The sequence below is a fragment of the Pseudomonas tensinigenes genome, assembly GCF_014268445.2.
GTDB classification, from domain to species: domain Bacteria; phylum Pseudomonadota; class Gammaproteobacteria; order Pseudomonadales; family Pseudomonadaceae; genus Aquipseudomonas; species Aquipseudomonas tensinigenes.
On the sequence record NZ_CP077089.1, the window covers coordinates 2,421,199 to 2,534,359 of the forward strand.

Annotated in this window: 107 protein-coding genes, 10 tRNA genes and 1 pseudogene (2 of these 118 running past the window's edge); 86 read left to right on the forward strand and 32 right to left on the reverse strand. The window is 58.9% G+C overall.

Features of this window, described 5'->3' with window-relative positions:
• The 3 genes in view from HU718_RS10555 to HU718_RS10565 are tightly spaced (at most 7 nt apart) and all read right to left on the reverse strand, a layout consistent with a single transcriptional unit that may run on beyond the window.
• Window positions 1-810 carry the 5' portion of an efflux transporter outer membrane subunit gene (locus HU718_RS10555; protein WP_186613637.1) on the reverse strand. The gene continues 585 nt to the left of window position 1, outside the view, so only the first 810 of its 1,395 coding nucleotides appear in the window; its start codon is at window positions 808-810; the stop codon falls past the left edge of the window.
• Window positions 811-817: 7 nt separating this feature from the next.
• Window positions 818-2,791, reverse strand: coding sequence for a MacB family efflux pump subunit (locus HU718_RS10560; RefSeq protein ID WP_150705745.1), 1,974 nt, complete (start codon window positions 2,789-2,791; stop codon window positions 818-820).
• Window positions 2,792-3,964, reverse strand: a complete 1,173-nt coding sequence (locus HU718_RS10565) for an efflux RND transporter periplasmic adaptor subunit (protein WP_186613635.1) — start codon at window positions 3,962-3,964, stop codon at window positions 2,792-2,794.
• 319 nt (window positions 3,965-4,283) lie between these two features.
• Between HU718_RS10565 and HU718_RS10570 the strand changes: the two genes are divergently transcribed.
• From HU718_RS10570 to HU718_RS10600, 7 genes are all read left to right on the forward strand, one after another.
• Entirely contained in the window at window positions 4,284-4,766 is a 483-nt protein-coding gene (locus HU718_RS10570; protein WP_150705744.1) for a sigma-70 family RNA polymerase sigma factor, read from the forward strand.
• Between the two features lie 132 nt (window positions 4,767-4,898).
• A complete protein-coding gene (locus HU718_RS10575) occupies window positions 4,899-6,233 on the forward strand; it encodes a lysine N(6)-hydroxylase/L-ornithine N(5)-oxygenase family protein (RefSeq protein WP_186613633.1) in 1,335 nt (444 codons plus the stop codon).
• A gap of 573 nt (window positions 6,234-6,806) precedes the next feature.
• The gene (gene mgtA, locus HU718_RS10580; RefSeq protein ID WP_186613631.1) at window positions 6,807-9,506 is read left to right on the forward strand and encodes a magnesium-translocating P-type ATPase; all 2,700 of its coding nucleotides are present in this window, start codon (window positions 6,807-6,809) and stop codon (window positions 9,504-9,506) included.
• Window positions 9,507-9,648: 142 nt separating this feature from the next.
• A complete protein-coding gene (locus HU718_RS10585) occupies window positions 9,649-10,365 on the forward strand; it encodes an MgtC/SapB family protein (protein WP_007913384.1) in 717 nt (238 codons plus the stop codon).
• A gap of 120 nt (window positions 10,366-10,485) precedes the next feature.
• The gene (locus HU718_RS10590) at window positions 10,486-10,908 is read left to right on the forward strand and encodes a chemotaxis protein CheY (protein ID WP_102900924.1); all 423 of its coding nucleotides are present in this window, start codon (window positions 10,486-10,488) and stop codon (window positions 10,906-10,908) included.
• Between the two features lie 134 nt (window positions 10,909-11,042).
• Entirely contained in the window at window positions 11,043-11,669 is a 627-nt protein-coding gene (locus HU718_RS10595; protein WP_102900925.1) for a response regulator transcription factor, read from the forward strand.
• A 9-nt stretch (window positions 11,670-11,678) separates the two neighbouring features.
• Window positions 11,679-14,897, forward strand: coding sequence for a transporter substrate-binding domain-containing protein (locus tag HU718_RS10600; protein ID WP_186613629.1), 3,219 nt, complete (start codon window positions 11,679-11,681; stop codon window positions 14,895-14,897).
• Window positions 14,898-14,901: 4 nt separating this feature from the next.
• Here the strand turns inward: HU718_RS10600 and dkgB are convergent, their stop codons facing one another.
• Together dkgB and HU718_RS10610 are read right to left on the reverse strand one after the other, a co-directional pair.
• On the reverse strand, window positions 14,902-15,705 hold the full coding sequence (gene dkgB / locus HU718_RS10605) for a 2,5-didehydrogluconate reductase DkgB (protein WP_186613627.1): 804 nt from the start codon (window positions 15,703-15,705) through the stop codon (window positions 14,902-14,904).
• 218 nt (window positions 15,706-15,923) lie between these two features.
• Window positions 15,924-16,832, reverse strand: coding sequence for a LysR substrate-binding domain-containing protein (locus HU718_RS10610; protein ID WP_186613625.1), 909 nt, complete (start codon window positions 16,830-16,832; stop codon window positions 15,924-15,926).
• A gap of 105 nt (window positions 16,833-16,937) precedes the next feature.
• Between HU718_RS10610 and HU718_RS10615 the strand changes: the two genes are divergently transcribed.
• The 4 genes from HU718_RS10615 to HU718_RS10630 all read left to right on the forward strand — a co-directional run bounded on the left by HU718_RS10615 (window position 16,938) and on the right by HU718_RS10630 (window position 20,919).
• Window positions 16,938-17,804: a pirin family protein gene (locus tag HU718_RS10615; RefSeq protein ID WP_186613623.1), complete on the forward strand. Its 867-nt coding sequence runs from the start codon at window positions 16,938-16,940 to the stop codon at window positions 17,802-17,804.
• A gap of 86 nt (window positions 17,805-17,890) precedes the next feature.
• Window positions 17,891-18,574, forward strand: coding sequence for an isochorismatase family protein (locus tag HU718_RS10620; protein WP_186613620.1), 684 nt, complete (start codon window positions 17,891-17,893; stop codon window positions 18,572-18,574).
• Between the two features lie 57 nt (window positions 18,575-18,631).
• A complete protein-coding gene (ycaC, locus tag HU718_RS10625; protein WP_102900931.1) occupies window positions 18,632-19,258 on the forward strand; it encodes an isochorismate family cysteine hydrolase YcaC in 627 nt (208 codons plus the stop codon).
• Between the two features lie 218 nt (window positions 19,259-19,476).
• A complete protein-coding gene (locus tag HU718_RS10630) occupies window positions 19,477-20,919 on the forward strand; it encodes a mechanosensitive ion channel family protein (protein WP_186613618.1) in 1,443 nt (480 codons plus the stop codon).
• A 3-nt stretch (window positions 20,920-20,922) separates the two neighbouring features.
• Here the strand turns inward: HU718_RS10630 and HU718_RS10635 are convergent, their stop codons facing one another.
• Entirely contained in the window at window positions 20,923-21,504 is a 582-nt protein-coding gene (locus HU718_RS10635) for a GNAT family N-acetyltransferase (RefSeq protein ID WP_150705736.1), read from the reverse strand.
• Window positions 21,505-21,633: 129 nt separating this feature from the next.
• Here HU718_RS10635 and xth point away from each other — a divergent pair, with 129 nt between their 5' ends.
• On the forward strand, window positions 21,634-22,428 hold the full coding sequence (xth, locus tag HU718_RS10640; RefSeq protein ID WP_186613616.1) for an exodeoxyribonuclease III: 795 nt from the start codon (window positions 21,634-21,636) through the stop codon (window positions 22,426-22,428).
• A 101-nt stretch (window positions 22,429-22,529) separates the two neighbouring features.
• The gene (locus HU718_RS10645) at window positions 22,530-23,372 is read left to right on the forward strand and encodes an arylamine N-acetyltransferase family protein (RefSeq protein WP_186613614.1); all 843 of its coding nucleotides are present in this window, start codon (window positions 22,530-22,532) and stop codon (window positions 23,370-23,372) included.
• On the opposite strand, the gene HU718_RS10650 is transcribed toward HU718_RS10645, so the two are convergent.
• Genes HU718_RS10650 through HU718_RS10660 form a run of 3 tightly spaced genes read right to left on the reverse strand, consistent with a single transcriptional unit; the run spans window position 23,354 to window position 25,079 of the window.
• Window positions 23,354-23,785: a DUF4952 domain-containing protein gene (locus HU718_RS10650; protein WP_186613612.1), complete on the reverse strand. Its 432-nt coding sequence runs from the start codon at window positions 23,783-23,785 to the stop codon at window positions 23,354-23,356. The genes HU718_RS10645 and HU718_RS10650 overlap by 19 nt on opposite strands.
• Entirely contained in the window at window positions 23,786-24,535 is a 750-nt protein-coding gene (locus HU718_RS10655; protein ID WP_102900937.1) for a hypothetical protein, read from the reverse strand.
• A 49-nt stretch (window positions 24,536-24,584) separates the two neighbouring features.
• The gene (locus HU718_RS10660; RefSeq protein WP_102900938.1) at window positions 24,585-25,079 is read right to left on the reverse strand and encodes a PAAR domain-containing protein; all 495 of its coding nucleotides are present in this window, start codon (window positions 25,077-25,079) and stop codon (window positions 24,585-24,587) included.
• 210 nt (window positions 25,080-25,289) lie between these two features.
• Between HU718_RS10660 and HU718_RS10665 the strand changes: the two genes are divergently transcribed.
• On the forward strand, window positions 25,290-26,813 hold the full coding sequence (locus HU718_RS10665) for a nucleobase:cation symporter-2 family protein (RefSeq protein ID WP_095123368.1): 1,524 nt from the start codon (window positions 25,290-25,292) through the stop codon (window positions 26,811-26,813).
• Window positions 26,814-27,042: 229 nt separating this feature from the next.
• Here HU718_RS10665 and HU718_RS10670 read toward each other — a convergent pair.
• Window positions 27,043-27,118, reverse strand: a tRNA-Asn gene (locus HU718_RS10670).
• Window positions 27,119-27,337: 219 nt separating this feature from the next.
• Here HU718_RS10670 and HU718_RS10675 point away from each other — a divergent pair.
• The gene (locus HU718_RS10675) at window positions 27,338-27,568 is read left to right on the forward strand and encodes a hypothetical protein (RefSeq protein ID WP_110719707.1); all 231 of its coding nucleotides are present in this window, start codon (window positions 27,338-27,340) and stop codon (window positions 27,566-27,568) included.
• On the opposite strand, the gene HU718_RS10680 is transcribed toward HU718_RS10675, so the two are convergent.
• Both HU718_RS10680 and HU718_RS10685 read right to left on the reverse strand, forming a co-directional pair.
• Entirely contained in the window at window positions 27,565-27,765 is a 201-nt protein-coding gene (locus HU718_RS10680) for a hypothetical protein (protein WP_016983541.1), read from the reverse strand. The two genes, HU718_RS10675 and HU718_RS10680, sit on opposite strands and share 4 nt — an antisense overlap.
• Before the next feature lie 226 nt (window positions 27,766-27,991).
• Window positions 27,992-29,188: an amino acid aminotransferase gene (locus HU718_RS10685; RefSeq protein WP_186613610.1), complete on the reverse strand. Its 1,197-nt coding sequence runs from the start codon at window positions 29,186-29,188 to the stop codon at window positions 27,992-27,994.
• Between the two features lie 337 nt (window positions 29,189-29,525).
• On the opposite strand from HU718_RS10685, the gene uvrB reads away from it, so the two are divergent.
• Window positions 29,526-31,541, forward strand: a complete 2,016-nt coding sequence (gene uvrB, locus HU718_RS10690) for an excinuclease ABC subunit UvrB (protein ID WP_007913411.1) — start codon at window positions 29,526-29,528, stop codon at window positions 31,539-31,541.
• Between the two features lie 114 nt (window positions 31,542-31,655).
• Here the strand turns inward: uvrB and HU718_RS10695 are convergent, their stop codons facing one another.
• Together HU718_RS10695 and HU718_RS10700 are read right to left on the reverse strand one after the other, a co-directional pair.
• Complete coding sequence (locus HU718_RS10695) at window positions 31,656-33,206, reverse strand: MDR family MFS transporter (protein ID WP_189683902.1); 1,551 nt, start codon at window positions 33,204-33,206, stop codon at window positions 31,656-31,658.
• On the reverse strand, window positions 33,196-34,245 hold the full coding sequence (locus HU718_RS10700) for an HlyD family secretion protein (RefSeq protein WP_186613608.1): 1,050 nt from the start codon (window positions 34,243-34,245) through the stop codon (window positions 33,196-33,198). Before HU718_RS10700 ends, HU718_RS10695 begins: the two co-directional genes overlap by 11 nt.
• A gap of 228 nt (window positions 34,246-34,473) precedes the next feature.
• On the opposite strand from HU718_RS10700, the gene gltX reads away from it, so the two are divergent.
• From gltX to HU718_RS10760, 12 genes are all read left to right on the forward strand, one after another.
• Window positions 34,474-35,955, forward strand: a complete 1,482-nt coding sequence (gene gltX, locus HU718_RS10705; RefSeq protein WP_007913414.1) for a glutamate--tRNA ligase — start codon at window positions 34,474-34,476, stop codon at window positions 35,953-35,955.
• A 203-nt stretch (window positions 35,956-36,158) separates the two neighbouring features.
• Window positions 36,159-36,234: transfer RNA gene (locus HU718_RS10710), tRNA-Ala, on the forward strand.
• A gap of 79 nt (window positions 36,235-36,313) precedes the next feature.
• Window positions 36,314-36,389 (forward strand) — tRNA-Glu (locus HU718_RS10715).
• Between the two features lie 53 nt (window positions 36,390-36,442).
• A tRNA-Ala gene (locus HU718_RS10720) sits at window positions 36,443-36,518 on the forward strand.
• An 80-nt stretch (window positions 36,519-36,598) separates the two neighbouring features.
• Window positions 36,599-36,674, forward strand: a tRNA-Glu gene (locus HU718_RS10725).
• A 182-nt stretch (window positions 36,675-36,856) separates the two neighbouring features.
• Window positions 36,857-37,396, forward strand: a complete 540-nt coding sequence (locus HU718_RS10730) for a TetR/AcrR family transcriptional regulator (RefSeq protein WP_007913421.1) — start codon at window positions 36,857-36,859, stop codon at window positions 37,394-37,396.
• 30 nt (window positions 37,397-37,426) lie between these two features.
• Window positions 37,427-38,260, forward strand: coding sequence for an alpha/beta fold hydrolase (locus HU718_RS10735; RefSeq protein WP_186613606.1), 834 nt, complete (start codon window positions 37,427-37,429; stop codon window positions 38,258-38,260).
• 46 nt (window positions 38,261-38,306) lie between these two features.
• Window positions 38,307-38,756, forward strand: coding sequence for an acyl-CoA thioesterase (locus HU718_RS10740; RefSeq protein ID WP_150705729.1), 450 nt, complete (start codon window positions 38,307-38,309; stop codon window positions 38,754-38,756).
• A gap of 157 nt (window positions 38,757-38,913) precedes the next feature.
• Window positions 38,914-39,873 carry a tRNA dihydrouridine synthase gene (locus tag HU718_RS10745; RefSeq protein WP_186613604.1) on the forward strand — a complete coding sequence of 320 codons (960 nt, stop codon included), beginning with the start codon at window positions 38,914-38,916 and terminating at the stop codon, window positions 39,871-39,873.
• A 121-nt stretch (window positions 39,874-39,994) separates the two neighbouring features.
• Entirely contained in the window at window positions 39,995-40,441 is a 447-nt protein-coding gene (locus HU718_RS10750; RefSeq protein ID WP_007913433.1) for an Hsp20 family protein, read from the forward strand.
• Window positions 40,442-40,629: 188 nt separating this feature from the next.
• Window positions 40,630-41,325 carry a DUF1266 domain-containing protein gene (locus HU718_RS10755; RefSeq protein ID WP_186613602.1) on the forward strand — a complete coding sequence of 232 codons (696 nt, stop codon included), beginning with the start codon at window positions 40,630-40,632 and terminating at the stop codon, window positions 41,323-41,325.
• Window positions 41,322-44,024 carry a DUF805 domain-containing protein gene (locus HU718_RS10760; RefSeq protein ID WP_186613600.1) on the forward strand — a complete coding sequence of 901 codons (2,703 nt, stop codon included), beginning with the start codon at window positions 41,322-41,324 and terminating at the stop codon, window positions 44,022-44,024. Before HU718_RS10755 ends, HU718_RS10760 begins: the two co-directional genes overlap by 4 nt.
• On the opposite strand, the gene HU718_RS10765 is transcribed toward HU718_RS10760, so the two are convergent.
• From HU718_RS10765 to HU718_RS10775, 3 genes are all read right to left on the reverse strand, one after another.
• Window positions 44,021-45,712 (reverse strand): molecular chaperone HscC, encoded by a 1,692-nt coding sequence (locus HU718_RS10765; protein ID WP_186613598.1) that lies wholly within the window; start codon window positions 45,710-45,712, stop codon window positions 44,021-44,023. The two genes, HU718_RS10760 and HU718_RS10765, sit on opposite strands and share 4 nt — an antisense overlap.
• Before the next feature lie 86 nt (window positions 45,713-45,798).
• The gene (locus tag HU718_RS10770) at window positions 45,799-49,077 is read right to left on the reverse strand and encodes a sensor domain-containing protein (protein ID WP_186613596.1); all 3,279 of its coding nucleotides are present in this window, start codon (window positions 49,075-49,077) and stop codon (window positions 45,799-45,801) included.
• Between the two features lie 74 nt (window positions 49,078-49,151).
• Window positions 49,152-50,036, reverse strand: a complete 885-nt coding sequence (locus tag HU718_RS10775) for a LysR family transcriptional regulator (protein ID WP_095123117.1) — start codon at window positions 50,034-50,036, stop codon at window positions 49,152-49,154.
• Between the two features lie 140 nt (window positions 50,037-50,176).
• Between HU718_RS10775 and leuC the strand changes: the two genes are divergently transcribed.
• The 23 genes from leuC (at window position 50,177) to HU718_RS10890 (ending at window position 75,359) form a co-directional block, all read left to right on the forward strand.
• The gene (gene leuC, locus HU718_RS10780) at window positions 50,177-51,595 is read left to right on the forward strand and encodes a 3-isopropylmalate dehydratase large subunit (protein WP_016984527.1); all 1,419 of its coding nucleotides are present in this window, start codon (window positions 50,177-50,179) and stop codon (window positions 51,593-51,595) included.
• Between the two features lie 11 nt (window positions 51,596-51,606).
• On the forward strand, window positions 51,607-52,251 hold the full coding sequence (leuD, locus tag HU718_RS10785; protein ID WP_007913445.1) for a 3-isopropylmalate dehydratase small subunit: 645 nt from the start codon (window positions 51,607-51,609) through the stop codon (window positions 52,249-52,251).
• A gap of 136 nt (window positions 52,252-52,387) precedes the next feature.
• The gene (locus HU718_RS10790; RefSeq protein WP_186613594.1) at window positions 52,388-53,155 is read left to right on the forward strand and encodes a class I SAM-dependent methyltransferase; all 768 of its coding nucleotides are present in this window, start codon (window positions 52,388-52,390) and stop codon (window positions 53,153-53,155) included.
• 54 nt (window positions 53,156-53,209) lie between these two features.
• Window positions 53,210-54,292 (forward strand): 3-isopropylmalate dehydrogenase, encoded by a 1,083-nt coding sequence (gene leuB, locus HU718_RS10795; protein ID WP_038363640.1) that lies wholly within the window; start codon window positions 53,210-53,212, stop codon window positions 54,290-54,292.
• Between the two features lie 66 nt (window positions 54,293-54,358).
• Complete coding sequence (gene asd, locus HU718_RS10800; protein ID WP_008083209.1) at window positions 54,359-55,471, forward strand: aspartate-semialdehyde dehydrogenase; 1,113 nt, start codon at window positions 54,359-54,361, stop codon at window positions 55,469-55,471.
• A 251-nt stretch (window positions 55,472-55,722) separates the two neighbouring features.
• Complete coding sequence (locus tag HU718_RS10805; protein WP_186613592.1) at window positions 55,723-56,733, forward strand: aspartate-semialdehyde dehydrogenase; 1,011 nt, start codon at window positions 55,723-55,725, stop codon at window positions 56,731-56,733.
• A 208-nt stretch (window positions 56,734-56,941) separates the two neighbouring features.
• Window positions 56,942-59,593: a motility hub landmark protein FimV gene (locus HU718_RS10810; RefSeq protein WP_186613590.1), complete on the forward strand. Its 2,652-nt coding sequence runs from the start codon at window positions 56,942-56,944 to the stop codon at window positions 59,591-59,593.
• Between the two features lie 269 nt (window positions 59,594-59,862).
• On the forward strand, window positions 59,863-60,687 hold the full coding sequence (gene truA / locus HU718_RS10815) for a tRNA pseudouridine(38-40) synthase TruA (RefSeq protein WP_034152768.1): 825 nt from the start codon (window positions 59,863-59,865) through the stop codon (window positions 60,685-60,687).
• A gap of 65 nt (window positions 60,688-60,752) precedes the next feature.
• On the forward strand, window positions 60,753-61,379 hold the full coding sequence (locus HU718_RS10820) for a phosphoribosylanthranilate isomerase (protein WP_186613588.1): 627 nt from the start codon (window positions 60,753-60,755) through the stop codon (window positions 61,377-61,379).
• Between the two features lie 204 nt (window positions 61,380-61,583).
• Window positions 61,584-62,504 (forward strand): acetyl-CoA carboxylase, carboxyltransferase subunit beta, encoded by a 921-nt coding sequence (accD, locus tag HU718_RS10825; protein WP_016984535.1) that lies wholly within the window; start codon window positions 61,584-61,586, stop codon window positions 62,502-62,504.
• Window positions 62,501-63,808 (forward strand): bifunctional tetrahydrofolate synthase/dihydrofolate synthase, encoded by a 1,308-nt coding sequence (gene folC / locus HU718_RS10830; protein WP_186613586.1) that lies wholly within the window; start codon window positions 62,501-62,503, stop codon window positions 63,806-63,808. Before accD ends, folC begins: the two co-directional genes overlap by 4 nt.
• A complete protein-coding gene (locus HU718_RS10835; RefSeq protein ID WP_186613584.1) occupies window positions 63,792-64,460 on the forward strand; it encodes an SPOR domain-containing protein in 669 nt (222 codons plus the stop codon). The genes folC and HU718_RS10835 overlap by 17 nt, the downstream gene beginning before the upstream one ends.
• Window positions 64,461-64,558: 98 nt before the next feature.
• Window positions 64,559-65,119, forward strand: a complete 561-nt coding sequence (locus HU718_RS10840; RefSeq protein ID WP_007913461.1) for a CvpA family protein — start codon at window positions 64,559-64,561, stop codon at window positions 65,117-65,119.
• A gap of 41 nt (window positions 65,120-65,160) precedes the next feature.
• The gene (gene purF, locus HU718_RS10845) at window positions 65,161-66,666 is read left to right on the forward strand and encodes an amidophosphoribosyltransferase (RefSeq protein ID WP_016984539.1); all 1,506 of its coding nucleotides are present in this window, start codon (window positions 65,161-65,163) and stop codon (window positions 66,664-66,666) included.
• 73 nt (window positions 66,667-66,739) lie between these two features.
• A complete protein-coding gene (locus HU718_RS10850) occupies window positions 66,740-67,951 on the forward strand; it encodes an O-succinylhomoserine sulfhydrylase (RefSeq protein WP_095123129.1) in 1,212 nt (403 codons plus the stop codon).
• Window positions 67,948-68,724 (forward strand): SDR family oxidoreductase, encoded by a 777-nt coding sequence (locus HU718_RS10855; protein ID WP_034152763.1) that lies wholly within the window; start codon window positions 67,948-67,950, stop codon window positions 68,722-68,724. The genes HU718_RS10850 and HU718_RS10855 overlap by 4 nt, the downstream gene beginning before the upstream one ends.
• A 183-nt stretch (window positions 68,725-68,907) precedes the next feature.
• Window positions 68,908-68,983: transfer RNA gene (locus tag HU718_RS10860), tRNA-Val, on the forward strand.
• A 56-nt stretch (window positions 68,984-69,039) separates the two neighbouring features.
• Window positions 69,040-69,116, forward strand: a tRNA-Asp gene (locus tag HU718_RS10865).
• A gap of 93 nt (window positions 69,117-69,209) precedes the next feature.
• Window positions 69,210-69,286: transfer RNA gene (locus HU718_RS10870), tRNA-Asp, on the forward strand.
• A 498-nt stretch (window positions 69,287-69,784) separates the two neighbouring features.
• Window positions 69,785-72,616, forward strand: a complete 2,832-nt coding sequence (locus HU718_RS10875; RefSeq protein ID WP_186613582.1) for a xanthine dehydrogenase family protein molybdopterin-binding subunit — start codon at window positions 69,785-69,787, stop codon at window positions 72,614-72,616.
• The gene (locus tag HU718_RS10880) at window positions 72,609-73,148 is read left to right on the forward strand and encodes a (2Fe-2S)-binding protein (protein ID WP_077571933.1); all 540 of its coding nucleotides are present in this window, start codon (window positions 72,609-72,611) and stop codon (window positions 73,146-73,148) included. The genes HU718_RS10875 and HU718_RS10880 overlap by 8 nt, the downstream gene beginning before the upstream one ends.
• A gap of 2 nt (window positions 73,149-73,150) precedes the next feature.
• Window positions 73,151-74,386 (forward strand): c-type cytochrome, encoded by a 1,236-nt coding sequence (locus tag HU718_RS10885; RefSeq protein ID WP_186613580.1) that lies wholly within the window; start codon window positions 73,151-73,153, stop codon window positions 74,384-74,386.
• A gap of 1 nt (window position 74,387) precedes the next feature.
• Complete coding sequence (locus HU718_RS10890) at window positions 74,388-75,359, forward strand: XdhC family protein (RefSeq protein ID WP_186613578.1); 972 nt, start codon at window positions 74,388-74,390, stop codon at window positions 75,357-75,359.
• Between the two features lie 48 nt (window positions 75,360-75,407).
• Here HU718_RS10890 and HU718_RS10895 read toward each other — a convergent pair whose 3' ends face one another.
• Window positions 75,408-76,691 carry an NAD(P)/FAD-dependent oxidoreductase gene (locus HU718_RS10895; protein WP_150705712.1) on the reverse strand — a complete coding sequence of 428 codons (1,284 nt, stop codon included), beginning with the start codon at window positions 76,689-76,691 and terminating at the stop codon, window positions 75,408-75,410.
• A 183-nt stretch (window positions 76,692-76,874) separates the two neighbouring features.
• Here HU718_RS10895 and HU718_RS10900 point away from each other — a divergent pair.
• Together HU718_RS10900 and HU718_RS10905 are read left to right on the forward strand one after the other, a co-directional pair.
• A tRNA-Val gene (locus HU718_RS10900) sits at window positions 76,875-76,951 on the forward strand.
• Between the two features lie 612 nt (window positions 76,952-77,563).
• A complete protein-coding gene (locus tag HU718_RS10905) occupies window positions 77,564-78,019 on the forward strand; it encodes a DUF2214 family protein (RefSeq protein WP_095123137.1) in 456 nt (151 codons plus the stop codon).
• Window positions 78,020-78,230: 211 nt separating this feature from the next.
• On the opposite strand, the gene csrA is transcribed toward HU718_RS10905, so the two are convergent.
• Window positions 78,231-78,425: a carbon storage regulator CsrA gene (gene csrA, locus HU718_RS10910; protein ID WP_003179932.1), complete on the reverse strand. Its 195-nt coding sequence runs from the start codon at window positions 78,423-78,425 to the stop codon at window positions 78,231-78,233.
• Window positions 78,426-78,675: 250 nt separating this feature from the next.
• Here csrA and HU718_RS10915 point away from each other — a divergent pair, with 250 nt between their 5' ends.
• Together HU718_RS10915 and HU718_RS10920 are read left to right on the forward strand one after the other, a co-directional pair.
• Window positions 78,676-79,044 carry an SPOR domain-containing protein gene (locus HU718_RS10915; RefSeq protein WP_186613576.1) on the forward strand — a complete coding sequence of 123 codons (369 nt, stop codon included), beginning with the start codon at window positions 78,676-78,678 and terminating at the stop codon, window positions 79,042-79,044.
• Between the two features lie 87 nt (window positions 79,045-79,131).
• The gene (locus HU718_RS10920) at window positions 79,132-80,034 is read left to right on the forward strand and encodes a siderophore-interacting protein (RefSeq protein ID WP_095123141.1); all 903 of its coding nucleotides are present in this window, start codon (window positions 79,132-79,134) and stop codon (window positions 80,032-80,034) included.
• A gap of 52 nt (window positions 80,035-80,086) precedes the next feature.
• Here the strand turns inward: HU718_RS10920 and HU718_RS10925 are convergent, their stop codons facing one another.
• The 3 genes from HU718_RS10925 to HU718_RS10935 form a co-directional block, all read right to left on the reverse strand.
• Window positions 80,087-80,776, reverse strand: coding sequence for an endonuclease (locus tag HU718_RS10925; protein ID WP_077571941.1), 690 nt, complete (start codon window positions 80,774-80,776; stop codon window positions 80,087-80,089).
• Window positions 80,777-80,780: 4 nt separating this feature from the next.
• A complete protein-coding gene (locus tag HU718_RS10930; RefSeq protein WP_166219800.1) occupies window positions 80,781-81,050 on the reverse strand; it encodes a DUF1654 domain-containing protein in 270 nt (89 codons plus the stop codon).
• Between the two features lie 196 nt (window positions 81,051-81,246).
• Window positions 81,247-82,335, reverse strand: coding sequence for an asparaginase (locus HU718_RS10935; RefSeq protein ID WP_034152752.1), 1,089 nt, complete (start codon window positions 82,333-82,335; stop codon window positions 81,247-81,249).
• Window positions 82,336-82,684: 349 nt separating this feature from the next.
• Here HU718_RS10935 and HU718_RS10940 point away from each other — a divergent pair, with 349 nt between their 5' ends.
• From HU718_RS10940 to HU718_RS10975, 8 genes are all read left to right on the forward strand, one after another.
• A complete protein-coding gene (locus HU718_RS10940; protein ID WP_150705699.1) occupies window positions 82,685-83,131 on the forward strand; it encodes a hypothetical protein in 447 nt (148 codons plus the stop codon).
• A 201-nt stretch (window positions 83,132-83,332) separates the two neighbouring features.
• A complete protein-coding gene (locus tag HU718_RS10945; RefSeq protein ID WP_016984936.1) occupies window positions 83,333-84,289 on the forward strand; it encodes a sugar ABC transporter substrate-binding protein in 957 nt (318 codons plus the stop codon).
• Window positions 84,290-84,346: 57 nt separating this feature from the next.
• Entirely contained in the window at window positions 84,347-85,900 is a 1,554-nt protein-coding gene (locus HU718_RS10950) for a sugar ABC transporter ATP-binding protein (RefSeq protein ID WP_102901222.1), read from the forward strand.
• Window positions 85,897-86,874, forward strand: coding sequence for an ABC transporter permease (locus HU718_RS10955; protein WP_007913478.1), 978 nt, complete (start codon window positions 85,897-85,899; stop codon window positions 86,872-86,874). The genes HU718_RS10950 and HU718_RS10955 overlap by 4 nt, the downstream gene beginning before the upstream one ends.
• A 3-nt stretch (window positions 86,875-86,877) precedes the next feature.
• Window positions 86,878-87,897 carry a LacI family DNA-binding transcriptional regulator gene (locus HU718_RS10960; RefSeq protein WP_095123151.1) on the forward strand — a complete coding sequence of 340 codons (1,020 nt, stop codon included), beginning with the start codon at window positions 86,878-86,880 and terminating at the stop codon, window positions 87,895-87,897.
• Between the two features lie 24 nt (window positions 87,898-87,921).
• Complete coding sequence (gene rbsK, locus HU718_RS10965) at window positions 87,922-88,839, forward strand: ribokinase (protein WP_186613574.1); 918 nt, start codon at window positions 87,922-87,924, stop codon at window positions 88,837-88,839.
• Window positions 88,836-89,240 carry a D-ribose pyranase gene (gene rbsD, locus HU718_RS10970; protein ID WP_038364638.1) on the forward strand — a complete coding sequence of 135 codons (405 nt, stop codon included), beginning with the start codon at window positions 88,836-88,838 and terminating at the stop codon, window positions 89,238-89,240. The genes rbsK and rbsD overlap by 4 nt, the downstream gene beginning before the upstream one ends.
• A gap of 30 nt (window positions 89,241-89,270) precedes the next feature.
• Window positions 89,271-90,299 (forward strand): nucleoside hydrolase, encoded by a 1,029-nt coding sequence (locus HU718_RS10975; RefSeq protein WP_038364641.1) that lies wholly within the window; start codon window positions 89,271-89,273, stop codon window positions 90,297-90,299.
• Window positions 90,300-90,331: 32 nt separating this feature from the next.
• Here the strand turns inward: HU718_RS10975 and HU718_RS10980 are convergent, their stop codons facing one another.
• Window positions 90,332-90,544, reverse strand: a complete 213-nt coding sequence (locus HU718_RS10980) for a hypothetical protein (RefSeq protein WP_150705696.1) — start codon at window positions 90,542-90,544, stop codon at window positions 90,332-90,334.
• A gap of 131 nt (window positions 90,545-90,675) precedes the next feature.
• Between HU718_RS10980 and HU718_RS10985 the strand changes: the two genes are divergently transcribed.
• The gene (locus tag HU718_RS10985) at window positions 90,676-90,981 is read left to right on the forward strand and encodes a hypothetical protein (RefSeq protein ID WP_007913485.1); all 306 of its coding nucleotides are present in this window, start codon (window positions 90,676-90,678) and stop codon (window positions 90,979-90,981) included.
• A 169-nt stretch (window positions 90,982-91,150) separates the two neighbouring features.
• Window positions 91,151-91,465 carry an I78 family peptidase inhibitor gene (locus HU718_RS10990; protein WP_016984945.1) on the forward strand — a complete coding sequence of 105 codons (315 nt, stop codon included), beginning with the start codon at window positions 91,151-91,153 and terminating at the stop codon, window positions 91,463-91,465.
• A gap of 72 nt (window positions 91,466-91,537) precedes the next feature.
• On the opposite strand, the gene HU718_RS10995 is transcribed toward HU718_RS10990, so the two are convergent.
• Genes HU718_RS10995 through HU718_RS11005 form a run of 3 tightly spaced genes read right to left on the reverse strand, consistent with a single transcriptional unit; the run spans window position 91,538 to window position 92,341 of the window.
• Window positions 91,538-91,750 carry a cold-shock protein gene (locus HU718_RS10995; protein WP_003179963.1) on the reverse strand — a complete coding sequence of 71 codons (213 nt, stop codon included), beginning with the start codon at window positions 91,748-91,750 and terminating at the stop codon, window positions 91,538-91,540.
• Entirely contained in the window at window positions 91,743-92,042 is a 300-nt protein-coding gene (locus HU718_RS11000) for a hypothetical protein (protein WP_141234599.1), read from the reverse strand. The genes HU718_RS10995 and HU718_RS11000 overlap by 8 nt, the downstream gene beginning before the upstream one ends.
• Window positions 92,039-92,341 (reverse strand): hypothetical protein, encoded by a 303-nt coding sequence (locus tag HU718_RS11005; RefSeq protein WP_186613570.1) that lies wholly within the window; start codon window positions 92,339-92,341, stop codon window positions 92,039-92,041. The genes HU718_RS11000 and HU718_RS11005 overlap by 4 nt, the downstream gene beginning before the upstream one ends.
• A 371-nt stretch (window positions 92,342-92,712) precedes the next feature.
• Here HU718_RS11005 and thrS point away from each other — a divergent pair, with 371 nt between their 5' ends.
• The 9 genes from thrS to HU718_RS11050 all read left to right on the forward strand — a co-directional run bounded on the left by thrS (window position 92,713) and on the right by HU718_RS11050 (window position 100,154).
• Window positions 92,713-94,635, forward strand: coding sequence for a threonine--tRNA ligase (gene thrS, locus HU718_RS11010; protein ID WP_007913488.1), 1,923 nt, complete (start codon window positions 92,713-92,715; stop codon window positions 94,633-94,635).
• Window positions 94,635-95,186 (forward strand): translation initiation factor IF-3, encoded by a 552-nt coding sequence (gene infC / locus HU718_RS11015; protein ID WP_171057393.1) that lies wholly within the window; start codon window positions 94,635-94,637, stop codon window positions 95,184-95,186. Before thrS ends, infC begins: the two co-directional genes overlap by 1 nt.
• Before the next feature lie 60 nt (window positions 95,187-95,246).
• Window positions 95,247-95,441, forward strand: coding sequence for a 50S ribosomal protein L35 (gene rpmI, locus HU718_RS11020; RefSeq protein WP_002553160.1), 195 nt, complete (start codon window positions 95,247-95,249; stop codon window positions 95,439-95,441).
• Window positions 95,442-95,469: 28 nt separating this feature from the next.
• The gene (rplT, locus tag HU718_RS11025; protein ID WP_007913489.1) at window positions 95,470-95,826 is read left to right on the forward strand and encodes a 50S ribosomal protein L20; all 357 of its coding nucleotides are present in this window, start codon (window positions 95,470-95,472) and stop codon (window positions 95,824-95,826) included.
• Between the two features lie 109 nt (window positions 95,827-95,935).
• Window positions 95,936-96,952: a phenylalanine--tRNA ligase subunit alpha gene (gene pheS / locus HU718_RS11030; protein ID WP_003226365.1), complete on the forward strand. Its 1,017-nt coding sequence runs from the start codon at window positions 95,936-95,938 to the stop codon at window positions 96,950-96,952.
• Window positions 96,953-96,978: 26 nt separating this feature from the next.
• On the forward strand, window positions 96,979-99,357 hold the full coding sequence (gene pheT / locus HU718_RS11035) for a phenylalanine--tRNA ligase subunit beta (protein ID WP_186613568.1): 2,379 nt from the start codon (window positions 96,979-96,981) through the stop codon (window positions 99,355-99,357).
• 3 nt (window positions 99,358-99,360) lie between these two features.
• Window positions 99,361-99,663 (forward strand): integration host factor subunit alpha, encoded by a 303-nt coding sequence (ihfA, locus tag HU718_RS11040; protein ID WP_002553164.1) that lies wholly within the window; start codon window positions 99,361-99,363, stop codon window positions 99,661-99,663.
• A complete protein-coding gene (locus HU718_RS11045; protein WP_003179985.1) occupies window positions 99,644-100,000 on the forward strand; it encodes a MerR family transcriptional regulator in 357 nt (118 codons plus the stop codon). The genes ihfA and HU718_RS11045 overlap by 20 nt, the downstream gene beginning before the upstream one ends.
• Before the next feature lie 77 nt (window positions 100,001-100,077).
• Window positions 100,078-100,154: transfer RNA gene (locus tag HU718_RS11050), tRNA-Pro, on the forward strand.
• Between the two features lie 211 nt (window positions 100,155-100,365).
• Here the strand turns inward: HU718_RS11050 and HU718_RS11055 are convergent.
• A complete protein-coding gene (locus HU718_RS11055; protein WP_186613566.1) occupies window positions 100,366-101,577 on the reverse strand; it encodes a hypothetical protein in 1,212 nt (403 codons plus the stop codon).
• 186 nt (window positions 101,578-101,763) lie between these two features.
• On the opposite strand from HU718_RS11055, the gene HU718_RS11060 reads away from it, so the two are divergent.
• The 5 genes from HU718_RS11060 to HU718_RS11080 all read left to right on the forward strand — a co-directional run bounded on the left by HU718_RS11060 (window position 101,764) and on the right by HU718_RS11080 (window position 104,636).
• Window positions 101,764-102,030 carry a hypothetical protein gene (locus tag HU718_RS11060; protein WP_157786275.1) on the forward strand — a complete coding sequence of 89 codons (267 nt, stop codon included), beginning with the start codon at window positions 101,764-101,766 and terminating at the stop codon, window positions 102,028-102,030.
• 327 nt (window positions 102,031-102,357) lie between these two features.
• Window positions 102,358-103,251, forward strand: coding sequence for a hypothetical protein (locus HU718_RS11065; RefSeq protein WP_225936851.1), 894 nt, complete (start codon window positions 102,358-102,360; stop codon window positions 103,249-103,251).
• A 29-nt stretch (window positions 103,252-103,280) separates the two neighbouring features.
• Window positions 103,281-103,670 carry a hypothetical protein gene (locus tag HU718_RS11070; protein WP_186613562.1) on the forward strand — a complete coding sequence of 130 codons (390 nt, stop codon included), beginning with the start codon at window positions 103,281-103,283 and terminating at the stop codon, window positions 103,668-103,670.
• A 166-nt stretch (window positions 103,671-103,836) separates the two neighbouring features.
• A complete protein-coding gene (locus tag HU718_RS11075; RefSeq protein WP_186613560.1) occupies window positions 103,837-104,124 on the forward strand; it encodes a hypothetical protein in 288 nt (95 codons plus the stop codon).
• Between the two features lie 284 nt (window positions 104,125-104,408).
• Window positions 104,409-104,636 (forward strand): hypothetical protein, encoded by a 228-nt coding sequence (locus HU718_RS11080; RefSeq protein ID WP_186613558.1) that lies wholly within the window; start codon window positions 104,409-104,411, stop codon window positions 104,634-104,636.
• A 169-nt stretch (window positions 104,637-104,805) separates the two neighbouring features.
• On the opposite strand, the pseudogene HU718_RS11085 reads toward HU718_RS11080, so the two are convergent.
• A pseudogene (locus tag HU718_RS11085) lies at window positions 104,806-105,075 on the reverse strand (integrase arm-type DNA-binding domain-containing protein); the annotation flags it as partial.
• A gap of 712 nt (window positions 105,076-105,787) precedes the next feature.
• On the opposite strand from HU718_RS11085, the gene HU718_RS11090 reads away from it, so the two are divergent.
• Window positions 105,788-106,027 carry a YceK/YidQ family lipoprotein gene (locus HU718_RS11090; RefSeq protein WP_186613556.1) on the forward strand — a complete coding sequence of 80 codons (240 nt, stop codon included), beginning with the start codon at window positions 105,788-105,790 and terminating at the stop codon, window positions 106,025-106,027.
• Window positions 106,028-106,125: 98 nt separating this feature from the next.
• Here HU718_RS11090 and ybiA read toward each other — a convergent pair whose 3' ends face one another.
• From ybiA to HU718_RS11105, 3 genes are all read right to left on the reverse strand, one after another.
• Complete coding sequence (gene ybiA, locus HU718_RS11095) at window positions 106,126-106,683, reverse strand: riboflavin biosynthesis intermediates N-glycosidase (RefSeq protein ID WP_150705635.1); 558 nt, start codon at window positions 106,681-106,683, stop codon at window positions 106,126-106,128.
• A gap of 77 nt (window positions 106,684-106,760) precedes the next feature.
• Window positions 106,761-107,372: a PulJ/GspJ family protein gene (locus tag HU718_RS11100; RefSeq protein WP_186613554.1), complete on the reverse strand. Its 612-nt coding sequence runs from the start codon at window positions 107,370-107,372 to the stop codon at window positions 106,761-106,763.
• A complete protein-coding gene (locus HU718_RS11105; protein WP_186613552.1) occupies window positions 107,369-107,830 on the reverse strand; it encodes a GspH/FimT family pseudopilin in 462 nt (153 codons plus the stop codon). The genes HU718_RS11100 and HU718_RS11105 overlap by 4 nt, the downstream gene beginning before the upstream one ends.
• Before the next feature lie 114 nt (window positions 107,831-107,944).
• On the opposite strand from HU718_RS11105, the gene HU718_RS11110 reads away from it, so the two are divergent.
• A complete protein-coding gene (locus HU718_RS11110; RefSeq protein WP_186613550.1) occupies window positions 107,945-108,376 on the forward strand; it encodes a general secretion pathway protein GspC in 432 nt (143 codons plus the stop codon).
• 6 nt (window positions 108,377-108,382) lie between these two features.
• On the opposite strand, the gene gspI is transcribed toward HU718_RS11110, so the two are convergent.
• Window positions 108,383-108,769, reverse strand: coding sequence for a type II secretion system minor pseudopilin GspI (gspI, locus tag HU718_RS11115; RefSeq protein ID WP_186613548.1), 387 nt, complete (start codon window positions 108,767-108,769; stop codon window positions 108,383-108,385).
• Window positions 108,770-108,915: 146 nt separating this feature from the next.
• On the opposite strand from gspI, the gene gspG reads away from it, so the two are divergent.
• The 5 genes in view from gspG to gspD are tightly spaced (at most 8 nt apart) and all read left to right on the forward strand, a layout consistent with a single transcriptional unit that may run on beyond the window.
• Window positions 108,916-109,365: a type II secretion system major pseudopilin GspG gene (gspG, locus tag HU718_RS11120; RefSeq protein ID WP_016984958.1), complete on the forward strand. Its 450-nt coding sequence runs from the start codon at window positions 108,916-108,918 to the stop codon at window positions 109,363-109,365.
• Between the two features lie 8 nt (window positions 109,366-109,373).
• Window positions 109,374-110,360, forward strand: a complete 987-nt coding sequence (gspK, locus tag HU718_RS11125; RefSeq protein WP_186613546.1) for a type II secretion system minor pseudopilin GspK — start codon at window positions 109,374-109,376, stop codon at window positions 110,358-110,360.
• Window positions 110,357-111,535, forward strand: coding sequence for a type II secretion system protein GspL (gspL, locus tag HU718_RS11130; RefSeq protein ID WP_186613544.1), 1,179 nt, complete (start codon window positions 110,357-110,359; stop codon window positions 111,533-111,535). Before gspK ends, gspL begins: the two co-directional genes overlap by 4 nt.
• Complete coding sequence (locus tag HU718_RS11135) at window positions 111,528-112,070, forward strand: type II secretion system protein M (protein WP_186613542.1); 543 nt, start codon at window positions 111,528-111,530, stop codon at window positions 112,068-112,070. Before gspL ends, HU718_RS11135 begins: the two co-directional genes overlap by 8 nt.
• Window positions 112,067-113,161, forward strand: partial view of a type II secretion system secretin GspD gene (gene gspD, locus HU718_RS11140; protein ID WP_217868279.1) — the beginning only. Its footprint extends 1,272 nt past the window's final position; the window shows 1,095 of its 2,367 coding nt (coding positions 1-1,095); the start codon lies at window positions 112,067-112,069; its stop codon lies beyond the right edge, outside the window. Before HU718_RS11135 ends, gspD begins: the two co-directional genes overlap by 4 nt.

Genomic DNA, 113,161 nt, shown 5'->3' on the forward strand with positions numbered 1-113,161 from the left:
CCATTGCAACTGGTCGAAGGACTCGTGGCTGGCCGGCAGGTCTTGCACCGGGCGGCCGAGCAGGGCCGCCAGGGCGATCTGCGCGTCTCGAGCCTGTTGCTGGACGGTCGGCAATTGGCGTTGCTGCGCGGCGACCAGGCTTTTTTGTTGCGCCAGTTCAAGCGCCGTGGCGGAGCCTGCGTTGTAGCGCGTCTGCACCAGTTGCAGGACGTTTTGCGCGTTGGCCAGATTAAGCTCGGCAATGCGGCTCTGTTCCTGTAGCGACAGGACCTGCGTGTAGCTGTTGGCGACGCCGCTGAGCAGGGTCAACTCGACGGTGGCGCGATCAAACTCGCTGGCTTGCAGGCTGAACTGTGCGCTGTCGCGCGATGCGCGCTTGCCGCCCCAGAAGTCGATTTCGTAACTGGCGCTGAGGCCGACGTCGAAGTAGTCCACCGCCCTGTTACTGCTGTCGGCATCCAGTTGACGATAGCCATCGCCACGCAACAGCTTTTGCCGATTGGCGTTGCCGGTACCTTGTATTTCCGGCAGCAACGAGCCGCCGGCAATCACGGTGTCGGCACGCGCCTGGCGCACGCGAGCGATGGCTGCGGCCAGGTCATAACTGCCGACCTGGGCCTGCTCGATCAATTGATCGAGTTGCGGGCTGGCGAAGCGCGTCCACCAGCGCAGGGCGTCGCGTTCGGCGCTGGTGTTGTGCGGTGATTGCCAGGCGGCAGGCGGCACGATGCCGCTGTCCGGGGGTTGTGGGGTACTGCCGCAAGCGCTGAGTATCAGGCAGACGGTCAACAGACTGAGGCGCGGTTTCATAGAGCGATCATTCACTGGTAAGGGCCGTGACCGGGTCGAGTCGGGCAGCTTTGCGGGCCGGCATGAAGCCGAAGACAACACCGGTGACCAAGGCGCAACCAAAAGCGCCGAGTACCGCCATCAATGAGAACGCCACCGCGACTTCACTGAGAATCAGCACGCCGCCAATGATCAGCGCCAGAGCGATGCCGGCGATGCCGCCGACCACCGATAGCATCACCGCTTCAGTGAGAAACTGGCGCAGGATGTCGCGCTGGCGGGCGCCGGTGGCCATGCGGATGCCGATCTCGCGAGTGCGTTCGCGAACGGTCATGAGCATGATGTTCATCACGCCGATGCCGCCGACCAGCAGCGAGATCGCCGCAATCGAGCCGAGCATCAGCGACAGGGTGTTTTGCGTGCGCGCTTCGGCCTGGATCATCGCCGCGTTGTTGGTCAGTTCGAAATCCTTCTTGCCGTTGTGCAGGTTCAGCATCAGTTGTTCGATGGCGTGTTCGGTGTCCTTGACCTTGCGCGCGTCGGCGGCAGCGATGGCCACGTACTCCGGATTACGCGTGCCGAACAACCTCACGCTGGCGGCGGAGTAGGGCACGGCGATGCGGTTGTCACTGTCGGAATCGCCGGAGCTGGCACCTTTTTCCGCCAGTACCCCGACCACCTGAAACGGCACGTTCTCGATCAGAATGTACTGGCCGATCGGGTTGGCAACGTCTTTGAGGAGTTTGCTCCGCACCTTGTGGCCGATCACCGCAACGGCTGCTGCGTTCTGTTCGTCGGCCTCTGTGAAGTAACTGCCCTGAACCACCGGCCAGTTGAAGATTGCCGGGAAGTTGGTGTCATTGCCGCCAACGTAACTGAGGTGGTCGGCATTGCCGAAGCGCACACCGGCCTCGGCGCCGTTGACCGGCATGATCCGCTGTACTTGTGGCAGGCTCGCCAGGGCATGCACATCGTCGAGGGTGATGATGCCCGGTGGCGTTCGCGGGTTGGGCGCCGAGCCGCTGAGATAAATGATGTTCGAGCCGAACGCGCCCATTTGTGCCATGACCTGGCGCTTGCTGCCTTCGCCGACGGCGAGCATCACCACCACCGAGGCTACGCCGATGATGATGCCGAGCAGGGTCAGCGCGGTGCGGAAGCGGTTGATCCACATCACTCGCCAGGCGGCGTGCAGGGCGTCCACCAGTTCGCCTTTCCAGGCCCCGGTGGCTTCGGCACCTTCGCTCAAGCGCTTGCGCAGATCCACCGCTTGCAGGGCGCCGGGATTGGCACTGTGCTGGGCGTCAGGGTTGTTTCTGGCGCTATCGCTGATGATCAAGCCATCGCTGATTTCGATAATGCGTTTGGCCCGCGCCGCCACTTCGCGGTCGTGGGTGATGAGAATGACCACATGGCCCTGGCTCGCCAGTTCATCGAGCAGCGCCATGACTTCCTTGCCGCTGTGGCTGTCGAGGGCGCCGGTCGGTTCGTCGGCCAGGATGATATGGCCTCCATTCATCAGTGCGCGAGCAATCGACACGCGTTGTTGCTGGCCTCCGGAAAGCTGATGGGGGCGGTTGCCGGTGCGCGAGGCGAGGCCGAGACGGTCGAGCAGGGCGGCGGCGCGCGCGTGACGCTCGGCGGCAGGGGTGCCGGCGTAGATCGCCGGCATCTCGACGTTTTCCTGGGCCGAGCCGGACGGAATCAGGTGATAGCCCTGAAACACGAAACCGAAGGCTTCTCGGCGCAGCCAGGCGAGTTCATCGCTGTCGAGGCCGGCGACGTTTTCCCCGGCGAAGCGGTATTCGCCGGACGTCGGCCGGTCGAGGCAGCCGAGAATGTTCATCAGCGTCGATTTGCCGGAACCGGACGCGCCGACAATCGCCACGAACTCGCCGGCGTGAATCGACAGGTCGATGCCGCGCAACACGTGAACTTCGGGAGCGTCACCGCCGCCGTAGGATTTGCGGATGTCCTGCAGGTCGATCAGAGGCGTTTGCATTCAACCTCCGCTGCCGTCGGCCGGGCCGATCAGCAAATGATCGCCTTCGTTCAAGCCCTCGATAATCTGCACTTTGAGACGGTCGCTGATGCCGGTGCGTACTTCGCGGGACTGAATCTCGCCATTGGTGGCGATGACCTGCGCGGTCTGCCGATTGGCCGCCGCGCTGCCTTGCAGGGCGGCGACCGGTGCGGTGAGCACGTTTTTCGCCTGGTCAGCGACGAAGAACACTTGCGTGGTCATCTCTGCCATCAAGGCGTTGTCGGCGTTATCGACGTCCAGCAGCACGGTGTACAGCACCACGCGCGCGCTGCCGCTTTTACTCGAACTGGCCGGGCTGCCACCGCCCTGGCTGGTCTGGTCCAGCGGTTTGGGTGGCACCGGCAGAATTTGCCGAACGGTGCTGCTCCAGCGCCGATTGCCACCGCTGAGTGTGGTGAAGTAAGCAGTCATGCCCGGTTTGACATGGCCGATATCGGCCTCGGAGACCTCGGCCCAGACCGTCATCGGCGACAGTTTGGCGATGCGCAGAATCAGTGGCGTCTGTTGCTGGGCATTGAGTGTCTGGCCTTCGCGGGCATCGAGTGCGACCACGGTGCCTTCCATCGGCGCATAAATGCGCGTGTAACCGAGTTCGGCCTGATCACTGCGCAGACTGGCCTCGGCCTGACGGATCTGGGCGCGGAACATGTCGATACGTGCCTGGGTGGCCTTGAGTTCGGCGCGGGCGGTCTGCACGTCTTCTTCACGGGTGGCGCCGCCGGCCGCGAGGTTCTGCTGGCGCTGGTACTTCTGCCGCGCCAGTTCGTGCTGCGCCTGTTGCTCTTGCAACTGCGCCTTGAGGTTTTCGATGGAGAACTGGCTGGCGTCGAGCTTGGCCTTTTGCGTCGACGGGTCGATTTCCACGAGCAATTGGCCTTGCTTGACCACGTCGCCGACTTCCACATGGATTTTGCGGATTTGCCCGGAAGCCTGGGCGCCGACATCCACGTAGCGCCGTGGCTGCAATGTGCCAAGGGCAGTGACGCTGCTTTCGATGTCGCCGCGACTGACTTGCACGGTGGCGAACTTGTCCCGGCCGGGCGGCAATATCTGCCAGGCGGCTACGGCGACAACGGGAATCAGACAAAGGGCTACGAGCAGGGCGCGTCGGGCGGGGCGGGGACGTTTCATGCAGGGTTCCGGCCAGTGGAAATCGACCCGTCATCCAGCCGGCACCGCACAGGGGCCAAGACCGAACGCTGGCGCAGGAGGCGACAGATACGGGGAACTGTTTTTTAAACGAGGGACGCGTTGGGTAATTTAAGCGCTGAAAAACGCGGTAACAGGTATAGAAGCTAACAATTTGTCGGGCAAATCGAAACAGCGCTTTAAATCTATATGAGAATTACTATAAATTACGCATCTGAAATTGCCAGCATCGTGCCACTGTCGTTTTGACGGTGGCGGGTGTGGCTCAAGGATCGAAACCGCACTGCTGCGGCCGGGAGTCATGTTGGAAAACTACTATCGCGAGCTGGTGTGTTTCCTGAACGCCAAGCTGGGCAACCGCCAGGTTGCCGAGGATGTGGTGCATGACGCCTATTTACGCGTACTCGAGCGCTCCAGCGACACGCCGATCGAGCAGCCCCGGGCGTTTCTTTATCGAACGGCATTGAATCTGGTCATCGACGACCATCGTCGCAATGCCTCGCGCCAGGTCGAATCGCTGGAAGTGCTCGACAACGAAGAGCGCTATTTCACCCCGTCGCCCCATGGCACCCTCGATCACGGTCAACGCCTGGAGATGCTCCAGCGCGCGCTGGCCGAATTATCGCCGCTGTGCCGCGAAAGCTTTCTGCTGCGCAAGATCGAAGGCCTGTCCCACAACGAAATCGCCGCAAGCCTGGGCATTTCCAAAGCGCTGGTGGAAAAACACATCGTCAATGCCATGAAGCATTGCCGGTTACGCATCAAACAATGGGACGCCCATTGATCCTTCCTCAGTAAATTTTTTTTCACCGTCCTCGTTCCTACTCAACAGACGATCTGCTGTCCTGCTTCGGGCCGGTCAGGTCACCCAGGCTTTATCCCCACGGTTGAGGGGTTCATCCAGAGGACACTGGAAATGACACAGGCAATTGCATCGCCCATCGTTCACGACCTGATCGGCGTCGGTTTCGGCCCTTCGAACCTGGCGCTGGCCATCGCTCTGCAAGAGCGCGGCCCGATCCAGGGTGAGCTGGATGTGCTGTTCCTCGACAAGCAGGCCAACTACAGCTGGCACGGCAATACCCTGTCGACGCAAAGCGAGTTGCAGATTTCCTTCCTCAAGGATCTGGTGACCCTGCGTAATCCGACCAGTCCGTATTCCTTCGTCAATTACCTGAAGTACCACGGTCGCCTGGTCGACTTCATCAACCTCGGCACCTTCTATCCGTGCCGCATGGAATACAACGACTACCTGCGTTGGGTCGCCGGGCAGTTCACCGAGCAGAGCCGTTATGGCGAAGAAGTGCTGACCATTGAACCGGTGCTGCACAACCATCAGGTTGAAGCATTGCGGGTTATTTCCCGTGGCAGCGATGGCCTGCAACATGTGCGCACGACCCGCTCGGTGGTGGTCAGCGCCGGCGGCACGCCGCGTATTCCCGAGGCGTTCAAGGCGCTGAAGGGCGACACTCGCGTGTTCCACCACTCGCAGTATCTGTCGCAGATGGCCAAGCAGCCGTGCGTGAACAATCAGCCGATGAGCATTGCGATCATCGGCGGCGGGCAGAGCGCGGCGGAAGCCTTTATCGATCTGAACGATTCGTTCCCGTCGGTGCAGGTCGACATGATCCTGCGCGGTTCGGCCTTGAAGCCTGCGGACGACAGCCCGTTCGTCAACGAAGTGTTCTCGCCGGAGTTCACCGATCTGGTGTTCCAGCAGAACAGTGCCGAGCGCGAACGTCTGGTCAACGAGTACCACAACACCAACTACTCGGTGGTCGACATCGACCTGATCGAGCGCATCTACGGCATCTTCTATCGTCAGAAGGTCTCGGGGATTGCCCGTCACGCGTTCCGCACCCTGACCACCGTCGAGAAAGCCACCGCCACCGAAAACGGTATCGAACTGGCCGTGCGCAACAACGCCACCGGCGAAGTCACCGTGCGCAACTACAACGCCGTGGTACTGGCCACCGGTTACGAGCGGCAGATGCACCGCAAACTGCTGGCGCCGCTGGAAGAATACCTCGGCGATTTCGAGGTTGATCGCAACTACAAACTGATTACCGACGAACGCTGCAAGGCCGGCATCTACATGCAGGGCTTCTGCCAGGCCAGTCATGGTCTGAGCGATACGCTGCTGTCGGTGCTGCCGATTCGTGCGGACGAGATTGCCGGCTCTTTGTATGAGCATGGCAAGAACCGTGGGCATCGTTCGATGGCGGATCTGTTGTTGGCGACTGCCAGCTAAACCTGTTTTGCCTGATACACCGCTTTCGCGAGCAGGCTCGCTCCCACAATGGTTCTGTGTACGCAGGACAAAATGTGGGAGCGAGCCTGCTCGCGAAGGGGCCATCAAAATCACCGCAAAATCCCAATCCTGAACCCTTCCTGAACATCCCCCACATTCCCCGACTCACCTCCTTTTGCGGGTTTACTCTCCCATCATCGGGGCGTAAGCTTCGCGCGTTTTCATCAATAGCGGAGACCCACAGTGGGTACTTGTTCGAGTGACAGTTGTCGGCCGGTCTCGGTAACCGGCAGATTCTCGGCAAGATAACGCGCAGATTTTCTCTGTCGTTGTCTCGCCGTAAAAGCGAGCAGCGGCATCCCGTGCATGATCCGTCCGTGGTCATGTCTAGACGTCCTTCTCATCGACGCTGAACAGAGCGTGGTTTCGACTTCACTGTCGTAATCGCAGCCCTATCGACACGCCTGTCTTTTCTGACCGGCGCGCCAGGCCTTGCCGTGCCGGTTTTTCCGGCGGACGAGGCGCGGCCGTACCTGCTTGACGGTTTCCCGGCTGACCATAGGGGCAACAGCCATGAAACTTACGCTCAAGGAATTTTTCGCAGGCTTCCTGCGCACCCGCCACATCGCCCGGCACTTCCGTCGCCTGGCGCTACTGGAATCGATCAACGACACCACGGTCAGCCGTGAAGTCCCGCCCACGCTGGCCAACACGTTGGTCGATGCCGCGCAGTGCGACACCGCTGGTTTACTGTCGTCACTCGGCACGCATTCCGATGGCCTGACCGATTTCGAAGTCGATGCGCTGCGTGCGCAATACGGCCTCAACGAAGTCGAACACGAGCAGCCGCTGCCATGGTGGATTCACCTGTGGCACTGCTACAAAAACCCGTTCAACCTGCTGCTGACCCTGTTGGCGGTGATCTCGTGGCTGACCGAAGACCTCAAGGCTGCCGTGGTGATTTTCTCCATGGTGGTGCTGTCGACGCTGCTGCGTTTCTGGCAGGAAAGCAAATCCAACCAGGCCGCCGATGCGCTGAAAGCCATGGTCAGCAACACCGCCACGGTGATGCGCCGTGACGCGCCGCGCAGCGAATTGCCGATCAAACAATTGGTGCCGGGCGATCTGATCGTGCTATCGGCTGGCGACATGATTCCTGCCGATTGCCGCGTGCTCAGCGCCAAGGATCTGTTCGTCAGCCAGGCAGCGATGACTGGTGAATCGATGCCGGTGGAGAAGTTTCCACACCAGCAGGATCGCGATACGCGCAATCCACTGGAGCTGGACAACATCCTGTTCATGGGCACTAACGTGGTGTCGGGAACTGCGGTGGCAGTGATCCTCACCACCGGCAACAGCACATATTTCGGTGCGTTGGCCCAGCGTGTCGGCGCAACCGACCGTGCGGTCACTTCGTTCCAGCAAGGCGTCAACAAAGTCAGCTGGTTGTTGATCCGTTTCATGTTCGTCATGGCGCCGCTGGTGCTGTTCATCAACGGTTTCACCAAGGGTGACTGGACTGAGGCGCTGCTGTTCGCGCTGTCGATTGCCGTCGGCCTGACCCCGGAAATGCTGCCGATGATCGTCACCTCGACGCTGGCCAAAGGCGCGGTGTTTCTGTCACGCAAAAAAGTCATCGTCAAACGCCTCGACGCGATCCAGAACTTCGGCGCCATGGACGTACTGTGCACCGACAAGACCGGGACGCTGACTCAGGACAAGATTTTCCTCGCGCGCAATGTCGACGTCTGGGGTGAAGACTCCGATGACGTGCTGGAAATGGCTTACCTCAACAGCTACTACCAGACCGGCCTGAAAAACCTGCTGGATGTCGCGGTGCTGGAACACGTGGAAGTCCACCGTGAACTGAAAGTCGGCACGGCGTTTCGCAAGGTCGATGAGATCCCGTTCGACTTCAATCGTCGGCGCATGTCGGTGGTGGTCGAAGGGCGTGGTCAGCCACATCAACTGATCTGCAAAGGCGCCGTGGAAGAAGTGTTGGCGGTGTGCAGCCGCGTGCGTCACGGCGACGTCGATGAAGCCTTGAGCGATGAATTGCTGACCCGGATTCGTCAGGTCACCGCAGCATTCAACGCTGAAGGCTTGCGCGTGGTGGCCGTGGCCGCACGCTCGATGCCGGAAGGTCGGGAGATTTACAGCCTGGCCGATGAACAGGAACTGACGCTGATCGGTTACGTGGCGTTCCTCGATCCACCGAAGGAAAGCACCGCGCCGGCGCTCAAAGCCTTGGCTGAACACGGCGTGGCGGTAAAAGTGCTGACCGGCGATAACGAACTGGTAACCGCGAAAATCTGCCGCGAAGTCGGGTTGGCGCAACAGGGCCTGTTGCTGGGCAATGACGTTGAGCGCATGAGCGATGCCGAACTGGCGGTGGCCGTGGAAACCACCAACGTCTTCGCCAAACTGACGCCGTCGCACAAGGAGCGCATCGTGCGCATCCTAAAGGGCAACGGTCATGTGGTCGGCTTCATGGGCGACGGCATCAACGACGCGCCCGCGCTGCGTACCGCCGACATCGGCATTTCCGTGGACAGCGCGGTGGACATCGCCAAGGAAGCGGCTGACATCATCCTGCTGGAAAAGAGCCTGATGGTGCTGGAGGAGGGCGTGCTCGAAGGGCGGCGCACCTTCGCCAACATGCTCAAGTACATCAAGATGACCGCCAGTTCCAACTTCGGCAACGTCTTCTCGGTGCTGGTCGCCAGTGCGTTCATTCCGTTCCTGCCAATGCTGCCGATGCATCTGCTGGTGCAGAACCTGCTCTACGACATTTCGCAGATTGCCATTCCATTCGATAACGTCGATGAGGAAATGCTGAAGAAACCACAACGCTGGCAGCCGGGTGATGTCGGGCGCTTCATGCTGTTCTTCGGCCCGATCAGTTCGATCTTTGACATCACCACGTTCGCCTTGATGTGGTACGTGTTTGACGCCAACACCCCGGATCACCAGACGCTGTTCCAGTCCGGCTGGTTCGTGGTCGGCTTGCTGACCCAGACGCTGATCGTGCACATGATTCGCACGCCGAAGATTCCGTTCCTGCAAAGCCGTGCAGCCATGCCGCTGCTGGTCATGACCGGGATCATCATGGCGGTCGGCATCTTCCTGCCGATGGGGCCGCTGGCGCACTACTTCAAATTGCAGGCGCTGCCGTCGCTGTACTTCGTGTTCCTGCCGGTGATTCTGCTGGCGTACATGGCGCTGACCCAGGCAGTGAAAGGCTTCTACATCCGCCGGTTCGGCTGGCAATAACAGTAAGGCCAACACTGTTCCCCTGTGGGAGCGAGCCTGCTCGCGAAGGTTTTTTTTCAGCCACAGCTGTAGTGGCTGACACTCCGCTTTCGCGAGCAGGCTCGCTCCCACAGGGGGAAGTTGTGTTCTCAAGGATTTCATCATGCAAGCCATCAACAACCTCAACCTCGATTCGCTGCTCGACACCCTCGTCAGCCTCAGCGCTGCATTCATCCTCGGTGGCCTGATCGGCTTCGAGCGCCAGTACCGGCAACGCACTGCCGGCCTGCGCACCAACGTACTGGTCGCCGTCGGCGCGGCGATATTTGTCGACATGGCCAACCGTCTCGCCGGTGCCGAAGGCGCGGTGCGTGTGGTCGCTTACGTGGTGTCCGGCATCGGTTTTCTCGGCGCCGGGGTGATCATGCGCGAAGAGGGCAACGTGCGCGGCCTCAACACCGCCGCGACCCTGTGGACGTCTGCAGCGGTCGGCGCCTGTGCCGGCGCCGATCTGCTTGCCGAAGCGGTACTCGGCACGCTGTTCATTCTGGCCGCCAACACCTTGCTGCGGCCGATCGTCAACAACATCAACCGTCAGCCTTTGGACGTGGTCTCGGCGGAAGTTACCAACATCGTCTACGTCATCGCCCGCCGCTCCCAGCAAACCGCCGTGTTCGCCTTGCTCGAAGCCGAGCTTGAGCGCAGCAATTACCCGGCCAGTGATGTCGACGTCCATGCCTTCGGTGCCGATGAAATCGAGATCGAAGCCACCCTGGCGACCACTTCGGTGGATGGTGATGAACTGGATGCTCTGGTGGCACGGATCTCGACATCGGCCCTGGTGGTGCAGGCGTTCTGGAGTCCGAGTACCACCGAGTGAGTGGCAACCGTGCTGGCTCTCAGGCGAACGGCCAGTTTTTTCGGAAAAGTCCTACAGAAGCTGCCGATCAGGTTGCGTAGTCTTGCCGCACCCGAAAACCTGACTGCCAGGAGATTGAGCATGATCAATAAAGCCCTGCGTATCCTCATCGCCGACACGCAACATTTTTACCGGATGAAAATCGAGCGGTTGTTCAACGAACTCGATTACTACCGTGTTGCACCGGTGCAGAGCCTCGCCGAGCTGTTGACACTGGTGGACTACGGTTGCGAACCGTTCGATGTGGTAGTCATCAACGCCGAACTGGCGGGCGGTGCGCTGGATCTGCCGGGATTCTTGCTTGATAACCCGCAGGTGCGTCATGCGTTGGTCTACAAAGTGCCGTCGACAACGATGCAGATGGCCGAGGGCTTTGCCCTGGGCAACCTGCAGATCAGTCATGCGGCATTGCCCAATGCACAGGCGATCACGCAGTTGATGACGTGGGTCGACAGACCTCGGTTGGAGCAGGATGAGGCGTTGCGGCGTTTGGCTTATGCATAGAAAGACACTGGGCGCAACTGTCAGGTCTGACAGGTGATTCACTTGCCGTTACGTGTAACAGTCCCAGCGCAGCCACTGAGTCCGCGTGAGCCTGTGCCAGCGGTCCGTCGTCAGATTTTGCACCGGGAGTGGACATGAGGTCAGCGCTGATCGTCGACGATCATCCGGTGGTGCGCGCCGCCGTTAAAATCGTATTGCAGGCCGAAAGCTTTAAACAGATTCATGAGGTTGCCAATGGCGAGCAAGTGATGGAGATGATTCGTGAGCATTCGCCACAGTTGGTGGTGCTGGATCTCAATTTACCGGGGCTCAGTGGCCTGGACGTGATCGTGCGCATCAAGGCCAACTACCCGGCCTGCCGAATATTGGTGTTCTCCCTGCATGCGCCGGAGATCTATCAGGAACGCTGCCTGCGCGCCGGAGCCATGGCTTATGTGACCAAAAGCAATCAATTGCAGCAGTTGCACAAGGCGATCCAGGCGCTGATGGCGGGCTACAGCTATTTCAGCGCGCTGACTGACAGCACCAGTACCTTGAACGCTATCCAACTATCGGAAAAGCAGATGATCGATCAGCTTTCCGATCGAGAGCTGGCCATTTTGCTGCAACTGGCACAAGGCAAAGCCAACAAGACCATTGCCCAGGACATGCATCTGAGCCACAAAACCGTCAGCACCTACAAGACCCGCCTGATGATCAAGCTGGGAATATTGTCACTGGTGATGCTACGCGAATTTGCCCAACGTAACGGTTTGATTTGAGGATCGGCCATGGAGCTGCGTCGGGTCGTTTTCGCGTTGTTGATGACCCTCGGCGCATCGGCAGGAGCAAACGACGCGCCAGTGATGCTGGAAGTGCTGAGCCGGACCCGCCCGGAAAATATCCAGATACGACTGGATGGACAGGATCGTCAATGGCTGCAGGAGCATCCACTCTTGCGCGTCGGTATTTCAGGGCCCGACTATCCGCCGTTCGAGGTGACGCGCAATCGGCATGAGCTGGAAGGGCTGACGGCTGACTACGCGGATCTGATCGCGCAATTGCTCAACGTGCGGATACAGATACAGCGCTACGCCAACCGGGATGCGGCCATGGCCGCGCTTAAACACGGTGAAGTGGAGCTGCTGGGCACTTCGAACAGTTTCGAGCTTGCTGATCCTGCGTTCATTTTGTCTCGGGCCTACGCCGAAGATCAGCCGATGCTGGTGACCCGGCTCGAAGAAACCTTGCCGGTGGATCTTGCGGGCAAGCGCGTGGCCATGGTCGAGGATTATCTGCCGTTGGCGAGTGTGCAGGCGTTCTATCCCGAAGCGAGCGTGCAGCGCTACCCGTCGGCGATGGATGCACTCGGCGCCGTGGCGTTTGGCACCGATGACGTTTACCTGGGCGACTTCATCAGTGCCAACTACTTGATCAACACCAATTACCGTAACGATCTGCAGTTGACCGGGCCCGCCGGGCTCGACGCCAATCCGTTCGGCTTTGCGCTGCTGCGTAGCCAGGTGCGCCTCAAGCGTATCGTCGACCAGGCGTTGGCAGCCATCCCCATGGAACATCGGCAGCGCATCGAGCAGCGCTGGAGTGCCGGCCTTGCCGAGATGGCGGAACAATCACAGGTGCAACTCAGTGCCGTCGAGCGGCAATGGCGAGATCTGCACCCAGTGGTACGGGTCGGCGGCATTGAAGACTTCGCACCCCTGACGTTCTTTGACGCGGATGGCCGTTTCAGCGGGCTTTCAGCGCAACTGCTGGCCTTGATCAGCCAGCGCAGCGGATTGAATTTCGAGATTGTCCGAGGGAGTTCGCTGGATCGTCAGATCGAGCAATTGAAAACCGGGGAACTGGATCTGTTGCCCGTGGTAACGCCCAGCAGTGAGCGCGAAAACGAACTGCAATTTACCCGTGCCTATCTGAATAATCCGTTTGTGCTGGTCAGTGCGGCAATGACGCAGGGTGTGCGCAGTCTCGACGATCTGCAGGGCAAGCGCTTGGCGATTTATCGCGGCCATCCATTGCGTGGTTATCTGCAGGAGCGCGTCGCGCGCTTACGCATTGTCGACGTCAGAAGCCCCGCCGAGGGCATGGAAATGATTGCCAAGGGGCAGGTCGACGCCACGGTCAGCTCATTGCTGGTCGCGCGCTTTCTGATCTCGCGTCATTACCGCGATCGTCTGCGCATCGCCAGTACCATCGGCGACCAACCGGCCCGTATCGCGCTGGCCACTGCGCCGCAAGCGTCGGCGTTGCATTCGATCCTGAACAAGGCGCTGCTGAGCATCGCCCCGCAACAGATGGACGAACTGGTTGAACGCTGGAGTCATGACGTGGTGGTGGATGACAGCTATTGGTTGCGGCATCGCCGTGAGATTGTCTTTGGTTTTGCCGGTGCGGCAGGCTTGCTGATACTGGCGCTGGCGTGGATCGGTTTTCAGCGCTGGCAAATCCGCCAGCGTCAGCAGTGGTTACGGCAATTGCAGCAAGCCAAGGACGCAGCGGACGATGCCAACCGGGCCAAGACCACGTTTCTGGCAACCATGAGCCATGAAATTCGTACACCGATGAACGCCCTGATCGGCATGCTCGAGCTGGCTTTGAAACGGGCGGAGGAAGGCGTGACCGATCGATTGGCGATTCAGGTGGCCTCCAACGCCGGTCAACAGTTGTTGGCACTGATCGGTGACATTCTCGACATCGCGCGTATCGAGACTGGGCATTTGTCCCTGGCTCCCGAACGGGCCAATCTGCGTGAACTGGTGGTGTCGGTGTGTCGGGTCTTCGAGGGGCTGGCACGGCAGAAACGCTTGCTGTGGCACATCGAACTGGATGCCCATAGCGACGTCGATGTATTGATTGATCCGACGCGCTTCAAGCAGGTGCTGTCAAACCTGCTGAGCAACGCGATCAAGTTCACCGAAGATGGCGAAGTGAGTCTGTGGCTGGTTGTGACGCCAACGTCAGCCGAGCGACTGGCGGTGAAGGTGCTCATCGAAGACAGCGGGATCGGGATCAGCAATGAGGACCGGCAACGGCTGTTCAGTCCGTTCGTGCAGGCGAGCAATAACGTTCAATCGGCGCGCAGCGGTTCCGGTCTGGGCCTGGTGATCAGTCGCAGCCTGTGCGAAATGATGGGCGGCGAATTGCGGCTCGACAGTGAACCGGGTCTCGGGACTCGGGTTGAAATCAGACTCCAGATGCCACTGCTGCAGGCGTTGTCACACGTTCCGGCCCACGCGCAAGTATTGGAGGCGGTTGGGCATTCACTCAGCGTTCTGGTGGTGGACGATCATCCGGTCAATCGTTTGTTGTTGTGCTGGCAGTTGAGTGAACTGGGGCATCGCACGGTTGACACCGAGGACGGTCATGCCGGGCTGGAGCGTTGGCGGGCACAGGCGTTCGATGTGGTGATCACCGACTGCAACATGCCGCGGCGTAACGGCTACGCGCTCGCGCGGGCCATTCGTGATGAGGAAACGCAGAGCGCTCGGACACCTTGCCTGATCCTCGGGTTTACCGCCAACGCGCAGGTGGAGGAGAAGCTTCGCTGCCTCGATGCCGGTATGGATGAGTGCCTGTTCAAACCGATTCGCTTGCACGATCTGCAGCAGGCCTTGAAGGGGGCCAGCCATTGTGAAAGTGAAGTTCAGTCGGTCGAGGAGGTCGCTCTGAAGGAACTCGATCTGAGTACGCTGGAGCAGATGGCCGGCAATGACCATTCGATGATCCGACGCCTGCGTGAAGAAGTATTGAGCAGCCTGCACAACGATCTGCAACAGCTCGACCAGATGAACCATGAACATGACCGCGGCGGACTGCGCGAGTTGGCCCATCACATCAAGGGGGGCGCGCAAATGGTCGGCGCGGCGCGGCTGGTGTCAGCGTGCACTGATCTGGAAGAGGCCTGCCGTGCGGCCGAAGCCGAGGCGGTCGTCATGGCGATCAAGACGCTGCGTGATGCCTTGCACGGCCTCGCGCAGCGTCTTGAGGCTTAACGGTTCAATCCCACTGTGGCGCAATGCCTGTTGGACTGGTCAGGCGATAACCACGATCAAGCGTGGCGATGTGCATCATGTCGGCATCGCTCAACGTGAGTGCGGTGGCGCCGAGGTTACTGAGCAGATTTGCGCGCTTGGTCGATGACGGAATCACCGCATAACCCGATTGCATCGCCCAGGCAAGAGTGACTTGCGCCGGGGTGGCCTGCAGGCGCTCGGAGATCTGCTGGATCAGCGGATCCTTGAGTACTTCGCCGTAAGCGAGGGTCATGTACGAGGTGATGTGAATGCCCTGGCTGCGGGCGAACTCGACCACTTGGCGGTTTTGCAGGTACGGATGCAACTCGATCTGGTGGGTCGCGATGTTTTCGGCACCGACGGCCGCAATGGCCTGTTTCATCAGGTCGATGGTGAAGTTCGAAATGCCGATCTGCCGGGTCAGGCCCAGACGCTTGGCTTCCAGCAATGCGCCCATGAATTCTTCGACCGGCACTTGGTTGTCCGGCGATGGCCAGTGGATGAGCGTCAGGTCGAGGTAGTCGGTCTGCAGCTTCTCCAGGCTCTCTTTGAGACTGGCGATCAGACGCTCCCTGGCGAAGTTGGCAATCCAGATCTTGCTGGTGATGAACAGCTCTTCGCGGGGGATACCGCTGGCCGCGATGGCCACACCGACATCGGCTTCGTTTTCGTAGATCTGCGCGGTGTCGATGACCCGGTAGCCGAGTTCCAGGGCGGTACTGACCGAATCGATGACCACCTGGCCTTGCAGGCGAAATGTACCAAGGCCGAAAGCGGGAACAGACATGAAGAACTCCAGGGTTTGCAGTGGGAATGGCCAGGAGTATCCGCATCCGGATGGTTGAGAAAAACCGCTGACGGGGCAAAGCACTGTTGATCAGAAGTCATGAATCATTTCCAGGATTTGTGTTGTCCGGGCTGGCCTCTTCGCGAGCAAGCTCGCTCCCACATTGGAATGCGTGCTCTTGTGGGAGCGAGCTTGCTCGCGAAGGGCGCACCACCAATTCAGGCAATATCGCTGTGCGCAAACTCCTCCCCGAGAAAATCAATCAACGTACGCACCGACGGCAACAACCCGCGCCGCGATGGGAAAATCGCATGCACCACCCCGCACTTGGGCGCCCAACCCGGAATCAGCTCGACGACGCGTCCGGCGGCAATATCCTCACGCACCACCACACTCGGCAAGTGCGCCACGCCAACGCCGGCAATCACCGCTTGGCGCAAGGCAATCAAATCATCGGTAACCATTCGCGGCGTATGCCGAATCAGCGCCGTGTTGTCATTCGGCCCGAGCAGCTCCCACTGATACTCGCGCTGCGCGGCGCCCCAATGCAGGCTCGGCAAACCATTGAGGTCGGCGGGCGAGGGCGGTGACGACAGACGTTCGACAAATACTGGGCTGCCGACCACTGATTGCGTACTGTTGCCGAGCACTTTCATGACCATGTCGGTGTTTTCCAGCGGCGGAAAACGCACTCGCAGCGCGATGTCGAACCCTTCGTGCAGCAGATCAACACGGCGGTTGGTGCTCTCGATAAACAACTCCACTAACGGATATTTGAGCATGTAGCGCGTAAGCATCGGCCCGACCCACGAATTGAGCAGCGCCGTCGGGCAACTCAGACGCACCAGACCTTGAGGTTCGGAGCGGTTGCGTTCGATCAGCTCGGCGGCGCTTTCGGCCTCGACGCGCATCGCAAGGCAGCGCTGGTAATAGGCCTGGCCGATTTCGGTCAATGAACAATGACGGCTGGTGCGATGCAGCAAGCGCACGCCGAGGCGTTCTTCCAGTTCGGAAATCCGCCGGCTGAGTTTCGATTTGGGCATGTCCAGTGCGCGCCCGGCGGCAGCGAAACCATGATGTTCGACCACTTGGGTGAAGTAGTAGAGGGTGTTGAGGTCTTCCATCATCGTTCTCCATATAGAACGCTAAGGCTGATTTTTGCAGTCTAGTGCATTAATGGTCATGGATTTAAGCTTGATCCATCGCATCACTTACCCAAATTGGAGACAACCATGAAAAACATCATCGGTATTTACACCAGCCCGCGCGGCCATTGGGTCGGCGATGGTTTCCCGGTTCGCACGCTGTTTTCCTACGACAACCTGGGCAAACACATCAGCCCGTTCCTGCTGCTCGATCACGCTGGTCCCGCCGATTTCACCCCGACCACCGAGCGACGTGGCGTTGGTCAGCATCCGCACCGTGGTTTCGAAACCGTGACTATCGTTTATGAAGGCGAGGTTCAGCACCGCGACTCGACCGGTAGTGGCGGCGTGATCGGCCCGGGCGATGTGCAATGGATGACCGCCGCTTCCGGGATCCTTCACGAGGAGTTTCACTCGGAAAACTTCGCCAAAACCGGCGGCAAACTGGAAATGGTCCAGTTGTGGGTCAACCTGCCGGCCAAGGACAAAATGGCCGCGCCGGGCTACCAGACCATTCTCGACAGCGACATCCCGAGCATCGTGCTCAAGGACAACGCCGGTAGCCTGCGGCTGATCGCCGGTGAGTTCGATGGCCACACCGGCCCGTCGCGTACCTTCACGCCGATCGACGTGTGGGATCTGCGCCTCAACGCCGGCAAGTTGCTGACGCTCGATCTGCACGAAGGCCGCAACACCGCGCTGGTGGTGTTGAAAGGCTCGGTGCAGGTCAACGGTGTGGAAGCGGTGCGCGAAGGGCAGTTGGCGCTGTTCGAACGTGACGGCCAGCAACTGACTCTCGAAGCCAGCCAGGACGCGGTCGTCTTGCTGCTCAGCGGCGAGCCGATCGACGAACCGATCGTCGGCCACGGCCCGTTCGTGATGAACACCGAGCAGGAAATCCACCAGGCCTTCGCCGACTTCCAGTCCGGCCGCTTCGGCCAGATGCACGCTTAACGCACCACCACTCCGCTCTACACAGGACGCGTAGGCCGGTTCGCAGGCCAGGGATGGCTGTTGCCTATAGAAAAGAGGAAACACCCATGAACACTGTCAATGCAGCGAACTTCGACGGCCAGAAACCGACCATCGATGCCAGCGACGCAGCGATGCTGCTGATCGACCACCAGAGCGGTCTGTTCCAGATCGTCAAGGACATGGACGTGCCGCAACTGCGCGCCAATGCCATCGCACTGGCCAAAGCCGCGACCCTGTTGAAGATGCCGGTAATCACCACCGCCTCCGTGCCGCAAGGGCCGAACGGGCCGTTGATCCCGGAGATTCACGAAGCGGCGCCGCATGCGCAATACGTGGCGCGCAAAGGCGAGATCAATGCCTGGGACAATCCGGAATTTCACGCAGCGGTCAAAGCCACCGGCAAGAAAACCCTGGTGATCGCCGGGACCCTGACCAGCGTCTGCCTGGCGTTCCCGTCCATCGCCGCCGTGTACGAAGGCTACAGGGTGTTTGCCGTGGTCGACGCGTCCGGCAATCACTCAAAACTCGCCACTGATCTGACCGTTGCCCGTTTGGCCCAGGCCGGGGTGGTGCCGATCGACATCATGGCTACGCTTTCCGAGCTGCAAGGCTCGTGGAACCGTCCCGATGCCGAGCAGTGGGCGGCCGTCTACGCCCAGGCCATGCCGCATTATCAATTGCTGATCGAAAGCTACCTCAAGGCTCAGCAAGTCGCGAACGAACACGAAGTGCTGGATTCCCAGCGCTGATCGAGTCTCCTGAGGCCGACCATCGGTTGGCCTCTACCACCCGCGAGGATTACTGCAATGACCACTCAATACAAACGTCTGGACAAGAACAACGCTGCGGTGCTGCTGGTCGACCATCAGGCCGGGCTGCTGTCGCTGGTGCGTGACATTGAGCCGGACAAATTCAAGAACAACGTGCTGGCGCTGGCCGATCTGGCCAAGTACTTCAAACTGCCGACGATCCTCACCACCAGTTTTGAAACCGGCCCCAATGGTCCGCTGGTGCCGGAACTCAAGGCACTGTTTCCCGATGCGCCGTACATCGCTCGTCCGGGGCAGATCAACGCCTGGGACAACGAAGACTTCGTCAAGGCGATCAAGGCCACCGGCAAGAAGCAGTTGATCATCGCCGGTGTGGTGACGGAAGTCTGCGTGGCGTTCCCGGCGCTGTCGGCGCTGGAAGAAGGCTTCGACGTATTCGTGGTGACGGATGCATCCGGTACGTTCAACGAACTGACCCGGGAATCGGCGTGGAACCGCATGTCCAGTGCCGGTGCGCAATTGATGACCTGGTTCGGTCTGGCCTGCGAGCTGCATCGCGATTGGCGCAACGACATTGAAGGGCTGGGCACGCTGTTCTCCAACCACATCCCGGATTACCGCAACCTGATGACCAGCTACAGCACCCTGACTAACGGCAAATAACCCAGGCCTTACGCAATACCTGTAGGAGTGAGCCTGCTCGCGATAGCGGTGGGTCAGTCAAAGAGATTTCGACTGATACCCCTCCATCGCGAGCAGGCTCACTCCTACATGGGGTTTGTGGTGTTTTGGCGCGGGTGTTCATGCTGTGAAATCAATTGCTCCTACACTTGCTCAATCTGTGCGATCTTCTCGCGATTGGCCCCCGTCGGAGTTGTTTGATGCTGTCTCTGCTCACCGAACACCCGTTGTTCTGCGCGTTGATCCTGATCCTCCTCGATCTGGGCTTGTGGCGTCTGATCAGTTCCCATGGCAGCGAGTGGAAACTGCTGGTGCGGGTGCTGATTTTCACTTTGTTCAGCGTGCTGCTGTTCAACGAAGGCCTCAACCCGATGGAGCCGGCGCCGTGGGCCGACAACGTGCCGCTGCACCTGGCAGCGACCGGGTTGCAGATTGGCTGGTGGTTGTTCGGTGCGCGCACCCTGACGGTGTTGATCGGCGCGGTGATGATGCAGCGGGTCGGCCACACCGGGCGGCTGTTGCAGGATCTGCTCGGCGCGGTGATTTTCCTCATCGCGATCATTGCTGCGCTGGCCTATGTGCTGGATCTGCCGGTCAAAGGCGTGCTGGCGACGTCCGGTGCGCTGGCGATCATCGTCGGTCTGGCTTTGCAGAGTACGTTGAGCGATGTGTTCTCCGGGATCGTCCTCAACACCACCAAGCCGTATCAACTGGATGACTGGATTTCCATCGACGGCACCGAAGGCCGGGTCACCGATATCGACTGGCGCGCCACGCGCCTGCAAACCAGTCAGGGCAGCATGGCGGTGATTCCCAACTCGCTGGCGGCCAAGGCCAAGATCATCAACTTCAGTCGGCCGAGCAATATGTTTGGCGTCGCGGTCAGCGTGCAGGTCAGCCCGCATGCGCGGCCCAGTTCGGTGATTGATGCACTGGAGCGGGCGATGCAGGGCTGTCGCCAGTTGCTCGACACACCTGCACCGAGCGTCGCACTGAAAAGCTCCGGCAGCAGTGGTGCGGAATACGAGATCAGTGGCTTCGTTGCATCGATGGGCGAGAAGCGCGTGGTGCGCAATCAGCTGTTCGATCTGGCCTATCGGCACTTGCAGGCGTCTGGGGTCAATCTGCTGTCGAGCGATGAAAGCACTGCGCCGACCAACCTGTCGCGGCCTCGGGCGCTGCTCGACAGTTCGCCAATCTTCTCCACCCTGCGTCAGGAAGAGAAAGACACCTTCAGTCAGAACATGAGCCAGCAAACTTTCCGCGCCGGTGAAGTCATTCTTGCGGGCGGCGAGGTCAGCGATCACCTGTTCATTATTGAGTCCGGCGTGGTTTCGGTGACGTTGAAACGCCACGGTACGCCGTTCGAATCCGGGCGCATGGGACCCGGCGAGGTGATTGGCGAGGCTGGGATTCTTGCCGACACCTCGCTGCCGGCGGACTTTTCGGCGAAAACCTTCTGCGTGCTGTACCGCATTGAAAAGTCCTATCTCAAGCCGTGCCTCGACGCCCGTCACGACATCAACGACGCGATGCAAGCCTTGCTTGATTATCGCCTGCACAAGGCGCAATCGCTGACCGAGGAAACGCCGGTGGTCGCACCGAAAAAAGGCTTTCTGCAATGGCTGCGCAATCGCGCCTGAGCATTACCGGTCGCGGGCGAGTTTCTGTTCCAGTTGTTGGCGTACCTGCGGCCACTCGTCGTCGATGATGCTGAAGCGCACCGAGTTGCGCTTGCGTCCGTCCGGCATGATCCGCTCATGACGGACGATGCCTTCCTGCTGCGCGCCAAGGCGCAGAATCGCGTTGCGTGACTTCTGGTTGTTCTCGTCGGTGGTGAACTGCACACGCACGCAATCAAGCACGTCGAAGGCGTGACACAGCATCAGGTACTTGGCTTCGGTGTTGACGAAGGATTTCTGCCAACTCGCGGAGATCCAACTGCTGCCGATTTCCAGCTTGCGATTGAGCGGGTCTATTTTCCAGAAGCGGGTTGAACCGATCACTTCCCCGGTGTCTTTCAAGACAATGACAAACGGCATCACGGTACCGGCGTCACGGCCATCGAGGGCTTTTGTCAGGTAGCTGTCGACGGTGCTTGCTGAAGGCACGACCGTGACGGTGAGATTCCACAGCTCGCCGTCGGCGGCCGCGTGGAGCAGGGCGGCGGCATCGGCATACTCAAGCGGGCGCAGAAGAATGCGCTGACCTTGCAGCGTGGTTTTCATAGCGATCAGGTCTCGGCAGTGCGGGCGAAAGGCGAGCGCCTATTACGCCGTACCGGGCGGATCCGATGCAACCGCCACGATGTTCACGAGGTCACAATTTTCACAGCCCACGGGCAGGAGCCTGCGCCGATGAAAAACCTGCGGATAGCCACCTACAACGTCAACGGTTTACGGGCGCGTCTGCCAAATCTGCTGGATTGGCTCAAGCGCGAACAACCGGACATCGCCTGCCTGCAAGAACTCAAATCCGTCGACACGGCGTTCCCCGCCGCCGAACTGGAAGCCGCCGGTTATGGTGCGATATGGCAGGGGCAGGCGGCATGGAACGGCGTGGCGATTCTCGCCCGCGACGCGCAACCGTTGGAGAGCCGGCGCGGTCTGCCGGGTGATCCCGATGACCAGCACAGCCGTTATCTGGAAGCAGCGGTGCACGGCGTTCTGGTCGGGTGCCTGTACCTGCCCAACGGCAATCCGCAGCCGGGGCCGAAATTCGATTACAAACTGGCCTGGTTCGAACGGCTGATCAGCTACGCGAAGGACCTGCAAAGCAGCGATCACCCGGTGGTGCTGGCCGGTGACTACAACGTTGTGCCCACTGATATGGATATCTACAACACCCGTTCCTGGCTCAAGGATGCGCTGCTGCAACCTGAGAGTCGCGAGTGTTATCAGCGCTTGCTGGATCAAGGCTGGACCGACTCTCTACGGCATCTGTATCCCGAGGATCGCCTCTACACGTTTTGGGATTACTTTCGCCAACACTGGCAAACCAATTCCGGCCTGCGCATCGATCATCTGCTGCTCAACCCGGCGCTGAGTCCTTATCTGCATGAGGCCGGCGTAGACGCCTGGGTGCGCAACGAACCGCACGCCAGTGACCATGCGCCGACGTGGATTCGTATCGGTTCACGCAAGAAACGCTAGCGGGCGATTGGCGAAATCAATTGTCGAAAACAGTGCCCGATCCCGTATACATGGCGACCATCAACGCAGTGACCTGCGGCCCCATGCATAAGGATCGAGCAATGAGTGAGCCACGCCTGACGAATCTGAAGCTGTACCTGCAACGCCTCGGGTTTGATGCCCCGCCGGCGCCCACGCTGGAGAGCTTGCGATTATTGCAACTGCGCCACACCGGCGTGTTTGCTTTCGAGAACCTGGCGACGATCACCGGGGCGCCGGTACTGATCGACCTGCCGTCCATTGAAGAGAAAGTCCTGCTCGGTGGTCGCGGTGGCTACTGCTATGAGCTGAACAATCTGTTTTTTGCCTTGTTGCTTGAACTGGGCTTCGACGCACGCGCTATCAGCGGGCGTGTAGTGATGAATCAGCCGGAAGGCAGTTGGACGGCGCGCACGCACCGCTTGAGTCTGGTGACCATCGACGATGTGCGCTACATCACCGATGTCGGCTTCGGTGGCATGGTGCCGACTGCACCGCTGCTCCTCGACACCGAAGCGGAGCAACCAACGCCACACGAACCTTATCGCATTGAAAAACAGCCCGACGGCTACATGCTGCGTGCCAAGGTGGCGGGGGAATGGCGATCGATGTACCTGTTCGATCTGCAACGCCAGGAAGACATCGATTACACCATTGGCAACTGGTACGTCTCGACACATCCTGAGTCACCGTTTACCCAGCGTCTAATGGTTGCGCGTACTGGTGAGGGCTGGCGCAAGACGCTGAACAACGGCAGTTTCGCTGTTCATCGCATGGGCGCCGAGAGCGAGCGGCGTGAGGTCGCGGATGTAGAAGATCTACTCGGCCTGCTTGAGGTTGAGTTCGGGATACGCGTCGCGCGCCCAGAGTTGTTAAGGCCGGTGCTCGGACACCTTGTCCAGCCTGGTCAGGGATCCTCAGCGTAAGCATCGACCTGGATCGTGAAGCGATTGATCTTCGCCCACGACTCCCGTTGCCTGACCTCTGTTTCCTCTGAGCCAATGCTGATCAGGTAGTTGATGCCTGTTGCTGGATCTCTGAATCCATTTTGGGTCGAGTCCCAGACACAACAGGCGCGCGTGATCGGCGAAATCCCGAAGTGCTGTTCAAGGTACTGTTCGGCTTTCGAAGCATTGGCCCCGGATACTTCGTAGCTGGCTGAAAATGGCTGGCCCATGCGATCAAGCGCCTGTTTGCAGCCTTTGAATTCAACAAACGGCGGCTTGTCTGCGAGCTTCGACAGAAAGTCATCACAGCCAAAGTCGGCACTGGCATTGGCACTGCTGGCAATGACCAACAGCAGCGCGGGTATCAATCGGATAAGTAGCAACCGTTTCAATTATTTCTCCACCAGCAATTCACCGACATATTTCCCGCCTTCACCTTTGACTCGCCGGCAGATCAGGTAGTCGTAAACATCGTTCCATTTGATCAGCTCATAAAAGGTTACACAGCCGTCGGACAAATGGCCGACGTGGATGTAACGACTGCTGTTGCCTTTTGTGCCTTGCAGTTCGATTGGAAACCAGACGTCGGTGCAATGCAGATTACCTTGTGCCTTGTAGCCACCTGTGGAGATATTTCCGTGGGAGCGGTCGGGTGCCATGATCCGGTGGCGTCCGGGAGGAATCGGGGTAAATTCGCCGCCCCACTGGCTGTTCAGCGTCACCTTCGCCGTTTTGCCATTGAAGCTGACCTGTGCCCATTGCTGCAGGAGTTTGCCTTTGAACTCCGATATCGCATGGGCCGGTGCTCCGGTGTACTTGACCTTGACGGTGGCCGGCGCTGTGGGCGGGGTGTCCATCAGGTACTTCAAGGCATTTTCGGTTTTCAGGCTGGCCGTCTGCCCGACAAACTCAGAATTGCCGTCGGCGATGCGGAAGTAGGTCCGACCACCGGATTCCTTGGTGAAGGTCACTTTGGTGTATTCGCAGAGGGCGACAAGTGTGCCCTTAGGCTCGAGTTTGACACTCAGCCAACCGTTTTCGTCAGCCCGTTTGGTGTATTTGGTGACAACGACCGCCGGATGCGTACTGCCACCCTGTCGGTTCGAGGGAGCCTGGTTATTGTTGAGGATTGCCTGCGCCATGCTGGTTACAGCTCCTTTCAGGTGAATTCAGCCGCTGGTTTTTTTCTGCTCAGGCTAGGTCGTCAGGCTCCAGATGCAGCATTTCGCTCGCGCGGGTCGACACTCTTTGAGTCAGTCCGCGCTCATTGGTGACACCGCGGATTACCTTGCCCGACGCGGTGGTGATCTTGTAAGCGAAGTCGGGTACGGGCTCGCCATCGGCGTCCAGCAACGTGAACTGTTCGTCGAAACCCAAATTGATCGGCGGAACGGGGCTGATCGCTGCGCCACCGCCGCTCTGGCCAATGATGACGGTGCCGGAACCGCCGACGATAACGTCGCCGTGGCTGCCCAGACTGCCTTGCGTGGCGGCGTTTTTACCATTGATGAAAACGGTCGCGGAAATGTTGCCGCTGATGGAGCTGCCGCAAGAGGCGGGGTCGCCGAGGCGCGCGGCTGGCAAACCATCGAAGAATACGTCGGGGGAGCCGGCAACTATTTTCTGCGCCGCATGGGCAGGGCATGTTGTGGCGTCTGTGGCGCGTGCAGCGGGTTTTCCACTCATGGTGACTTCCTTTTCTTGCCCGGCAGGGGCATCCGTTGATCCGTACGGCATCGCTTCTGATCGTGCCACGTGATGAGGGGGGTACTCAAGTCATCAGGGCGTTTGAGTGACGAGTAACCCGTCTCTGATATTTTGTATACAAAACCATAGACACTTGTCGCGAGTTTTGAATACAGTGTGCGCATAACAAAAACCAGGGAACCTCCCACCATGAAAACGCCCCATGTTTCACACCAACGGCCCGAGGACGAAAATCTCGGGGTCGGCGCGAATATGGCTTACGGCCTGCAACATGTTCTGACCATGTACGGCGGTATCGTTGCGGTGCCACTGATCATCGGCCAGGCGGCCGGCCTGTCGCCGGCGGACATTGGTTTGCTGATTGCTGCTTCATTGTTTGCGGGGGGGCTGGCGACGCTGCTGCAAACCCTGGGTCTACCGTTTTTTGGCTGTCAGTTGCCGCTGGTGCAGGGCGTGTCGTTCTCCGGCGTGGCGACCATGGTCGCGATCGTCAGCAGTGGCGGGGAGGGCGGCTTTCAATCCGTGCTCGGCGCGGTGATAGCGGCGTCGTTGATTGGCTTACTGATAACGCCGGTGTTCTCACGCATCACCAAGTTCTTCCCGCCGCTGGTCACTGGCATCGTGATCACCACCATCGGCCTGACGCTGATGCCGGTGGCCGCACGCTGGGCGATGGGCGGCAACAGCCACGCGCCTGACTTCGGCAGCATGCAGAACATCGGTCTGGCGGCGGTGACGCTGGTGCTGGTGTTGCTGCTGAGCAAGGTCGGCAGCTCGACCATCTCGCGTCTGTCGATCCTGTTGGCCATGGTGATCGGCACGATACTGGCGGTATTCCTCGGTATGGCGGACTTCTCCAACGTCACCACCGGGCCGATGTTCGGCTTCCCGACGCCGTTCCATTTCGGCATGCCAACCTTCCACTTCGCCGCGATTCTGTCGATGTGCATCGTGGTCATGGTGACGCTGGTGGAAACTTCGGCGGACATTCTGGCGGTCGGTGAAATCATCGGCACCAAGGTCGATTCCAAGCGTCTGGGCAACGGCCTGCGGGCGGACATGCTGTCGAGCATGTTTGCGCCGATCTTCGGTTCGTTCACCCAGAGCGCCTTCGCCCAGAACGTCGGGCTGGTGGCAGTAACCGGGATCAAGAGCCGTTACGTGGTGGCCACTGGCGGCATCTTTCTGGTGATCCTTGGCCTGCTGCCGTTCATGGGCCGGGTCATTGCGGCGGTACCGACTTCGGTGCTCGGTGGTGCCGGTATCGTGCTGTTCGGTACCGTGGCGGCCAGCGGCATCCGTACGCTGTCGAAAGTTGATTACCGCAACAACGTCAACCTGATCATCGTTGCCACCTCTATAGGCTTCGGCATGATCCCGATTGCTGCGCCGAACTTCTACGATCACTTCCCGAGCTGGTTTGCGACCATTTTCCACTCGGGCATCAGCTCGTCGGCGATCATGGCGATCCTGCTCAACCTGGCCTTCAACCACTTCACCGCCGGTAACTCGGATCAGCAATCGGTGTTTGCGGCGGCGGAAGAGCGGACTTTGCGTTACCGCGACCTGGCGGCGCTGCGTGAAGGTGACTACTTCAGCGATGGCAAGCTGCATGACTGCGATGGCAAGGAAGTGCCGGTGATCGAGCCGGATGATCACGACCATGGGCAGGGTGCGCCGAAGGTGCAGGTGAAAAGCAGCGAGCATGTCTGACCGCTGTAGCTGAATAGAAAAGGGTCGATCTGTTAACCGCAGATCGGCCCTTTTTCATTTCAAGATCAAAAGATCGCAGCCTTCGGCAGCTCCTACACAGATCTCATACTCCGCCGATTCTGCGGATGAACGCTGAATCTGTAGGAGCTGCCGAAGGCTGCGATTTTCTGAGCTTTTCGAGCGCCCACAAAAAAGCCCCTGAATCTTTCGATTCAGGGGCTTTGCTATTTGGCTCCACAACCTGGACTCGAACCAGGGACCCAATGATTAACAGTCATTTGCTCTACCAACTGAGCTATTGCGGAATTGGTGCGTATGTTACTGATTCAAAAAGAGAAGTCAAGCATCGGTTGCGAAAATGAGTGAATCTTCGGGACGGACGGTGGTTTGTCAGCGATTGACGGTTACCAGAACCGTAGCAGAGGTCTACCATGGCCGCCCGGAAGTGGTCACACGCGCTGCCGGCCATTCGCCGAAAAGGTACGTGACATGAAGCAGTCAATCCGCAACAACGAGGTGTTCGCATGAGCATCGCGCAAATCAGCTTGCCCAAAGGCGTCGGCCCCCACGCCGAAAAACTCTTTGATGCAATCACCCAGGCCAGCACCCCTGAAGAGCTGAACCGCGCTGGCGGCAAGGCCGAAGGGTTCGTCCTCGGTCTGGAAAGCACCAAGGCGATCAAAAGCCAGATCGCCGAATCGCTGTATGTCGTTTATGACGATGCCGCGACTCAGCGCGCGAGCGAACTGGCTTAACTGCCGAAGGTGATAGTGCCCAGCATCAGTTTGGCGTAGGCCGCAGTGGCTGCCAGTTGCACCAGCCACAGCGCCAGGCCACCGAGAAACACCCCGGCCGCTACTTGCAGCACCAGGCTTTTTTCGCGTTTGGCCGAGGCACGGGGGATGAAATCATCCAGGTCGTCACGGTCGGCGCGCAGGTTGTCGTTTTTCATGTGGTTTCTCTCAAAAAACTCGGGTGTACACAAAACCTGTAGGAGTGAGCCTGCTCGCGAATGCGGTGGGTCAGTTGCCATCGTTGTTGGCTAACAGACCGTATTCGCGAGCAGGCTCGCTCCCACAATTTTGATTTGTGTGCAGTCTAGAGGGTATAGGGCGTTATTCGGGACAAATAAAAACGGGAAGCCCCCAAGGCTTCCCGTTTTTCATCACGCAGCGAAATCAGATGACCTGAACAATCGCATCCGTCACTGCCTTGATGTTGCTCTGGTTCAGCGCAGCCACGCAGATACGGCCGGTGTCGAGGGCGTAGATGCCGAACTCGTTACGCAGGCGATGCACTTGCTCAGTGGTCAGGCCGGAGTAGGAGAACATGCCGCGCTGACGACCAACGAAGCTGAAGTCGCGGCCCGGTGCTTTCTCGGCCAGCAGGGCAACCATCTGCTCGCGCATGCCGCGAATGCGCAGACGCATTTCAGCCAGTTCCGCTTCCCACTGCGCACGCAGTTCCGGGCTGTTCAACACCGCAGCAACGATGCTCGCACCGTGGGTCGGCGGGTTGGAGTAGTTGGTGCGGATCACGCGTTTGACTTGCGACAGCACACGCGCGCTTTCTTCTTTCGATTCGCTGATGATCGACAGGGCGCCAACGCGCTCGCCGTACAGCGAGAACGATTTGGAGAACGAGCTCGAGACGAAGAAGGTCAGGCCGGACTCAGCGAACAGGCGCACGGCAGCGGCGTCTTCATCGATGCCGTCGCCAAAACCCTGGTAAGCCATGTCGAGGAACGGCACGTGACCTTTGGCTTTAACCACGTCCAGCACTTTGTTCCAGTCCGCCGGGGTCAGGTCGACGCCGGTCGGGTTGTGGCAGCAAGCGTGGAGGATAACGATCGAGCCGTTTGGCAAGGCGTTGAGGTCTTCGAGCATGCCAGCACGGTTTACGTCGTGGGTGGCGGCGTCGTAGTAACGGTAGTTCTGCACCGGAAAACCGGCGGTTTCGAACAGCGCGCGGTGGTTTTCCCAGCTCGGGTCGCTGATCGCCACGACGGCGTTCGGCAGCAGTTGCTTGAGGAAGTCGGCACCGATTTTCAGTGCGCCGGTCCCGCCGACAGCCTGAGTGGTGATGACGCGACCGGCGCTGATCAGCGGCGAGTCGTTGCCGAACAGCAGCTTTTGCACGGCCTGGTCGTAGGCAGCGATGCCATCGATCGGCAGGTAACCGCGCGAAGCGTGTTGAGCGACGCGAATCGTCTCGGCTTCGATCACGGCGCGCAGAAGTGGAATTCGCCCCTCTTCGTTGCAGTACACGCCAACGCCCAGGTTGACCTTGGTGGTCCGGGTATCGGCGTTGAATGCTTCGTTGAGGCCCAGGATTGGATCGCGGGGTGCCATTTCGACAGCGGAGAACAGGCTCATTATTGCGGCGGCTCTGAATGGAGAATGGAGGGACGTGTCGCGCTCCAGCCGGATGCACTAGAGCGGTGCACAAACGGGGAGCTAGTATAGAGGCCATTACTGAACAATGGCGACAGGCGATTCGGCTTTTCGGGTAAGTTTTTCCGATTATTTCTTGACCGTTAGTCGACTGCGCGTGTCAGAGTCTTTACCGGATGTAGGACGTTTGCCTTGAAAGGTGAGGCAATCGCCACCACATTGAGCACAATCCAGGTTTTTTCTTGCGCGACACCGGTCGTTTGCGGTCGTCCCCGTGGTGCTCCGCTTTGCTCGGAATGCCGCGATTCCAGAGGTGTTTATGTCCGAATTCCAGCTCGTCACCCGCTTCGAGCCCGCCGGCGATCAGCCGGAAGCCATTCGCCAATTGGTCGAGGGCATCGAGGCCGGCCTGGCGCACCAGACGCTGCTCGGTGTGACCGGCTCGGGCAAGACCTTCAGCATCGCCAATGTCATCTCGCAGATACAGCGCCCGACGCTGGTATTGGCGCCGAACAAGACCTTGGCTGCGCAGTTGTACGGCGAGTTCAAGGCGTTTTTCCCGAACAACGCCGTCGAATACTTCGTTTCCTACTACGACTACTACCAGCCCGAAGCCTATGTGCCGTCGTCCGACACTTTCATCGAGAAGGATGCGTCGATCAACGACCACATCGAGCAGATGCGCCTGTCCGCGACCAAAGCGTTGCTGGAGCGCAAGGACGCGATCATCGTCACTACGGTGTCGTGCATCTATGGTCTCGGTAGCCCGGAAACCTATCTGAAGATGGTTTTGCACGTCGATCGCGGCGACAAGCTCGATCAGCGTGCGCTGCTGCGGCGTCTGGCCGATCTGCAATACACCCGCAACGACATGGATTTTGCCCGTGCGACCTTCCGTGTGCGCGGCGATGTGATCGACATCTACCCGGCGGAATCCGATCTGGAAGCGATCCGCATCGAGCTGTTCGATGACGAGGTCGAAAGCATTTCCGCATTCGACCCGCTGACCGGCGAAGTCATCCGCAAGATGCCGCGCTTCACCTTTTACCCGAAGAGCCACTATGTGACGCCACGGGAAACCCTGCTCGACGCCATCGAACACATCAAAGTCGAATTGCAGGAGCGCCTCGAATACCTGCGCAGCAACAACAAACTGGTCGAGGCTCAACGTCTGGAACAGCGCACCCGTTTCGACCTGGAAATGATCCTCGAGCTGGGTTACTGCAACGGCATCGAAAACTACTCGCGCTACCTGTCCGGGCGTCCGGCCGGTGCCGCGCCGCCGACCCTTTACGATTACCTGCCAGCCGATGCCTTGCTGGTGATCGACGAGTCCCATGTCAGCGTGCCGCAGGTCGGCGCGATGTATAAGGGCGACCGTTCGCGTAAGGAAACCTTGGTCGAATACGGCTTCCGTCTGCCTTCCGCGCTGGATAACCGGCCAATGCGTTTTGACGAGTGGGAAGGGGTCAGCCCGCAGACCATTTTTGTTTCGGCAACCCCGGGCAACTACGAAGCCGAGCACGCCGGGCGGGTGGTCGAGCAAGTGGTACGGCCGACCGGTCTGGTCGATCCGCAGGTTGAAGTGCGCCCGGCGTTGACTCAGGTCGACGATCTGCTCTCGGAAATCAGCAAACGCGTGGCGGTCGAGGAGCGGGTGCTGGTCACCACGCTGACCAAGCGCATGGCCGAAGACCTCACCGATTACCTCGCCGACCACGGTGTGCGCGTGCGTTATCTGCACTCGGACATCGACACCGTCGAGCGCGTGGAAATCATTCGTGATCTGCGCCTCGGCACCTTTGACGTGCTGGTGGGGATCAACCTGCTGCGAGAAGGTCTGGACATGCCGGAAGTGTCGCTGGTGGCGATTCTTGATGCCGACAAGGAAGGCTTCCTGCGCTCCGAGCGTTCGCTGATCCAGACCATCGGCCGCGCCGCGCGTAACCTCAATGGTCGGGCGATTCTCTACGCTGACCGCATGACCGGTTCGATGGAGCGGGCGATCGGCGAAACCGAGCGTCGTCGTGACAAGCAGATAGCGTTCAACTTGGAAAACGGCATCACCCCGCGCGGTGTGATCAAGGACGTCGCCGACATCATGGAAGGCGCCACTGTGCCGGGCTCGCGCAGCAAGAAGCGCAAAGGCATGGCCAAGGCTGCGGAAGAGAACGCCAAGTACGAAGCCGAACTGCGCTCGCCGAGCGAGATCACCAAACGCATCCGTGCGCTGGAAGAGAAGATGTATCAGCTGGCGCGGGATCTGGAGTTTGAAGCGGCGGCGCAGATGCGCGATGAGATTGCCAAACTGCGCGAGCGGCTTTTGGCTGTTTGATCTTCATTGCCTGAGCGGGCCTCTTCGCGAGCAGGCTCGCTCCCACCTTGGATCTGTGTCGTTCACAAAACCCCTGTGGGAGCGAGCCTGCTCGCGAATGGCGGCAACGCGGTCTTAATGAGACTCCCCAGCCTTCAACCCTTGTGGCAATTTCTTGGTCAACAAAATCGCCAACATACTGATCCCCAGCGCAATCCCGACAAAGTGAAACGCATCGTTGTAAGCCATGATCGCCGCCTGCTGATGGACGATCTCACTCAGCTTGCCCAGCGCCGCCGTGTCATTGCCAAACCGATCGGTCATCGACGCCAGTCGTTCAGCGACTTGCGGATTGGTTGGCACCACCGCCTCACGCAAATAATCGAAGTAAGTCTTGGTGCGCGCATCCAGAAGTGTCGCCAACAGGGCAATGCCAATCGCACCGCCGAGGTTACGCAGGATATTGAACAGACTCGACGCCGACCCCGCGTCCTGCGGCAGGATGTACGCCGTGGCGATCAGCGAAATGGTCACCATGATCAACGGCTGGCCCAGTGCGCGGATGATCTGGATCTGATTGAACTGCGGCCCGGCAAAATCCGGGTTGAGCACGCCGGACGAAAAACTCGCCAGTCCGAACAACCCGAAGCCGATCGTGCACAGCCATTTCGGCGAAACGAACTTCATCAGCTTCGGCACCAGCGGAATCAGGAACAGCTGCGGCACGCCCATCCACATGATCACTTCGCCGATCTGCAGGGCGTTGTAGTTCTGGATCTGCGCCAGGTACAGCGGCAACAGATAGATCGAGCCGTACAGCCCGACACCCATGCCCAGACTGGAAATACTCGACAAGCCAAAGTTGCGATTGCGCAGAATGCCAAGGTTGATCAGCGGATTCGGTTTGGAGATTTGCACGATCACAAAGGTGATCAGGCTCACTAGTGCAATGCTGCCCAACGTCACGATCAGGCTCGATTCGAGCCAGTCCTTGCGATGGCCTTCCTCAAGAAAAACCTGCAGGCAACCGAGGCCAATCCCCAGCGTGAGGATGCCGGTGTAGTCGGTGCTTTTCAGCAGTTCCCAGTGCGCTTCTTTCTTCTCCAGCCCATACATCAGGCCGGCAATCATGATCAGGCCCGGCGGAATGTTGATGTAGAAAATGTATTCCCAACCCCAGTTTTCCGTGAGCCAGCCGCCTAGCGTCGGGCCGATCGACGGCGCGAACGTCGCGGTCATGGCAAACATTGCCATGCCTTTGGCGCGGTGGTGTTCGGGGAGTTTGATCAGGGTCAGGGTGAATGCCAGCGGGATCAGCGCGCCGCCGGTAAAACCCTGCATCGCGCGGAAGACGATCATGCTCTCCAGGCTCCAGGCCATCGAGCACAGCAGCGAGGAAACCAGAAATCCCAGTGACACCCACACCGCCAGGCGTCGCGCCGACAGCAATTGCACCAGCCACGCGGTCAGCGGAATCATGATGATTTCCGCGACCAGATACGACGTGGATATCCACGAGCCTTCTTCCAGCGTCGCCGACAAGGCGCCCTGAATGTCTTTCAGCGACGAGTTGGTGATCTGGATGTCGAGTACCGCCATAAAAGCGCCGAGCATAACGCTCATCACCGCGATCCAATCGCGCCGGGTCGGTTCGCCGACCGGGCGGATCAGTGAATCACCGGCCATTGTCCGGAGCGTCTTTGATGTTCACAGTGGCGGTGACGGACATGCCCGGACGGATCTTGCCGTGCAGCGGGTTGTCGGCCTTGAAAGTCAGTTTCACCGGAATCCGTTGCACGACTTTGGTGAAGTTGCCGGTGGCGTTGTCCGGTGGCAACAGGCTGAACTGCGCGCCGGAGGCGGCGAACAGACTATCGACCCGCGCTTCGATCGGCGTGTCGCCATAGGCATCGAAGGTCAGTTCGGCTTTTTGGCCGGGTTGCATATGGCCGATCTGGGTTTCCTTGAAGTTGGCCTGCACCCAGATGTCTTCGTCCGGGACGATCGACAGCAAGTAAGCGCCGGCTTGCACCACTTGGCCGTTACGGGCGGCTCGTTGGCCAACGAGGCCGCTGATCGGCGCGTGGATTTCGCTGCGGGTCAGGTTGAGTTCGGCTTGCGCGAGGTCGGCGCGGGCGTTGGCGATCTGTGCGTCGAGGCGTTTGATTTCCGCGTTCAGGGCGTTGACCTGTTGGCGCTGGCCCTGTGCGTCGGCTTGCGCCTTGGCCACTTGCGAACGGGCGATATGAGCGTCAGCGGAGAGGGTAGTCACGCGTTCTTCGGAAACATAGCCGGGTTTGCGCAGGGTTTCGGCACGCGACAAATCCATCTGCGAACGGCCGAGTGTCGCTTGGGTGGTCGCCACTTGCGCATCGCTGGCGGCGATCAGGCTCGATTGTTGGGTCAGTTTGCTTTGTGCTTGCAGGCGTTCCGCCTCGCGCGTCGCGAGGGCGGCATTGGCGCGGTCGATGGCCAGGCGGAAATCATTGGGTTCGAGGCGCACCAGCAACTGGCCTTTTTCCACGTGTTGGTTGTCCTGCACCAGCACTTCATCGATGCGCGCGCCCAACTGGCTCGAAACACGGGTGATTTCGCCCTGGACATAAGCGTTGTCAGTGCTTTCATAGAAGCGTCCCTTGAAAAACCAATGGGCAAAAAAGCCCCCGGCGATCAGCAGGACGAGCAGCAGGAAAATCAACAGGCGACGCTTGAGTTGGGCAGGCATGGGCAAACTGTAGTCGAGGAATTGTAAGGAAAGTTATCAGCAGGTGAATCTGGCATACAGCCGATAAACGGTAAATGCCATCCGCTGATATTTGCCCATTCACCACGGCTTACGGGCGTTCCAGAGGCAAACTTGGCTTAAATGCCCTGCCCGCTGGAGCGGGGCGGGTGTCGCCTGTTACCATTCGCCGCTTGATTGTTTTGCTTTTCATTCTTTTCGAGACATGCCATGACCACCGTCCGCACTCGCATCGCGCCATCGCCTACCGGGGATCCCCACGTAGGTACCGCTTACATCGCATTGTTCAACTACTGCTTTGCCAAGCAGCATGGCGGTGAGTTCATCCTGCGGATCGAAGACACCGACCAGTTGCGTTCGACCCGCGAGTCCGAACAGCAGATCTTCGACGCCCTGCGCTGGCTGGGTATCGACTGGAGCGAAGGCCCGGACGTCGGCGGCCCGCACGGCCCGTACCGGCAGAGCGAGCGCGGTGACATCTACCAGAAGTACTGCCAGCAACTGGTCGACATGGGCCACGCGTTCCCATGCTTCTGCACTGCTGAAGAGCTGGATCAGATGCGCGCCGAGCAAATGGCTCGCGGCGAAACTCCGCGCTACGACGGTCGCGCATTGCTGCTGTCGAAGGAAGAAGTCGCGGCCCGTCTGGCTGCTGGCGAACCGCACGTGATCCGCATGAAAGTGCCGAGCGAAGGCGTTTGCGTGGTGCCGGACATGCTGCGTGGCGATGTCGAGATCCCGTGGGATCGCATGGACATGCAAGTGCTGATGAAGACCGACGGCCTGCCGACGTACTTCCTCGCCAACGTCGTCGACGACCATTTGATGGGCATCACCCACGTGCTGCGCGGCGAAGAATGGCTGCCATCGGCGCCAAAACTGATTCTGCTGTACGAATACTTCGGCTGGGAGCAACCCGAGCTGTGCTACATGCCGCTGCTGCGTAACCCCGACAAGAGCAAGCTGTCCAAGCGCAAGAACCCGACTTCGGTGACGTTCTACGAGCGCATGGGCTTCATGCCTGAGGCGATGCTCAACTACCTCGGTCGCATGGGCTGGTCGATGCCGGACGAGCGCGAGAAGTTCTCGCTGCAGGAAATGGTCGACAATTTCGACCTCAAGCGTGTTTCCCTCGGCGGGCCGATCTTCGACATCGAGAAGCTGTCGTGGCTCAACGGCCAGTGGCTGCGTGATCTGCCGGTGGAAGAGTTCGCCGCACGCGTGCAGAAGTGGGCGTTCAATTCCGAATACATGATGAAGATCGCGCCGCACGTTCAGGGTCGCGTCGAAACCTTCAGCCAGGTTGCACCGCTGGGCGGGTTCTTCTTCGCTGGTGGCGTCAATCCGGATGCCAAGCTGTTCGAATCGAAGAAACTCTCCGGCGATCAGGTTCGCCAGTTGATGCAGTTGATCCTGTGGAAGCTGGAAAGCCTGCGTCAGTGGGAGAAGGACAACATCACCGCGACGATTCAGGCAGTGGTCGAATCCCTCGAGCTGAAACTGCGTGATGCGATGCCGCTGATGTTTGCTGCGATCACCGGTCAGGCGAGTTCGGTCTCGGTGCTCGATGCCATGGAAATCCTCGGCCCGGATCTGACCCGTTATCGTCTGCGCCAGGCAATCGACCTGCTGGGCGGCGTGTCGAAGAAAGAAAACAAAGAGTGGGAAAAGCTGCTGGGCGCTATCGCTTAAGCACGCCTGACTCTGCAGGAACCACCGAAGGCCGGGATCTTTTGATTCCGGCCTTCGGCGTTTTTCCCCCCGAATTTACGGGGGAGGGCGGTAAGTGATTGTTATGCCGACGAAAAACTTTGAAATTTTTCAAAAATAAGTTTGACAGGCTTTCGATACGCCCTTAAGATTCGCCCCGTCCTCAGCGATGACATCAACGATGAGGGGCTATAGCTCAGCTGGGAGAGCGCCTGCATGGCATGCAGGAGGTCAACGGTTCGATCCCGTTTAGCTCCACCAATTTACACTTCGAAGCCTGGCCACACCGGCTCCGAAGCGATCAACACTCAGCGTTGATCAGTTGTATAGAAGGGTTTGCGTCCCCTTCGTCTAGTGGCCTAGGACACCGCCCTTTCACGGCGGTAACAGGGGTTCGAGTCCCCTAGGGGACGCCAGTTTTACAGAAGCGATGTTGAAAGATGTCGCTCCGCCGCGAGGCGAAAAATCCGGGGCTTTAGCTCAGCTGGGAGAGCGCCTGCATGGCATGCAGGAGGTCAGCGGTTCGATCCCGCTAAGCTCCACCAATTTTACACGTTCAAGGTCTGGCCACACGGGCCTTGAATCGATCAGATCTCAGCACTGATCAGTTGTATAGAAGGTTTGTGTCCCCTTCGTCTAGTGGCCTAGGACACCGCCCTTTCACGGCGGTAACAGGGGTTCGAGTCCCCTAGGGGACGCCACGATTACCCGCTCTGCGGGATTTTATAAGGGTCATTCAATTATTGAATGGCCCTTTTGTTTGTCTGGCGTTTGGCCAAATCTCCTTTTTCCTTACACTGTGCTTCAGACCAGCGGTCATATCCTTGACTTGCAGAATATTATTATGCGAATAATATTCTAGTCGTAATATTCGGAGGCAACGATGAACGATAAAAAAGCTCAAACCCGCGAACGCATCCTCAAGGCTGCCAGCGCCGCACTGATTCAGCGTGGCCCGGCTGACCCGAGCGTGGGCGAAGTGATGGGCGCAGCCGGCCTCACCGTCGGTGGCTTCTATGCGCATTTCGAAAGCAAGGACGCGATGATGCTCGAAGCGTTCAAGCAATTGCTCGGTCGCCGCCGCGACCTGATTGCCGACATGGATGCCGAATTGACCGGCGAAGAGCGCCGCGCCTTGGTCGCCGCGTTCTACCTGTCGCGCAAGCATCGTGATTCCAGCGACGCCGCATGCCCGATTCCAGCTTCGATTGGCGAATTGGGTCGTCTGCCGGAATCGTTCCGCATCGCGCTGAACGAACACCTGGAGTTGATGATTGCGCAGTTGGCGTCCAGCCCTGAGGACACCGACAAAGCCCTGGCCGACGTGGCCTTGATGGTGGGTGGTCTGGCGCTCGCAAGGGCGCTGGGCCCGGGAGATTTATCCGATCGATTGCTGCGCGCTGCCAAGTCGGCGGTGCGTTGACCTGAAGGCAGCACGCCTGAGGAGAGAGCGATGAGCACGTTGAAGTGGGTTCGTGGCGTTAATGGCACCTTGGGCTGGATTGCACCGCAACGGGTTGCGAGCAAAATGCGTCTGGCGTTCATGACGCCGCGCACGCTGCCACTGCGCGATTGGGAGTTGCCGCTGCTGGCCAGTTCCGAACGCATCACCTTGCGCTTCGGGCTTTCGGCGCTGCGCTGGGGCCAAGGCCCGACGGTGCTGCTGATGCACGGCTGGGAAGGGCGGCCAACCCAGTTCGCCGCGCTGATCACCGCGTTGGTCGATGCCGGGTATACCGTCGTCGCGCTTGATGGTCCTGCCCACGGACGTTCGCCGGGGCGTGAAGCCAATGTCGTGTTGTTCGCTCGGGCAATGCTCGAAGCGGCTGCCGAGCTGCCACCCTTGCAAGCGGTGATCGGCCACTCCATGGGTGGCGCCAGCGCCATGCTCGCCGTGCAATTGGGCTTGCGCACCGAAACCCTCGTCAGCATCGCCGCGCCTGCTCGCATTCTTGGCGTACTGCGCGGTTTTGCCCGCTACGTCGGCATGCCGCCGCGAGCGCGATCCGCCTTCATTCGCCAGGTCGAGCAAGATGTCGGTATGCGCGCCGCGACGCTCGACGTTGCCCACTATCAACTGGATATGCCCGGCCTGATCGTGCATGCCGAGGACGACAATTTCGTCTCGGTCAAGGAATCGCAACTGATCCACGAATCCTGGTTCGACAGTCGCCTGTTGCGCCTTGAAGGCGGCGGGCACCAGCGCGTGCTAGCCGACCCTCGGGTGATTGATGGCGTGTTATCACTGCTGGCCGGCCGCAGCCTTCAGGCGCGCCAATCGGCCTGAGCTCCGTTACACTGCTCCGGTTGAATACTTTGACCGGGAGTGGGGCATGGGTTGGGATCGGGCAACGCCGTTTACCATTGATCTGCAAGTAGGCGCTGAAGATATCGACGGGCTGGGCCACGCGAATAACGCCGTGTACGTGACCTGGCTCGAGCGCTGCGCCTGGCGCCACTCGCAGCGTCTGGGTCTGGATCTGGTCGAATATCGGCGCCTGGATCGGGCGATGGCCGTGGTTCGTCACGAAATCGATTATCTGGCCGCCGCCTATGAGGGCGACGAGTTGCAATTGGCGACCTGGATCGTCGATTGGGATCAGCGCCTGAAAATGACCCGGCATTTCCAGCTCAAGCGTCCGAGTGACAACACCACGCTGCTGCGTGCGCAGACTACGTTTGTCTGCATTGAGCTGTCCACGGGCAAGCCGAAGCGCATGCCGGTCGAGTTCATTGAGGGCTATGGCCCGGCTATCCAGATCCCGGATACCGCCCAAATCTAAATGTGGGAGCGAGCCTGCTCGCGAATGCAGTCTTTCAGTTGATATATGCATGGCTGACCCGCCGCTTTCGCGAGCAGGCTCGCTCCCACAAGGTTTCTGCGATTTCTTGCGATATCCAGTAAACTGCCGCACGTTTTTCTTCAAGTAGTGTTTTCCCATGCAAATTGCTCTGGCGCCCATGGAGGGGTTGGTCGACGACATTCTCCGCGACGTGCTGACCCGCGTTGGCGGCATCGATTGGTGCGTGACCGAATTCATTCGCGTCAACGACCAGTTGCTCACGCCGGCCTATTTTCACAAGTTCGGCCCGGAGCTGCTCAACGGTGCCCGCACTGCGTCCGGTGTGCCATTGCGCGTGCAATTGCTTGGTTCCGACCCGGTTTGTCTGGCGGAAAACGCTGCACTGGCCTGCGAACTCGGCTCCGAGGTCATTGACTTGAACTTCGGCTGCCCGGCCAAGACCGTTAACAAATCCCGTGGCGGCGCCGTGCTGCTGAAAGAGCCGGAACTGCTCAACCAGATCGTCGAACACGTGCGCCGCGCCGTACCCGCGCACATTCCCGTCACCGCAAAAATGCGCCTGGGCTTCGATAGCCCCGACGGTTCGCTGGTCTGCGCCACGGCATTGGCTGAGGGCGGCGCCGAGCACATCGTGGTTCACGCCCGTACGAAAATGGACGGCTACAAACCACCAGCACACTGGGAGTGGATTCCGCGAGTGCAGGACGTGGTCAAAGTCCCGGTGTTCGCCAACGGCGATATCTGGAGCGTCGAAGACTGGCGGCGTTGCCGCGAAATCAGTGGCGTGGAAGACATCATGCTCGGTCGCGGTCTGGTGTCGCGCCCGGATCTGGCCAAACAGATCGCTGCCGCCCGCGCCGGTGAAGAAGTCGTCGAGATGAGCTGGGCCGAGCTGATGCCGCTGATCCAGGACTTCTGGCTGCAAGCCAAAGCGCAGATGACCTCACGCCAATCGCCGGGCCGTTTGAAGCAATGGCTGGCGATGCTCACGCGCAATTATCCCGAGGCTGCCGAGCTGTTTACCGTGCTGCGCCGTGAAACTGAGCCGGATCACGTCTCGCGTTTGCTCGGTCTGCCGGTCGCCGAAGCGGCCTGAAAAAAATCTGCAAATAGTCTCTTGAAATCATTTCAGCGGTCCTTATCTAAGGGTTACGCGATGCCGAATTCGGGTCGCGGAATCAAAAAACCTTGCTGATTGTTTTCAGGAGATTTGAACCATGAGTACTGCATTTTCCCTCGCGCCACTGTTCCGTTCCTCGGTAGGTTTCGACCGTTTCAACGACCTGTTCGAAACCGCCCTGCGCAATGAGCCAGGCAGCAGCTACCCACCTTACAACGTCGAAAAACACGGTGATGATCAATACCGCATCGTCGTAGCGGCAGCCGGTTTCCAGGAAGAAGACCTGGAACTGCAAGTCGAAAAAGGTGTGCTGACCATCAGTGGCGGCAAGCGTGATGCCAACGAAGGCGTGACCTTCCTGCACCAGGGCATCGCCCAGCGTGCGTTCAAGCTGTCCTTCCGTCTGGCCGATCACATCGAGATCAAGGCTGCCGATCTGAGCAACGGTCTGCTGAGCATCGACCTGTTGCGCGTGATCCCGGAAGAGGCGAAAGCCAAACGCATCCCGATCAACGGGACGCAGAAGCCGGCGCTGCAGCACTGAGTCATGCGCCGCAACACAATCGTCTGAACAGGCGATGAGCCGCTGAATGAAGGCCCCGATACGTCGGGGCCTTTTTTGTGCGCGCAAGAAAAGCGCTGTACGACTTTGCCGCTGGCGGCGGTTTCTCTACAATCCGCGGCAGTTTTGCCGACCCCCATTCCTCACCGGTCGGCCTGGAGCCTTTTTTCATGGACGAGATTCAACAGCGCTGGCTGTGCGCCCTGTCTGCACCCATGGCGGCGATCAATACCGGCGCCAGCTACGACGACCCGGCGTTCTGCAATGATCGCTACATTGATCTGCAGGACAGTTGGGGGATCGATGACCGTGGCCAGCTGTTCGACATGCTCGTACGGATGACCGACGACGGCCATGCCAAGCACCTCAGCGCGGCGTACTTGGCGTGGCAGCGTTGTCTGCCGAGTGAATGGCAGGCCTTGCTGGACGATCTCTCCCCCCGCGAACGCATCCTGCATGAGTTTGCCAGTCGCACGTTCGGCAGTTGCGGGCCGGGCGGGATACTGTCCTGGGACTATGGCCGCATGGGTTTTCTCTTGCGTTGCGCGGTGCGCAATCAGTGGATCGACCTAGACGAAAGCAACTGGCTGCACAGTCGTTTGGCCCTCAGAGCGCAATTTCACTACGGTAGCTGGATGGCTTACTTCGACGGTTTTGTGGTGGGCCGGACCTTTTGGTCCTGCCTGAGCGCCAGCGACGATGAGCTGGCGCGCGAACTCGATCGACAAGGCGCCAGCGCCCTTAACGTGCGGATTGCCCGTGGCCTTGCGGCGAACATCTCTCAGTTTCTGGCTGATTTGCCGTGGCATATGGAAATCGATTTGCCGCCACGCCCGGCATCGCTCAAGGAGTTCGACTGGTCATGAGTTGCTGGATCCGCCTGGGCATCGAGCCTACTAACGACGAAACCCTGATTCGCAACGCCTACCGCGCACGCTTGCCGGCACATCACCCGGAGACCGACCCGCAAGGCTTCCAGGCGCTGCGCATGGCCTACGAAAACGCCATGCGTCTGGCGCGTGAAGATGAGGAAGAAGAGCCCCAGGACGAGTACGAGTCCCAGGCCTCAGAACAGACTGTCGTTGAGGTCCCTCCAGTGTTCGGGGAGTTCTGCGAGCTGCTGGATGATCCCGCGCGCCGGTTCAATTTCGCCGCGTGGCAGGCCTTTGTCCGAGGGCTGGATGAGCTGTCGCTGGACGTGCTCGATGAGCTCAGCTGGCCGCTGTACCACCGGATGGCCGACGCCGGTCCGTTGTCGTACCGCTGCGCGAATCTGTTGGCCAAGCGTATGGCCTGGAATCAACAGTTGCTGGATCTGGGCTTCGACGACGCGCATCAGGTGGGGTTCTTTCTCCAGCGAATCGAAACGCCGGACCCGTTTGATACGGATCTGATGAGCACATGGTCAGAGGCAGCCCAGACTGAATCGCTGTGGTACGCCCGTAGCCTCGACTTCATCTTCAACCAGCGCCCACTGCAGGAGTTCGCCGACTTCGCCAGTCAGCACACCTGTCTGCCGTTGCCGGATGATGCCGCGTTTCTCAAGCGTCTGTTGGTGCAGTTCACTCAGGCAGGTATTGGCGCGCCGACGTTTTTGCAGTGCTGTATCGAACAGCAGCTTGCTGCACCGGATGATGTCGATTGGCTTTACCTGTTGGCGTGTCAGAACAGTCTGCTGGGCCAGGACGATCAGGCATTGCCGTGCTGGATCCGACTGTGGAACGAGCATCGCCATCCGATGGCGGAAAGTCGTCTGCTGGAGCTGTGTGCCAAGCGCCAGCCGACTTTTCTGCCGCTGTTGATTCAGGCATTCGATCGCCTGCAGGGTATTTCTGCCTGGCCAGAGGATCTTGGCGATGACGCCCAGGTGTATGGCTGTCCGTCACAACATCCCGAGACGCTGAACCGTTGGCTGGGTGTCGGGCGGTTAAAGCTTGAGAGCCTTGCGCACAGTTTTGTCGATTGGCGCATGAGCGGTGATGAACTGCCCTTGCTCGCGCAATTGCTGGGCGAAAATGCCGACAGCCGATTACTGCATCTGTACCGCCACGCCTGGGCGCTGCATCGCGGTGATACAGCATTGTTGCAGCAGATTGTGGATGCACCGTTGCCGATCGATGCCCTCGAAAGCCTGGTGATGAGCGGATTCAAATATCAGGCCGAGCAACACTTGCGCTGGTTGCGCAGGGCACCGATTGCACTGGCCATGGGCGCTTTCGGTGACGCGGATTCAAGTGCGCGGCCATTGCCGCAGGTGCTGACCGACGGCGAGCCGCACAAGGTCTGTCGTCTGTGGTTGCGTCGCTTGCGGCCTTACAGCGACGCTGCGCTGGAACGACTGGCAGACGCGTTCACGCTGGCCGCGGTCAAAGATGATTGCGACTTGTCCGAACTCGATTTGATTCTGCAGTTGAGCCGGCGCGGGATTCAGTTGCCACCGGTGGGGCTGGGTGAGGCCACTTGGGAGTGGCATGCGCAGACTTTGTTTTTGCTGGCGTTGCTGGAACAACCCGAACGCTGGTTGCAGTTGATTGACGCGCAGTGCCTTGAGCGCCTGTCATTCAATCAGGCTCATCCTTTGAGTCGACTGCAGCCACTGCTGCGGCGCTTGCTGCGCGAGCAAGGCAATTGCAACGGTTTGCTCGGATGGCTGCAAGGCAATGATCCGGTGCACGGTTTGTTGGTGCAGCAATTGTTCAGCGTAGAGCAGGCACTCGACAGTGTCCGGTTGCCTGCCAATACCCTGCTTTACACCTGCCTCGAAAGTGATCGTGCGGCATGCGGCGACGATTTGCTGGGTTTGATGATGTTCTGGGGCGTGCTCTATCACGACCCGAGCCTGAGTGCCGAGCAGCATCGCGCATTGTTGCAATCGATTGCGGCAATCAGTTGTGAGGATGAATGGTTCGAAGGCTTCCGCGACGGTTTGATCAAGGGCGAACCGGTGTGGCCGCCGCGCAAAGTGCTGACGTATTTTGCTGTCGACAAACTGCTGGCGTACGAGGCGCTGGATGCGCTCAAGGGCTTGATTCGTTATGGCGCCGCCGGGGTGCCGAAAACGCGCGTCCTGCGCCAACTGCAACAGGGCAAGGACGATGTGCAGAACAGTGTTGGGTTGCGCCTGGCCCTTTGCGCGATATTGTCCTGGTCGGAACGATTACTGCTGGCGAAAAGCGATGTGCAGCCGGTACCGGCGACAGCGATCTGGCGTCTCGGCTCGCGGTTGGGGCGCAAGGCTTTTATCGCTCAGGTCTTGGGGTGTTTGGTGATTGCGCCGGTGGCAGGGCTGATCAGTGGCACCACGGGCGCTGGCATCCTTATCCTGTTATTGGGCGTGCTGCTGGTGTTCGGCGCCATTCTGCGTCGCTTGCACGACATGGGGCGGGGCATTCCGACGTTGCTGATCTTCATGGCGCTGACGCCGGTTCTGCCATTTTTGCCGTTGGTGTTGTTCGGACTTGCCGGTGACAAGTTGCCCAACCGCTATGGTGTGCCGCCGGACAGCGGCGATAGCGAGACGCTGTCCGGCGGCCTGCAGGCTGCCTTGCGGCGGCTCAACGGCTAGAGACGCAGTTGATCCAGCGCCTTGTTCAGCTCTGAGCGCTGGCTGGCAATCTCCGCGGGTTGCTGGCCGCTGAGCACGCTGGTGAAGTTGTGCAGCCATTCGGCAATGTGCTCGCGTTGCTCGCCCAGACTCTGCATCCATGCCCGCTCCAGACGAGCCAGCAATGTGCGGTTGGGCAGTGCATCGCGTGGATGGACCTTCAGCGTCGACAGCCGGTTATGGCTGTCGCGGCGCGCTTGCTCATCCAGACCTGTGGGGCTGCGGTCGATGCTGTGACTGTGACGCTCGCCGGTTTCGAGCAGGGTGACGTCGACTTCGAGCAAACCGTTGATGTCATAGCTGAAGCGCACGTCCAGTTCCTGGATGTGTTGAGTAGGCGTCAACGTGACATCGAAAGCATCAATCAGAATGTTGTCGCACACCCACGGCCGCTCACCCTGATAGACAGCGATGCGCAGCACTGTTTGCTTAGGTTGGGTGGTGTAATAGCGCTCCACCCTTGACGTCGGAATGATGGTGTTACGTTCGATGATGGGCGAGAAGGCACCTTTGATGTCTTCGCCACGCATGGTCGCAATCCCCAGCGTATACGGGCAGACATCCGTCAGAATCAACTCTTCGACCGCCCCGTCGCGCGCCTTGCACGCTGCTTGCGTCGCCGCCCCCAACGCAACAATGGTATCCGGATCAAGATGCCGGTAAGGCAGGCGCCCGAACAGCGTGGCGACCATTTGCTGCACCGCTGGCATGCGCGTGGCGCCACCGACCAGCACCAGGCTGTCGAGGTCGCGGGGCTTGAGTCGAGCATCGCGCAGCGCTTGTTCGATTGGCGCGCGCAAACGCGCTAGCAACGGTTCCCAGATTTTTACCGCAGCGGCTTCGTCCAGTGACCATTCGAAGGTCTTGTCGGCGTAGCGCCAGCTCAGGTGTTGAGTGCCTTCGCCGAGTTTGCATTTGAGCTGCTCAAGGGCATCACCGAGGCTGGCCATGCTTTGCGCATCGACCATGGCCGGGGTCAGTTGCCAGTGTTTCAGGCAGGCCTGCAACAGGGCGGCGGTGAAGTCTTCACCGCCGAGAAAGTTGTCGCCGGTGGAGGCGTGCACTTCGATCAGTGGCAAGGCGTATTCCAGCACCGTGACGTCGAAGGTGCCGCCGCCGAGATCGAAGATCAGCGTGCGTTCGAATTTCTGCTCATGCAGTCCGTAAGCCATGGCGGCGGCCGTCGGTTCGTTGATCAGGCGCGTCACCGAGAGCCCGGCCAGTTCGGCGGAGAACAGCGTGCGTTTGCGTTGTTCATCGCTGAAATACGCCGGGACGGAAATCACCGCTTCCGACACCGGGTGGCCGAGAAAGGCTTCGGCGTCCTGCTTGAGTGAGCCGAGCACCAGCGCCGACAACTCTTCCGGACTGAACTGACGTGCGCCGAGCTGGACTTGTTTATCGCTGCCCATGAAACGCTTGAACGCTGCAGCGCTGCGCTCGGGGTGCGTAGTCAGGCGGGCGCGGGCGGCTTTGCCGACCAGAATGGTGTCGTCTTCATCGAGGCTGATCACCGAGGGCGTCAGCACATCGCCCAGAGCGTTGGGAATCAGTCGGGCCTGACCGTCCTGCCAGACGGCGATCAGGCTGTTGGTAGTGCCAAGGTCGATGCCCAGCAAAGCCGGGCGGGGAAGGGTTGCATCCTGCATGTCAGATCTCGAAACGGCGCAAAAAACGCGACCCTACAGGTTGCCGCAAACCGTGGCAATTGCGCGTCTGTTGCAACGTGCACCGGTTATGGCAGGAGCTTTTTCAGATTCTCCAGCGCAACCGGTCGACTGTGCAGATAACCCTGATACAAATGGCAGCCCAAACCTTGCAGGAACGCCAGTTGTTCGGGGGTTTCCACGCCTTCGGCAATCACCTCCAGCTCGAGGCTGCGCGCCATGGCGACAATCGCGCGAATGATCTCGGCATCATTGGGGTCAGTGGTCGCATCGCGGATAAACGACTGATCGATTTTCAGCGTATCCACCGGTAGCCGCTTGAGGTAAGTCAGCGACGAATAACCGGTGCCGAAGTCATCCATGGCGAAGCTCACGCCGAGCTTTTTCAGGCGGCGCATTTTGCTGATGGTGTCTTCCAGATTCTGGATGACGATGCCTTCGGTGATTTCCAGTTTCAGCAGCGAGCAGGGCAGGCCATGGCTGCTCATGCTGTGTTCGATGCGCTCGACAAAATCGTTCTGGCGGAACTGGCGCGGGCTGATGTTCACGCACAGGCTGAAATTCAGCGGGTCGACCAGTTTCAGCGCAATCAGTTGTTTGAACGCATTGCAGGCTTCATCAAGGATCCACGTGCCGACTTCGAGAATCAGGCCGCTGTCCTCCAGCACCTTGATGAACTCGGTGGGTGACTGCGCGCCCAGCTCCGGGTGATTCCAGCGCACCAGGGCTTCGGCGCCGATGATGCGGTTGTCGCGGGCATCGATTTGCGGTTGAAAGTGCACGTTGAATTCACCGCGCGACAGCGCCAGACGCAGGTCGGTCTCCATGCGCAGCCGTTCGCTGGCGGCCTTCTGCATGGTGTTGTGATACATCTGCGTGGTGTTGCGCCCGGAATCCTTGGCCCGGTACAGAGCAATGTCGGCGCGTTTGAGCAGGTCGGTCGGCGTTGAGCCATGATCGGGAATCAGCGCCACACCTATGCTCGGCGTCACTTGCAGGCGCTGGCCGTCGAGGAACATCGGTTCCGAGAGCAATTCGCGCAGGGTGTCGGCCAGATTGCGCACTTGCGTGCTGACTTCATTGCGCGAGCCTTCGAGACCGCTGAGCAGCACGACAAATTCGTCGCCGCCGAGGCGTGCGACCGTATCTTCCATGCGCACACTGGCTTCGAGCCGCGCGGTGATGATCTTCAGCACCGTATCCCCGACCGGATGGCCGAGGGAGTCGTTGATGTGCTTGAAGTGATCGAGATCGAGAAATAACAAGGCGCCGCGCAGGTTGTGGCGCTTGAGCAGGGCGATCTGCTGGCTCAGGCGATCCATCAGCAGGGCGCGGTTGGGCAAGTTGGTCAGCGGATCGTGATAGGCCAGATGGCGAATCTGCGCTTCGGCGTTTTTCAACAGGCTGACGTCCCGCGCGGTCAGCAGCAGGCACGCGGTTTCATTTAGCGTGATCGGTTCGACCGAGACCTCCACCGTCAGCATTTCCCCGCGTTTGTTGCGCCCGAGCATTTCCTGATGGTGCACGCGACCTTTGATTTGTAACTCGGCGAGTAAGGCCGAGCGCTGTTTTTCCTCGGCCCAGATACCCACCTGATACACGGTTTTGCCCACGACCTCTTCAGCACGATAGCCAGTGAGACGGCAGAAGCCGTCGTTGACCTCCAGATAACGTCCGGTGTCGCGTTCGGTGATGGTGATCGCGTCGGGGCTGGAGTGGAACGCCTTGGCGAATTTCTCCTCACTGGCTTTCAGCGCTGCTTCCGAGCGCTGCTGCTGGGTAATGTCGCGCAGGGTGGTGACGATGCAGGGCTGATCGCCGACGCTGATCTGTCGGCTGGAGATCACACAGGTCAGCGACTGGCCGTCCTTGTGCTGGACGATGATCGCGACATTGCTCAGGCCTTGTTCGCGGATAACCCTTTCGATGCGTTGCAGACTTTTTGCCGATGCGTCCCACAGGCCGATTTCTTCGGCGGTGTGGCCGATCACGTCGGCGGCGCTCCAGCCGAAGGTCTGGGTAAAGCTGTTATTGATTTCGATGAACTCGCCACTGTCCTGGCGGGTGACGCAGATCGGGTCCGGGCTGACCTGGAACAGCGTGGCGAATTTCTCTTCCGAGGCCACCAGCCGTTGCTCGCGCTCGACCTGATCGGTGATGTCGAGCAAGGTGCCGGCCATGCGCAGCGGCGCGCCGTTGTCGTCACGGTAGAGGCGGGCGCGGCTTTCCAGATAGCGCGAACTGCCGTCCGGCAGTTGCACGCGATAGGTCAGCTGATAATTGCCCGCCGGGCCTTCGCGCAGGCTGCGGTAGGCGTCGCGCATGCTGTCGCGCTCCTCGCCGGGGACGCCTTCAAAAAACTCTTCAAACGATTCATGAAACGGTATCGGTTCGAGCCCGTGCAGTTGCGCGGCGCGGGCCGAGCCGTAGAGCATGCCGCTGGGAATGTGCCAGTCCCAGGTACCTAGCTGCGCGGAGTCCAGCGCCAGGTCGAGGCGTTCCTGGCTGTCCTTCAAGGCGTGTTCGGCGGCTTTGCGTTCGGTGGTGTCGAGGAAGGTGCTGAGCAGATACGGCTGGCCTTCGAGCTCGACTTTCTGCGCACTGAGAATGCCGTCGTGAATCTGCCCGTTGCTGGCGCGAAACTGCACCTCCATGCTGATCAGTTCGCCCTTGGTGTTGGTCTTCTTCACCAGTTCGCCGCGTTGCTCCGGATGCACCCACAAACCCAGCTCAAGGGTGGTACGGCCGATGGCGCTCTGCACCGGCCAGCCGAACAGGCTTTCGAAATACTGATTGGCTTCGCTGATCAGGCCGTCTTCCTGGCGGGTCAGCAAGACCATGTTCGGGCACAGGTGAAAAAGTGTCGCGAAACGTTTCTCCGAGCTGCTCAGGGCCTGTTCGCGTTGGCGCTGGTGGGTGATTTCACGAATCACCCCGATCATTCGGGGGCGGCCGTTTTTGTCCGGCAGCAAACTGCCGTTGATCTCCAGCCAGTGCAGGCTGCCGTCTGGCCAGCGGATGCGGTGGTGCATCGCTTGTTCCAGCGGCGCGCCGGCAATCACGGCGTGGAAGGCGCGAACGGTTTTGGCGCGGTCTTCCGGTGGCAGCAAATCAAGGTATTCGAGATCCGCTGGCAGCGGTTGCCGCGGATCGAAGCCGAACAATGCCTGGGTGCCACGCGACCAACTAATCTGCCCGCGCTCGATGTCCCAATACCAGGCGCCGAGTCGCGCACCGTTGAGCGCCGCCAGCAATTGCGGCGCACTCTCCCAGCTCTGCTCGGAATGACGCGGGTCAATCGCCTGAATACGCGGCATCGGCGGAGTTCGGTCAACAGATTTCGGCATTGTGGACAGGCCTTGAGCTGATGGTGGCATTAGGCACAGGGGCAGCGGCTCTATAGGAGTAGCACAAGTTGGCCTCAAGTCCCTGGCAGATCGATTTGTGCATCCAGCAACGCCATAAAGGCTCTTGCCGCGTTCGAGAGCGTCCGTTCAGTGTGCAGGATATAGCCTAGCTGGCGACTGAGCTGTATGCCCGGCAATACGATGCTTGCCACCTGCTCGTCGAGCATGGTGCGCGGCAAAACGCTCCAGGCCAGACCGATCGAGACCATCATCTTGATGGTTTCCAGGTAGTTGGTGCTCATGGCGATGTTCGGCGTCAGCCCTTGGGCCTCGAACAAGCGTTGGACAATATGGTGGGTGAAGGTGTTGCCACCGGGGAAAACCGCCGGATGACCGGCGATGTCCGCCAGATTGACCGGGCCATTGCTGATCAGCGAATGCTCCGGGGCGACCACGAAATCCAGCGGGTCATCCCACACCGGTGTGGCTTTGACCAGTGTGTGTGGCTCAGGCGCCAGGGTGATGACCGCCAGTTCGGCACGGCCGTGGAGAATTTCTTCGTAGGCCACTTCCGAATCAAGGAACTGAATATCCAGCGCCACTTGTGGGTAACGGCGTGTGAATTCCCGTAAAAGCGGTGGCAAACGGTGCAAGCCGATGTGGTGACTGGTGGCCAGTGTCAGGCGGCCGCTGACTTCACCGGTCAGATTGGTCAGCGCGCGGCGGGTGTCGTCGAGCACGTTGAGAATCTGATAAGCCCGGGGCAGCAGGGCGCGGCCGGCCTCGGTCAGACCGACTTCACGGCCCAGTCGATCGAACAGGCGCACCTTCAATTGCTGCTCCAGCCCGGCGATGCGTTTGCTGATCGCCGGCTGCGTCAGGTGCAGGCGTTCGCCGGCGCCGGAGAAGCTGCCGGTCTCGGCAATCGCGATAAAAGCGTTGAGGTTGGCCAGATCCATGTTCGTATTCCAGTTGGTTATCCAAAGCATAAAAAATATGAATTTGAGTTATTTAATCTAACCCCATAGGATCGGCCTCACAAGCCAAAGGGTTATTGATAAGCCCAGGGCATAGAAACAAGCTGATGAGGAACCGTCTGATGGCCGGCAAAACGCTCTACGACAAGCTCTGGGATTCGCATTTGGTCAAGCAGCGCGACGATGGCTCGGCGCTGATCTATATCGATCGTCACATCATTCACGAAGTGACCTCGCCGCAAGCCTTTGAAGGCCTGCGTCTGGCCGGGCGCAAGCCTTGGCGCATCGATGCCAACATCGCGACCCCGGATCACAACGTACCGACCACCCCGGAACGCAAGGGCGGCATCGAAGCCATTGCCGACCAGGTCTCGCGTTTGCAGGTTCAGACCCTCGATGACAACTGCGATGAATACGGCATCGTCGAGTTCAAAATGAACGACGTGCGCCAAGGCATCGTCCATGTGATCAGCCCGGAGCAGGGCGCGACCTTGCCGGGCATGACCGTGGTCTGCGGCGACTCGCACACCTCGACCCACGGCGCGTTCGGCGCCTTGGCTCACGGTATCGGCACCTCCGAGGTCGAGCATGTGCTCGCCACGCAGTGCTTGGTTGCGAAGAAAATGAAGAACATGCTGGTGCGCGTTGAAGGGCAATTGCCGTTCGGCGTGACCGCCAAGGACATCGTCCTCGCAGTGATCGGCAAGATCGGCACCGCCGGCGGTAACGGCCATGCCATCGAATTCGCTGGCAGCGCGATCCGCGACTTGTCCGTCGAAGGCCGCATGACCATCTGCAACATGTCCATCGAAGCCGGCGCCCGCGTTGGCCTGGTGGCAGCGGATCAGAAAACCGTCGACTACGTGAAGGGCCGTCCATTCGCCCCGAAAGGCGCCGAATGGGACATGGCTGTCGAAGCCTGGAAAGATCTGGTTTCCGACGCCGACGCCAAGTTCGACACTGTGGTTGAACTCGACGCCGCGCAGATCAAGCCGCAAGTCAGCTGGGGCACTTCGCCGGAAATGGTATTGGCCGTTGATCAGAACGTGCCGGATCCGGCCAAAGAGATGGATCTGGTCAAACGCGACTCGATCGTCCGTGCCTTGAAATACATGGGTTTGACCGCCAATCAGGCGATCACCGACATTCAGCTGGATCGCGTGTTCATCGGTTCCTGCACCAACTCGCGGATCGAAGATTTGCGCGCTGCGGCAGTGATTGCCAAGGGCCGCAAAGTCGCGTCGACCATCAAGCAAGCGATCGTGGTGCCGGGCTCGGGTCTGGTGAAGGCTCAGGCTGAGGCCGAAGGTCTCGACAAGATTTTCCTCGAAGCCGGTTTCGAATGGCGTGAGCCGGGTTGCTCGATGTGTCTGGCGATGAACCCGGACCGTTTGGAGTCCGGCGAGCATTGCGCCTCGACCTCCAACCGTAACTTCGAGGGCCGTCAGGGTGCCGGTGGCCGTACCCACCTCGTCAGCCCGGCCATGGCGGCGGCGGCAGCGGTGAACGGTCGTTTCATCGACGTTCGTGAATTGATTTAAAGGAGCGCAGCATGAAAGCTTTTACCCAGCACACTGGTCTTGTCGCGCCTTTGGATCGTGCCAACGTCGACACTGACCAAATCATTCCGAAACAGTTTTTGAAGTCGATCAAGCGCACCGGTTTCGGCCCGAACCTGTTCGATGAATGGCGTTACCTCGATGTCGGCCAGCCGTATCAGGACAACTCCAAGCGCCCGCTGAACAAGGACTTCGTCCTCAACGCCGAGCGTTATCAAGGCGCCAGCGTATTGCTGGCTCGCGAGAACTTCGGTTGCGGTTCCAGCCGTGAACACGCGCCGTGGGCCCTGGAAGAATACGGTTTCCGCAGCATCATCGCGCCGAGCTATGCCGACATCTTCTTTAACAACAGCTTCAAGAACGGCTTGTTGCCGATCATCTTGAGCGACGCTGAAGTTGATGAGTTGTTCAAGCAGGTTGAGGCCGAGCCGGGTTATCAATTGCAGGTCGATCTGCAGGCGCAGACCGTGACCCGTCCGGATGGCAAGGTGTACAGCTTTGAGATCGACGCGTTCCGCAAGCACTGCCTGTTGAATGGTCTGGACGATATTGGCCTGACCTTGCAGGACGGTGATGCGATTGCCACGTTTGAGGCCAAGCATCGGGTTAGCCAGCCGTGGTTGTTTCGCGACGCGTGATTGATTCGAGATTGATGTAGTCAGGGCCGGCCCCTTCGCGAGCAGGCTCGCTCCCACACTTGAAATGCATTCCCCTGTGGGAGCGAGCCTGCTCGCGAAGGGGCCAGCCCAAACAACACAAATACAGGATGTGGCCATGACCAGCACCGCCCAGCACACCCAGGTCGTACAAAAGCAATTCGGTGAACAGGCCGCCGCCTACCTGAGCAGCGCCGTTCACGCTCAAGGCACCGAATTCGCACTGCTACAAGCTGAGCTGGCCGGGCAGGGCGAGGCGCGGGTACTGGACTTGGGTTGCGGCGCCGGTCACGTCAGTTTCCACGTCGCACCGCTGGTCAAGGAAGTGGTCGCCTACGACCTGTCGCAGCAGATGCTTGATGTGGTCGCCGCCGCGGCCGTTGATCGCGGTTTCACCAACATTGCCACGGTCAACGGCGCCGCCGAGCGCCTGCCATTCGCCGATGGAGAATTCGACTTCGTGTTCAGCCGTTATTCGGCGCATCACTGGAGCGATCTCGGCGTGGCCCTGCGCGAAGTGCGGCGGGTGCTGAAGCCGGGCGGTGTGGCGGCGTTCGTGGATGTGTTGTCACCGGGCAGTCCGTTGTTCGACACTTACCTGCAAAGCGTCGAAGTGCTGCGCGACACCAGCCATGTGCGCGATTATTCCGCCGCCGAGTGGCTGCGGCAGGTCAGCGAGGCCGGGTTGCATGTGCGCAGTACCACGCGTCAGCGTCTGCGTCTGGAGTACACAAGCTGGGTTGAACGCATGCGCACGCCTGAAGTGATGCGCGCGGCGATCCGCCAATTGCAGCAGTCGATGGGCAATGAAGTGCGCGAATATTTTGAGATTGATGCCGATGGCTCGTTCAGTACCGATGTAATTGTATTGATGGCCGGGCGATAAAAATTTTTCCGGGCGTGCCGGTAAAGGCGCACCGACTGAAGACACGAGGAAAGCATGAGCAAGCAGATTCTGATTCTCCCAGGTGACGGTATTGGTCCGGAAATCATGGCCGAAGCGGTCAAGGTGCTGGAGCTGGCTAACGACAAGTACAGCCTGGGTTTCGAGCTGAGCCATGATGTGATCGGTGGCGCCGCCATCGACAAGCACGGCGTGCCGCTGGCCGACGAAACCCTCGATCGTGCCCGCGCTGCCGACGCCGTGCTGCTGGGCGCGGTGGGCGGCCCGAAATGGGACACCATCGAGCGTGACATCCGCCCTGAGCGCGGCCTGCTGAAAATCCGTGCGCAGCTGGGTCTGTTCGGCAACCTGCGTCCGGCGATTCTGTACCCGCAACTGGCCGACGCTTCGAGCCTGAAGCCGGAAATCGTCGCTGGCCTGGACATCCTCATCGTCCGTGAGCTGACCGGCGGCATCTACTTCGGCGCGCCACGCGGCACCCGTACTCTGGAAAATGGCGAGCGTCAGTCCTATGACACGCTGCCGTACAGCGAAAGCGAAATCCGCCGCATCGCCCGCGTCGGTTTCGACATGGCCATGGTTCGCGGCAAGAAGCTCTGCTCGGTGGACAAAGCCAACGTACTGGCGTCCAGCCAACTGTGGCGTGAAGTGGTCGAGCAAGTGGCCAAGGATTACCCGGAAGTCGAACTGAGCCACATGTACGTCGACAACGCCGCCATGCAACTGGTGCGCGCACCTAAGCAGTTCGACGTGATCGTCACCGACAATATGTTCGGCGACATCCTGTCCGACGAAGCGTCGATGCTTACCGGTTCCATTGGCATGCTGCCTTCGGCCTCGCTGGATTCCAACAACAAGGGCATGTACGAGCCTTGCCACGGTTCCGCGCCGGATATCGCCGGTAAAGGCATTGCCAACCCGTTGGCGACCATTTTGTCGGTGTCGATGATGCTGCGTTACAGCTTCAATCTGCATGACGCGGCCGATGCCATCGAGAAAGCCGTCAGCGTCGTGCTGGATCAAGGGCTGCGCACTGGCGACATCTATTCGGCCGGTTGCAGCAAAGTCGGTACGCAGGAAATGGGCGACGCAGTAGTCGCCGCGCTGCGGAATCTGTAATCTCTCGGGCCCGCTGCGAAATTCAATACAAAGCAGCGGCCCACTTTTCAAGAAGGTGTAGTTGCGATGAAACGTGTAGGTCTGATCGGTTGGCGCGGGATGGTCGGTTCCGTGCTCATGCAGCGGATGCTGGAAGAGCAGGATTTCGATCTAATCGAGCCGGTGTTTTTCACCACTTCCAACGTCGGTGGCCAAGGCCCGTCCGTGGGCAAGGACATTGCTCCGCTCAAGGATGCTTACAGCATTGATGAGCTGAAGACCCTCGACGTGATTCTGACCTGCCAGGGCGGCGACTATACCAGCGAAGTGTTCCCGAAGCTGCGCGAAGCCGGCTGGCAGGGTTACTGGATCGACGCGGCCTCGAGCCTGCGCATGAACGATGACGCGGTGATCATTCTTGATCCGGTCAACCGCAAGGTCATCGACCAGCAACTCGACGCGGGCACCAAGAACTACATCGGCGGCAACTGCACCGTCAGCTTGATGCTGATGGGCCTGGGCGGTCTGTTCGAGGCCGGTCTGGTCGAGTGGATGAGCGCCATGACCTATCAGGCGGCCTCCGGTGCCGGCGCGCAGAACATGCGTGAACTGATCAAGCAAATGGGCGCGACCCACGCCGCGGTCGCCGATCAACTGGCCGATCCGGCCAGCGCGATCCTCGACATCGACCGTCGCGTGGCCGACGCCATGCGCAGCGAAGCGTATCCGACGGAAAACTTCGGCGTACCTTTGGCCGGCAGCCTGATCCCGTGGATCGACAAGGAACTGCCGAACGGCCAAAGCCGTGAAGAGTGGAAAGCTCAGGCCGAGACCAACAAGATCCTCGGCCGCTTCAAGAGCCCGATCCCGGTCGACGGCATCTGCGTGCGCATCGGTGCCATGCGCTGCCACAGCCAGGCGTTGACCATCAAGCTGAACAAAGACGTGCCGATCGCCGATATCGAAGGGCTGATCAGTCAGCACAACCCTTGGGTCAAGCTGGTGCCGAACAACCGCGATATCAGCATGCAGGAGCTGAGCCCGACCAAGGTCACCGGCACCCTGAATGTGCCGGTTGGCCGTCTGCGCAAGCTGAACATGGGCTCGCAGTTCCTCGGCGCGTTCACCGTTGGCGACCAACTGCTGTGGGGCGCGGCCGAACCGCTGCGTCGCATGCTGCGGATTTTGCTCGAGCGTTGATTGCTTGAAGCAATGAAAGAGCCCGTGCCTTGTGAGAGGTGCGGGTTTTTTTATGCCTTGGATTTCTCGGTTGCCCGATCTGGCCCCTTCGCGAGCAGGCTCGCTCCCACAGGGGGGGTGCATTTCAAATGTGGGAGCGAGCCTGCTCGCGAAGAGGCCGGTACTGCCGCCGCAAATCCCGGACAGAAATTGCCTGTGCGCCAGTCACCCGGTAAAGTGCCGCTCCCCCCGTTTCGCCAGAGGCTCGCACCATGACCCAGACCCTAGATATTGCCGTGATCGGCGCCACCGGTACTGTCGGCGAAACCCTCGTACAGATTCTCGAAGAGCGCAGCTTCCCGGTCGGCAACCTGCACCTGCTGGCGAGCAGCGAATCGGCCGGCAGCTCGGTGTTGTTCCGCAACAAGAACGTACGCGTTCGCGAAGTCGACGAGTTCGATTTCAGCAAGGTCAAACTGGTGTTCTTCGCTGCCGGCCCGGCGATTACCCTGAGCTACGCTGTCCGTGCCCACGCCGCCGGTTGCTCGCTGATCGACTTGTCCGGCGCCTTGCCGGCCGATCAGGCGCCGCAAATCGTGCCGGAAGCCAACGCCGAAGTGCTCGCCGGTTTGAAGGCGCCGTTCCAGGTCAGCAGTCCAAGCCCGTCGACCACTTCGCTGGCCGTGGTGCTGGCGCCGCTGCTCGATCTGATCGATCTGCAATATTTGAATGTCAACGCCAATCTGGCCGTTTCCGCCCAAGGTCGTGAAGCCGTGACTGAGCTGGCGCGACAGACCGCCGAGCTGCTGAACATGCGCCCATTGGAACCGACTTTCTTCGATCGGCAGATGGCCTTCAACCTGCTGGCTCAGGTCGGCACACCTGACGCGCAGGGCCATACGCTGCTGGAAAAACGTCTGGTGCGCGAGCTGCGTCAGGTGCTGGCTTTGCCTTTATTAAAGATTTCCGCAACTTGCGTTCAAGCCCCGGTGTTTTTTGGCGATAGCTTTAGCGTGACCTTGCAGTCAACGTCGGCTGTCGACCTGGCAAAAGTCAACGCTGCACTCGAAGATGCGCCGGGTATCGAGCTGGTCGAGGCCGGCGATTATCCGACCGCAGTCGGTGACGCGGTGGGGCAGGATGTTGTTTATGTCGGTCGCGTGCGCAGTGGTGTCGACGACCCGGCGGAACTAAATCTGTGGCTGACGTCAGATAACGTACGCAAAGGCGCGGCCCTTAACGCTGTGCAGGTAGCTGAGTTGTTGATAAAAGACCTGCTGTAAAAGATACTTGGCAACAATTTGTCGACTGATTCTAGGTGAGCGCTATGCTTGCCCAGATCGTTTGATAACGTGTCACCCTCCGGGACATTCCGGGGCATCAAAGAAATGATCGCGCGCGACATCTGTCGTCGTCGCGCGCAATGCCTTACGGCAGCGGTATTCAATATCTTCTCGCTGGCCGAGGAACGTTCAAACAAAGGATGAGGCTATGGTTCAAGTTCGCAAACTGGTGTTAGCAATAGCGGCCGCCTCGGCGCTGTCCTCCGGTATGGCGCATGCCCTCGGGCTCGGGGAGCTGACCCTGAAGTCGACCCTGAACCAGCCGCTGGTGGCCGAAATCGAGCTGCTCGACGTCAAGGATCTCACCGCTGCCGAAGTGGTGCCGAGCTTGGCTTCACCCGAAGATTTTGCCAAGGCCGGCGTCGATCGCCAGGCCTTCCTCAACGATCTGACCTTTACCCCGGTGCTCAACGCCAGCGGCAAAAGCGTGCTGCGCGTCACCTCGAGCAAGCCGTTGTCGGAACCAATGGTCAAATTCCTCGTGCAGGTGATGTGGCCGAATGGCCGTCTGCTGCGCGACTACAGCGTGCTGCTCGATCCTTCGAAGTTCTCGCCACAGACCGCTGATGCCGCCGCGCAACCGGTGCCGTCGCAGACCATTGCTGCGCCCACCACTGGCGCTACGCACTCGACGCAATACACCACCACGCCGCGCGACACCTTGTGGGAAATCGCCGCGAAGGCGCGCAATGGTGGCTCGGTGCAGCAGACCATGCTGGCCATTCAGGCGCTGAATCCGGATGCATTCATCGGCGGCAACATCAACCGCCTGAAGACCGGTCAGGTGCTGCGTCTGCCGGATTCGGTGCAAAGCACTGCATTGCCGCAGTCAAAAGCGATTGCCGAGGTCGCGGCGCAGAACGAAGCGTGGCGCACGGGCCGTCGCTATGTGGCCAAGCCCGGCACCGGTCAGCAACAACTTGATGCGACCAACCGTGGTCGCGGCAATACCGCTGGTGCACAGAACGCTCAGGACAATCTGAGCCTGGTCTCCGCCGAAAATGCCAAGGCGCGCGGCAAAGGCCCGGCAGGTGACGCCCAGGCCTTGAGCAACAAGCTTGCGGTCACTCAGGAAAACCTCGACACGACCCGTCGTGACAACGAGGAACTGAAAAGCCGCATGTCCGATCTGCAAAGTCAGATGGACAAGCTGCAAAAGCTCATCGAGCTGAAGAACAATCAACTGGCGAAACTGCAGGCCGAAGGGGCGGGCGCTGCGCCGGCCGCGAATGGCGCAGTCGCGCCAGTTCCGGCGATCACTGCTGAACTGGCTGCCACACCGCCGGCTACTCCTGCAGAAGCAGCGCCGACGCCAGAATCCGCCATTGCGCCACCTGCCGAGACGCCGGTTGAGCCAGTGGTTGAACCGGTTGTCGAAACCAAGCCTGCCGCCGATGATGAAAAGACCTTCAACGAACTGCTGACCAATCCGATCCTGCTGGGTCTGGTCGGTGGTGGTGCCGTCGTTCTGCTGCTTCTGCTGTTGCTGCTGGCGCGTCGCCGCAAAGCCCAGCAGGAAGCCGAAAAACACATGCGCATGGCCCGTGCTCTGTCGGAAGAGCAAGAGTTCTCCGCCGAACAGGATCTGCCGGAAAGCAGCTTCGAAGGCCTGGAAACTCCAGCGGCAAGCGTCAAACTCAACACCCCGGCGCCTGCTCCTGCTCCAGTCGTGGCTCCGGTAGTGGCGCCAATCGTGATGGCTGAGCCGATTGCCGCGCCGCTGGTGGCACCGGCCGCCGAGCGTTCCGATGACGTGCTCGACAAGGTGCAATCGCACATCAACGCCGGTCGCCTGAATCAGGCCGCCGCGCTGCTTGAAGAGGGCGTCAGCCTGGAGCCGCAGCGCAGTGATCTGCGTCTGAAGCTGATGGAAGTCTACGGTCAGCAGGGTGATCGCGATGCGTTCGTCGGTCAGGAGCGTCAACTGGTGGCCAATGGCGACAACTTCGCCAAGGTCGAAGAGCTGAAAAGCCGCTTCCCGGCCATGGCCGTCGTGGCTGCTACGGGTCTGGCCGCTGCTGCCGTGGCTGCTGAACTGGACGCGCAATACGTCAAGGAACTGCTGCTGGATGAGCCAGAAGCACCTGCGCCGACGCCAGTGGAAGATGATCTGGACAGCGCGTTTGATCTGAGTCTGGACGATCTCGACAACATCACCCCGGTCGAGCCTGCGCCAGTGGTTGAGCCTGAAGCCCCGGTCGAGCTGGACGAATTCCCGTCTGACGACGACCTGAGCTTTGAATCGGTGCTGCAACAGCAGACCGAGATCAAGGAGAACCTGGACGACCTGTCGGACTTCGACCTGGATATGGACCTGGGGGCCGAGCCGGCGCCTGCGGTTGATCTGGCGGACGATGACTTCCTGCTGGATCTGGACGAAGGCGTGAAGGATCTGCCTCCGGTCGAGGCGCCGGTGGTGGCTGACGTGCCACAGGATGATCTGGAGCTGCCGGCCGATTTCGACCTGTCGCTGGCCGACGAAATGGACAGCAATCCTGCGGCCGAACCCGATGCGTTCGCGGCCGAGCTGGATGACGTCAACGCCGAGCTGGATCGCCTGTCGCAGAGCATTGCCGAGCCGACCTTCACCGAAGCCGATGCGGCAATCGGTGGTGATCTGGGCGAAGACGATTTCGACTTCCTCGCCGGCACCGATGAAGCCGCGACCAAGCTTGATCTGGCCCAGGCCTACATCGATATGGGCGACAGCGACGGTGCGCGCGACATCCTCAACGAAGTGTTGACCGAGGGTGACGAGAAACAGCGTGGCGAAGCCAAGGACATGCTGTCGAGCTTGTAGTAAGTCCAGCGGTAAACGAAAGCGGCAGCCCATTGAGGCTGCCGTTTTCGTTTGTGCCGGATCCATTGGTGTCTGATCCATCGCTTTCGCGAGCAGGCTCGCTCCCACCTTTGAAATGCATTCCCCTGTGGGAGCGAGCCTGCTCGCGAAGAGGCCTGCACTGCTGATAGAGAACTCTGGCATCCCTGAACCACAGCCTTATAATGCCCGCCTTTGCACAAACAGCAGGCTGTCCCACCTTGGCAAACATAGATAACCCGGTCGCCGAAATGGCCCCCGACGGCTTTTACCGCGTCGCGCTGGGCGTTGAGTACAAAGGCTCGCGCTACAGCGGTTGGCAGCGTCAGTTGACGGGTGTGGCGACGGTGCAGGAAGAGCTGGAAAAAGCCCTGTCGAAAGTCGCCAACTCACCGGTTTCGCTACAGTGCGCCGGGCGCACCGACGCCGGCGTGCATGCCTGCGGACAAGTGGTGCATTTCGATACGACTGTCGATCGTTCGCTGAAAGCCTGGGTCATGGGCGCCAACATCAATCTGCCCCACGACATCAGTGTCAGTTGGGCGCGGGTGATGCCGGCGCATTTCCATGCGCGGTTCAAAGCCATCGCCCGGCGTTACCGCTACGTGATCTACAACGATCAGATCCGTCCGGCGCATCTCAACGAAGAAATCACTTGGAATCACCGTCCGCTGGACGTCGAGCGCATGGCCGAGGCCGCGCAGTACCTGATCGGTACCCACGACTTCAGTGCGTTCCGCGCCGGCCAGTGCCAGGCCAAGTCGCCGATCAAGAAGATGCATCACCTGCGCGTGACCCGTCACGGCAAGATGATCGTGCTCGACATCCGCGCCAATGCGTTCCTGCATCACATGGTGCGCAATATCGCTGGTGTGCTGATGACCATTGGTGCCGGTGAGCGTCCGGTGGAGTGGATGAAGGAAGTGCTGGAAAGCCGCGAGCGCCGTTCCGGCGGCGTTACAGCTCATCCGTACGGCCTGTATCTGGTGCAGGTCGAGTACCACGACGAATTCCCGTTGCCCGAGCGTTTTATCGGGCCACATTTCCTTACGGGTTTCTCCGAACTTGACGGCTGACGCCCTCGAACGCTTTTGTTACCATCCGGGACTTTCTCGGTTTCTGCCTCGGAGTTTTTCTCGATATGTCAGCCGTTCGCAGCAAGATCTGCGGGATTACCCGCATAGAAGATGCGCTGGCCGCCGTTGAGGCCGGGGCGGATGCGATCGGGTTCGTGTTCTACGCCAAGAGCCCGCGTGCTGTCACCGTGCAGCAGGCGCGGGCGATTATTCAGGCATTGCCGCCGTTCGTGACCACCGTGGGCCTGTTCGTCAACGCCAGTCGCTGCGAGTTGGGGGAAATCCTCGATGCCGTGCCGCTGGATCTGTTGCAGTTCCATGGCGATGAAGCCGTTGAAGATTGTGAAGGCTGGCATCGTCCGTATATCAAGGCGCTGCGGGTCAAGGCTGGCGACGATATTGCGGCAGCGGTTGATGCCTATCCAAGCGCCAGTGGCGTGCTGCTCGACACCTACGTCGAGGGCGTGCCCGGCGGAACCGGTGAGGCCTTCGACTGGTCATTGATTCCGCAGGGTTTGAGCAAGCCGTTGATTCTGGCTGGCGGCCTGACCCCTGAGAACGTCGCCGACGCCGTGGCTCGGGTAAAACCCTACGCGGTAGACGTCAGCGGTGGGGTAGAGGCGAGCAAGGGCATCAAGGATCACGCAAAGATTCACGCGTTCATCAAAGCGGTACGCAAAGCGCCATATTGATGTGACGGCTGGCAGTCTGCCGCCGTCCATCAATGCACTTGCACAAAGCAGGCGCGGCTGAGGGTTTCTGGATCGCACGCAGGTCATGTTTCGCGCTGACCGTGGCGTTCCACCAATCATCGCCACACACATGAATTTAGCTCAAGGGCATACGCGGGGCTGCGAACCAGAGCGTTCGGGCCGCCGGTACTGGAGAAAGAAAGCATGAGCAACTGGTTAGTAGACAAACTGATCCCTTCGATCATGCGTTCCGAGGTCAAGAAGAGCTCGGTGCCTGAAGGTCTGTGGCACAAATGCCCGTCTTGCGAGGCGGTGCTGTATCGTCCAGAGCTGGAAAAGACCCTGGACGTTTGCCCCAAGTGCAACCATCACATGCGCATCGGCGCACGTGCGCGCATCGACATCTTCCTCGATGCCGAAGGTCGCAACGAACTGGGCGCCGATCTGGAGCCGGTTGACCGTCTGAAATTCCGCGACGGCAAGAAATACAAGGATCGCCTGACCGCTGCCCAGAAGCAGACTGGCGAAAAAGACGCGCTGATCTCCGTCAGCGGCACTTTGCTGGGCATGCCGGTAGTGGTTTCGGCGTTCGAATTCAGCTTCATGGGCGGTTCGATGGGCGCCATCGTTGGTGAACGCTTCGTGCGCGCCGCCAACTATGCTCTGGAAAACCGCTGCCCGATGATCTGCTTCGCCGCCTCCGGTGGTGCGCGCATGCAGGAAGCGCTGATCTCGCTGATGCAGATGGCCAAGACCTCGGCTGTGCTGGCGCGTCTGCGTGAAGAGGGCATTCCATTCATCTCCGTACTGACCGACCCGGTCTACGGTGGTGTTTCCGCGAGTCTGGCGATGCTTGGCGACGTCATTGTCGGTGAGCCGAAAGCCCTGATCGGCTTCGCCGGTCCGCGCGTTATCGAGCAAACCGTGCGTGAAAAACTGCCGGAAGGTTTCCAGCGCAGCGAATTCCTGCTGGAGCACGGTGCGATCGACATGATCATCCACCGTCAGGAACTGCGCCCGCGTCTGGGTAACCTGCTGGCACAAATGACTGGCAAGCCGACGCCGAAATTCGTCGCCGCGCCAATCGAGCCGATCGTGGTTCCACCGGTTCCTGCTGGGCTATGACCGAGCGCACCCTTGGCGAATGGCTCGCCTACCTTGAGCAGTTGCATCCTTCGGCCATCGACATGGGTCTGGAGCGTTCGCAACAGGTAGCGTCCCGCATGGGGCTGGGCCAGCCGGCGCCTCGGGTGATCACGGTCACCGGCACCAACGGCAAGGGTTCGACCTGCGCTTTCGTGGCTTCGTTGCTGCGGGCGCAGGGTCTGAGCGTTGGTGTCTACAATTCTCCGCACCTGCTGCGTTACAACGAGCGGGTGCAGCTCAATGGCGTCGAAGCCACTGACGCGCAGCTTTGTGAAGCCTTCGCTGCGGTCGAGGCCGGGCGCGGCGACACTTCCCTGACCTATTTCGAAATGGGCACCCTCGCAGCGTTCTGGCTGTTTCAACAGGCCGGGCTCGATGCGGTGGTGCTGGAAGTCGGGCTGGGCGGGCGTCTGGACACGGTCAATGTGGTTGATGCCGATATCGCGCTGATCACCAGCATTGGCGTCGATCATGCCGATTATCTCGGTGATACCCGTGAATCCGTGGCTTTCGAGAAGGCCGGAATTTTCCGCCAGGGCAAGCCTGCCTTGTGCGGCGATCTGAATCCTCCGCAACCGCTGCTCGACAAGGCGCGTGAACTGGCCTGTCCGTTCTTCCTGCGTGGGCGTGACTTCGACCTCGGCATCACCGATCAGCACTGGCAATGGCGCGGCACCGATGCGCAAGGCAAGGTCGTCGAGTTGCGTGACTTGCCGTTGCTCGATCTGCCAATGGAAAACGCCGCGCTGGCGTTGCAGGCGTATCTGCTGGTCGGTTTGCCGTGGAATGCGCAGCAGATCGTCGCAGCGTTGCAGGCCACCCGCGTGGTCGGGCGGCTGGATCGCCGCTCGTTCGAGTGGAACGGCAAGCGTCTGAATCTGTTGCTGGATGTGGGTCACAACCCGCATGCCGCCGAGTATCTGGCCCGTCGTCTGGCGTCGCGGCCACCGGTCGGCAAGCGACTGGCGGTGTTTGGTCTGCTGGCGGACAAGGATCTGGATGGTGTTATCAGCGAATTGAATGCTAGTGTCGAGCATTGGGCCGTTGCGCCGCTGGATTCGCCGCGCGCACGTCCAGTGGCTGAATTAAACGCTGCATTGCAGAACCTTGGCGCTGCGGTCACGTCTTACGACAGTGTCGCCGCCGCTCTGGAAGGGCAGTGCGCAGTGGCTACAAGCGACGACGAGATTCTGTTGTTCGGATCATTTTATTGTGTCGCCGAGGCCCTTGAATGGCTGGCCCGGCGCTCCACGGAGGAAGCGGCAAATGGCTTTGCTGGATAAAGCGTACAAGCAGCGCATGGTTGGCGCTCTGGTGCTGGTTGCGCTGGCGGTGATCTTCCTGCCGATGCTGTTTTCCCGTCAGGATGAACAGCGTCAGGTGACCGTTGAGGCGCCGGCGTCTCCGCAGGCGCCTGCCATGCCGCAGATTCAGATGGAAACGGTTGCAGTGCCTGAACCGCAAGCCTTGCCGCAAGAACCTGTGCCAACGGATGAAGAAGTCGCCGAAGACACGGCGCCTGCTGCGCCCGTTGCACCGGCACCGGCACCGGCACCGGCAGCTACAGCGCCCATTATGATCACCAAGCCTGCTGCGCCGCCCGCGGTGGCCAAGCCGATTCCTGCGCCTGCCCAGCCGATTACCTCGGCATCGAGCAAGCCTGACACCACGCAAAGCCGTGTCGATGCCAACGGTCTGTCGGTGAGCTGGTCGGTGCAACTGGCCAGTCTGTCGAGCCGCGCCAGTGCCGAAAGCCTGCAAAAAAACCTGCGCAGCCAAGGCTACAACGCCTACATCCGTTCGGCCGATGGCAAGAATCGAGTGTTCGTCGGGCCGCTGATCGAGCGCGCCGAAGCCGATCGGCTGCGTGATCTGTTGGGCCGTCAGCAGAACCTCAAGGGGTTTGTCGTGCGCTTCCAGCCTGAGCGCGGTTAAAAACTATCGCCTCGATTGAAATGCACTGACAATCGCAGCTTACCGAGAGGCATGCGCTCTGCTAAAATGCGCCGCCTTATCCGTCTGTAGGCTGCACTGTGCCATTTACCTGGGTTGACTGGGCGATCGTTGCAATCATCGCCATCTCCGCTTTGATCAGTTTGAGCCGCGGCTTCGTCAAGGAAGCATTATCGCTGGTCACCTGGATCATCGCAGGAGTCGTCGCCTGGATGTTCGGTGGTTCACTGTCCGAGTACCTCGCCGGATACATCGAAACCCCATCGGCTCGCGTGATCGCGGGCTGTGCCATCATGTTTGTCGCCACACTGATCGTGGGCGCAATGATCAATTATCTTATCGGCGAGTTGGTTCGCGTCACCGGGTTGTCCGGGACCGATCGATTCCTCGGCATGGCCTTTGGCGCTGCGCGTGGCGTGTTGCTGGTGGTCGTGGCGGTCGGGCTGTTGAGCCTGGGGCCGGTACAGCAGGACGGGTGGTGGAAAGAATCACAGCTCGTACCAAAATTTCTATTGGTCGCTGATTGGTCCAAAAACCTGATTCTCGGGTGGAGCAGTCAGTGGCTTGCCAGCGGAATCAGCGTACCCGCTGATATTCCGTTCAAGGAGCAACTCTTGCCGTCGGCGAAAACGCCTCAGTGAGTGTTGTTCAGTTCAGATCCATTAAGTAGGGGTTGCGTCGCATGTGTGGCATCGTCGGTATCGTCGGTAAGTCGAACGTCAATCAGGCGCTGTATGACGCGCTAACCGTGCTCCAGCACCGCGGCCAGGACGCTGCCGGTATCGTGACCAGCCATGATGGCCGGTTGTTCTTGCGCAAGGACAATGGCCTGGTGCGTGACGTGTTTCAACAGCGTCACATGCAGCGTCTGGTCGGTCACATGGGTATCGGCCACGTCCGTTACCCGACCGCGGGCAGCTCGACGTCGGCCGAAGCTCAGCCGTTCTACGTCAACTCGCCTTACGGCATCACCCTGGCGCATAACGGTAACCTGACCAACGTTGAGCAGTTGGCCAAAGAGATCTACGAATCCGATCTGCGTCACGTCAACACCAGTTCCGACTCGGAAGTGCTGCTCAACGTGTTCGCGCATGAGCTGGCCCAGCGCGGCAAGCTGCAACCGACCGAAGAAGACGTGTTTGCCGCCGTGACCGACGTGCACAACCGTTGCGTCGGCGGTTACGCGGTCGTGGCGATGGTGACCGGTTACGGCATCGTCGGTTTCCGTGACCCGCACGGCATCCGTCCAATCGTGTTCGGCCAGCGTCACACCGACGAAGGTGTCGAGTACATGATCGCCTCGGAAAGCGTTTCGCTGGACGTGCTCGGTTTCACCCTGATTCGCGACCTGGCACCGGGCGAAGCGGTCTACATCACTGAAGACGGCAAGCTGCACACCCGTCAGTGCGCGACCAACCCGTCCTTGACTCCATGCATTTTCGAGCACGTCTACCTGGCGCGTCCGGATTCGATCATCGACGGCGTGTCGGTCTACAAGGCCCGTCTGCGCATGGGCGAGAAGCTCGCCGAGAAGATCCTGCGCGAGCGTCCAGAGCACGACATCGACGTGGTGATCCCTATTCCGGACACCAGCCGTACCGCGGCGCTGGAACTGGCCAACCATCTGGGCGTGAAATTCCGCGAAGGTTTCGTCAAGAACCGTTACATCGGCCGTACGTTCATCATGCCGGGCCAAGCGGCCCGCAAGAAGTCGGTACGCCAGAAGCTCAACGCCATCGAGCTGGAATTCCGCGGCAAGAACGTGATGCTGGTCGACGACTCGATCGTGCGCGGCACCACCTGCAAGCAGATCATCCAGATGGCCCGCGAAGCCGGCGCGAAAAACGTCTACTTCTGCTCGGCAGCCCCAGCGGTACGCTTCCCGAACGTGTATGGCATCGACATGCCAAGCGCCCACGAGCTGATCGCACACAACCGTTCGACTCAGGACGTGGCGGATCTGATCGGTGCCGACTGGCTGATCTATCAGGACCTGCCTGACTTGATCGAAGCGGTCGGTGGCGGCAAGATCAAGATCGAGAATTTCGATTGCGCGGTGTTCGACGGCAAGTACGTCACCGGCGACGTCGATGAGGCTTACCTGGACAAGATCGAACAGGCCCGCAACGATGCCTCGAAGGTCAAGACCCAGGCGGTCAGTGCGATCATCGATCTGTACAACAACTGAGTTTCTACCGGCCCTGAGGGGCCGGTTTTGTATCTGACTTTCAATTTTCGAGAACAGGGCAAGGAGTGACAGCATGAGTCAGGAATGGGATGCCGGTCGGCTGGACAGCGACCTCGAAGGCGTAGCGTTCGATACCCTGGCCGTACGTGCCGGTCAGCACCGTACGCCGGAAGGCGAGCACGGTGATCCGATGTTCTTCACCTCCAGCTACGTGTTCCGCACGGCTGCCGACGCGGCCGCGCGGTTTGCCGGGGAAGTGCCGGGCAACGTTTACTCGCGTTACACCAACCCGACCGTGCGTGCGTTCGAAGAGCGCATCGCCGCGCTGGAAGGCGCCGAGCAAGCCGTTGCGACCGCAACCGGCATGGCGGCGATCATGGCGGTGGTGATGAGCCTGTGCAGCGCCGGCGATCATGTGCTGGTTTCGCGCAGTGTGTTCGGTTCGACCATCAGCCTGTTCGAGAAGTACTTCAAGCGTTTCGGCGTGGAAGTCGATTACGTTCCGTTGGCCGATCTGTCGGCCTGGGATGCGGCGATCAAGCCCAACACCAAGCTGCTCTTTGTCGAGTCGCCTTCCAATCCATTGGCTGAGCTGGTCGATATCACCGCACTGGCGGAAATCGCGCACGCCAAAGGCGCGATGCTGGTGGTCGACAACTGCTTCTGCACACCGGCGTTGCAGCAGCCGCTGAAAATGGGCGCAGACATCGTCGTGCACTCGGCGACCAAGTTCATCGACGGCCAGGGTCGTTGCATGGGCGGCGTGGTAGCTGGTCGCAGTGAGCAGATGAAAGAAATCGTCGGCTTCCTGCGCACGGCCGGCCCAACCTTGAGCCCGTTCAACGCGTGGATCTTCCTCAAAGGTCTGGAAACCCTGAACCTGCGAATGAAGGCGCACTGCGCGAACGCTCAGGAACTGGCCGAATGGCTGGAGCAGCAGGACGGCATCGAGAAGGTGCATTACGCCGGTCTGAAGAGCCATCCGCAGCACGAACTGGCCCAGCGTCAGCAGAAGGGCTTCGGTGCGGTTGTAAGCTTTGAGGTCAAAGGCGGCAAAGAGGGCGCCTGGCGCTTCATTGATGCGACGCGGCTGATTTCGATCACCGCCAACCTCGGCGACAGCAAAACCACGATCACGCACCCGAGCACCACTTCCCACGGCCGTCTGGCGCCGCAGGAGCGTGAAGCAGCAGGCATTCGCGACAGTCTGATCCGCATCGCCGTCGGTCTAGAAGACGTAGCTGACCTGCAAGCCGACCTGGCGCGCGGTCTGGCAGCGCTGTGATCGAGTTGTCCACTCCGAAAGCCGGTACCCATGGCCGCGTTGCGCTGGTCACGGGGGCCGCGCGCGGTATCGGTCTGGGGATTGCGGCATGGCTGATCAGCGAAGGCTGGCAAGTGGTGCTGACGGATCTGGATCGTGCGCGTGGTTCGAAAGTGGCGAAGGTACTGGGCGAAAACGCCTGGTTCATCGCCATGGATGTTGCCGATGAGGGCCAGGTTGCGCTCGGCGTTGCTGAGGTGTTGGGGCAGTTTGGTCGTCTCGATGCGCTGGTGTGCAACGCGGCGGTCGCTGATCCGCACAACATCACGCTCGAAAGTCTCGACCTGGCTTACTGGAATCGCGTGCTGGCGGTGAATCTCAGTGGGCCGATGTTGTTGGCCAAACACTGTGCGCCGTACCTGCGTGCGCACAACGGTTCGATCGTCAATCTGGCCTCGACCCGAGCGCGGCAGTCGGAGGCGGACTCCGAGGCGTACGCGGCGAGCAAGGGTGGCTTGCTGGCGTTGACGCATGCGCTGGCGATCAGTCTGGGTCCGGAGATTCGTGTCAACGCGGTCAGTCCGGGCTGGATTGATGCGCGGGATCCTTCTGCGCGTCGCGCCGAGCCGTTGGCTGATGCCGATCATGCTCAGCATCCGGCGGGCAGGGTCGGGACGGTCGAGGATGTCGCGGCCATGGTTGCGTGGTTGCTGTCGAGGAATGCCGGGTTTGTCACCGGGCAGGAATTCGTGGTCGATGGCGGTATGACGAAAAAGATGATTTACGAGCAGTGAGAGGCAGCTGCAAGCGTCGAGCTGCAAGTTGAAGCGAGATCACGGTGTGTCTGCTTTAGATGTTTATGCTTTTGCTTGCAGCTTGAGACTTGCCGCTAAAAACTGTTTTTGAAAAAAACTTCAATCCTGCTATTGACTTAGGTTCGCTACCTGCGTAAATTTCGCGGCCTCGGAGATGCAAACGGGTGATTAGCTCAGCTGGGAGAGCGTCTGCCTTACAAGCAGAATGTCGGCGGTTCGATCCCGTCATCACCCACCACTCCCCGAGAGACTTGTGTAAGCAAGAACGTAGGCTGAAAGTGCCTGCACCGACGCGCAGCGGTAGTTCAGTCGGTTAGAATACCGGCCTGTCACGCCGGGGGTCGCGGGTTCGAGTCCCGTCCGCTGCGCCATATTTTACGAATCAGGCTTGTTTGGTTCGCGATTGCAAGGCACCGAAGCCAGCAATCAAAACGAGTTACTTGAGCGCAAGCTCAAAGCGATACGCAGCGGTAGTTCAGTCGGTTAGAATACCGGCCTGTCACGCCGGGGGTCGCGGGTTCGAGTCCCGTCCGCTGCGCCATATCTGCTCCAAGGACCACTGAACGCCTTGAAGCACCGAAAGCAGTCATCGGCTGGTTCGGAATCGATAGCAAAGACCCTGGTCGAAAGACCGGGGTTTTTTGTGTCTGAAATTTGGCTACGCTTCTTTTTCCTCCCCCTATCCCCGAATCCAAAGCAAATCTCCATGTGGGAGCGAGCCTGCTCGCGAAAGCGGTGTGTCAGCTAATAATGTGCTGGCTGACAGTACGCCTTCGCGAGCAGGCTCGCTCCCACAAGGGGGATATCTATTGGTTCGGTAATCTGCTGCGGTCTCACGTCGCATTGATTTTTTGATTCTTTAGTCAAATTTTTGTAACTGGTTGTTTGCTGCGAGCGCAGAAACCTTTAAAGTTAACCTTTCGGTCAGCTTTGCACTGTCAACACGCCCTTTGTTTCGCCAAAGAGGGCTTCTGCAAGACTCGAGATTCCCCAGTAGATAACCAGAAGGGCGGACACATAACCGCCCAGAGGATGATCCATGTCCAACCGTGAAATATCCCGGCGCTCGTTCCTCCAGGGCGGCCTGGTGGCGGGTGTGAGCGTCACGCTCACGCCGCTCAGCAGTCAGGCGCTGGCTGCCTTGATGGAAAACAGCGTCACCGTGCCGTCCGAGAAATGGCTCGGCAATAACGGCAAGGCGCGTCAGCGTAACGACGCACTGTCCAAGGTCTGCGGCAGCAAAGTCTTTGCCCGCGACATCCGCTCCAAGGACATGCCGGGCTGGCCTGAACAGCAAGGCCACGCCATGCTGCTGAAAACCATCAAGGCTGATCGCATCTACGCCGGTTACGACCTGTCGTGGCTCGGCGCCGATTTGCAGCCGGACCGCATCGTCACCGCCGCGGATCTGGACAAGGACGGCATCGTCTTCCCGGAAGAACACGCGCCGGATCCACTGCTGCCAGAAGGCAAAGTGCCGATGTTCATCGGTCACCCGGTGGCGATCCTGATCTGGAATGACTTCGAGCGTTTCCGTCAGGCCAAGAACAAACTCAAATTCAATGACAAAGCGATTCGTTACGGTGCCCAAGTGCCGTTCTACGAAGGCGACCCCTACGGCAGCTTCCGTTATGTGCGCGTTGGCGGCGCGACCTCGGCTGATGAAGATGAGTTCGCCAGCCTGAAGGACTCGATCCTGTTCCCGATGCTGAAGAACCGTCGTCCGGTGTGGAATTCCCAGCCGAACCTGCACGGCAACCTGACCGAGCGCGGCCTGTTCTACGCCGACCGCATGAAGAACGAGATCGACACGCCGCCGGACAACTGGCTGGTGTTCGACGAGCGCTACAAGACCCCGTCGATCGAGCCGGCTGCCATGGAGCCGGACAACGGCAACGGCTGGTACGACCCGAAAACCAAAACCCTGCACTTCGTGGTAGCGACCCAGTGCCCGTTGGAAGCGGCGACCGAGACCGCAAAGATGATCGCGCCCTCGCGCTTCGGCCTCGACAACCTGAACATGCACCCGGGCTACACCGTCGGTTACGGTTCCAAAGACCACAACATCTTCGTCTACTACGCAGCCCTGGCCGCGCTATACGGCGCCGGTGTGCCTGTGCGCTTGGCCAACGACCGCTACGAGCAGTTCCAGAGCGGCATCAAGCGTCACCCGTTTGACATCCGCTACCAGTTGGCGGTGGACAAGAACGACTACACCTTCAAGATTTTCCGCGCGGAAATGAGCGTCGACGGTGGTGGCCGAATCAACTACAGCCCATCCGTAGCGGCAGTGGGCGCCACGGCGGCGCAGTCGATCTACTACATGCCGCAGAACGACCTGCAAGTCACCGCTTACCACTCGCGTGGCGTTGAGGCCGGTTCGATGCGCGGTTACGGCACTCTGCAAAGCATGGCGGCGACCGAAATGATGGTCGACGAAATCGCCAATCGCCTTGGTGTCGATGCCATCGACCTCCGTCGCAAGAACGCCCTGCGCTCGGGCATGAAAAACACCCAAGGCGCGATCCCGGCCGGTGCCTTGCGCCTGCACGAGATCCTCGACAAGGCCTCGGTGCACGAAGTCTGGAAAAACCGCGACGCGATCAAGAAACAGCGCGAAGCCGCAGACCCGGATAACTGGTACGGCGTCGGTTTCGCCATCTGCCAGAAAGACTTCGGCACCGGTTCCGAAGCGCCGATGGCAAGCATTGAATTCACTGCCGACGGTCGCATTACCCTGCGCCATATCGGCATTGAAATCGGCACCGGCATGTCCACCTCGCAAGCCCTGGTCGTGGCCGATTTCCTCGGCAGCCCGGCGCACGAAGTGAAAACCGGCGAAACCGAGTGGAAGGAAATGCAACTGATCACCGGTGGCAACCCTTACATCATGAGCCAGGCCGAGCAGGACAACCTGCTGCGCAATCCGCGTTGGGTCGGCAAACTGGCCTCGGCCTCGTCGGCGACCAACTCGGCGTACTACTTCAGTCACGCTACCCGTGAAGCAGCGCGCGTGCTGTTCAACAACGGTTTGTGGCCGGCGGCCATGGAAATCTGGCGTCAGGGTCCTTACGGCGGTCAAGCCAACCCTTACGTCGTGCGTCGCGAAGATGCGCACTGGGTCGACGGCAAACTCACGGCCAACGGCATGCAGCCGTTGACCTTCGAAGAGCTGGCCAAACACGCTCACGAGCGTGGTCTGGTGACTGGCGCCACCGTTCACGCGTTCAACCGCTGGAGCTGGGCCGAAGCCGAATACAGCATCGACGGCGTGCGCGAGCGCCTGCCGCTCGATGGTCTCGCCGTGAAATACGGTGACGGCGCGCCGAAAGCCAAGAAAGCGTTGATGGCCACGTCTGGTTTCCATCTCTTGGATCGCCAGAACATCAATTACCCGGTTGTGCAGTTGAACAACGCTGCCGTGACTTACTACAGCCCGGTCGCGACGCTGGTCGAACTGAAGGTCAACAAGGGTTCTGCTGAAGTCGAAGTGCTCAACCACCATTCGTGGGTCGAGTGCGGTCGTGTGTTGGTCGAAGAACTGGTCAAGGGCCAGCTCGAAGGCGGTATCGCCATGGGCATCGGCCACGCCTTGATGGAAGAGATGCCACTGTACGAAGGCGGGCCGGGGGAGGGTGACTGGAACTTCAACCGTTACCGTCTGCCGATGGCGCGTCACGTTGCCGTGTGGAAGCAGACGTCGGAGATTCTGCCGGCGCTGTCGCCAAGTGATCCGTCGAAAGGCATCGCCGAAGTGGTGATGATCCCGGTTGTCGGGGCCATCGGTAACGCCGTGGCCCACGCCATCGGTAAACGTGTTCGCGATCTGCCAATCACTGCTGCGCGCATCAAGGAGGCCCTCAATGGCTAACCGTCCGCTTCAACTGACCCTCAATGGTCAATCCGTCGGCCCGGTGGACATCCCTGATGACCTGCCGATGATCGACTACCTGCACGAATACAAAAACCTCACCGGCTCGCGTCTGGGCTGCGGTCAGGGTATCTGCCACGCCTGTGTGGTGATCGTCGACAACCCGGACGGCACCAGCGAAGAAGTGCGCACCTGCATCACCGGCGCGCATTACTTCGAAGGCAAGAAAGTCCGCACCATCGAAGCTCACGCCAAGCGTGATGAGGCGGGCCAGGTCACCGAACTGAACCCGATCCAGCAGCGCTTCGTCGATGAGTTCGCGTTCCAGTGCAGCTACTGCGCGCCGGGCTTCGTCAACGCCGCGACCGTGCTGGTCGAGAAGCTGCAGCGCCAGCCGATCGTGCAGAGCAAGCTCGAACAAGTCATCGAGGACAGCCTCGGCCACCACGTCTGCCGTTGCACCGGGTACGTGCGTTATTACAACGCCACCCGCAACGTCCTGACCGATCTCGGCCTGGTCAAGGAGGGTTAAGCATGAAGCTTTTTCTGACCCGCCTGACCCTGGCGGTCGGCCTCGCTGCGCCGGTGTTGTTTGCCCACGCCGATGATCAGGTCAAGCGCGGCGAATACCTCGCCCGCGCCGCTGACTGCATGGCTTGCCACACCGCAGCGGGCGGCGCGCCGTTTGCCGGTGGTCTGCCGATCGTCTCGCCGTTCGGCACGATCTATGGCACCAATATCACCCCGAGCAAGGATCACGGCATCGGTTTGTACAACGATGACGAGTTCTTTGTTGCGCTGACCGAAGGCAAGCGTCGCGATGGCGCGAACCTGTATCCGGCGATGCCGTACACCTCGTATCACCTGATGCCGCGTGCAGATTCGGATGCGATCCATGCCTACCTGAAAACCATCGAACCGATCGAGCGTGCAGCCCCGGTCACCAGTCTGAGCTTTCCGTTCAACGTGCGTCCGGGCCTGATCGGCTGGAACATGATGTACGGCAAAGCGCTGAAGCTGGAGTCGGCCGAAGGCAAAAGTGAAGCCTGGAAGCGCGGCCAGTACATGGTCGAAGTCCTTGGTCACTGCGGCGAATGCCACACCCCGCGCGGTCTGCCGGGTGCGATGCAGTTGGATAAGCGCCTGACCGGCGGCATCCTCAATGGCTACCTAGCGCCGAGCCTGCTGGCCACTGATCTGGCCGCGCGCGGCTGGAACGAGCAGGATCTGGCCACGTTCCTCAAGCACGGCATGAGCGCGCAGGGGACGATGTTCAACGAGATGTTCCCGGTGTTCCACAACAGCACTCAGGGTCTGAGCGATGCGGATCTGGCGGCGATGGCGACATTCCTGCTCGGCGACAAACCGCCGGCTGCCAAAGCACTTGTTGAAGTGCCGGTAGAACAGCTCCGCGCCAGTGCCCAGCGCGGCCGTCAGGAATATCTGAACGTCTGCGCCGGCTGTCACGCGGTCGGTGGCGAAGGCAAACCGCATATCGCGGTGGCCATGCGCGGCAACACCACGCTGCGCCTGGAAGATCCGCGCAATCTTTTGCGGGTGATCGAGGACGGTATCGGCGAGCAGAAGTTCTCCGGCTTCGAGCACATGCAACCGATGCCGGGTTTCGCCGACAAGCTCAGTCCTGAACAGCTGACCGATCTGCTCAACTACCTGCGTCAAGGTTGGGGTGGTCAATCCGCCGAGCTGGCAGTGAGCGAAGTGCAAAAGCTGAAAGACGACGCACCGTCCATCGAGCACAAGGCGCACTGACATGCAGCATCTCGATCTACAAGTGCTGCGCCGCGCGCTGGAGTGGTCGGTGGCGGGGCAGCGCATCTGGCTCTGCACCGTGCTGACCACCTACGGTTCGGCACCGCGTGCGCCGGGTTCGCTGCTGGCGGTGAATGACGGCGGACAGTGGATCGGCTCGCTGTCGGGTGGCTGCGTCGAGGAAGATTTCCTTGAGCGCGTCGCCGAAGGTGCGTTTCTCGATGCGGTCAATGTCGTGCGTTACGGCGAAGGCGACGATCCGCGCTCGCGGGTCAGTCTGCCTTGTGGCGGCATTCTCGATGTGCTGGTAGAGAAATTTGACGCTGACTGCGAGGTGCAGGCGCATCTGCGTGAATTGGAGTCGGCGCTGCTCGGTCAGTGCCGCTTGATTCGCGAGGTCGATCTGGCCAGCGGCGCGCGCAGTCTGTTCGCTGATCGCGAGCAGGGTGCGCGGATCGAGCGCGAGATTGATCGGGTGCGGATTCGCGTTGGTGCGGCGCAGCGTTTATTGCTCGCTGGGTATTCCAGTGTGGCGCTGGCGTGTGCCGAGTTTGCTGTCGGCCTCGGGTTTGAGGTGATTCTCTGTGATCCGCGCGATGAGGTGCTTGAAGGCGTGGTGCTGGATGGTGTGGAGATTCGCCGGCAATTGCCGTCGGTGTTTATTGCTGACGGTGGCTGTCATCGTGATACGGCGGTCGTAGCGCTCACTCACGATCCGCGCATCGACGACCTGGCGATGATGGAAGCGGTGCGCACTGAGGCGTTCTACATCGGCGTGATGGGCTCGCAGCAGACTTCGCAGAAGCGCTTTGAGCGGTTACGTCGGATTGGCGGGCTGGGGGAGAACGAGTTGGCGCGGATTCATGCGCCGATCGGGCTTAACCTCGGCAGCAAGACGCCAGCGGAAATTGCCTTGGCGGTGCTGGCTGATATCCTGCGGATCCGTAGCGGGATTGCTCGGGATCAACTGTGAGACCGTTCAGTGTTGAAATCAAAAGGGCCGCTGTTCAGCGGCCCTTTTTTACATCCCGAATTTGTCGCGCAAGCCGTAATACCAGGCACCTAACGCAGCAAATGGCGTACGCAGCAGCTGTCCGCCGGGGAACGGGTAGTGCGGCAAGTCGGCAAACGCATCGAAGCGCTCAGCCTGACCGCGCAGCGCCTCAGCCAGCACCTTGCCTGCCAGATGCGTGTAAGTCACACCATGGCCGCTGCAACCCTGCGAGTAATAAATGTTGTCGCCCAAACGGCCGACTTGCGGCAAACGCGACAGGGTCAGCAGGAAATTTCCGGTCCAGGCGTAGTCGATCTTCACATCCTTGAGCTGCGGGAACGCCTTGAGCATTTTCGGACGAATGATCGCTTCGATGTTCGCCGGATCGCGCGCGCCATACACCACTCCACCGCCGAAGATCAGGCGCTTGTCACCCGTGAGACGGTAGTAGTCGAGCAGGTAATTGCAGTCTTCAACGCAGTAATCCTGTGGCAGCAAGGCTTTCGCCTGCTCGTCTCCCAGCGGTTCGGTGGTGATCACTTGCGTGCCGCATGGCATCGATTTGGCCGCCAGTTCCGGTACCAGGTTGCCGAGATAGGCATTGCCGGCGACGATGATGAACTTGGCCCTGACCTTGCCTTGCGGCGTATGCACCACCGGGTTGGCGCCGCGCTCGATGCGCACGGCAGGCGATTGCTCATAGATGGTGCCGCCGAGGGACTCGACCGCCGCCGCTTCACCCAGCGCAAGGTTCAGCGGGTGGATGTGCCCACCGCTCATGTCGAGCATGCCGCCGACGTACTGATCGCACGCAACCACTTCGCGAATGCGGCGCTGATCGAGCAGTTCCAGTTGCGTATGACCGAAGCGCTCCCAAAGCCGCTTCTGCGATTCCAGGTGGACCATCTGCTTGGCCGTCAGCGCGGCGAACACGCCGCCGTCCTTCAGGTCGCACTGAATATTGTACTTGGCCACGCGCTCGCGAATGATCCGGCCGCCTTCGAACGCCATCTGCCCGAGCAGTTGCGCTTGCTTGGGGCCGACGCTGCGCTCGATCACGTCGATGTCGCGGCTATAGCTGTTAACGATCTGCCCGCCATTACGCCCGGAAGCGCCGAAACCGACCTTGGCCGCTTCCAGTACGGTGACGCGAAAACCGTTTTCCAGCAGAAACAGGGCGGAGGACAATCCGGTATACCCGGCGCCGATCACACAGACGTCCGTCTCCACATCATCCTGCAAGGCAGGGCGAGGCGGTACGGCATTGGCCGACGCAGCGTAATAGGACTCTGGGTAAAGGGTGTTCGCCATCCTGCAGCCTCTGTTTAATATATTTTACGAGTGCGTCGATCCTACCCGAGTTGAAAAACCTCCGCCAGCCACCGGAAAATCTTCGTCGGAGCCGCGAAATTAAATATTTTGCATATTCATAGGGTTAGGTGAAAAAAAGGTGTTGACACCCCTCCGGAATTCCGTAGAATGCCGCCTCACAGCAGGCACGTAGCTCAGTTGGTTAGAGCACCACCTTGACATGGTGGGGGTCGTTGGTTCGAGTCCAATCGCGCCTACCAAACAAAATCCGCTCTGCTGGGCGGTCTAGAAGGGCTCACCGAAAGGTGGGCCCTTTTTTGTTGTCTGCGATTTGCAATACTTTTGCAAACCCTCCTCAGGGCGCCAGCTGGACTTCGCGTTTAGTCGATCTCAGGGCATTCGAAATTCCATGCGAGGCCTGTTGATCCACTGCGAGTCGTGCTTCACCGTTTAGCAGTCCTTGCTGAATGGCGTGCGCAAGTCTTCGTCGTGCGCCCGCCTGCGATCGAATTTCTGCATCGTCGGGTCAGGCAGTGGGCTGGCGATTCACCGCTCGTCGCCAGCGTCCTTTGAAAAAGTGTGGATATTGAACAGGTTACGAGTGTTACTAACCAGCCGGTTATCAAAAAAACGTTGTTACTGTTCGTGGAATTAAGTAACATTCGCCCCGCGTTCACCACCACGGTTTATGCATTTTTAAATCCCAAGCTTCCATCAGCTGCTTGGGATTTTTTTTGCCTGCGATTTGGTTTTGCCGCTTCATTTTCCTCTCGAGGCTTAGTAATTGCCGGGCGATATCTCGCAGGCAAATCGCTACTTTTTCGACTACTACTGACTGGCCGATTTTCAACTCTTTCTGATGGGGTGTATCGATGCTGGTTCACTGGTTTCTAGCAGCTATTCATCTACTGGCTTTTGCCCTGGGCTTTTGGGCGGTTCTGACGCGAGGAACGGCATTCAGTCGCCTCGCTGCTGGTGCAGGTGAGACCAAGCGCGTTTTGCTGGCTGATAACCTATGGGGTATCTCTGCGTTGATTCTGCTGGTGACAGGCGCGATGCGGGCTTTTGCCGGCTTTGAAAAAGGCACTGACTATTATCTTCATCAGCCGCTGTTTCATCTGAAGATGACGCTGTTTGTGCTGATCCTGATTGTAGAGCTCGCCCCGATGATCACGTTGATCAAGTGGCGGATCGCGTCCGCACGCGGTGCAGCAATCGATACCGGGCGCGCCAAGCTGTACGCGCGAATCAGTCATGTCGAGGCGTTGTTGCTGGTACTGATGATGGTGGCGGCCACGGGCATGGCGCGTGGCGTGACATTCAGTTAGAGGGCGAATTCTCTGCGCTCTATCGGAAACGTCCGACAGCCAGCCAGGGGGATGGCAGGTAGTATCCGGCAGCAAGAGGGGATGCGTGAAAGGGGGGGAGTGTGTCAGGCGCCGTGCCCAGCGGAGTGGGGAGCGGATGGCAAAACGGCGCGTGAATCTCTAGCCAGTCATTCCACAAGGTAAACGGACTGGCTACTGACTGCGATTTGGCTCAGGGAGTTTGTGGCTTGTCCGGGGCGGTCAGGCCAGCCTGAATGCGCTGGTAAATCTCTTCACGGTGCACTGCAACGTTTTTCGGAGCGTTGATGCCAATGCGGACCTGTTGGCCGCTTACGCCCAGAATGGTGATAGTGATGTCATCACCGATGTTTATGCTTTCACCGACTTTGCGGGTGAGTATCAGCATGGTCTTCTCCTTGATTGCTTTGTAGGGCACCTGATTCAGACAGTGCAGAGGTCGGTGGTACGTATAGATTAGTGCGAAGTCTCACGGTTTGGGTGCCTCTTTCTGACGCGCAGAAGCGGCATTAATTCCCAGGGCGTAACTATACAGAGGCTGCAACCATCAATCTCGTTGTTTTGTGCCCATTTTGCGGGCCTCGCGAAGTATTTATGAATGATAAGATCGCGGCTTTGAGAATTTCGAGGAAAGCGTTGTGCGCAAATTGGTTTGGTTGGTCGCGGCACTGGTATTGACTGGGTGTGGTGAAGGCAAGAATGCAGACGCAGCAAAACCACAATCGGCTGTAGTGACGGCGCCGGCTGCGGCTGCAGCACCACAATGGGATCTCGAAGTGCGCGGCGAAACCCCGCAGGCTGTCAGCGACCTGAGCGGCTGGTTGATCGAGCACGCTTTCGTACCTACGGTGATCAAGGACAGCAGTGGCAAAACACGAATTCTGATTGGTCCTTTCAACTCGCAAGCCGAAGCTGAAGCCCGAAAAGTACAAGTGGATGCTGCTCTGGTGAAAGCCAAGAAGCAGAATATTGAATCGGTGGTGATCGAGCACCCGCTCACGCCGTAAGCGCTGCGTTTCAGCGGAGCAACCTAAAGGACCTCGGATGTGGCTCGTCTTATACGAGTCAGTCACGATTTTCCGAAGGAGCTCCGCATGGCCTCCGCCAATCCTTACAAGCTGTTCGACGTCATCCTGCATCGCAAAACCTTACTCAGCCCGCACATGATGCGGATCACGCTGGCCAGTCCTGCTGTTAAAGAAATGGCCACCTGGGCGCCGGATCAAAGGGTGAAACTGTTTTTTCCTGCGGCTGATGGTTCGCCTGCCAGGCTTGCTCAGGGCGAGGGTTGGTACGCCCGCTTCAAGGCAATGATTGCCGATCGGCGTCCGGCGATGCGCACCTACACCATTCGCCATTTGCGGGCCGAACAAGGCGAAGTGGATATTGATTTTGTTCTGCACGGTGAAACCGGACCGGCTTCGCGGTGGGCGCTTCGGGCGCAGCCCGGTGATTCGATGCAGATTCTCGCTCCGGATCGCCGCTTTTCAGCACAGGACGCCGGCGGATTCGAATGGAAGCCGCCGCAGTCTCTCAAGCAGGTTCTGTTGGTCGCCGACGGCACGGCGCTACCGGCGGCCATGGGCATTCTCGATGAGTTGGCCGCTATGGCCGAGCCACCCCTGACGCAGGCGTTTTTCGAAGTCGACAGTGTCGAGGATATGCTGGCAGTTCCCGATTGGGCCGGGCTGACGGTGCAGTGGTTGATCCGGGACCAGGCCAGCGCCGGTACGTTGATGGTGGCGGCGGTGCAGAAAGCGGTTCCCCCCATTCATGCCTCATCCATCGGCCAGGCTGTCGAGTTGGCCGAGGTCGATATCGACAAAGAGATTCTTTGGGAAATAGCCGAGACAGCCAGTGAAGGTTTCTATGGCTGGATCGCTGGAGAAAGCGCCGCAGTGATGAGCCTGCGCAGGTACCTGGTCAAAGAATGCGGAATCGCGCGGGAGTCGCTCAACCTGATGGGCTATTGGCGTTACAACAAGGCGGGCAGCTAGCCACAAAAAAGGCCTCGGACATGACGTTCGAGGCCTTTTTTCCAGTGGTTGATCAGCCGCAGGCTTTCATGTTCACCGGGCCGACAAATTCATTGCCGCGTCCCATCACGCACGCCACGCTTTGATTACGCTGACGCTCCCAGTCCTGCACCGGGTAAGTCTTGTCCCAGGCCTCGTACAATTGTCGATCCTGCTTCGACAGGCGCAAGCCGTATTGCTTGCTCATGTAGAAGTAAGTGCGGGCGATCATGCCGCGAATCGACGGGCGAGGCATGACCTTCTTCGCCTTGAAGTCGACCTGGGTCAGGCACGAGCCATACTGCCCGGATTGCACCGGCAGCCAGCCGTAGCTGAAGTTGCTGCGGTCTCCGTTGACCTCGCCAATACTTGGCACCAGGTTATGCAGATCGGCTTCAGCTTTCTGATAGCTTGGGTCGTAACGCGTGCAGTTCTTGCGTCCACCTTCCTGCCAGCACTGACGCTGATGGCCGAACTGCCAGGCCGGCACGATGTGTTCCCATTCAATGCGTGATGCACGCTTGGCATTCTTGCGCGGTACGTAACCGCAAGCCTTCAGGTCAACCTTGTTGCCGGTGTACTTGCACCCGCAATAAAACTCTGTGGACTGTGGTGCATACAGCTTCCAGGCGACCTTCTTGGCTTCGGTAAAGGTGCGGGGCGCGCCAGCCTGAGCACCCACGGCGATGAACAAAAGCAGCAAAGCAAAACAGCGGACACTCATTGAATCAATCTTCCTTCGGTACAACCCAAAAAATCTGCACGCCACCGTCGTCGCGATAGGCGAGGGTAACGTTGTCGTTCTCGTCGATTTCCTCGAGCAGGCGTTCCCATTCGTCCATCGGCTCGTCCGGCAGACGGAAGATCAGTGCGGCTTTGGCTTTTTGGGCAGTGGGGGAGTTGATGATTTTCTGAACGCGCATGCCCATGCGTTCGTAAGCGTCAGGAGCATCTGGGGAGGTGGCCACGAGGTTATCCTTATTAAGCTGTACGTGCATACAGTATTTAACTGTAAGCATTTTCGCAACTGCTTAAAATTCAAGAAAATCCTCTGACAGCGGTTTTCCGATTTTGGTGTAGGTCGTGTCGAATTTTTTGTGGGAAAAGTGCGAGAGCGTTGTGAGCGATGCACCACCCGCCCGACAGGCGAATGGCGCAGGGTGCCCAATCAAGAATTGATTGGGCGAAGGTCCATCAATATTCCCAGAACATCCGTTGCAGCTCTTTGCTGTCATTGGTTTTGGTCAAAGCGACCATTGCCAGGATGCGGGCTTTCTGCGGGTTCAGGTCGTGAGCGACAACCCAGTCGTATTTGTCGTCAGGCTGCTCGGCGTTACGCAGAACGAAGCCGCCAGCGTTGACGTGGGACGAACGAATGATTTGCACGCCATCCTTGCGCAGTGCTTGCAGAGCTGGCACCACGCGGGAGGATACCGAGCCGTTGCCAGTACCGGCATGGATGATGGCCTTGGCGCCGGATTGGGCGAGAGCCTTGTAGGCAGTATCGCTGACGTTGCCGTAGGAATAAGCGATTTCTACGTCAGGAAGACTCTTGATGTTTTTGATGTCGAATTCCGAATCCATGGTGTGACGCTTGGCTGGCAAGCGGAACCAGTAGGATTTGCCTTCAACCACCATGCCCAGTGGGCCCCAGGCACTTTTGAACGCCTCGGTCTTGATGTTGATCATTTTGCTGACGTCGCGACCGGACTGGATTTCATCGTTCATGGTCACCAGTACGCCTTTGCCGTGTGCTTCTTTGCTGCTGGCCACGGCCACGGCGTTGTACAGGTTGAGCATGCCATCGGCGGACATGGCGGTGCCCGGACGCATCGAGCCGACCACGATGATCGGTTTGTCAGTTTTTTCCACCAGATTGAGGAAGTAAGCGGTTTCCTCCAGGGTGTCGGTGCCGTGGGTGATGACGATGCCGTCGACGTCTTTGCTATCAGCCAGTTCGGCCACGCGACGACCCAGTTGCAGCAGGTTTTCGTTGGTGATGCTTTCCGAGGCAATCTGCATGACTTGTTCGCCACGCACGTTCGCCAGTTTGCTCAGTTCGGGAATGCCGGCGATCAATTGTTCGACGCCGACCTTGGCCGCCTGATAGGTGGCGCTGTTGGCGGCGCTCGCGCCAGCACCGGCAATGGTGCCGCCCGTAGCAAGTACCACGACGTTAGCGAGCTTGGTCTGGGTCTCGACTTCTTTCGCCTGAAGGGCGGTGGGCAGGAGCAGGAGAAGGGCCAAAGCGCCCGGAACCAAAGTGTTGAAAGCAGATTTCATTATTTTTCTCTCTAGTAGTGAGACGGTGCTGATGCAGGTTCATCTAGATGCACCCCAAGCCGATCTGGATGCCCGGAGTACGGTGAAGGGAGCAGGATCTGTACCAGCCGTACTTTGCGTCAGAGAAATGTTTAACTTGATGATTTAAATCAAGATTTTATGAGTCGGCAAATCTTGGATTGAATCGTTCATCCGGGTTTCCGAACAGTCGGCGCTTTCGTGTTCGGCTCTCCGAAAAGGACTACTGCTTTTGTCGGGTGTTTCGAGTTGCCGGTTTCGGTTTTTCTGCTAAAGAAACCCTCGCGCGGGCCGATGGGTGTTCAAGGAAACTAAAATGTAGGGAGTTCACATGTCACTGACGGTCGGTTTTTCAAATCCCGGGGCAGTCACCATCGGCGGCAAAACGGCGGCGACGATCAATGCCTTGAGCGAGGCGGAAGCGGATGCTTCAACCGAGGCGCTGGGCACTGAGAAAGATGAGAGCAATCAGGTCAGAACCGGTGGTGCTGCGCCAGAAGACAGCAAGGCTGAAAGCGGCAGTAACCTGAGCGTTACCGTCAAGATGCTGCTCAAGCGCATGCAGGAATTGCAGAAGCAACTTCAGGAGCAGCAACAGCAACTGGCTGCGGCACAAGCTGAAACCTATCCGACGCCCGAGGCGAAATCACAGGCGGTCATGTCCATTCAGGGGCAGATCGCGCAAACCAGCGCCGCGATGGCAGAAGTGGCGGGTGCATTGGTCAAGGAAATGTCCAAGAGTTCCACCAGCGGGAATTTGGTCAGTACCACTGCATAAGCAGCGAAGGGGCGAGTCGGACGATTCGCCCTACAACAAATGACGATTTCTGATTGTTGACAAATGTCGGCGGGATTCGCATAGTTCGGTCTACGCAAACGTTTGCGCGGCTCTCCCCGCATTGTATGGCCCGGAAGAGAGCGATGTAGCTTACGCCAGCGCAAACGTTGCTCACAATAATCATAAGATCGGAGTGAACCCATGAAGCTGCCATTCGCTGGACGTCTTCTTGCTGTCGCTATGCTGGCTGCCACAGCCGCCGCACTACCTGTCTCCTCGGCATTCGCCGAATCCGCCGAAAAACCCAAAGTCGCGCTGGTCATGAAGTCTCTGGCCAACGAATTCTTCCTGACCATGGAAGATGGCGCCAAGGCCTACCAGAAAGAACACTCCGCCGATTTCGACCTGATCTCCAACGGCATCAAGGATGAAACCGATACGGCCGGCCAGACCCGCATCGTCGAGCAAATGATCCTCGCCAAGGTCAATGCACTGGTGATCGCGCCTTCCGATTCCAAGGCCATGGTGCCGGTGATCAAGAAAGCTGTCGATGCCGGCATCACCGTGATCAACATCGACAACCAGCTCGATCCGGCCATCGTCAAAAGCAAAAACATCAGCGTGCCCTTCGTAGGCCCGGACAACCGCAAGGGTGCGCGTCTGGTCGGTGAATATCTGGCCAAGCAGCTCAAGGCCGGTGACGAAGTCGGCATCATTGAAGGCGTGTCCACGACCACTAATGCCCAGCAGCGCACCGCTGGCTTCAAGGATGCGATGGACGCTGCGCAGATCAAGATCGTTTCCCTGCAATCCGGTGATTGGGAAATCGACAAGGGCAACAAGGTTGCTGCGTCGATCCTCAGCGAATACCCGGATGTCAAAGCGCTGCTGGCCGGCAACGACAGCATGGCTGTAGGTGCTGTCTCCGCCGTGCGCGCCGCGGGCAAGGCCGGTCAGGTCCAAGTGGTTGGTTATGACAACATCAATGCCATTAAGCCCATGTTGAAGGACGGTCGCGTGTTGGCCACGGCTGACCAGTTCGCTGCCAAGCAAGCTGTGTTCGGCATCGAAACCGCGCTGAAAATCATCAAGGGCGAGAAAGTCGACAGCGGCGCCAACGGCGTGATCGAAACACCGGTCGAGCTGGTCACCAAGTAAGTCTTCTGGCGACACAACGGCGCTCGTCCGTCCGGGCGAGCGCATGGAGAGTTTTTTATGTCAGTTTCCGCCCCGAACGCTGTCCTCTCGGTCAGCGGTATCGGTAAGACCTATGCGCAACCGGTGCTCACCGGCATCGATCTGACGCTGATGCGCGGTGAAGTACTGGCGCTGACCGGCGAGAATGGTGCCGGCAAAAGTACCCTGTCGAAGATCATTGGCGGACTGGTCACCCCGACCACCGGCCAGATGCAATTCCACGGCAAGGACTATCGACCGGGCAGTCGCACCCAGGCTGAAGAACTGGGCGTGCGCATGGTCATGCAAGAACTCAATCTGTTGCCGACATTGTCGGTCGCGGAAAACCTGTTTCTCGACAATCTGCCAAGCAACGGCGGCTGGATCAGTCGCAAGCAACTGCGCAAAGCCGCGATCGAAGCCATGGCGCAGGTCGGTCTCGACGCGATCGATCCGGATACGCTGGTCGGCGAGTTGGGTATCGGGCATCAGCAGATGGTCGAAATCGCCCGTAACCTGATCGGCGATTGCCATGTGCTGATCCTCGACGAACCGACCGCGATGCTCACCGCGCGAGAAGTCGAAATGCTCTTTGAGCAGATCACCCGATTGCAGGCGCGCGGCGTCTCGATCATCTACATTTCCCACCGTCTCGAAGAGCTCGCCCGTGTGGCACAGCGGATTGCCGTGCTGCGTGACGGCAATCTGGTCTGCGTCGAGCCGATGGCCAATTACAACAGCGAGCAACTGGTTACGCTGATGGTTGGTCGTGAACTGGGCGAACATATCGACATGGGCCCGCGCAAGATCGGTGCCCCGGCGCTGACTGTCACGGGTCTGACTCGCTCCGACAAAGTGCGCGATGTCTCCTTCGAAGTGCGTGCCGGCGAGATCTTCGGGATTTCCGGGCTGATCGGGGCAGGGCGCACAGAGCTGCTGCGACTGATCTTCGGTGCAGACGTTGCCGACAGCGGCAGCATTGCTCTCGGCTCGCCAGCGAAAGTCGTCAGTGTGCGCTCGCCAGTCGATGCCGTGCGCAACGGTATCGCGTTGATCACCGAGGACCGCAAGGGGGAAGGCCTGCTGCTCAGTCAGTCGATCAGCGCCAACATCGCCCTCGGCAACATGCCGGAGATTTCCAGTGGCGGTGTCGTCAACAACGGCGACGAGATCGCTCTGGCGCAGCGTCAGATCGACGCCATGCGCATCCGCAGTTCGAGTCCGACACAATTGGTTTCGGAATTGTCCGGCGGCAACCAGCAGAAAGTCGTGATCGGCCGCTGGCTGGAGCGCGACTGTTCGGTGCTGCTGTTCGACGAGCCGACCCGTGGCATCGACGTCGGCGCCAAGTTCGATATTTATGCCTTGCTCGGCGAACTGACGCGCCAGGGCAAAGCGCTGGTGGTGGTATCCAGTGACCTGCGTGAACTGATGCTGATCTGCGACCGCATCGGCGTGCTGTCGGCAGGGCGCTTGATCGACACCTTCGAGCGCGATAGCTGGACCCAGGATGATTTGCTTGCCGCCGCGTTCGCCGGCTACCAAAAACGTGATGCGTTGCTCAACGAAGCGGCGCCTAGGGATCTCCCATGAAAACTGCATCTCCTGCCGGCAAACGTAGTGGCAACTTCTATGGTCTGGGCACTTATCTGGGTCTGGCCGGTGCCTTGCTGGCGATGATTGCGCTGTTCTCGGTCTTGAGCAGCCACTTTCTGTCCTATAACACCTTCAGTACGCTGGCCAACCAGATTCCTGACCTGATGGTGCTTGCCGTCGGCATGACCTTCGTGTTGATCATCGGCGGCATCGACCTGTCGGTGGGCTCGGTACTGGCACTGGCCGCTTCGACGGTCAGCGTCGCCATTCTCGGTTGGGGTTGGGGCGTGTTGCCGTCAGCGTTGCTCGGCATGGCCGTGGCGGCACTTGCCGGTACCGTCACCGGTTCGATCACTGTTGCGTGGCGTATTCCATCGTTCATCGTCTCCCTGGGCGTGCTGGAAATGGCTCGGGGTCTGGCGTATCAGATGACCGGATCGCGCACGGCGTACATCGGTGATTCGTTTGCCTGGCTGTCGAACCCGATCGCGTTCGGCATCTCGCCGTCGTTCATCATTGCCTTGCTGGTGATCATCATTGCTCAAGCGGTTCTGACCCGTACCGTGTTTGGTCGCTACCTGATCGGCATCGGCACCAACGAAGAGGCGGTGCGTCTGGCGGGGATCAATCCGAAACCCTACAAGATTCTGGTGTTCAGCCTGATGGGCCTGCTGGCCGGTATCGCCGCGCTGTTTCAGATTTCCCGTCTGGAAGCCGCTGATCCGAATGCCGGTTCCGGTCTGGAGCTGCAAGTGATCGCCGCGGTGGTGATTGGCGGTACCAGCCTGATGGGCGGACGCGGTTCGGTGATCAGTACATTCTTTGGCGTATTGATTATCTCGGTACTGGCGGCGGGTCTGGCGCAGATCGGTGCAACCGAGCCGACCAAACGTATCATCACGGGCGCGGTCATCGTGATCGCGGTGGTGCTCGACACTTATCGCAGTCAGCGCGCCAGTCGCCGGGGCTAAGAGATGGCAACGATCAAGGATGTGGCAGCCCTCGCGGGAATTTCCTACACGACGGTGTCGCATGTGGTGAACAACACCCGGCCGGTCAGTCAGGAGGTGCGGTTGAAAGTCGAGGCGGCGATCAAGAGCCTCGACTATGTGCCGAGCGCGGTGGCGCGCTCGCTGAAGGCCAAGACCACTGCAACCATCGGCCTGCTGGTGCCGAACAGTCTCAACCCGTACTTCGCGGAACTGGCGCGGGGCATCGAGGATTACTGCGAGCGTAACGGCTACTGCGTGATCCTCTGTAACTCGGACGATAATCCCGACAAGCAGCGCAGCTATTTGCGCGTATTGCTGGAGAAACGCATCGACGGTCTGATCGTTGCTTCCGCAGGTGGTGACAGCGGTCTGGCGCAAGGGCTGGCTGGCGTAAAAACGCCGATGGTCATCGTCGACCGTGGTCTGGACGGTGTCGATGCCGATCTGGTGCGCATCGATCACGAATATGGCGCCTACCTCGCCACCCGGCACTTGCTGGAATTGGGTCACCGCGACATTGCCACTATTGGCGGTCCGGCCAGTACCAGCGTGGCGCAGATGCGTCTGGCCGGATATTGCCGTGCGCTGAAAGAGGCGGGCGTTGAGGTCCGCCAGGAGCGCATGCTGGAAAGTGATTTCACCAGTACCGGCGGCTACAACGCGGCGGCGACGCTGCTTGAAAGCAATCCGCCGAGCGCGATTTTTGCCGGTAACGACATGATCGGCATCGGCGTGCTGCGCGCTGCAGCGGAGCGCAATGTTCGCGTGCCGAGCGAGCTGTCGGTGATCGGCTTCGACGATATCCAGATGAGTCGTTACGTGTATCCGGCACTCACCACGGTAGGGCAATCGATCCTGCAACTGGGTGAGATGGCCGCCGAAGTGCTGTTGCGAAGGATTGCTACGCCGACTCTGGGCACTGATCAGCGGATCGTGACTCCGAGTATTGTCTTGCGCGAATCGACCGCACCGTTGTCCGGCGTGTTCACCGAATACCGCTGAAACCGAATTGACGAGTAATGATGTATGCCAGCAAATGTAGTGGTAATAGGCAGCCTGAACATGGATCTGGTGACCCGGGCGCCGCGGCTGCCGGTAGGCGGTGAAACGCTGATCGGTCATTCCTTTGCCACGGTTTCCGGTGGCAAGGGCGCCAATCAGGCGGTGGCCGCCGCGCGTTTGGGCGCACAGGTGGCGATGGTCGGCTGCGTTGGCAATGACGACTATGGCGTGCAATTGCGTGACGCCTTGTTGGCCGAGCAGATCGATTGTCAGGCAGTGAGCACAGTCAATGACTCCAGCGGCGTGGCGCTGATCGTGGTCGATGACAACAGTCAGAACGCCATTGTCATCGTCGCCGGCGCCAACGGCGCCATGACGCCCGCGGTGATCGACCGGTTTGACGCAGTGTTGCAAGCCGCCGACGTGATTATCTGCCAGCTCGAAATTCCGGATGCCACGGTGGGACATGCGCTCAAGCGTGCGCGTGCACTGGGCAAAATCGTCATCCTCAATCCGGCACCGGCCAGTCGTGCACTGCCGGCAGACTGGTTTGCCGCGATCGATTACCTGATCCCCAACGAGAGCGAAGCGACCGTGTTGAGCGGATTGCCGGTGGATTCTCTGGAAACCGCAGAGCGTGCTGCCAGCAAGCTGATCGCCATGGGGGCAGGCAAAGTCATCATTACCCTCGGTGCTCAAGGTTCGCTGTTCGCTAACGGCCAGAGCTTTGAGCATTTCCCGGCGCCGAAAGTGAAGGCTGTCGACACCACCGCCGCCGGAGACACCTTTGTCGGTGGCTTTGCGGCGGCGCTGGCCAATGGCAAATCCGAGGCCGAGGCGATTCGCTACGGGCAGATTGCCGCCGCGCTTTCGGTAACCCGCGCCGGTGCACAACCGTCCATTCCAATCCAATCCGACGTACAGGCCTTTAAACCCGCATGAAAAAAACTCCTCTGCTGAACGTCGCCTTGTCGCGGCTGATTGCATCTCTGGGCCATGGCGACATGGTGGTTATCGGTGATGCCGGGCTGCCGGTGCCGCCGGGGGTCGAGCTGATTGATCTGGCGCTGACCCATGGCGTCCCGGATTTCGTCAGCACCCTGAAGGTCGTGCTCAGCGAGATGCAGGTGGAAAGCCATGCGTTGGCCAAAGAAATCTTCGACAAGCAACCGACCGCACTGACTGCGCTGGACGCGTTGAATGAAGAGGGCGCTCTGGGGCGTCGCGATCTGCTCAGTCATGAGCAATTCAAGGTGCTCAGCCGACAGGCTCGGGCGATTGTTCGTACAGGCGAATGTCAGCCGTACTGCAACATCGTGCTGGTCGCTGGAGTCACCTTTTAACTTTTGATTCACAAGCACAAGGAATGCGCCATGCAACGCTATGCTCAGAAACTGCACCAACTGCTCCGGAGCCTGCTGCTTTTGTCCGTTATCTCTGCCACCGGCGCTCACGCGGCGGAAAAAATCGACCTGATCATTGACACTGACCCGGGTGCCGACGATGTGGTCGCCTTGCTGTTCGCACTGGCCTCGCCGGACGAACTGAACATTCGCGCGCTGACCACCGTGGCCGGCAACGTGCGCCTCGACAAGACCTCGCGTAATGCACGACTGGCTCGCGAGTGGGCAGGGCGCGAAGACGTACCGGTTTACGCCGGCGCGCCGAAGCCGCTGATGCGCACGCCGATCTATGCCGAGAACATCCATGGCAAGGAAGGCCTGTCGGGTGTCACCGTGCACGAACCGAAAAAGGGCCTGGCTGAAGGCAATGCGGTCAACTATCTGATCGATACCTTGAAAAAAGCCAAGCCGCACAGCATCACCATCGCCATGCTCGGTCCACAGACCAATCTGGCGCTGGCGCTGATCCAGGAGCCTGAAATTGTTCAGGGCATCAAGGAAGTGGTGATCATGGGCGGTGCGCACTTCAACGGTGGCAACATCACTCCGGTGGCCGAATTCAACCTGTTTGCTGACCCGCAAGCGGCTGAAGTCGTGCTGAAAAGCGGCGTGAAACTGACTTACCTGCCGCTGGACGTGACGCACAAGATCCTCACCAGTGACGCGCGCCTGAAACAGATCGCTGCGCTGAACAACAACGCCAGCAAGATAGTCGGCGATATCCTCAACGAGTACATCAAAGGCGACATGGAGCACTACGGTATTCCGGGTGGCCCGGTGCATGACGCTACCGTCGTGGCTTACTTGCTCAAGCCGGAGCTGTTCACCGGCCGTTCGGTGAATGTGGTTGTTGATAGCCGCGAAGGGCCGACTTTCGGCCAGACCATTGTTGATTGGTACGACGGCCTGAAGGCACCCAAGAACGCCTTCTGGGTTGAAAATGGCGATGCTCAGGGTTTCTTTGACTTGCTGACCGAGCGTCTGAAACGTCTGAAGTAAATCATTCGCCCGCAGGTGCCAGCCTGCGGGTTTTATCCCTTCTCTGCGTGTTTATGCGCGACCTGTTCGGTCGCGTAGCGCTCGAAAATCTGCTTGATGAATTGCTTGGCCGCATCAGTGCCCAGCTCCTTGACCAATAGATCGATACCAATCAGCGCAAGCTCCTCGGTGGTTCCCGGGCTGTAAGAGCTGTGTCCGTCTGCCCATTTGGCATTAATGGCGGCGTCGATGCTGATGGTGGTCATGGGAGCGCTCGAGTAGTCGGAAGATCTTGGGTTTGAGTTAACCATTTTGTCGGGCCTTTGGCACTGCGACTTAGGCATGAGCGGAGCGCTATGCGACACTTGGTATTTCAAGGCTTTCCAAGGACCGCTCTGTGCAGATCGATTTGAACACCCCTGACGGCCTCACGCTCGACGCTGTGCGCCAGTTGCTTGCTTCGGCCAGTGATGACGAACACACGCAGCTGCGCGTGACCAAGGGCGGTATCGCTTACATTTCTTCCGGCGTTACCGGTGGGCAGGATATCGATGGTTTGCTGTTTCGCCTGGAAACCTGGGCTAAAGGCTCGGGCTACGTGGGCAATGTCGCGGCCAGTGACGAGGTGTGGGTGATGCAGATTTTCAATGCGCTGAAGGACAACTGGCCGAATCCACCGTATGACTACATCGACGTCTACTGAGCGCCGTTAATATTCAGTCACGATTGATTGATGAAGTGACGCATGCCGCTCAGGCACACTCGGCGTTTTTCCAATCGTGGGGCAGGGTGATGGCCTTGGCTGTGAAACCAAAAGCCGGAATGGCGGTCGCACGATCTCAGCTTAACCATTTTGAAAACAAGGAGGCTTCATGCCTTTGAAGTTCGCGACACTGGGTGCACTTATGGCCGCTGCCATGTTGGCCGGTTGCAGCACGACCTCCAGCGAGTCGGCAAAGGATCCTGTGGCACCCGAAGCCGGTAGCCGCTGTGAAGCCACGGCGGCGGAATTCGCCATTGGCAAGAAAGCTTCGCCCGCATTGCTGGAGCAGGCGCGTGCCAAAGCCGGCGCGCAAAATGCCCGTTTCCTCAAGCCCGATGACATGATCACTCTGGAATACCGCTCTGATCGCCTGAATCTGAACACCGACAACAATCTGGTGATCACTCGCGTCAACTGCGGCTGATCACACAGCGCTTTTGTTGCAGGCATAAAAAACCCCGTCACATGGACGGGGTTTTTTTAGTGCGCCGAGAAATTACTCTGGGCGAACCTGTGCAGCTTGCATACCCTTTTGGCCTTTCTCAGCCACGAAAGAGACGGTCTGGCCTTCTTTCAGGCTTTTGAAACCGTCGGATTCGATAGCTTTGAAGTGTACGAACAGGTCGTCACCGCCACCTTGAGGAGTGATGAAGCCGAAGCCTTTTTCATCGTTGAACCACTTAACGGTGCCGGTTTGGCGATTAGACATGGTGTATCTCCAAGAAACATATATTTTTCAGTACTGTGCTGCTCAGGCCAACTGGGCACACCCGGGTATCATAGTCGAAATGTTCGCTTTGGTAGCCCCCCGGACGTGCTGTTTGCCAATCAGTCGTGTTTTCTTTACTGCCTGTTTCTGCTGAAAGCCCCGGTTTACAAGGCTTTGCGCGGAACGTAAAGACAATAAAAAAACCTGTAAAACCTGCATAAATCGTCCAAAAAGGCTCAAATTCAGCCCTTTTTAGCGGCGCTGAGCCAACTCGGAAGACTTTTTTGATCACTTTTTCGCCGGGGTATTTGCTTTGCATTTGGCGATTTGGCCCAGTGCTTTCTGCTGCAGCTCAGGGCTAGCCTTATTGTCCATCAGGGACTGAATGTCGGCTGCAGGATAAGACTTGATGGCATCAGCGCCACAAGCGCAGTGCGATTTGGCCGCGGCGGCACCGATTTGCGGAGTGGCCGCCTGGGTGCACTGCGCCATGTACTTCTCGCGCTCGCCCTTAGGCCAGTCGGCGTGGGCACTCAGCGGCAGCAACATAACGATAGGGGCGACGACGGCGGACAGGGTATTCAGACGCATGCGAGGATGCTCCTTGTGGGTCAATGTCTTGTTATCTGAGGGCTGAAGGGGCCATCAAGTTCAGCACTCTGGCATAAAAACAGACGATTTACCTTGTGATCAAACAGAGGCATAAGTGACCGCTCATCTGTGCTAGCATGCCGGGCTCAAGCGTTCTCAGGCTCCGGAAGACCTTCAGTCCCGGTAGCGGTCGACGTGCGAATATTTCGATTTGAATCCCAGTCACTCTGGTTCGGTTTTCCGGTTGGCCGCAAGGCTCCTGCCGCTGTAAGGCAGGCGTTCGTCATTGAATGGCCTGGATCGGATCTTGTACTGGCTCATCCCAACCCACGTGACCTTTGGTAGGGGTCACCACTAGGAGAGGAGGCGCCATGCCAACTATTACTCTTCCCGACGGCAGTCAACGTTCATTCGATCATCCGGTTTCCGTAGCCGAGGTCGCCGCATCCATTGGTGCCGGTCTGGCCAAAGCCACCTTGGCCGGCAAGGTCAATGGTCAACTGGTCGACGCCAGCGACATCATCAGCAGCGACGCGACCCTGCAAATCATCACGCCTAAGGACGAAGAGGGGCTGGAGATCATTCGCCACTCTTGCGCTCACCTGGTTGGCCACGCGGTCAAGCAGCTGTACCCGACTGCGAAAATGGTCATCGGGCCGGTCATCGACGAAGGCTTCTATTACGACATCGCCTTCGAGCGTCCTTTTACTCCGGACGACATGGCTGCTATCGAACAGCGCATGCAGCAGCTGATCGAGAAAGATTACGACGTCATCAAGAAAGTCACTCCGCGTGCTGAAGTGATCGAAGTGTTCAAGGCCCGTGGCGAAGACTACAAGTTGCGCCTGGTCGAGGACATGCCGAACGAACAGGCCATGGGTCTGTACTATCACGAAGAATACGTCGACATGTGCCGCGGTCCGCACGTGCCGAACACGCGTTTCCTGAAATCCTTCAAGCTGACCAAGCTGTCCGGTGCCTACTGGCGCGGCGACGCCAAGAACGAGCAATTGCAGCGCGTTTATGGCACCGCTTGGGCAGACAAGAAGCAGCTGGCGGCTTACATCCAGCGCATCGAAGAAGCTGAAAAGCGCGATCACCGCAAGATCGGCAAGCGTCTGGGCCTGTTCCACACCCAGGAAGAATCCCCGGGCATGGTGTTCTGGCACCCGAACGGCTGGACTCTGTACCAAGTGCTCGAGCAGTACATGCGCAAGATCCAGCGCGACAACGGCTACCTTGAGATCAAAACCCCTCAAGTCGTTGACCGCAGCCTGTGGGAGAAATCCGGGCACTGGGCCAACTACGCTGACAACATGTTCACCACGCAGTCGGAAAACCGCGACTACGCCATCAAGCCAATGAACTGCCCATGCCACGTGCAGGTGTTCAACCAGGGCCTGAAAAGCTACCGCGAGCTGCCGATGCGTCTGGCCGAGTTCGGTGCCTGCCACCGTAACGAGCCGTCGGGTGCGCTGCACGGCATCATGCGCGTACGTGCGTTCACTCAGGACGACGCCCACATCTTCTGCACCGAAGAGCAGATGCAGGCCGAATCCGCAGCGTTCATCAAGCTGACCATGGACGTTTATCGTGACTTCGGCTTCACCGATGTCGAGATGAAACTGTCCACTCGTCCGGAAAAACGCGTCGGTTCCGATGAACTGTGGGATCGCGCTGAAGCTGCATTGGCTGCAGCCCTTGATTCTGCGGGCCTGCCGTACGATCTGCAGCCGGGTGAGGGTGCGTTCTACGGTCCGAAGATCGAGTTCTCACTGAAAGACTGCCTTGGTCGGGTCTGGCAATGTGGTACTCTGCAGCTCGATTTTAACCTGCCTGTCCGTTTGGGCGCTGAATACGTCTCCGAAGACAACAGCCGCAAACACCCAGTGATGTTGCACCGTGCGATCCTCGGTTCCTTCGAGCGTTTCGTCGGGATTCTGATCGAGCACTACGAAGGTGCGTTCCCTGCGTGGCTTGCGCCGACCCAGGCGGTGATCATGAATATCACTGATAAACAGGCAGATTTTGTTGCAGAAGTTGAAAAAACTCTCAACGAAAGCGGATTTCGTGCCAAGTCCGACTTGAGAAATGAAAAGATCGGCTTTAAAATCCGCGAGCATACTTTGCTCAAGGTTCCCTATCTTTTGGTTATCGGAGATAAGGAAGTCGAGATGCAGACTGTCGCTGTGCGTACTCGTGAAGGTGCTGACCTGGGCTCGATGCCCGTCGCCCAGTTCGCTGAGTTTCTCGCGCAAGCGGTTTCCCGGCGTGGTCGCCCAGATTCGGAGTAATTATTATTAAGCGTGAAATGAGACAAGATAAACGAGCTGCACCGAAAGCCCCGATCAACGAGAATATCTCGGCACGCGAGGTTCGGTTAATTGGCGCTGATGGCGAGCAGATTGGCATCGTCTCGATTGATGAAGCGCTTCGTATTGCTGAAGAAGCAAAGCTTGATCTGGTAGAAATCTCCGCAGACGCAATCCCACCGGTTTGCCGGGTGATGGATTACGGCAAATCGATCTTCGAAAAGAAGAAACAGGTTGCTGCGGCGAAGAAGAACCAGAAGCAGATTCAGGTAAAAGAAATCAAGTTTCGTCCAGGGACGGAGGAAGGGGATTACCAGGTAAAACTGCGCAACCTGGTACGTTTCCTGAGTGATGGGGACAGGGCCAAGGTATCCTTGCGATTCCGCGGCCGTGAGATGGCCCACCAGGAGCTGGGGATGGAACTCCTCAAGCGGGTTGAAGCTGACCTGCTCGAGTACGGTTCGGTCGAACAGCATCCTAAGATGGAAGGACGCCAGCTGATCATGGTCATCGCCCCGAAAAAGAAGAAGTAATCAACAGGGCACGGCAGGCCTTCTGATTATGTTTATCAACTGAATGCGGAGTATCCGAACATGCCAAAAATGAAAACCAAAAGTGGTGCTGCTAAGCGGTTTCTGAAAACTGCTAACGGTATCAAGCACAAGCACGCTTTCAAGAGCCACATCCTGACTAAAATGTCGACCAAGCGTAAGCGTCAACTGCGCGGTAGCAGCTTGCTGCATCCGTCTGACGTGGCAAAAGTCGAGCGCATGCTGCGCCTTCGTTAATTTTAGTCAAGAATAGAGGAAGTAACTCATGGCTCGTGTAAAGCGTGGCGTCATTGCCCGTAAGCGTCACAAAAAAATTCTGAAACTTGCTAAAGGCTACTACGGCGCACGCTCCCGCGTATTCCGTGTTGCCAAGCAAGCGGTAATCAAGGCAGGCCAATACGCCTACCGTGACCGTCGTCAGAAAAAACGTCAGTTCCGCGCTCTGTGGATCGCTCGTATCAACGCTGGTGCTCGTGTTAACGGTCTGTCCTACAGCCGTTTCATCGCTGGCCTGAAAAAAGCGTCCATCGAGATCGACCGTAAGGTTCTGGCTGATCTGGCAGTGAACGAAAAAGCGGTGTTTGCTGCGATTGTCGAGAAAGCTAAAGCCACCTTGGCTTAAGTACCCCCGACAATCACCCGGCCTCACTTCCGTGGGGCTAGGTGGTAAACGTCTTAAATAGGGGAAGAGCCTTCAAGCTCTTCCCCTATTTTGTATCTGGAGTCTGTACATGGAAAACCTGGATGCGCTGGTCTCTCAAGCACTAGAGGCTGTGCAAAGCGCTGAAGATATCAATGCCCTGGAGCAAATCCGGGTTCAATACCTTGGCAAAAAGGGTGAATTGACTCAGGTGATGAAGACCCTGGGGAATTTGCCGGCAGAAGAGCGTCCGCAAGTCGGCGCGCTGATCAACGTTGCCAAGGAACGTGTCACAGGCGTACTCAATGCGCGCATGGCCCTGTTTGAAGAAGCCGAACTGGCTGCCAAACTGTCCGCCGAATCCATTGACGTGACGTTGCCGGGCCGTGGTCAGACCTCCGGTGGTCTGCATCCGGTGACCCGGACTCTGGAACGTGTAGAGCAGTTCTTCACCCGCATCGGCTACGGCATTGCCGAAGGCCCTGAGGTCGAAGACGACTATCACAACTTTGAAGCGCTCAACATCCCAGGCCATCACCCGGCCCGGTCGATGCATGACACCTTCTATTTCAACGCCAACATGCTGCTGCGCACCCATACCTCGCCGGTACAGGTCCGCACCATGGAATCGAAGCAACCGCCGATCCGCATCGTCTGCCCAGGCCGCGTGTATCGCAGCGACTCCGATATCACCCACTCGCCGATGTTCCATCAGGTCGAAGGCCTGCTGGTTGATCGCGACATCAATTTTGCCGACCTGAAAGGCACCATCGAAGAATTCCTGCGGGTGTTCTTCGAAAAAGAGCTGGCCGTACGTTTCCGTCCTTCGTACTTCCCGTTCACCGAGCCATCCGCTGAAGTCGATATGGAATGCGTGATGTGCAGCGGTAAAGGCTGCCGCGTCTGCAAGCAAACCGGCTGGCTGGAAGTGATGGGCTGCGGCATGGTTCACCCGAACGTGCTGCGCATGTCCGGCATCGATCCGGAAGAGTTCTCCGGTTTTGCTTTCGGCATGGGCGTCGAGCGTCTGGCCATGCTCCGTTACGGCGTGAACGACTTGCGTCTGTTCTTCGACAACGACTTGCGGTTCCTCGCGCAATTTCGCTAGTCGTAACGAATTCTTAGGAGAGCAGGATGAAATTCAGTGAACAATGGCTGCGTGGCTGGGTTAGCCCGCAGGTAAATCGCGACGAGCTGGTTGCTCGTCTGTCGATGGCCGGTCTTGAGGTCGATAGCGTGACCCCGGCCGCTGGTGTATTCAGCGGCGTGGTAGTGGGCGAGGTGCTGAGCACCGAGCAACACCCTGATGCCGACAAGTTGCGCGTGTGCCAGGTCAGCAATGGCGCGGAAACCTTCCAGGTCGTGTGCGGAGCGCCAAACGTGCGTCCGGGCCTGAAGATTCCGTTCGCCATGATCGGTGCTGAACTGCCGGGCGATTTCAAGATCAAGAAAGCCAAACTGCGCGGCGTTGAGTCCAACGGCATGCTCTGCTCGCATTCTGAGCTGCAGGTCGGTGAAGGCAATGACGGTCTGATGGAACTGCCGGCCGATGCGCCAGTGGGCGAAGATTTCCGTGTGTATCTGGATCTGGAAGACGCCAGCATCGAGGTCGACCTGACCCCGAACCGCGGCGACTGCCTGTCCTTGGCCGGTCTGGCCCGTGAAGTCGGCGCGCTGTACGACGCGCCGGTCACCCGTCCGGTGGTCATGACCATTCCTGCCGTGCACGATGAAGTGCGTTCGGTAGAAGTGCTGGCGCCAGCGGCATGCCCGCGCTATCTGGGCCGCGTTATCCGTAACGTTGATCTGTCCAAGCCGACGCCGCTGTGGATGGTTGAACGTCTGCGCCGCGCCGACGTGCGCAGCATCGACGCTGCCGTCGACATCACCAACTACGTGATGCTCGAACTGGGCCAGCCGCTGCACGCCTTCGATCTCGCCGAAATCAATGGCGGCATCCGTGTGCGCATGGCGGAAGAGGGCGAGAAGCTGGTACTGCTCGACGGTCAGGAAGTCAGCCTGCGTAGCGATACGCTGGTGATTGCCGACCACACCCGCGCGCTGGCGATTGCCGGTGTCATGGGTGGTGAGCACAGCGGTGTGTCCGCGACCACTCGCGACGTATTCCTGGAATCCGCATTCTTCGACCAGATCGCTGTCGCTGGCAAGGCTCGTTCCTACGGCCTGCACACCGACGCTTCGCACCGTTACGAGCGTGGCGTCGACTGGCAACTGGCCCGTGAAGCCATGGAGCGCGCCACTGGCCTGCTGCTGGAAATCACTGGCGGTGAAGCTGGCCCGATCATCGAGACCGTCAGCGAGCAGCACCTGCCGTCGATCGCACCGATCACCCTGCGTTCCCAGCGCATCACCCAGATGCTCGGTATGGAAATGGATTCCGCTCAGGTTGAGCGTTTGCTCGGCGGCCTGGGTCTCGGTATTTCCGCCGACGGTGAAGGCCAGTGGCGCGTAGAAGTGCCAAGCCATCGCTTCGACATCAGCCTGGAAGTCGATCTGATCGAAGAACTGGCCCGTCTGTACGGCTACAACCGTCTGCCGGTTCGTTACCCGCAAGCGCGTCTGGCGCCGCAAGCCAAAGCCGAAGCGCGTAGCGACTTGCCGGAGCTGCGCCGTCTGCTGGTGGCTCGCGGTTACCAGGAAGCGATCACTTACAGCTTCATCGATCCGCGTCAGTTCGAACTGTTCAACCCGGGCGTCGAGCCACTGTTGCTGGCCAATCCGATTTCCAACGACATGGCGGCAATGCGCTCTTCGTTGTGGCCGGGTCTGGTCAAAGCGCTGCAGCACAACCTCAACCGTCAGCAGGATCGCGTGCGTCTGTTCGAAAGCGGTCTGCGCTTCGTTGGTCAGCTGGAAGGCCTGAAGCAAGAGCCGATGCTGTCCGGTGTGGTCTGCGGTAGCCGTCTGCCGGAAGGCTGGGCGCAAGGTCGCGACACGGTCGATTTCTTCGACGTCAAAGCTGACGTGGAAGCGGTGCTGGGCTTTGCCGGTGCACTGGATTCGTTCACTTTCGCTCCGGGCAAACACCCGGCGCTGCACCCGGGTCAAACCGCGCGCATCGAGCGCGAAGGGCGTGAAGTCGGTTACATCGGCGCCATCCACCCGGAATTGTCGAAAGCGCTGGGTCTGGATCGTCCGGTCTTCGTTTTCGAGCTGGTTCTGGCTGAAGTGGCACTCGGTAAAATGCCGAAATTCCACGAGTTGTCGCGCTTTCCTGAAGTGCGTCGTGACCTTGCACTGATTGCGCACAAAGACGTCGCGTCCGCAGCCGTACTGGACGTAATCCGTGAAAATGCAGGCGAATGGCTCACAGATCTCAGGCTGTTTGACGTGTATCAGGGTAAAGGTATTGATCCTGATAGAAAAAGCCTTGCAGTTGGCTTGACCTGGCAGCATCCATCGCGCACTCTTAATGACGATGAGGTGAATTCGACGACGCAAAATATCCTCACCTCGCTCGAACAAAGGTTGAACGCCACGTTAAGGAAGTGACGTATGGGGGCTTTGACGAAAGCTGAGATGGCGGAACGTCTGTATGAAGAGCTGGGCCTGAACAAGCGGGAAGCCAAGGAATTGGTCGAACTGTTTTTCGAGGAGATCAGGCACGCTCTTGAAGACAACGAGCAGGTCAAATTGTCCGGTTTCGGCAATTTCGACCTTCGGGACAAACGCCAGCGGCCTGGCCGCAACCCGAAAACGGGGGAAGAAATCCCGATCACGGCTCGCCGTGTGGTCACCTTTCGTCCAGGGCAGAAGTTGAAGGCCCGAGTTGAGGCTTATGCTGGAACCAAGTCATAACGACGAACTACCCGTCATCCCGGGCAAACGCTACTTCACCATCGGTGAAGTCAGCGAGCTGTGTGCCGTAAAGCCACACGTGCTGCGCTACTGGGAGCAGGAGTTTCCTCAACTCAACCCCGTCAAACGCCGCGGAAACCGCCGGTATTATCAGCGCCAGGACGTGCTGATGATCCGGCAAATCCGCGCGCTCCTTTACGATCAAGGTTTCACCATCGGCGGCGCACGCCTGCGCTTGTCCGGCGATGAAGCCAAAGACGACACGACCCAATACAAGCAGATGATTCGGCAGATGATTGCCGAACTGGAAGATGTACTGGTGGTTCTCAAGAAATAAAAAGCAGCGTTTGAATACTTCCAGTTTTCAAACGCTTGCGCTATATTCTTGAGCGTTCTTCGAGGTGAAGAACCAGTCGGGGCGTAGCGCAGTCCGGTAGCGCACTAGCATGGGGTGCTAGGGGTCGAGTGTTCGAATCACTCCGTCCCGACCATATAATTCAATGAAAAGCCCAACTTTAACGAGTTGGGCTTTTTCATGTCTGGGAGATTTTCGAGCCTTGTCGATGGCTCATCCTTCCGCCTCTTCAAAATTGTCAGCTACGTGTAAGGAGGCGGCAGATTTGGCACTACCTTGCACGATGATTGGCACCCCGCTTTAGGTATTTAGGTCGGCGAATATCTACCTATTTGAGGGCCAGTAACTCACCCCTTGCCACTTCCTACCTTTTCGACTGGGTTGAATAGGGTTTTAAGGTCTCGTTCGACAAACTGGTGAGGTTTCCATCCCCCGACAAGCTTATCTGCGAGAAACGAGTCGATTGCGCTAACAGCGACACCTGTGGCAGTACCTAGGCCGCCAGCGCCTAGTGCGTCAATTCCTAGTCCAATGCCGGTGAAAATTCCCCACCGCATGCTTTTCCCCGGAAGTTTTGCAATCCAGGAATCTTTGATTGTTTCCTGATAATAGGCTCTGACCAAATTCGCATCTGCTGGTTGCTGGTGTAACCAATGACGAAATTTGTCTGCGGAGTCTAGAAGCTTCACTACTGATGCGAAAGGAACTGCGCCCGAATTGACGGCCTCCCGAATCGCATGGCCCCCAGAGAGTGTTAGATCTGCGAAGCGCTCAATCTGAAGCTGGCTTTGGGTGTATTTCCTGACGACTGAGTCTATAGCGCTTGCTTGCACCGCCTTTTCAATAGGATGCACTGCGATCTCTGTATTCAGCGACGCAGCCAGAAAGCTTGCGAGATATGCTCCCTGCACCAATGCCAAAATGTATGCTTCCGTAATGGTTGAGTGTTCGGGAGGCACTACTCGGTGGTAAATCTTGTTGAGGCTAGAGAAGTCGATGTTTGTATCAACCGAGAACTGCCCATTCCGCTCTCGTTCAACCTTAAACCGAAAATCATTCGGGCTTTCGAAGGTCGGTGCCACTTCACGAATGAGGGCTTTAACAGCGTCTTGAATCGTGTCCCCTTCCGAAAAGGTTTGAAGCAAAGACTCTTGATCAAAACCAGAATGGCTAAGGGGGTTGAGGAGTCGTGTGAACTGGCTTGCACCGATTTTTGCCTGGCTGGTGTTACCTGCTGCGGCGCGGAACTTCTGTGGCCCCACTTTTTCGATTATATGAGCAGGAGACGAAAATCTGATCAGGCCGTGAACCGATCTTCCGTTGCTAAGCGTATCGCTTGACACCCCTGTGTGGTCCTCCATGTAATGGATTTCCAGTCTTCCATCTCGTAGTAAGGATAAGAGTATGAAAGGGGGGATACGAGTGAGTAGCTCTTCAATGGTCGCGCTATTAGCCGCAATCACTACCCGTCCATAGAAAATCAGCCCTTCTGCGAGTGCGCCAATGTCAATCAGAGGCCCTGGTCCTATCGCATTTCTATAAGTGATCGCTTCGAACATATTTGACCCACTGCTATGGAGGAATAGCGCTCGCAATTACGCTTAGGAGGTTGCAGCTCTAGGCAGTGTAGAGATTGACTACAAAATCTGGCCTAATCGTCGGAGTTTTTGCTGTGTGTGGCACTTTGACATTGAAATTCGTGGGCTTTTTGAGGAGACTCAGACTCTCATGAAAGGAGTCTCAAAGTGGCAAAAATATCGATCGCAGCGTTTGAACAAAAAGTATTCGAAATTGAAGAAATGCGGGTTGTGGTTCGCGGTAATCCTAACGATCTGGTCGAAGACTACGACTATGATCGAGCTACCAGCTCTCGGACTAGCATCACGAAATGGCTTGAGAATCGTGTACGACCTTGCGTGGGAGATAATGTCGTTGTCGTAATCGCCGGAGAGGGTACGATTCCTAATGGCCGAACGCATGTGAGCAATCTCCGCAAAAGCTACGTTGAGTAACTGTCTGATTGAAGGCCCAGCCTAGCCGCTGGGCTTTTTTATGCCTGCTGCTCCCCGGCCCCTCGGAACTCTAAGCGGCACGTTAAGCGAGGGCTTCTTTCGTCCCCGCGAAAAATCATCTTCAACCGAAGCTTTTGTTTCCGAATGCTCAGGTGATCTATGCAATGCTATGGGTTATGTTAATGTGCCACCATTTGGACGATATGGAGAGTCGTGATGGGTTGGAAAGGGACCGTACGTTCTCTGCAGGCATCTGCACGGAGATCAGAGCGCAACTCTCATCGCCGTCAGCGTGAGCTTGAAAAGCGACAGAAAGAGTACGCAAAGATGGAAGCGCTGGAACAAGCAGCGTATGAAGTTGAGGTGTACGAAAATCACATAGATATCCTCCTTTCGATGCACAAGGAGTGTGCCGAGCCTGTGAGATGGAAGCGGCTTCTCTCCAATCCTGAACCTAGACAGCCACTCAAGAGCAATACTCTTGAGCAAGAAGCTACGCATGCTGCCGCTACATATCACCCCAATTTCTGGGCTCGGCTCTTCAAGCTAGAGGCTCGTCAGCGAGTAGCCCTTGTAGGCAAGATTGGCACCGCGCAGACGGAAGACGAAAGGCAATATCAGACTCAGCTTGTTGAATGGAAAACCGCCCATACCGAGTGGGCAGAGGAGAGGGGCATTGCGATCCGTATCCTTGATGGTAATCGTCAGGCCAAGCTAGATGCCATCGAAGCTTTCGAGTCATTTACAGAAATCTCACACCTCGGCTCAGCCATTCAGGTGCTTGTTCATGAAGGTGGTGTCCTTGAAGCCCGGGTCGCTATCCATGGCTCAGACGTGATTCCGACCGAAATCAAATCTCTTCTCAAAAGCGGCAAACTGTCGATCAAGGCCATGCCTGCTGGGCGGTTCAACGAGCTCCATCAGGACTACGTGTGCAGTTGCACCCTGCGAGTAGGTCGAGAGTTGTTGGCAATCCTGCCGGATGACCTAGTCATCGTCAGCGCTTTGGACAATGTGCTCAACAGCTCGACAGGTCATATGGAGGAGGAGCCAATTTTGAGTGTTGCGTTCTCTCGGTCAACCGTTGAAGGACTTAACCTAGAAACGATAGATCCGTCTGATGCGATGAAGAATTTCGTTCATAACATGAACTTCAAAAAGGGCGCCGGATTCTCTGCCGTTGCCGCCCTTGATGCTCAGCGCTTCGCCGCAACCGTATAACTGAATCATCTCAGAGTCCAGAGAGTGAAATGGCAAACATGAAGCAAATTGGTTTGTACGCAGGCATATTGGGAGCCTTGGCATCAGTGGCAGCGCTCGTCCTGCCGACGCAGGCGGTTTCGCACAACTCCAGTGGTACTAACAGTCCGGTCATTTCTGGCAACGGCAACAACGTCAGCTATCAATCCGGTTTTCCCGATCTTGAAACGCTAAGAGCCCAGCGCCCTAATATCAGTGATCAACAATACGCTGCAATTAAGCCCGGCATGACATATGAACAGGTGCTGGATATCGTCAAGATTCCCGGTAAGGAGGCCGCCAGCGGCAGCAACATGCAGATCTATACATGGGGGACGGAACTGTACGTATACATGGTGGTGACCTTGGTGGATGGCAAAGTTCAATCCAAGTCACATTGACGCGGTTTCAAGGTATTGCATTGCCCACCGGTGGGATGCGCGTTAGAGAAAACTCAAGGTTGATTGTCAACGCTTAAACCTTATTTTCTCACTGGCTCCCGACCGTCATCACAAAGCCAATTTTGGCGCTCTAGAATGAGCGCTTGCTTAAACCGGGAGAAGAGTCATGACTGTTAAGCTCAAGAAAGAACACCTGCAAACTGCTAAATATACCTACACTTGGAAACGCGATAACGGTGATGGTAGATACACAGGCCCTAAGGACAGGTCGCGTGTCGACAAAGACGAGGGCTACGAGGTTCTGGAATTCATCGAGAACCTGATGAACAAGCACAGCAAGAAAACACTGGGGGACGTTCATAATGCCGAGAACGCGCTCCATGCAAAAGAGCTGAGTGCCGTAGTAATGCGTGACGACCTGAACGCAAAGGTTAAAAAAGCATTGGGCTGGTAACCTAATCGGCAACTCCTCAATACCCGCCGGCTTGCCGGCGGGTATTTTGTTGGTTGGAAGAACGGATTGCATGACAAGGCGCAACGCATTTTTGAGAAGGCAGCAGGAGCGAGTGGAGACGAGCATCAGCCCACAAGATTTTAATCGCTGCGGCGGAGAAGGTCATTCTGCAGCATATCAACGAGCGTGCTGCAAAAAACCTGAAAGCCCGAAGTTGAGCCCATGGATATTTCGCTGAACATCGTGGAAAGCTTGAAGGTTTCAAACGTCGGAAGGCTGAGAAAGTGGCGAAAGCTGAGAAGGTTTATGGCGGTTGGGAGAATGTATGGGGAGATGCTCAGCGCGCTATAGCCAAACACAGCTACGAAATAGCGACGAAAAGCGCTGAGGCCAAAGCCTGGAGTGACGGCTTTGGTGCTAACTATGCAGCAGAAGCCAAGGCAAGTGATTTTGCTCAGTCACCCAACAAGGCCTCTGCTGATTTAGTTCATGCCAGTATTTCAAACCGATAGCCACGGGCTTGGCAGTCTCAAGCCGCCTTAGGTGCCATAGGCAGATCGAGAGTTCTCACTGCGCCGATAAAGTCCCTCGAAGAAAGCTCTGTAGCTTTGAAGATTTCAGTCGACCTTTTCTTTTGCATCGTCAAAATCACGCGAGCCAAATCGACATAATGATCGAAATTTTCTTTTGCTCGTTGGGATTGATCTGCTCATCGATGAGCGCGCGGGTCTGGTTAGCGCCTTGCGGATGTCGGTCAGGGATTTGCGTGGCCAGGTTCCGCAGGCGTACTCTTTGTTCTGCTCGCCTCAGCGATAACGATAGAAAAAAATTGACCGACACACCGTCTTTGCGGGCTGAGATTCGCCGGGCCAAACTGCCATCCTCTCGGAGGATTCGGCCGGCATCGTTGGGAGTCAGCGACTCGAGTTCTTTGATGGTAATTTTGGCCATGAAATGGTCTCCCCCTACTTCTACCCCCCCCCAAAAAAAAAACGTCGACTCTTGATGTACGTTCCTGGAACTCTCGTAGAGCAGAACACCGCTGGAGCTCAAGTAAATACTGGCTTAGTAAAATCCAGAGTAAAATTTTGAAAGCTTTCAAGAAGTATGAAAAAGGAGATGGGGTGCTAGGGGTCGAGTGTTCGAATCACTCCGTCCCGACCATAATTCCTGAGTGAAATCAGACACATAAGCCGATCAGATAGATCGGCTTTTTTGTACCTGCGCGAAACTACACGGTAGTTTCTTAATAAGATCCGGATTCGCTCCGGCCAAGCGATCTTTGCTGAGTCCTTCAAATTCAATCCCGACTATGCGTAGTAAAGGTTCAGCGCAATCAGCTCAAACACAGCCACAAATACGCAGAACGCAACGAATCTTCGGGTAAACACCCGGCGAGGCTTTTCATAGCCTTGATAGTTACTGAATGCGCTGCAAAGGTTTCCCAGAAAATCAATAAAGTCCATCAGATCTGCATTCTCACCTGCGTGCTTCATGCATCTTGCCAATTTCAATTTGGTTGAGACTTCTCATTGTCCTTACGATCGGCCTCGGTAGTCGGCGTAGGGCTCTACTCCACCCACGTGGGTGGCCCTTTGTAGAGGGAAAGCCATCTGCAACCCCGTTTACGCAGCTCAATATCAATAAGTAATAAGGACGTTAAGTGTTTCACAAACTGATGTTACTGGTGTTGATCACCTGCTCAAGCGGCTGTGCAGCAATGGCCATGCGGATGGATTATGACAAGCACCGATGTCCCTACATCGGTGTTCGGCTCGACTGGTGGTTGGTCGGTACATCCAAAGGCAAGTTGATTCCCTTTTTACTGATCGACGCGCCATTTTCATTGGTGGTCGATACCGTATTCTTCCCTTTCGAATATCAATACACCTGCAATTTCTGACTGGCGGGTAGTGCAACCCAAAGCAATGTAAAACTCCCGTAGAAAAGCCTTGGCATGTGCCAAGGCTTTTTCGTTGCTGACGCCACCGCCGATAAAACTCAGGACGATCCGACCCTGCCGTCCCGCACCTGCATCAGTGCAAACCCCAAAAGATTCAGGCCTTTCCACAGGTTCGGATCGTTCACATCCGCGTGATCTTGCGCGAGCCCAATTCCCCAAATGGCATCAACCGGGCTCGCTTCGACAATGATCCGAGATCCAGTGCGCATCAGGTATTCGTTCAGTTCGGGATTCTGGGAAAACTTGGCTTGGTTTGCCCGGACGACGATGTCGTATCGGTGTTGCAGCCAGAGCTGGTCGTTGAACCCACGCACCTTGCGGCCGAGGGCTTTGGCGGCGTTCGGGGTCGGGGCCAGCAGCACTTGTGCACGAATTTCCTGATCGTCGAACAAGGCTGCCTTCTCGGCCATCATGAAGTGTTCGGCTGTCGGGTAGCGTTGCCCCTCGACAACGAATTCGGCTTCGTACCACTGGCTGAAGCACGAAGCCGTGACGGCGTTTTTGCTCCGCTGGTGTCCCCAGAAAAAAGTGAAATCCAGAGGCTCTCCAGCGTTGAAGCGAGCGCGTAGATCTTCGAGAAGTTTAGAGTCGTGCAATGAGATTTCCTCGGTAACTGACTTTCGACGTTACAGTTGCTGTGCGTGTCAGGGCAATACGCAATGTCGCCCAGAGACTAATCCAGTGGGCCCAATACCTGGCGGTAGTGTTCTTCGCCTTGAGGCGTCTGCCGGGTCAGGCGGATTTCCAGGCCTTGGGGGTTTTCTTTGCGGTTGCCGCTGAGATGGCGCCACCCCATCTGCGGTTCCCAGACGCGCACTTGCAGATCGCTGATGCTGTCGAGCACCGCCACTGCCTGTTTCGGCGCGGGCAGCGGGTAGCGATCACGCGGCGTGGCGGCGGCGCGGTACAGGGTTTGATCTTTCAACCACCAGCACACGCGCTGCAAGCCGTTCTGCGAGGTGGCTGCACTGCGGATCACGTCAAGACGAAAGCGCTGGTCGTCGGCGCTGCGCACGCTGATTGCCGCTGGCTGCCCGGATCGTTCGTCATCGTTGTCGTTCAACAGTGGCTCGCGCAGTTCGATGCTGGCGCGCAAGGCGATATCTCGTTCCAGTTGATGCAGCGTGCGCAGCAGTGCTTCGGTGTGTTCGGTGCTCGCCTGCAGGTGCGTGTCGGCGCGGCTCACGCTGTCCAGACCGCGCCAGGCAATCAGGCTGACGATTGCCATGAGCATGATCGCGACCATCACTTCGATCAGGGTAAAACCCTCTTGCCGGCTATTCATGGCTGGTTGGCCAAGGTCAATTTGCCCGTGGCTGTGCGTTGCACGGTGAGCGTGTTCTGGCCATCCGAGAGTTGCAGTTGCACGGATGAATCGAACCACTCGGCGTTCAGTATCAGCGGCTGCCTGGGTGTCACTCGCACCTTCAGCGATGGCGTTTCCCAGTGACGAGGGCGCAGTTGCGGATCAGCGAGGAAGTGATCGAAGCCGGGGCCTTGTTCATTGCGACGGCTGAAACGAAAGCCGTTTTTGTCCGCCTGCCAAGTGATCGGGCGTCCATCGGCCAGGGCTTCGGCATGGGCGATTTGCAGCAACTGGATCAAGCGATTGGCGTCCTTGCGCAGCAGTTGCGCCGGGTCAGGCTTGATACTCAGGCTGACGGCGGCGCTGGCAATGCCGATGATGATCAGCACCACCATCAATTCGATGAGGGTGAAGCCTGTTTGTCTGTCCTTGGTCATACCGCAACGTTCCTTCGTTGTGAATCCATCCTGGCGGATTCGAACCTTCAATCCGGATAGAAAAGCGAATGTTGTCCTGTAGACTGCGACGCAGGACAACAAGGAGGTGTGGTCTTGGCATTTACTTTTCGCTTATCCGCAACGCAGCTTGTGCAATCGGCGGCACTGATCGCGACGCTGGCAGGGGGGCTGTTCTGGTCTGCGCTGTTGCTGACGCCGGCACAATCCCACGTTCCGGCGCTGGAGCCCCAAGTGTTGCCGACGCGCGCCGACACAGCGGCTTTGCAGTGGTTTTCCAACCAGCCGGCACCGTTGGATATCAAGGTTTCCGGAGTGCTGGCAGGGGCGCACGCCGCGGTGGCAATTCTAAGTCTCAACGACGGTCCGCCGCGCAGTTTTCTGGTGGGTGATCGCTTGGCCCTGGGTGTGCACGTGATAGCCATTGAACAGGATGCGGTGGTCATTGAGCGTGGCGCAGAACAGAGCCGATTAAAAGTCAGCACGCTGCCAGACTCCCCGTCGCTGCCTCGGCTGACTCGACCCTAAGCGGTGTCATTGGCGCTTTTCCTGCGGCCGGCCGAGTAAGGTTTCCAGTCGCGCCAGGGGCGGTGCCTGACGTTCGCGATCCGAAACCAGCAGCGTCACGCGCATCAGTCGTCCATCGGTGCTCGGGGTCATGCGTTGATCACAGCGCAGTTGCAGGCGACCTTGATCACACTCGAAGGTTTTCAGTCCTGGGGCAAAGTCTTCTTCCAGACGCAGTTCGGCGAGCCGGGTCTGCGCCGCCAGCAAAGCGATCGAGCGATCGCGCAACAGGCCATTGCTCTGGGTCATCAGACCCGCAACGCGAACGGCCGCAGACATGGCCACGGCGATGATTGCCAAGGCCACCAGAACCTCGATGAGGGTGAAACCTCGCTCCTTGCGCAACGCTTCCATGCTTGTCTCTGCGGTTGAAACCGGCCCGCAGAATAACACCCGTCCTTTGGCGAATGTGCAGAAAAACAGTGCGTTAATGATTGTTGTACGATGACTGGCTTTTGTTACACTGCGCGCCGAATGTAATCATGCCAAGGAAGGTTGAAATGGATTTCGCGCGCGTCAAATCTCAGTCCGCAGGCCGTCGAGGTCAGCAGGGTTTCACCCTGATCGAAATCATGGTGGTGGTGGTCATCCTCGGCATTCTGGCGGCGATGGTCGTGCCCAAGGTGCTCGACCGACCTGATCAGGCCCGAGCCACTGCGGCAAAACAAGACATCGCCGGCCTGATGCAGGCACTCAAACTCTACCGCCTCGACCACGGCACTTACCCGACGCTGAATCAGGGGCTCAAGGTGTTGGTGGAGCGTCCGGCGGATGCGAAAAACAGCAACTGGCGCTCTTATCTGGAGCGCTTGCCCAACGACCCGTGGGGTCGTCCTTACAACTATCTGAATCCCGGCGCGAACGGTGAGATCGACATCTTCTCCCTCGGCGCAGACGGCCAACCCGACGGCGACGGCGTCAATGCCGATATTGGTTCCTGGCAGCTCTGAGAGCGGCCATGAAATCATCCTCGCCACAGGCGCAGAAACAGCGCGGCATGGCCATTATCAGCGCCTTGCTGATTGCCGCCGTGGTTGCGGTGATCGCCGCTGGCATGCTCACCCGGCAGAGCGTGTTTACCCGTTCTCTTGAAGCGGAACAGTCCCGAGTGCAGGGCGCTGCGGCACTGTTGGCGGGGCTGGAGCTGAGTCGGCAATTGCTCAGGGACACGCGTCAGCAGGACGTGCTGACCCGGCTCGATCAACCTTGGGCGCAGCCTGTCAAAAGCCATTTGTTGAATTCGCCGGGGAGCGGTTTCGAGGGGCGCATCGAGGATCAGCAGGGCAAGTTCAATTTACGCAATTTACTCAGCAATGAGCGCGTCGATGGCGGACAGTTGCGCAGCTTCGAACGCCTCTGCGAAATGATCGGAATCGATGCTGCCCTCAGTCAGCGCATCAGCCAGCGCGTCATTGCCTCCTACCCGAGAATGCCCGACCTGCAAGCCGCTGGGCAGAGTATGGCGCAGACGGGTTTCGACGGCGTCCGTGCGACGTCGCCAAGTGCGCGCCAAAGACCCTTGCCGGCCACTCAGCCGATGTTGCGCAGCCTTGATGATTTACGTGGCCTCGAAGGCATGAACGAGGAGCTGCTTGGTCGCTTGGATCAGTATGTCAGCCTGATTCCGGCAAAGACCTGGGTCAACGGTAATACTGCCAGCGCCGAGGTATTGGTGGCGGTGGTACCGGGTTTATCGCTGGCGCAGGCCAGGGCCGTGGTGGGAGAGCGCGATCGTGGCCAGTGGTTCCTCAATCGCGGGGACTTCGTCAACCGTCTGCACTTGCCGCACCTGACCGTCGACGGACTGAACGTCGGCATCAGCAGCGATTGGTTTCTGCTGCGCGGACACGCGCGTCGTGACCAGCGCCGCGTCAGCCTGGATGCGCTGCTGCATCGACCCGCCGACGAGATGCCGAAAGTGGTCTGGTCGAGGCTCGGCGTATGACTCGCCTGCGAGTCGCCTTGCCGCCGCTGGCGGGCTTGACCTCAGACTCTGAGGTTGAATTTGCGCGCCTGGATCGGCACGACAAGGTCAGTCAGACCGGTGTCAGTACGCTGTTGCTGATTGAACAGGAGTGGCCGTTACAGCCCGTCGAGTTTTTTCTGCATCCGGCGGACAGTGTACTGACCAGTTTGCAGTTGCCACCGCTGGTGCCGGTGAAGATCGAGGCGGCGGTGAAGTGTGCCGCGCAGGCGCTGATTCTGGGTGGCACTGAACAAATGTACGTTGCGCACAGTGCTCGTGAGGTCTCAGGGCAAGTGTCGCTGGCCTGGCTCGCGCAGGCATCTCTGGATCGTTTCGGGCTGTTATTGGCTCAGCACCGATTGAAGCTGCGAGGCCTTTACCCGGCGCCTTATGCTTTGCCGGTGCCCGCGCAGGGGCAGGTCAGCGCGAGTGTATTGGACGGGCAATTGCTGCTGCGCTTCAGCCGTGCGCAGGCTTCGGTAGAACCCTTGGCGCAGGAGCGTCTGGATGAACTCGTCACCAGTGGTCGCGGCTTGCAGTGGATCGGCGCAGATGCTCCTGCAACAGTCGTCGAACCACGACCTGCGGAGCAGCGCTGGTGTGGCGTTGCGCCGGGATGGGGGTTGCATGCAGGCATTGGCAAGGCTGCCGGCCCCGCTCGCGGTTGGGGCAAGGCCGCCTTCTGTTGCGCCTTGGCGATCGCGATCTGGGTGTCGGGGCTGAACCTTTACGCGGCCCGTGAAGTAACCCAGGGCGAGCAGCTCAAGGCGCAAATGAGCCAGCGGGTAAAGCAGGCTTTTCCAGAGTTACCGGTGATCCTCAATCCGTTGCAGCAGGCTCGCCAGCAATTGGCAGCCCGGCACAGCGGTGTGATGGCCGACGCGAATCATGGGTTTGCCTACCTGGTGCAACATGCCGCGAGCGCGCTGCCGTTTATGGCAGGCAGCGTCCAGCGCATGACCTATGAGCAGGGACGTTTGCAGTTGGAGTTGGCTGCCGACACTGCGCAGGCACCCGCCGACGGCGCATTGCCGGGAGCGCTGACGCAGGCAGGGTTGGTCGCCAGACGCGAAGACAACGTGTGGATTTTCAGCCCGCAGGTTGAGCCGGCAGCGGTTGAGGACGATGCCGTCATGGACAGCGACGATGAATAATCTACTGGCGATCTATCGGGCTCGCTGGCTGCTGCTGCGAGCACAGATTCATCGGCATTGGGCGCCGCTGACCTTGCGCGAAAAACGCCTGGTCGCGGGCACCGCATTGATGTTGGGGGGCGTGCTGATCTGGCTGCTGCTCGTCCAGCCACCGCTGAAAAAGATTGAACATTGGCAGACCGAAACGCCGAAGTTGCGTGGCCAGGCCGAAGCGCTGGATCTGTTGTTGCGCGAGGTGGCGACAGCGCCCATTGGGCAAAACGTCGAGCGGTCATTGCAGCAATCTCTCGATGGCAACGGGCTGCTTGGTCACTACCAGTTGCAGGCAATTGGCACCGCTTGGCAGTTGACGTTCGAGGATGCGCCCGCTGATGCCGTCATCAGTTGGCTGTTAATCCACCCCGTGCAGTTTTCACTTGAAGTGGTCGAGGCTCGTTTGCAGCGTGCAGACGCAGCCAAGGTCGACGATACGGCCGGCACTTTGTCAGGCACCGTTCGCATGGATCAGGCGCAGGGCGCTAAGGAAGCTTCATGAAGTGGTCAGGTTCCAATTATGTACGTACGGCCGCGCCGTTTCTGTTGTTGGCACTGAGCGCATGCAGCAACACCACCACACCGCAAAACCAGCCGCCATTGCTGGTCGACAGTGAACTCGGTCGGCCGCTGGCCAACACCCAGCGTAACGGCGACGCGGTGCTCGACCGCGAGCGCGCACAGGCCCAAGCGCGACCTGTGCCGAAGCAATTGCACAACATCAGCAAGAGTGCGCGCAGCGGCGCGGCGTCGTCGGGCATTGCCTTGCCGAGTAATCCGTTGGGTGATCAACCGGTGACGCTGAATTTTGTCGATGCGGATATTCAAGCGGTGGTGCGGGCGTTGTCGCGTTCGACCGGGCAGCAGTTTTTGGTTGATCCTCGGGTGAAGGGCTCGTTGACGCTGGTCTCGGAAGGTCAGGTGCCGGCGCGGCAGGCTTACGACATGTTGCTGGCGGCGTTGCGCATGCAGGGTTTCAGTGTGGTTGATGTGGGCGGTGTGGCGCAGGTGGTGCCGGAGGCGGATGCGAAACTGCTGGGTGGGCCGATTTACAGCGCTGACAAACCGGCGGGTAACGGCATGCTCACGCGGACGTTTCGCCTGCAATACGAAAACGCGGTGAACCTGATTCCGGTGCTGCGGCCGATTGTTTCGCCGAACAACCCGATCAACGCCTATCCGGGCAATAACACCATCGTCATCACTGATTACGCGGAGAACCTGACCCGTGTTGCGCAGTTGATTGCGAGCATTGATTCGCCGAGTGCGATCGACACGGATGTGGTGCAGATTCAGAACGGTATCGCCGCTGACATCGCGCCGATGGTGGCGGATCTGCTGGATGCGCCGGGTAATGATCCGACGCAGAAAATCGCGGTGATTGGTGATCCGCGTTCCAACACCATCATCATTCGCGCCGGCAGTCCCGAGCGCACGGAGCTGGCGCGTAATCTGATCTACAAACTGGATAACGCGCAGAGCAATCCGAGCAATCTGCATGTGGTTTATCTGCGTAACGCCCAAGCGGCGAAACTGGCGCAGGCCTTGCGCGGTTTGCTCACGGGTGAGGGTGATAGCGGCACCAGTGACAGT

Excerpts from the sequence above, each read along its gene's own strand:
- HU718_RS10560 (WP_150705745.1), bottom strand. The coding sequence starts at position 2,791 with ATGCAAACGCCTCTGATCGACCTGCAGGACATCCGCAAATCCTACGGC.
- HU718_RS10565 (WP_186613635.1), bottom strand. The coding sequence starts at position 3,964 with ATGAAACGTCCCCGCCCCGCCCGACGCGCCCTGCTCGTAGCCCTTTGT.
- HU718_RS10570 (WP_150705744.1), top strand. The coding sequence starts at position 4,284 with ATGTTGGAAAACTACTATCGCGAGCTGGTGTGTTTCCTGAACGCCAAG.
- HU718_RS10575 (WP_186613633.1), top strand. The coding sequence starts at position 4,899 with ATGACACAGGCAATTGCATCGCCCATCGTTCACGACCTGATCGGCGTC.
- mgtA (WP_186613631.1), top strand. The coding sequence starts at position 6,807 with ATGAAACTTACGCTCAAGGAATTTTTCGCAGGCTTCCTGCGCACCCGC.
- HU718_RS10585 (WP_007913384.1), top strand. The coding sequence starts at position 9,649 with ATGCAAGCCATCAACAACCTCAACCTCGATTCGCTGCTCGACACCCTC.
- HU718_RS10590 (WP_102900924.1), top strand. The coding sequence starts at position 10,486 with ATGATCAATAAAGCCCTGCGTATCCTCATCGCCGACACGCAACATTTT.
- HU718_RS10595 (WP_102900925.1), top strand. The coding sequence starts at position 11,043 with ATGAGGTCAGCGCTGATCGTCGACGATCATCCGGTGGTGCGCGCCGCC.
- HU718_RS10600 (WP_186613629.1), top strand. The coding sequence starts at position 11,679 with ATGGAGCTGCGTCGGGTCGTTTTCGCGTTGTTGATGACCCTCGGCGCA.
- dkgB (WP_186613627.1), bottom strand. The coding sequence starts at position 15,705 with ATGTCTGTTCCCGCTTTCGGCCTTGGTACATTTCGCCTGCAAGGCCAG.
- HU718_RS10610 (WP_186613625.1), bottom strand. The coding sequence starts at position 16,832 with ATGATGGAAGACCTCAACACCCTCTACTACTTCACCCAAGTGGTCGAA.
- HU718_RS10615 (WP_186613623.1), top strand. The coding sequence starts at position 16,938 with ATGAAAAACATCATCGGTATTTACACCAGCCCGCGCGGCCATTGGGTC.
- HU718_RS10620 (WP_186613620.1), top strand. The coding sequence starts at position 17,891 with ATGAACACTGTCAATGCAGCGAACTTCGACGGCCAGAAACCGACCATC.
- ycaC (WP_102900931.1), top strand. The coding sequence starts at position 18,632 with ATGACCACTCAATACAAACGTCTGGACAAGAACAACGCTGCGGTGCTG.
- HU718_RS10630 (WP_186613618.1), top strand. The coding sequence starts at position 19,477 with ATGCTGTCTCTGCTCACCGAACACCCGTTGTTCTGCGCGTTGATCCTG.
- HU718_RS10635 (WP_150705736.1), bottom strand. The coding sequence starts at position 21,504 with ATGAAAACCACGCTGCAAGGTCAGCGCATTCTTCTGCGCCCGCTTGAG.
- xth (WP_186613616.1), top strand. The coding sequence starts at position 21,634 with ATGAAAAACCTGCGGATAGCCACCTACAACGTCAACGGTTTACGGGCG.
- HU718_RS10645 (WP_186613614.1), top strand. The coding sequence starts at position 22,530 with ATGAGTGAGCCACGCCTGACGAATCTGAAGCTGTACCTGCAACGCCTC.
- HU718_RS10655 (WP_102900937.1), bottom strand. The coding sequence starts at position 24,535 with ATGGCGCAGGCAATCCTCAACAATAACCAGGCTCCCTCGAACCGACAG.
- HU718_RS10660 (WP_102900938.1), bottom strand. The coding sequence starts at position 25,079 with ATGAGTGGAAAACCCGCTGCACGCGCCACAGACGCCACAACATGCCCT.
- HU718_RS10665 (WP_095123368.1), top strand. The coding sequence starts at position 25,290 with ATGAAAACGCCCCATGTTTCACACCAACGGCCCGAGGACGAAAATCTC.
- HU718_RS10675 (WP_110719707.1), top strand. The coding sequence starts at position 27,338 with ATGAGCATCGCGCAAATCAGCTTGCCCAAAGGCGTCGGCCCCCACGCC.
- HU718_RS10680 (WP_016983541.1), bottom strand. The coding sequence starts at position 27,765 with ATGAAAAACGACAACCTGCGCGCCGACCGTGACGACCTGGATGATTTC.
- HU718_RS10685 (WP_186613610.1), bottom strand. The coding sequence starts at position 29,188 with ATGAGCCTGTTCTCCGCTGTCGAAATGGCACCCCGCGATCCAATCCTG.
- uvrB (WP_007913411.1), top strand. The coding sequence starts at position 29,526 with ATGTCCGAATTCCAGCTCGTCACCCGCTTCGAGCCCGCCGGCGATCAG.
- HU718_RS10695 (WP_189683902.1), bottom strand. The coding sequence starts at position 33,206 with ATGGCCGGTGATTCACTGATCCGCCCGGTCGGCGAACCGACCCGGCGC.
- HU718_RS10700 (WP_186613608.1), bottom strand. The coding sequence starts at position 34,245 with ATGCCTGCCCAACTCAAGCGTCGCCTGTTGATTTTCCTGCTGCTCGTC.
- gltX (WP_007913414.1), top strand. The coding sequence starts at position 34,474 with ATGACCACCGTCCGCACTCGCATCGCGCCATCGCCTACCGGGGATCCC.
- HU718_RS10730 (WP_007913421.1), top strand. The coding sequence starts at position 36,857 with ATGAACGATAAAAAAGCTCAAACCCGCGAACGCATCCTCAAGGCTGCC.
- HU718_RS10735 (WP_186613606.1), top strand. The coding sequence starts at position 37,427 with ATGAGCACGTTGAAGTGGGTTCGTGGCGTTAATGGCACCTTGGGCTGG.
- HU718_RS10740 (WP_150705729.1), top strand. The coding sequence starts at position 38,307 with ATGGGTTGGGATCGGGCAACGCCGTTTACCATTGATCTGCAAGTAGGC.
- HU718_RS10745 (WP_186613604.1), top strand. The coding sequence starts at position 38,914 with ATGCAAATTGCTCTGGCGCCCATGGAGGGGTTGGTCGACGACATTCTC.
- HU718_RS10750 (WP_007913433.1), top strand. The coding sequence starts at position 39,995 with ATGAGTACTGCATTTTCCCTCGCGCCACTGTTCCGTTCCTCGGTAGGT.
- HU718_RS10755 (WP_186613602.1), top strand. The coding sequence starts at position 40,630 with ATGGACGAGATTCAACAGCGCTGGCTGTGCGCCCTGTCTGCACCCATG.
- HU718_RS10760 (WP_186613600.1), top strand. The coding sequence starts at position 41,322 with ATGAGTTGCTGGATCCGCCTGGGCATCGAGCCTACTAACGACGAAACC.
- HU718_RS10765 (WP_186613598.1), bottom strand. The coding sequence starts at position 45,712 with ATGCAGGATGCAACCCTTCCCCGCCCGGCTTTGCTGGGCATCGACCTT.
- HU718_RS10770 (WP_186613596.1), bottom strand. The coding sequence starts at position 49,077 with ATGCCGAAATCTGTTGACCGAACTCCGCCGATGCCGCGTATTCAGGCG.
- HU718_RS10775 (WP_095123117.1), bottom strand. The coding sequence starts at position 50,036 with ATGGATCTGGCCAACCTCAACGCTTTTATCGCGATTGCCGAGACCGGC.
- leuC (WP_016984527.1), top strand. The coding sequence starts at position 50,177 with ATGGCCGGCAAAACGCTCTACGACAAGCTCTGGGATTCGCATTTGGTC.
- leuD (WP_007913445.1), top strand. The coding sequence starts at position 51,607 with ATGAAAGCTTTTACCCAGCACACTGGTCTTGTCGCGCCTTTGGATCGT.
- HU718_RS10790 (WP_186613594.1), top strand. The coding sequence starts at position 52,388 with ATGACCAGCACCGCCCAGCACACCCAGGTCGTACAAAAGCAATTCGGT.
- leuB (WP_038363640.1), top strand. The coding sequence starts at position 53,210 with ATGAGCAAGCAGATTCTGATTCTCCCAGGTGACGGTATTGGTCCGGAA.
- asd (WP_008083209.1), top strand. The coding sequence starts at position 54,359 with ATGAAACGTGTAGGTCTGATCGGTTGGCGCGGGATGGTCGGTTCCGTG.
- HU718_RS10805 (WP_186613592.1), top strand. The coding sequence starts at position 55,723 with ATGACCCAGACCCTAGATATTGCCGTGATCGGCGCCACCGGTACTGTC.
- HU718_RS10810 (WP_186613590.1), top strand. The coding sequence starts at position 56,942 with ATGGTTCAAGTTCGCAAACTGGTGTTAGCAATAGCGGCCGCCTCGGCG.
- truA (WP_034152768.1), top strand. The coding sequence starts at position 59,863 with ATGGCCCCCGACGGCTTTTACCGCGTCGCGCTGGGCGTTGAGTACAAA.
- HU718_RS10820 (WP_186613588.1), top strand. The coding sequence starts at position 60,753 with ATGTCAGCCGTTCGCAGCAAGATCTGCGGGATTACCCGCATAGAAGAT.
- accD (WP_016984535.1), top strand. The coding sequence starts at position 61,584 with ATGAGCAACTGGTTAGTAGACAAACTGATCCCTTCGATCATGCGTTCC.
- folC (WP_186613586.1), top strand. The coding sequence starts at position 62,501 with ATGACCGAGCGCACCCTTGGCGAATGGCTCGCCTACCTTGAGCAGTTG.
- HU718_RS10835 (WP_186613584.1), top strand. The coding sequence starts at position 63,792 with ATGGCTTTGCTGGATAAAGCGTACAAGCAGCGCATGGTTGGCGCTCTG.
- purF (WP_016984539.1), top strand. The coding sequence starts at position 65,161 with ATGTGTGGCATCGTCGGTATCGTCGGTAAGTCGAACGTCAATCAGGCG.
- HU718_RS10850 (WP_095123129.1), top strand. The coding sequence starts at position 66,740 with ATGAGTCAGGAATGGGATGCCGGTCGGCTGGACAGCGACCTCGAAGGC.
- HU718_RS10875 (WP_186613582.1), top strand. The coding sequence starts at position 69,785 with ATGTCCAACCGTGAAATATCCCGGCGCTCGTTCCTCCAGGGCGGCCTG.
- HU718_RS10880 (WP_077571933.1), top strand. The coding sequence starts at position 72,609 with ATGGCTAACCGTCCGCTTCAACTGACCCTCAATGGTCAATCCGTCGGC.
- HU718_RS10885 (WP_186613580.1), top strand. The coding sequence starts at position 73,151 with ATGAAGCTTTTTCTGACCCGCCTGACCCTGGCGGTCGGCCTCGCTGCG.
- HU718_RS10890 (WP_186613578.1), top strand. The coding sequence starts at position 74,388 with ATGCAGCATCTCGATCTACAAGTGCTGCGCCGCGCGCTGGAGTGGTCG.
- HU718_RS10895 (WP_150705712.1), bottom strand. The coding sequence starts at position 76,691 with ATGGCGAACACCCTTTACCCAGAGTCCTATTACGCTGCGTCGGCCAAT.
- HU718_RS10905 (WP_095123137.1), top strand. The coding sequence starts at position 77,564 with ATGCTGGTTCACTGGTTTCTAGCAGCTATTCATCTACTGGCTTTTGCC.
- csrA (WP_003179932.1), bottom strand. The coding sequence starts at position 78,425 with ATGCTGATACTCACCCGCAAAGTCGGTGAAAGCATAAACATCGGTGAT.
- HU718_RS10920 (WP_095123141.1), top strand. The coding sequence starts at position 79,132 with ATGGCCTCCGCCAATCCTTACAAGCTGTTCGACGTCATCCTGCATCGC.
- HU718_RS10925 (WP_077571941.1), bottom strand. The coding sequence starts at position 80,776 with ATGAGTGTCCGCTGTTTTGCTTTGCTGCTTTTGTTCATCGCCGTGGGT.
- HU718_RS10930 (WP_166219800.1), bottom strand. The coding sequence starts at position 81,050 with ATGCACGTACAGCTTAATAAGGATAACCTCGTGGCCACCTCCCCAGAT.
- HU718_RS10935 (WP_034152752.1), bottom strand. The coding sequence starts at position 82,335 with ATGAAATCTGCTTTCAACACTTTGGTTCCGGGCGCTTTGGCCCTTCTC.
- HU718_RS10940 (WP_150705699.1), top strand. The coding sequence starts at position 82,685 with ATGTCACTGACGGTCGGTTTTTCAAATCCCGGGGCAGTCACCATCGGC.
- HU718_RS10945 (WP_016984936.1), top strand. The coding sequence starts at position 83,333 with ATGAAGCTGCCATTCGCTGGACGTCTTCTTGCTGTCGCTATGCTGGCT.
- HU718_RS10950 (WP_102901222.1), top strand. The coding sequence starts at position 84,347 with ATGTCAGTTTCCGCCCCGAACGCTGTCCTCTCGGTCAGCGGTATCGGT.
- HU718_RS10955 (WP_007913478.1), top strand. The coding sequence starts at position 85,897 with ATGAAAACTGCATCTCCTGCCGGCAAACGTAGTGGCAACTTCTATGGT.
- HU718_RS10960 (WP_095123151.1), top strand. The coding sequence starts at position 86,878 with ATGGCAACGATCAAGGATGTGGCAGCCCTCGCGGGAATTTCCTACACG.
- rbsK (WP_186613574.1), top strand. The coding sequence starts at position 87,922 with ATGCCAGCAAATGTAGTGGTAATAGGCAGCCTGAACATGGATCTGGTG.
- rbsD (WP_038364638.1), top strand. The coding sequence starts at position 88,836 with ATGAAAAAAACTCCTCTGCTGAACGTCGCCTTGTCGCGGCTGATTGCA.
- HU718_RS10975 (WP_038364641.1), top strand. The coding sequence starts at position 89,271 with ATGCAACGCTATGCTCAGAAACTGCACCAACTGCTCCGGAGCCTGCTG.
- HU718_RS10980 (WP_150705696.1), bottom strand. The coding sequence starts at position 90,544 with ATGACCACCATCAGCATCGACGCCGCCATTAATGCCAAATGGGCAGAC.
- HU718_RS10990 (WP_016984945.1), top strand. The coding sequence starts at position 91,151 with ATGCCTTTGAAGTTCGCGACACTGGGTGCACTTATGGCCGCTGCCATG.
- HU718_RS10995 (WP_003179963.1), bottom strand. The coding sequence starts at position 91,750 with ATGTCTAATCGCCAAACCGGCACCGTTAAGTGGTTCAACGATGAAAAA.
- HU718_RS11005 (WP_186613570.1), bottom strand. The coding sequence starts at position 92,341 with ATGCGTCTGAATACCCTGTCCGCCGTCGTCGCCCCTATCGTTATGTTG.
- thrS (WP_007913488.1), top strand. The coding sequence starts at position 92,713 with ATGCCAACTATTACTCTTCCCGACGGCAGTCAACGTTCATTCGATCAT.
- rpmI (WP_002553160.1), top strand. The coding sequence starts at position 95,247 with ATGCCAAAAATGAAAACCAAAAGTGGTGCTGCTAAGCGGTTTCTGAAA.
- rplT (WP_007913489.1), top strand. The coding sequence starts at position 95,470 with ATGGCTCGTGTAAAGCGTGGCGTCATTGCCCGTAAGCGTCACAAAAAA.
- pheS (WP_003226365.1), top strand. The coding sequence starts at position 95,936 with ATGGAAAACCTGGATGCGCTGGTCTCTCAAGCACTAGAGGCTGTGCAA.
- pheT (WP_186613568.1), top strand. The coding sequence starts at position 96,979 with ATGAAATTCAGTGAACAATGGCTGCGTGGCTGGGTTAGCCCGCAGGTA.
- ihfA (WP_002553164.1), top strand. The coding sequence starts at position 99,361 with ATGGGGGCTTTGACGAAAGCTGAGATGGCGGAACGTCTGTATGAAGAG.
- HU718_RS11045 (WP_003179985.1), top strand. The coding sequence starts at position 99,644 with ATGCTGGAACCAAGTCATAACGACGAACTACCCGTCATCCCGGGCAAA.
- HU718_RS11055 (WP_186613566.1), bottom strand. The coding sequence starts at position 101,577 with ATGTTCGAAGCGATCACTTATAGAAATGCGATAGGACCAGGGCCTCTG.
- HU718_RS11065 (WP_225936851.1), top strand. The coding sequence starts at position 102,358 with ATGGAAGCGCTGGAACAAGCAGCGTATGAAGTTGAGGTGTACGAAAAT.
- HU718_RS11070 (WP_186613562.1), top strand. The coding sequence starts at position 103,281 with ATGGCAAACATGAAGCAAATTGGTTTGTACGCAGGCATATTGGGAGCC.
- HU718_RS11075 (WP_186613560.1), top strand. The coding sequence starts at position 103,837 with ATGACTGTTAAGCTCAAGAAAGAACACCTGCAAACTGCTAAATATACC.
- HU718_RS11100 (WP_186613554.1), bottom strand. The coding sequence starts at position 107,372 with ATGAATAGCCGGCAAGAGGGTTTTACCCTGATCGAAGTGATGGTCGCG.
- HU718_RS11105 (WP_186613552.1), bottom strand. The coding sequence starts at position 107,830 with ATGACCAAGGACAGACAAACAGGCTTCACCCTCATCGAATTGATGGTG.
- gspI (WP_186613548.1), bottom strand. The coding sequence starts at position 108,769 with ATGGAAGCGTTGCGCAAGGAGCGAGGTTTCACCCTCATCGAGGTTCTG.
- gspG (WP_016984958.1), top strand. The coding sequence starts at position 108,916 with ATGGATTTCGCGCGCGTCAAATCTCAGTCCGCAGGCCGTCGAGGTCAG.
- gspK (WP_186613546.1), top strand. The coding sequence starts at position 109,374 with ATGAAATCATCCTCGCCACAGGCGCAGAAACAGCGCGGCATGGCCATT.
- gspL (WP_186613544.1), top strand. The coding sequence starts at position 110,357 with ATGACTCGCCTGCGAGTCGCCTTGCCGCCGCTGGCGGGCTTGACCTCA.
- HU718_RS11135 (WP_186613542.1), top strand. The coding sequence starts at position 111,528 with ATGAATAATCTACTGGCGATCTATCGGGCTCGCTGGCTGCTGCTGCGA.